The following is a 111,784-nucleotide window of genomic DNA, read 5'->3' on the forward strand; positions in this document are numbered from 1 at the left end:
CATGCAGCTGGCCGAGCGCCTTGCCGGTGAGCATCTGGCACAAAGTGATACTGCGATCATCGCCCAGCTGCGTCAGGTACTGGGCGAGCTGCCTGCCACCATGAGCCAGGCCCGGCTGCGGGTGAACCCGGCCGACCTGGAAGCCGTGCGGCAGTTCCTGCAACAGGAAACCCCGGAAACCCAGTGGCAGTGGATTGAAGACCCGCATATCCAGCGCGGCGGCTGCATCATCGATACCGCGGCCTTGCAGCTGGACCTGCGTCTGGCTTCGCGTCTGGCTGCACTGCGCAGCGCCATGGGTCTGGATGCCGAACACAATGACTACCCTGATTGACCGCCAGCGTTCCTTTCTGAATGACTGCATGCAGGCTGCACAGGAAGCACCGCTATGGCAGCCGTGCGGGCGTTTGCTGCGTGTCACCGGCATGGTGATGGAAGCCACCGGCATCAAGCTGCCGGTTGGTAGCGCCTGTCAGGTTGAACTGGCGGACAACCATGTGGTGGAAGCCGAAGTAGTGGGTTTTTCCGGTGACCGGGTATTCCTGATGCCGCTGGCCAATGTGCACGGCTTGCTGCCCGGTACGCCGGTGCGGCCGATGACGCCCTGTCATCCGCCCAGCTACGGGCAAAGAGTGGTTTCCGCCCGGGTCAACGGCCCGGCCGGGCGTCAGGTGCCGGTCGGTGAAAGCCTGCTGGGCCGCATTCTCGATTCGCTGGGCCGTCCGCTGGATGGCAAGGGCCCCATTCATCCCGAAGCCTATTTCCCGCTGCACAGTCAGCCAATGAATCCGCTGGACCGCTCGCCGGTAAAGCAGGTGCTGGATGTGGGGGTGCGTGCCATCAACGGCCTCTTGACGGTAGGGCGCGGCCAGCGTCTCGGCCTGTTTGCCGGCTCCGGTGTCGGCAAGTCGGTACTGCTGGGCATGATGGCCCGCTTCACCCGCGCCGATGTGGTGGTGGTGGGGCTGATTGGCGAGCGGGGTCGCGAGGTCAAGGACTTCATCGAGAACATTCTGGGCGAGGAGGGCATCGCCCGCGCCGTGGTGGTGGCGGCTCCTGCCGACATGCCGCCGCTGATGCGCCTGCACGGCGCAGCTTATGCCACGGCCTTGGCCGAGTATTTCCGCGCCCAGGGCAAGGACGTGCTGTTGCTGATGGATTCGGTCACCCGTTACGCCATGGCGCAGCGTGAAATCGCACTGGCCATTGGTGAGCCGCCGGTGACCAAGGGCTATCCACCCTCGGTGTTTGCCCGTCTGCCACAGTTGATTGAACGGGCCGGTAATGCGGCAAATGGCGGCGGCTCGATTACCGGCTTTTATACCGTTCTGTCCGAAGGCGACGACCAGCAAGACCCGATTGCCGACTCGGCACGGGCCATTCTGGATGGTCACTTCGTGCTGTCGCGCGAGCTGGCCGAAGCAGGGCACTACCCAGCCATCGACATCGAACAGTCCATCAGCCGGGTGATGGTGGATGTAGTGCCGCCCAAGCAGATGGATCAGGCACGCTACTTCAAGCAGCTGTACTCACGCTACCAGCGCAATCGCGACCTGATCAGCGTGGGGGCTTATGTGCCGGGTTCCGACCCGGTACTGGACGAGGCCATGCGTCGCCAGTTGCAGATGACCAGCTTCCTCACCCAGCCCATGCATGAATCCCAGGACTACACCACCAGCCAGTTGCAACTGGAAAGCGTGCTGGCGTAAGGCGCTTAGGCCATGGCACAGAGCAAATACACCTTCCTGATCAAGCTGGCCGAGGACAAGCAGGCTGCGGCAGCCGAGCGCATGCGCCAGGCGCAGGCCAAGGTGCTGGACGCGATGAACCGGCAGGAACAGCTGGAAAATTTCCGCAATGAATACCGCGAGCGGCTGACCACCGGTGGCATGAAGGGCATGAGCATTGCCCAGTGGCAGGACTTTCAGAAATTCCTGGGCCGGCTGGACGAAGCCGTGCGCATCCAGCAGGGCGATACCGAATTTGCCAAGCAGCGCTTCATCATGGAGCGACAAGCCTGGCGCAACGAGCACAAAAAGCTCAAGGCCTACGAAAAACTGCTGGAACGGGAACTGGAGCGCGAGCAGCTGGTACAGGCCCGCCGCGAACAAAAAACGACGGATGAATTTGCCACCCGTCGTTTCTGGGACCAGACCCACGGCGACGATTGAGTCGCACCTGCAGGGTCTTTGCACTCAGGCCGGCAGCAAATGCGCCCGGCCCTGCACGGCAATCCCCACCATGCTGCCCGGAGAGGGCAGATTCCAGCTGCTGGTGCGCAATTGCAGCACGGTATTGTCGTGCGGTAATTGCAGGTCGATCAGGCTGTCATGGCCACCGAAATCACACTCCAGCACGCGTGCCTGTGCCTGGGATTGCTGACTGCCTGCCATTTGCAGTTCCAGCTGTTCCGGCCGCAGCATGATGCGCCCCTGGCCGCTGAACTGGCTGTCATTCACTGCAATCGCGCCCAGCCCACACTCGGCCTTGCCCTGATGAATATGCGCCGGCAGGATGACCGCCTCGCCCAGAAACAGCGCCGTGGCTTCATCGGCAGGTTGGCTGTACAGCTGTTGCGGGCTGCCGGACTGAATCAGCCTTCCCTGACGCATTACCGCCAGCTGGTCGGCAAAGGACAAGGCCTCGGCCTGATCGTGAGTGACCAGAATGGCGGTGATGCCGGCATCACCCAGCAGTTGCGCCACCATCTTGCGCATGGCGGCACGCAATCCGGTATCCAGCGCCGAGAACGGTTCGTCCAGCAGCATCAGCCGTGGTTGCTGGGCCAGTGCCCGCGCCAGCGCAATACGCTGCTGCTGGCCACCGGATAGCTGATGCGGCCAGCGTTGCAGCATGGCCTGGTCCAGCGCCACCATGTCCAGCAGCTCGGCAATGCGCCGATTGCGTGCTTCGCCTTTGAGTGTCAGGCCGAAACCGATATTGTCCGCCACCGTCAGGTGGGGAAACAGCGCGCCATCCTGGGCCACATAACCGATGCCGCGCAAATGGGCGGGCAGGGCCCGGCCATCGGCTGCCAGTGTTTGCCCGTCCAGGGTGATGCTGCCCTGGTCCGGGTGTTCGAAACCGGCAATCATGCGCAGCAAGGTGGTCTTGCCCGAGCCGGACGGGCCGACAATGGCGACGCGACTGGCTGCCGTGCAGCTCAGCGATACATCCTGTACCGCCTGGGTGGCGCCGTAGTGTTTGCTCAGGTGTTGCAGGTGCAGGGAAGTCATCGTCCGGCACTCCGTTTGGAATGGTCATGCAAAAGCCAGGTGAGTGGCAGCGATAGCAGCACCATCAGCAAGGCATAAGGTGCGGCCATGATGTAGTCGATTTCACTGGTCATCGCCCAGAAGCCCGTGGCCAGCGTGCGCGTGCCATTGGGTGCCAGCAGCAAGGTGGCTGTCAGCTCGTTGCTGATGGCCAGGAACACCATGGCAAGGCCTGCCGCCGCGCCCGGCGCAGCCAGACGCAAGGTGACCCGGCGCAAGGCCTGCCCCGGTGTGCTGCCCAGACTGCCCGCTGCCTGTTCCAGCTCGGCCGGTGCCTGGGCAATGCCGGCCCGCAGGCTGACCAGCGCGCGGGGCAGAAACATCAGCAGATAAGCCAGCAAGATGGTGAAGATGGTCTGGTAGAGCGGCCGGGCGTAATGGATGGTGATGGTGACCAGAGCCAGCGCGGTGACTATGCCGGGCAGGGCGCTGGTGATGTAGTTGCAGCCCTCCTGCAGCCTTTGCAAGCGACTGACAGCACGCACCGACAACCAGGCCAGCGGCACGGCGGCCACCACGGTCAGTACGGCACCAAGCGCACCCAGCTGCACCGTCTGTTGCAGTGCAGGCCACAGGCTGTCGTTTTGCCAGGCTTCAATGCCACCTTTCCACAGCCAGTGACCCAGGGTGATCAGCGGCACCCCCAGGCTCAGTGCGGCGGATAGCAGGCACAGCAGCAAGGCCGGCAGTGTCCATGCACCCAGACGAACCGGGGTGATCTGCCGCGCCGAGCCGGAACCCAGCCGGGCGTAGCGTGCATTGCCGCGTGTTCCCGCCTCCAGCCACAGCAGGCCCAGACAGCACAGCGCCAGTACACCGGCCAGCATATTGGCTGCCGGGCCGTTAAAGCTGGACTGGAACTGATCGAAGATGGCGGTGGTGAAGGTGTCAAAGCGCAACATGGCGTACAGGCCGTATTCGGCCAGCAGGTGCAGGCTGATCAGCAGGCCGCCGCCCCAGATGCCCAGCTTGAGTTGCGGCAGGGTAACGCGCCGGAACACCGCTAGCGGAGTCAGGCCCAGCGAGGCTGCGCTGTCTTCCAGTGCCGGGTCCATGCGGCGCAAGGCGGCGGTAACCGGCAGGTAAATGAATGGCGTGTAGGCAATCACCGACAGCAGCACAGCCGCGCTGACGCCATTGAAAGCAGGCAGCAGGCTGATCCAGGCATAGCTATGCACAAAGGCGGGCACGGCCAGCGGGGCCACCGCCAGAGCGCGCCAGCAGCCACGTGCCGGCAGGGTGCTGCGTTCGGTCAGCCAGGCCAGGCTGACGCCCAGCAGCGTGCACAGCGGCACGGTCAGTACTACCAGCAAACTGGTATTGAACAGCAGTTCGGCCACCCGTGGCCGGAACACCAGTTGTACGACGGTGCTCCAGCCGGTCTGGATGGAAATGGCCACAATGAACACCACCGGCAACAAGGCCAGCAGTGAAACCAGCAAGGAGCTGCCTTGCAGCCAGAGCGGCACTTGCCGCCCCGGCCGACGCAGTCCTGCCGTGCTGGTCGGGCTGTCATGGGCGGCCAATCCGCCCTGTGCAGTACGGGAAGACGATGTCGTCATGTGTTTACAGCAAACCTGCCTGTGTCATCAGTTCTACCGTCTTGCGGCTGTTCAGGCGGGAAGCGTCGATTCTGGGTGCGTCCAGATCCTTCAGCGGAACCAGCTTGGGATTGGACTGCGCGCCCTGGCCGACTGCATATTCAAACGAATTTTCGGTGCGCAGGATGTTCTGGCCACCCTTGCCGGTCACCCACTTCAGGAAGGCCTGGGCCTCTTCCTTGTGCTTGCTGGAAGCCAGCACCGCACCGCCGGAGATGCTGACAAACGCACCCGGGTCTTGCTGCTTGAAGTAGTGCAGGGCGGTGTTCTTGCTGTTTTCGCCGGTCTTGTTCTGATCGCCGAAGTAGTAATAGTGATAAATCACCCCGCCGTCGATCTGGCTGGCATTCACCGCTTTCATCACCACGCTGTTGCCCTTGTAGGGCTGAGCGTTGGTTTTCATGGCTTTCAGCCAGGCCAGCGTGGCCGCTTCACCCTTTTGTTCCAGCAAGGCACTCACAATCGCCTGGAAGTCGGCACCGGCCGGTGCGGCGCCCCAGCGGCCTTTCCATTCCGGTTTGGCCAGGTCCAGCATGGACTTGGGCAGCTCTTTCGGGGTCAGGCGGTTCTTGTTGTAGACAAAAACGGTGGAGCGGGCGGCAATGCCTACCCAGCGGCCATGAGCAGGGCGGAAGGCAGGGTCTACCTGAGCGGTGGTGGTCGGGGACAGCGGGGCCAGCAGCTTGGCATTATCCACCAGCACCATGGCCGGGGAGTTTTCGGTCAGGAATACATCCGCCGGCGAGGCCGCGCCTTCCTGCACGATCTGGTTGCCCATTTCACTGTCACTGCCATTGCGCACGGTAACCTTGATGCCGGTTTCCTTGGTAAAGCCTTCCACCCAGGATTTGGTCAGGCTCTCATGCTGGGCGTTGTATACCACGATACCTTCGGCACTGGGGGCGGCATGTACGGTGGCGGCAAACAGACTGGACAGCAGCAGGGCGGTGGTGATGCGTGCAAATGGACGGGACATCGGGCTGATACTCCTTGCATTGTTCAACAGGCAAAGCAGTGCGGTAAGGTTGGACCGCGACTGGATGAAGACCGGATTGTAATGCAAAGGATAATGATTCGCATTAATTATGTGAGCCGATGTCTGCCTTTACTGGCAGGGTGAATCTCCCTGGCATGTAAATTGCTGCTTAGCCTCCATCTCTTCAGGGGGTTTAGGCCATGACAATTACTGTAGTTCCGGCGAGCAATGCCAAGGCAATCATGCCCAGCAGCAATGCCGACACTGCCACACAAGATGCAGGCGGCCTGTTTGCCAGCTTGCTCGGCGCGCAATTGGTCAGTCTCAATCCTGTACTTCCAGGCCAGGGAGATGGTAGTGGTGGCAACGGGAAATCCAGTCAGGACAAGGATTCCACCGCCAAGGACGACACGGCTGCCACCGATAATTCCGCCAATATGTTGCTGGCAGCCATGCCCATGTTGCAGGCCGGCTTGCCCACCCCGCCAGTACAAGACAAGCCGCAGGTCAGCACCACGGCCACCGACATCAGCAACAGCATGGTGAAGGACATCGCACTGGAGGCGGCCCTGCCAACAGCGGCAGCAGGCAAGCACGCTAATGGCCTGCAAGCGCAAGAATTGCCGGGCAAGGATGCCGCAGCACTGCAATTCTTGCCGCCGTCTGCCGATCAGCTGGCCGCCAGTCAGGCCGCCAATCAGAATAATCAGCAGGTGCAGCAAGTCAGCCAGACCAAAACCCTGACCATTTCCCAGCCGATGACCGATCCGAACTGGTCCAAGGCGCTGGGCGATCAGGTGATGTCCATGGTCAGCATGAAAATGGACAAGGCCACCATCCAGGTCAATCCGCCGCAACTGGGGCCGGTGGAGGTGACGCTCAAGATGAATGGCAACGACCAGGCGCAGGTACTGTTTACCTCGGCAGTGCCGGCAACGCGTGAAATTCTGGAAAACAACATGCCCAAACTGGTTTCCATGATGGCTTCCAGTGGTATAGCTCTTGCCGATGCACAGGTTTCCAGCGGACAATCCGGGAATCGGCAACAGCAATTCAATCAAAACCAGAATGGCCGCCGCCAGAATGCCGCTGGCAACGATGAGGACGATACTCTGGCTGCCATCACGTCCGCACGCGGGATACTCAGTATCTTTGCTTGATATGGCTCACAAGGGGGCTCTGTTCAGTTCGTGCGGAAATCTGGAAAATAAAATAAGGAAATGGCTTAAGCTTTCCTTATAAACCTAACCGACGGACTGAATACCCATGGCAGAAGACAAAAAAGCGGACAAGGCGGACAAGGGCGAGAAAAAGGCAGGTGGTGGCAACAAGCTGATGCTGGTGGTGGTCATCCTGCTGGTATTGGTTCTCGCTGGCATGGGTGGTCTTGCCTATGTGATGTTCACCAACATGAACAAGCCGCATGACGCTGCCCAGACCGAGCAGACCAAGGAAAAACCGAAGAAAAAGCATGAAGGTCCGCCGATCTTTGAAAAAATCGATACCTTCGTGGTGAACCTGTCCGGTGGTGACGGCAGCCTGCTGCAAGTGGACATGCAGGCTGAGCTTGGCGATGAAGAAGCCAAGAAGAAGTTTACCGATTACATGCCGAAGATCCGCAGTGCGCTGATCCTGTTGCTGTCTTCCAAGACTGCAGCAGAATTGTCCAGCCCGGACGGCAAGGTCAAGCTGAAGGCCCAGGTCAAGCAGATCATCAACGAATCGATGGATTCCGGCGAAGAAGAGCTGGTTCAGAGCGTACTGTTCACTTCCTTCATCATTCAGAAGCAGTAAAGCGATGGGCGACGATATCCTGTCCCAGGAAGAGGTGGATGCCCTGCTCAGGGGCGTCACCGGCGAGGACGAAGATGATGATGGCGCGCAGGACTCACAGGGAGTCCGCGGCTATGATATTGGCCGGCAGGAGCGCATTGTGCGCGGCCGTATGCCAACGCTGGAAATCATCAACGAACGTTTCGCCCGTAACCTGCGTATAGGCTTGTTCAACTTTATCCGGCGCAATGCGGAAATATCCGTCGGGCCGGTGCGCGTACAGAAATACAGCGAATTCATTCGCAACCTGGTGGTGCCCACCAACCTGAACCTGGTACATGTCAAACCGCTGCGTGGTACCGGCCTGCTGATCTTCGATCCGGATCTGGTATTCCTGATCGTGGATAACCTGTTCGGTAGCGATGGCCGTTACCATGTACGGGTGGAAGGCCGGGACTTTACCCCGACCGAGCAGCGCATCATCCGGCGCTTGCTGGAAGTGGTGTTCACCGAATGCCAGAAGGCATGGGAACCGGTGCACCCCATCGAGTTCGTCTACCTGCGTTCGGAAATGAATACCCAGTTTGCCAACATCGCCACGCCAACCGAAGTGGTGGTGGCCATGACCTTCCATATCGAACTGGGTGCCGGTGGCGGCGACTTCCACATCTGTCTGCCTTATTCCATGGTGGAACCCATTCGCGATGTGCTGTCCAGCACCATGCAGGCAGACCGGACGGAAGTGGACAATCGCTGGGTCAGCCTGATGACCCATCAGGTACAGGCGGCCGAGGTGGAACTGGTAGCCACCCTGGCGGAAACCAAGGTCACGCTGGGGCAGATTCTCAATTTGAAAAACGGTGATGTCGTGATGCTGGAAGTGCCGGAGGCCGTGGTGGTGGATGTGTCCGGCATACCGGTTCTGGAGTGTCATTATGGTACCGTGCAGGGCCGTTACGCCCTGAAGGTAGACAAGGTATTGGCCGGGGCTGGCGAGTTCGCCGAGCCCGCAGGAGAAAGCAAGCAATGACTGAGCAGCTAGAAGAAGGTCAGAACCCGGGGGCGGGTGAGGAAGAGGTATCAATGGATGACTGGGCTGCCGCCATGGCAGAACAGGAAACCACCGATGCCGCGCAGGCCGACAATGTGCAGCCGGCTACCAACCTGTTTCAGGAGCTGGGCAGCGGTGAAGCCGCGCTGAATGTCCCCAGCAACCTGGACATGATTCTGGATATTCCGGTCCAGCTGACGGTGGAGCTGGGCCGGACCAAAATTGCCATCCGCAACCTGCTGCAACTTGCGCAGGGTTCGGTGGTGGAGCTGGACGGGCTGGCAGGCGAGCCGATGGACGTGCTGGTCAATGGCTGCCTGATCGCCCAGGGCGAAGTGGTGGTGGTGAACGACAAGTTCGGTATCCGCCTGACCGACATCATTACCCCGGCGGAACGCATCCGTCGCCTGCAAAAATAATGCGGACAACCATCAGACCTGCTGCGGTGATGCTGGCCGCCTGCTCGGCCATCGCCCAGGCCGGGACGCTTGCATCTCAACCACTGGTCGTTGCCAGCAGTCCCACGCCGGTCAGCAGCCTGTTGCAGGTCATTCTTGGTCTGGCTGTGGTGCTGGCTGCCATTGTCGGTCTGGCCTGGCTGTTCCGCCGCATGTCCGGTGGCATGCTGGGCGGCAGCAACCGCTTGCGCGTGGTCAGCGGCGTGCTGGTGGGGCAGCGTGAAAAGGTGGTGATTGTCGAGCTGGAAGGCGAATGGCTGGTATTGGGTGTCACCAGTCATAGTGTCAACCTGCTGACCAAGATGGACCGCCCGCCCGATGCCGGGACTGATGTCGTGCAGCCTGGCGAACCCTTCGCCCGCTGGCTGAAGGCGGCCATGGAAAAGGGCCGTCAGAAATCCGAAGCCGTAAACAGATAATGAAATTCACATCTCGCGTGTTGCCCTGGCTGCTGCTGGGGCTGCCCATGCTGGCACAGGCTGCCGGCCTGCCCTTGATGACCAGTACCCCGGGTGCCGGTGGCGGTCAGAATTATTCCCTGTCCTTGCAAATGCTGTTGTTCATGACAGCGCTGGGTTTCATCCCGGCCATGCTGTTGATGACCACCGCATTCACCCGCATCGTCATTGTGCTGTCCCTGCTGCGCCAGGCCATGGGCGTAACCCAGTCGCCACCCAATCAGGTGATTCTGGGCTTGTCGCTGTTCCTCACCCTGTTTGTGATGGGGCCAACGTTTGATCAGGTGTACAACAAGGCCTGGGCGCCATTCTCGGACGACAAGATCAGCTTCAACCAGGCGGTGGAAGAGGCTAGCAAGCCGATGAAGGCTTTCATGCTCAGCCAGACCCGCGAGAAGGATCTGGCCTTTTTCATCGAGATTTCCCGCTCGGAAAAACCAGCCACCAAGGCTGATGTTTCCATGAAAACGCTGATTCCGGCCTATGTCATCAGTGAGCTGAAAACCGCGTTCCAGATCGGCTTCATGGTGTTCATCCCCTTCATGATCATTGACCTGGTGGTGGCCAGCATCCTGATGGCCATGGGGATGATGATGGTGTCACCGGTCACCATATCCTTGCCGTTCAAGCTGATGCTGTTTGTGCTGGTGGACGGCTGGACCCTGCTGATGGGTTCGCTGGTGCAAAGCTTTTATACGGGCTAGGCATGGAATTCCACCCCATTACGCCGGACATGCTGCCGCTGTGTCATGCCTTGTGTGCCGATTGCATAGCCGCCTTGCCGGATGAGGCTTACCCCTTGGCGGCCCGCCTGGCCTGGGCCGGTATCTGGGATGATGAAACCGCTTCAGCCTGGGCTGCGCGCCTGTCCGCTAGCTGGAGCGTTGCTGTCAGTGCGGCTGGTGAGTTGCTGGGTTTCGCCTGGCTGACCCATGCCGGAGAGTTCGACATGTTGTATGTGGCGCCTGCTGCGCAGCGACGCGGGCTCGCCATGCAAATGATCCAGCAGCTGGAAGACGTGGCGGCACAGGCCGGGCTTGTGGCCCTGCATGCCTGGGCCAGTCATGCAGCCCGGCCAGTATTCGAACAGGCGGGATATGCGGTGTTGCGCGCCAATACCGTGATGCGCGATGGCGAAACGCTGGAAAACTGGCTGATGGCCAAAGGCGGCTGGCAGGAGCCTGCCGACGCAAGGAGAGAATCATGAGTCCGGAACTGGTCATCAACCTGGTGCAGAACGCACTGTATATCCTGATCATCGTCTCGGCACCGGTGCTGCTGGTGTCACTGGTGGTGGGCCTGTTGGTCAGCGTGTTGCAGGCTGCCACGCAAATCAATGAAATGACGCTCACCTTCATTCCCAAGCTGCTGGCCATGTTTCTGGTGCTGGTGCTGGCTGGGCCTTGGATGCTCAATACCCTGGTGGAATACACCACCCGGCTGTTCCAGAGCATTCCCAGCGTGATTGGCTGACGTCACACCTCATGTTCAGTATTTCTGATGCACAGATCAGTGCGCTGGTTACGATGTTTGCCTGGCCCTTTGCCCGCATCATCGGCCTGTTCCTGGTGGAGCCCTTGTATGCCTATCGCGGTGTACCGCGCCGTTTCAAGGCCGGTTTCGCGCTGATGCTCACCGTGCTGGTGGTGCCATTGCTGCCACCGGTGCCAGCCGTGCCGGTATTTTCCGCAGCAGGCATTGCCATTTTGTTCCAGCAATTGCTCATTGGCCTGGCCATGGGCTTTGTCATGCGGCTGACCATGACCGCGGTGGAAATGGCCGGTTTCATCATGGGTGCGCAAACCGGCCTGGGCTTTGCCATGTTTTTCGATCCCATGCACGCAGCGCAGGTGCCGGTGGTGTCCCAGCTGCTGTCCATGTTTGTCTTCCTGCTGTTCCTCACCTTTGACGGTCATCAAGTCGTCATTTCCACCCTGGTGGAAAGCTTTCAGGTGCTGCCCATTGGCATGAGCATGCCGTCCCAGGGGTTGAAGGCGCTGGTGTTATGGGGCAGTCACATCATTTCCTGGGGTATCTGGCTGTCCATGCCGGTGATTGCCGCCTTGCTGGTGACCAACCTCGCCATCGGCGTGATGACCCGTGCAGCACCGCAGTTCAATATTTTTACCTTTGGTTTTCCGCTGACCTTGATGATTGGTTTCATCACCATTTATCTGACGTTGCCGCTGATGGTGCCGGCCATCGAACAGATATACGGTCAGGCCTTCACCTTCATGTTGGCCATGCTGAAGGCGAAATAGCTTTCTGCTAGAATAGCGTCCAAATTTTCCAGCATTAAACCGGCCCGGTGACGGGCCACACCAGATTGAGGCAATTATGGCAGGTCATAGCAAATGGGCGAACATCCAGCACCGCAAGGGTCGTCAGGATGCCAAGCGTGGCAAGATCTTCACCCGTCTGATCAAGGAAATCACCGTTGCTGCCAAGATGGGCGGCGGCGATGTCAACATGAACCCGCGTCTGCGTCTGGCAGTGGACAAGGCCAAGGCCGAATCCATGCCCAAGGACAATATCGATAACGCCATCAAGCGCGGTACCGGTCAGCTCGAAGGCGTGGATTATGTCGAGTGCCGTTACGAAGGTTATGGCATTGGTGGCGCTGCCGTGATGGTGGACTGCCTGACCGACAACAAGACCCGTACCGTGGCCGATGTGCGTCATGCCTTCTCCAAGTATGGCGGCAATATGGGCACCGACGGCTGTGTGGCCTTCCAGTTCAACCATTGCGGTTTCCTGGTGTTTGCTCCGGGTGTTGACGAAGACGCACTGATGGAAGCCGCACTGGAATGCGGTGCCGAAGACGTGATCACCAATGATGACGGCTCCATCGAAGTCATCACCGGCCCCTACGAATTCAGCGATGTGAAACAGGCGCTGGAAGACAAGGGCTTCAAGGCGGAAATGGGCGAAGTCACCATGAAGCCGCAGAACGAAACCGAACTGGCCGGCGAAGACGCCATGCGCATGCAAAAGCTGCTGGATGCGCTGGAAGACCTGGACGACGTGCAGGACGTGTACACCTCGGCCACCCTGCTGGATTGATGGTCTGATGCCATACGGCAAGGCTTGCCCACGGGCAAGCCTTTTTCATGCCTGCCATTTACTGATTGTCAGCATCGGCAGCGCTGTCGCAGCAGTGTAAACTGCAGCCATGCCGGGATGTTGGCCGGTTCAAGTCATGCGAAAGAGTCATCATGTACCAGAGTCATGCCGAACGCCGTACGCGTCTGATGCAGCAGATGGGGGAGGGCATTGCCATCCTGCCCACCGCACCCGAAGTGGTGCGCAATGCCGACAGCCACTACCCCTACCGGGCGGACAGTCACTTTCTGTATCTGACCGGCTTTGCCGAGCCGGAAGCCGTACTGGTGCTGGATGCCGGTGCCGGCAAATCCATCCTGTTCTGCCGGGAAAAGAACCTGGAACGCGAGGTGTGGGAAGGTTTTCGCTTTGGCCCGGACGGCGCGCGTGAAGCTTTCGGCTTTGATGAAGCCTATCCCCTCGGTGAGCTGGATATCCGCCTGCCCGACTTGCTGAGCGGCCAGAAATCGCTGTGGTGGAATGTCGGCCGTCAGCCCGCTTTCGATGTGCGGGTGAATGGCTGGCTGGACGCCGTGCGCCAGCGTTACCGCAGTGGTGAGCAGCCGCCCGCGATATACCACGACCTGCTGGTATTGCTGGATGAAATGCGCATGATCAAGGACGCTGGCGAACGCGCTACCTTGCGCCGGGCCGGACAGATTTCCGCCCAGGGCCATATCCAGGCCATGCGTGCCACCCGGCCGGGCATGATGGAATACCAGGTGGAAGCGGAAATCCTGCACACCTTCATTCGCAATGGTGCACGCTACCCCTCCTACGAAAGCATCGTGGCTGGCGGTGCCAATGCCTGCACCCTGCATTACGCGGCCAATAATGCCCGGCTGAATGATGGCGATCTGCTGCTGATTGACGCCGGTTGCGAACTGAACGGCTATGCCGGCGATATCACGCGCACCTTCCCGGTCAACGGCAAATTCAGCCCGGCCCAGCGCGATGTCTACGAAATCGTGCTGGCTGCGGAACTGGCCGGCATTGCCGCGGTCAAGCCTGGGGCAGTCTGGAACGAGCCGGGCGATGCCGCGCTCAGGATACTGGTGCAAGGCATGCTGGACCTGAAGCTGCTTGACGGCAGCGTGGACGGGGTGATCGAATCCGGCGCCTTCCGCCAGTTCTACATGCATGGCATCGGCCACATGATCGGCCTTGATGTCCATGACGTCGGCCAGCGCAAGCAAGGTGGCCAGTGGCGTACCTACCAGCCCGGCATGTGCACCACCATCGAACCCGGCCTGTATATCCGCCCGGCTCCGAATGTACCGGCTGCGCTGCACAATATCGGCATCCGCATCGAAGACGATGTGCTGGTGACTGAAACCGGGCACGAGGTGTATACCGCCGACGTGCCCAAAGAAATCGATGCAATTGAAATCCTGATGCAGGGTGTCTGAACATGAAGAAGACAGACAGACAACACAGCCGCGACTGCGGCCACGATGGAGGCGAACACGCCGACATCATTATTGTGGGCGGGGGGCCGGTAGGCGCGCTGGCCGCACTGCGCTTTGCCGCCGCCGGACGGCGGGTGCTGCTGGTGGAAGCCCGCGCCAAGGATGCGCCGCTGACCGATGCGCGCGCGCTGGCACTGTCCTGGTATAGCCGGGAAGCGCTGGCAGCTTCCGGCGCATGGCCGGAGGACTTGTCCGCCAGCCAGATCGACAGCGTGCATGTGTCGCAGCAGGGGGCGTTTGGCCGTACCCGGCTGGATGCGGCTGATCTCAAGCTGCCGCATCTGGGCGTGGTGGTGGATTATCCGGCGCTCACCCTCGCCATCAATGCCCGGCTGGAGCAAGCCGGGGTGCAAGTGTGGTGGGAAACCCGCGTGGAGGCGGTCAACAGCATGGCCTGCTATGCCACGGTGAAAACCAGCGGTGTGCATGGCGATATCAGCCTCACTGCCCGTCTGGTGGTGCTGGCTGAAGGCGGTGCGCTGGCGGACAGCCTGCCCGGTATCAAGCGTCTGGTGCATGACTACCAGCAATGCGCGGTACTGGCCGAAGTCAGCACCGAACAGCCGCCGGCCGGTGTGGCGTATGAACGCTTCTCGAAGCAAGGGCCGTTTGCCCTGTTGCCACACGGTGACAATTACATGCTGGTGTGGACACGTAGCCACGACGACGCCAAGGCCTTGCAACAAGCGCCGGATGAACAGGTGATGGCCGAGTTGCAGCAAGCCTTTGGCGAGCGCCAGGGCAAGGTGCTGTCCATCGGCCCGCGTGCCAGCTTTCCGCTGGCACTGCGCCAGGTCAACCGTGTCAGCAGTGGTCGGGTGGTGCTGATTGGCAACGCGGCCCAGACCATGCATCCGGTGGCGGCGCAGGGCTTGAACCTCGGCCTGCGTGATGCCATCGGCCTGACCGATGCCCTGAACGAGGTCAGCGATCCGGGCGATGCAGCTGCCTTGGCGGTATATGCCGCCAGCCGTAAACTGGACAGCCATGCCGTGGTGGGTTTCACCCATGGCCTGATCAAGCTGTTTGATGGTGACTCGGCCCTGGTCAGCGCCTTGCGCGGCGTGGGCATGAGCACGCTGGACAGTGTGCCGCCCCTGCGCCGTGCATTTGCCCGCCATCTGGTATTCGGGCTTTAGGAAAGCAATACATGACACAGTACGACGTCATCATCGTTGGTGGTGGCCTGGTAGGTGCCAGCCTGGCACTGGCGCTGGCAGATAGCGGACGCAAGATTGCCTTGCTGGAAGGCTCAGACGCACGCTTTGAAGATCTGGAGCAGGGCTGGGATGCTCGCATTTACGCTGTCAGCCCGCTTAACCGCCGTTTTCTGGAACAACTGCAAGCCTGGCCCGACATGTCCCGCGTCGGCACCATCGCCAGCATGGATGTCTCTGGCGATGCCGGTGGCCGCATCCAGTTTGCCGCCAGCGATGCCGGTGCCAGCGCCCTGGCCTGGATTGTGGAAAACCGCTGGTTGCTGGCCAGCCTGTGGCAGCGGCTGGCTGCCAGCCCGGTCAACTGTCTGACAGGTGTGCGACCTGCCTCACTCTCCACCACCGCCAGCACGGCCAGCCTGACGCTGGACGATGGCCGGGTACTGCAAGCCAGCCTGGTGGTAGGGGCCGACGGGGCCAATTCCTGGGTGCGCAGCCAGACCGATCTGGCCGCCAGCATCAAGCCTTATGGCCAAAGCGGAGTGGTGGCCAATTTCAGCTGCGAAAAGCCGCATGGCAACATTGCCCGCCAGTGGTTCACTGGCGACAGCATTCTGGCCTGGCTGCCCATGGCAGGGAATCGCATTTCCATGGTGTGGTCTACTGCCAAGCCTGATGAACTGATGGCTTTGTCCCCCGAGCAACTGTGTGCCCGCGTGGCGGCAGCCGGCAATCACCAACTGGGGCATCTGGGCCTGCTTGGCCCGGCGGCAGCGTTCCCGCTGCGGCTGATTCAGCCCGCGGCTGTGGTCAGCCAGCGCTTGGCGCTGGTAGGCGACGCCGCCCATACCGTGCACCCGCTGGCCGGGCAGGGTGTCAACCTGGGCTTTCAGGATGCGGCGCAACTGGCCGCCTTGCTGCAATCACCGGGTGATGCTGGCGACTGGATGCTGTTGCGTCGTTACGAGCGCGAGCGGCGCGAAGCGGTAAAAACCATGCAGTTCACCTGTGACGGCCTGTACCGGCTGTTCCATACCCAACATGTGCCCGGCCTGTCCTGGCTGCGCAATACCGGCCTGAGCCTGACTAACCGGCTGACCCCGCTCAAGCGTCAGTTCGCCCGTCATGCCATTGGCTTCTGAACCCGAGGATATTGAATGAACACCACTGTAAAAGCGCTGGCGCTGGCTGGCACCCTGTTGCTCACCATGACGGCCTGCAATGCCAATGCCACCTCCACTGGCACCGAGCAGGTACAGAAAGCCTTCACCACCCGCTTCCCCAATCGTCAGGTGCTCAGTGTCAGCGAAACGCCGGTAAAAGGCATTTTTGAAGTGGTGGTGAAGGGCAAGCAGATTGTCTACACTGATGCTTCGGCCAAATACCTGTTCGTTGGCGACCTGATTGACGCCGATGCCAAGGCCAGCCTGACTGAAAAGAAAATGGCCGAGCTCAATCACGTGGATTTCAACAAACTGCCACTGCAGTACGCCATCAAGGAAGTTCGTGGCAACGGCGCACGCAAGCTGGCGGTGTTTACCGACCCGGACTGCCCGTACTGCAAGCAGCTGGAACGTGAAAGCCTGCCGGGCATCAACAATGTCACCATTTACACCTTCCTGTACCCGCTGGCCCAGCTGCATCCGGATGCACCGCGCAAGGCCCGTCAGATCTGGTGTTCTAAGGACAGGCTGAAAACCTGGACTGCCTTCATGCGCGATGGCCAGGAGCTTACCGGCAGCGACAAGTGCGATACCAGCGCGCTGGACAAGGTGGAAGCGCTGGGTGACGAGCTGGGCATCACCGGCACGCCGGGCTTACTGTTTGCAAATGGCCGTCTGGTGCCGGGAGCCATTGCCAAGGAAGACATCGAAAAGCTGCTGGATGCCAAGTAAACGTCCTGCCAGCATTCCTTTGGCATCATGAAGCTGCCTTTCGGGCTGCGCTGGCTGCCGGGGTCCTGGCACTGGTCTGCGCTTGGTGATGTAGACAGGCTGATGCTGGCGCTCAGCCTGTCCTTGCTGTTGCACGGCCCCTTGCTGTTGCGGTTGCTGCCGGATGGCAGCCCGCAAGGCAAGCCACAGCCCTTGCATGTGCGTTTACAAGGTCAGCCCACACCGCTAGCCAGGCCAGCACAGCCCGCACCACCCCACTTGCCGGTGGTGAAAAAACCGCAAGTCAGCCCGGAAATCATGACCGGACACAGCCAGCACCGCCTGCCTAAACAAGCCAGTGCTCCCCAGGCCTTGCCAGTTGAAACGCTGGCACAGCAAGCACCTGCCAGCGCACCGCAGGCCAGTCAGCCGGCTGTTGCTGCCGATCAGCCACTGCCAGTGCAGACTGCCATGCCGGCCACGACCGATACGGATGCGGATGCCCAGCAATTGGGGGTGGATGTCTACTATGCCGCTCGGCAGGTGGATGTGGTGGCGCTGGAGCAAATGCCCATCGTGCTGCTGGCCCCTTATGGCCTGGGCATGGACGATGTGGATGTCACCTTGCGGGTGTATATCAACGAGCAGGGTACGGTGGATGCCGTGCAACTGGTGTCTGCGCAGCCTGCAGGAGTGGAACAACCATTGATTGAAGTGTTCCGTCAGGCCAGGTTCTATCCGGCAGTGCGCGACGGCCGTGCGGTGAAAAGTTTCAAGCTGGTGCGCATCGGCCCGCAGGGTGACAGCGATGCCTCGGCTGCCCAGTGAGGGCGCATCAGTTCGTGGCAAGCGGTGGCAAGCACGCTTGCCGGTTTCATGCTAAATTCAGCCATCCCGGCCTTGCCGGGCAGGTCCGGCCCCAGTGGCAAGGACCGCTTACAGTACAGCGGAACATACCGCTTTTTTATCCGACCACGAAGGAAGAAACATGTCTGATCTGAATACACTGTTCACCCAGGCCCAGGCTGACGTTACCTCGCTGTCCGAACGTCCGGACAACCAGACCCTGCTGCAACTGTATGCGCTGTACAAGCAAGCGAGCGAAGGGGATGTATCCGGTGAGCGTCCTGGCATGATGGATTTCATCAACCGCGCCAAATACGATGCCTGGGACAAGATCAAGGGCATGGCCAGCGATGAAGCCAAACAAGGCTATATCGATGTGGTGCAAAAGCTGCTGGCTGAGTAATCCGCCGGGAGTAACAGGGATACCCCTGCTACCGGGCTATTACCCGGCAGATGGACGAAAAAAAACCGCTGACCCATTACATGGGCAGCGGTTTTTTACTGCTGTTTCCGTTCAGGAGGCTGCCTTGATGGCCTCAACCGGGTCGACAAAGGAATAACCCAGATCATCCGCCACGGCCTTGTAGGTGATCTTGCCGTGACAGACGTTCAGGCCGTTACGCAGGTGGGCATTATCCAGCAGGGCCTGACGCCAGCCCTTGTCTGCCAGCTCCAGAGTGAAGGGCAGGGTGGCATTGTTCAGGGCTTGGGTGGAGGTGCGTGCCACGCCGCCGGGCATGTTGGCAACGCAGTAATGCACGATGCCGTCTACCACGTAGATGGGGTCCTGATGTGTCGTTGCACGGCTGGTTTCAAAACAGCCGCCCTGGTCGATGGCCACATCCACCAGTACCGCACCGGGTTTCATATTGCCCAGCATCGCACGGGTTACCAGCTTGGGCGCGGCAGCACCCGGAATCAGCACGGCACCCACTACCATGTCCGCCTCGCGGATGGATTCGTCGATATTGGCGGTATTGGATACCAGAGTCTTGATGCGGCCGCCAAACACCATGTCGATTTCTTTCAGGCGCGGCAGGGACTTGTCCAGAATGGTGACATCGGCACCCAGCCCGGCGGCCATGCGGGCCGCATTCAGGCCGACCACGCCACCACCAATCACCACCACCCGTGCCGGGGCGACGCCGGGCACGCCGCCCAGCAATACACCACGGCCGCCCTGGGCTTTCTCCAGCGCATGGGCACCCGCCTGAATGGCCATGCGGCCAGCTACTTCCGACATCGGTGCCAGCAGCGGCAGGCCTCCGCGTTCGTCGGTGACGGTTTCATAGGCAATGGCCACCGCGCCGGATTCGGTCAGCAGCTTGGTCTGCTCCGGGTCCGGTGCCAGGTGCAGGTAGGTGAACAGGATTTGTCCCGGACGCAGCAGACGGCATTCCACCGGCTGAGGCTCTTTCACCTTGACCACCATCTCGGCGCGGGCAAAGACATCTTCGGCAGAGGACGCAATGGAGGCACCGGACTGTATGTATTGTTCGTCCGTAAAACCGATGGCGAGGCCAGCCTGGGTCTGCACCAGTACCTTGTGGCCATGGGCAACCAGTTCGCGCACGCCAGCAGGGGTGAGACCCACGCGGTACTCGTGGTTTTTGATTTCCTTGGGTACACCGATCAACATTACCGTCTCCTTCTGTTATTGGATGGAAGCAACAGCAAACGTCACGGGCAGGGGGTGAGCAGCCGGGCAAGACTGCCTGCACGACAAGCCGGGTTGATGGCGTCCAGACTCCCCGAAGGAGCCTGTTCCAAAGGCTGATTCCCGGCATTGATTGATTTGTAGTATATGGAGCACGGCTTGGTCTTATTCACTGTTGTTGAAAATATGGACAGTGAAATTTCATGTCTGAGTCAAAAAAATCAGTGATGAAATGCTGTTTTTACATGCGGCTGAAGCGGGCTTGATCATGGTCAAACAAAGTGTCCCGGCCCGGTACTTTTGCAGGTGTAAACAGTGCAATGCAGCATGAATGCGTGGTTGCTGGACAGCCCAGCCGGTGCAGCTGCCATGCAGGGTGGAACCGAACGGGCTACAGGAGGCGCAGCACGGATGGCAGCAGGCTGGCGCTAATTGAAACGGTAGCAGTCACCGCCGGCATGCTTGGCCAGATACATGGCCTGATCGGCTTCCTGCATCAGTGAATCGGCCGTGCTGTCGGGCCCGGCCAGGCTAAGACCGATGGAAATACCCACCTTGTAGGCATGGGTGCCGATGTGCAATGGCTCCTGCATGGCCTGAATGCATTTCTCTGCCACGGTGCGTACTGCTTCGGCCGCGTGCTCATCCAGATTGCACATCAACAGGACAAACTCGTCGCCACCAATACGCGCCAGGGTATCGGTCTCGCGTACGATGGCTTGCAGGCGGGCGGTCACCATGCGCAGGGCCTCGTCACCTGCCTCGTGCCCCATGCTGTCGTTGATTTGCTTGAAACCGTCCAGATCCATGAACAACAGGGCCAGATGGGTGCCGTGGCGGCGCGACTGCGCCAAAGCCAGTTTCAGGCGGTCTGCCAGCAGGCGGCGGTTGGGCAGGCCGGTCAGCGGGTCGTGATGGGCAATCCGCTCCAGCTGGCCTTGCTGTTCGTGCAATTTGCCCAGCAGGCGATTGAAGGCAGCAATCAGGTGGCCGACTTCATCATTGCGCCGGATCGACAAGGGAACTAGCGGGGTTTCGCCGCGCGTCATCCGCTCGGCATCTTCCGCTGCCTGAAACAGCGGACGCAGCACGAAATACATGCACAGGGTGGCCAGCATGGCAAACATCACGGTGGCAATGATGGCACCGCGCACGGCAAAGCCTTGCGCATGCCTTACCGTGGCAAAGGCTTCGCTGGCCGGCGTATGCGCCACTACCAGCCAGCCGGTACTGGCGACTGTTACTGTAGTGGACACTTCCTCCTCACCCCGCATGTTGGTGGTGATTTCCGTGCTGTGGTAGCTGCTCAGGGCGGTATCCTGCAGCGGGTTGACCCCGACAGGGGACAAGGGGCTCATGGTCAGTTGCTTCTGGGTATCGGCAACAAACATTTTGTCGCGTGGCGATAGCAGCAGGAATCCGCCCTTGCCATTGCCGATACGGGATTTCTGCATCACATCCAGAAAGCCGGGGGCGGACAGCGGAGTGATACCGACCAGGATGGCCGTCACCTGCATATTGTGGTCAAACAAGGGGGTGGCCATCGGCAGGATGGGAATGCGCAAGGCATAACCGGTCACCGGCTTGCCGATATAGCGTTTGCCTTGCTGGGCCGCGTGGATATAGTCGCGGTCCGTGTAACTGTGGTTCTGGCGTCCCGGTGCGGTAGGGTAATCTGCAATCACCCGGCCTTGGGCGGTGGTGACAAACAGGCCGCCGGGAAACAGGCTCTGGTAGCGGTAGTGCTGACGCAGCCAATCCTGCAGGGCGGCAGGTTGTTGCAGCAGTTGCTGTGGCAGGTCTGCGGCCAGTTGATCCAGCAGCGCCTCGCGCTGGGTGATTTTTTCATCGATATCACGCGCGACATAGCTGGCCAGCGTCTGTTGCTGTTCCTGCACCACGGTACTGAGGTCCTGGCGCAAAAAACTGCCCAGCGCAAAATAGCGCACCACCGTACCCAGGCTCACCAGGCAAACCACCATGATCACCAGACGGGTGATGATGCTGTCAAAAATACGGCGCAGGCTCATCAGTGCACGGAAGGTAAAGGAAATGACGGGCCAGTTTAACCGACGTCATTCCTCCCGTATATCGCCAATCCCCTTTTCTTTTTATGGATTTGTCATGCCTGTCGCAGTAAGGCGTCAGGCTTCCTTGCTGCCTTCCGTATCCGGCTCGGCCGGACTGCCGGCTGGCGGAATGAAAAACTGCAAGGGCTGGCGGATAAAGCGTTTGAACAGCAAGGGCAGCAGGGGCAATACCTGATGTCCGGAGAGCTTGCGCGACCGTAGCGCCACCCACAAGGCCAGAATGAAGCTGACTGCCAGGTTGGTCAGACCAATCAGCGCCACGCCGCCGGCAAAGAGTGCCATTTGCCCCAGCGGCAGCTGGAAATCCAGGGTTACCAAACCAAAAGCCAGGTTGGCGGCCGAGAAGGTAATGTGCCGGATGTCCAGCGGCAAACCCAGCATGATGCCGATGGTGCCGGTCAGGCCCAGAAACAGGCCGAAATAGAAGTTGCCGGCCAGTGCGCCCAGATTGTGTTCCACATAATGCCCCAGCTTCCAGGCGCGGTGCTTGCCCAGCAATCTGTTCAAGAGCGGGTGGTTGGCCAGCCGTTCCGGAATGCGCCGGTAAATGGCCTTGTTGTCGTAATAACCGGCAATCAGCCCGGACAGGAACAGGTAAACCCCGGCAATACCGGCATGCAGCAAGGCCAGGCTGTGCCACGGGTCCAGATCGTGCAGCAGGTGTGCTGCCTTTTCTGTCGACACCACCGGTGTACCGAACAAGGCCTGCCAGCCATAGGCAATCAGTGCGGCAGTGGGGATGGCCAGCAGCACATTACCCAGAATGGCGACAAACTGGGTGCGCATGACCTTGGTGACCAGTTCGGCCAGATCATCCAGTGCAACGCGGCTGCCGCTCTTTTCCTGCTGATGCAGCGCCGCAGCAATACGCGCTGCCGTCATGGCCGGTTGCTTGGTGGCAATGGTGAAGTGCAACAGCTGCACGATGATGAAGCCGATGGCGTAGTTCATGCCATAAGCCAGGCCTTCCCACAGCAAGGGCAGGTGAGCCTGGGCCAGCAGCAGCTTGATCAGCGCCATCACGCCGACAATCAGCCCGGCACCCATGGCCGCGCGCGCCATGCTGCTCCATTCCCGGCGTGTTTCGGCAATATAGTGCTCGCCATGGCGGCCGGCATGTTCGGTTACCTGCAGGGCCAGCAGTTCGGTATTGGATTTGAACACATCGCTGACGCTGTACTTGCGGTTTTCCGCCCGGGCAAAGTCCAGTAGCAGGTGGAACAGCGCAGGATTGCGCGCCGGGTCGTGATCCGGTTCCAGCAGGCACAGCAGGGCACGCAGGCGGTTCAGGCTTTGCAGCAGGCGCAGGGCCTGATAAGTGAGATTGACCGAGATGCCATTGCGCGAGGCATTCTTGCGGATCTTGCCCAGAATCAGCTCGCATTGCTCCAGCAATACCAGAATGTGCTTGTCGTCCTCCGCCAGCGCAGTGCCATCCGCCAGAGCCTGGCGATAGCTGTCGGCATAGCTCAGCACGGCGGCGTTCAGGTGCAGGAAGGGCGATTCGAAGCGTTCGATGTCCGGATACACCCGCACCAGTTCCGGCTCCAGGCCAATGGCCGTGACCCGCGCACTGAGGATTTGCACCGCCTCCACCATTTGCAGGCGGGTCTGGGTCCAGCCGGTGCGGTCTTGTTCTTCATGCCAGGCCATGGCTTGCCACAGCTGCTGCCAGGTGTCGTCCGGAATGCCGGCCAGCCAGACATGGTCCCGCTTCCAGCGGAACAGGCGGCCAAAGCGGTCTTGTAGCGAGTCTTCCCGTACCGGCATGGGCAGCAGCCGTTCACCCACCCGCTTGGACAGGGTGGAGAAAAAGCCGGTATTGGCGAGGATGCCGGACTCGGTATACAGCGGAATCTGACGGGTTTGGGTCAGTAACTCCAGCAAGGCGCTGCGCAAGGCCTGGCGGTAGTCGGCGTTGTGCTCCAGCAGCCAGCTGAGCGCACGCATGTTCATTACCGCCTGTTCATGCTTGTCGGCATGGGACGGGCGCAGCTGGCGCACCAGGTCGGCCAGGGCCGCACCCGGGGTGATGTTTCCCTGCTGCAGGTCGAAAAACAAGGTGTCTAGCGTGGTATGTGGCAAGGTGAACAGCGCTCCGTTGTTGGTGCCAGCCCGCGGGGCCGGGCAGTGTGGCATCAGGCCGTGTTGCAGCAGTTTCCTCTGCACAGCGCCGTGCAAAACAGCGCTGCTCTGAGGACTTGCCTGAGACATGGCTTGGCTGGGCAAGGGCTGGCAAAGGCAATATCAGACTATTCTTATGTTAATTCAGTTCAATCCAGAATTAATTAATCCGGATCGCGAGTGTCATTTTTCCGTTCAGCGTTCTGCAGCAAGAGTTTGCTGAATAATGGCCTGAACCGCCATGTGCTGCAATTTACGGCGGTTGGTAATGGCGTAATAGTGTTCTTCCACTCCACTGACTTGCCCCAGCAGGCCCAGCTTGCCGTTTCCGGTAATGTCATCAGCAGAAAATGCCGGTGCAGGAAACAGGCCCGCGCCTTGTTCACCAAAGGTTTGCAACAACGCGCCATCCTTGAATTCCCCCACGATTTCCGGCCGTATGCCCAGCTCGTCCAGCCAATGCTCCAGTTGTGCCCGCAGCACATTGTCACGGCTGGGGAGCAGCAAGGGCGCGCGGTGCAGGCTGTACGGGAAGTCCGCCTGGTAGCGCGCGGCCAGCTCTGGCGTGGCGTAGATCATCACCGGGCAGCGTGCCAGCAAATGCGATTGCATGGCTTGCTGTCCGGCTGCCGGGGCAGGGCGGTCGGCCAGTACCAGATCCAGGCTATGGCTGGCCAGCTCATGCAGCAATTGATCGAACGCACCTTCGGTACATTGCAGCCGCAAGCGCTGCGGCAAGGCCAGCGCCGGTTGGAGCAGGCGATAGGCAATGCTTTTGGGGAGCACATCGCTGACTCCGCTGCTCAGGCGCAGGGTGTTGTCCAGTTGTTCGTCAGCCAGCAGCTCCTGCAACTCCTCGCCCAGCTGGAAGATGCGGTCAGCATAGGTCAGTGCCATGCGCCCTGCCTCGGTCAGCACCAGGCCACGTCCTTGCTGCTTGAACAGGGCGCGGCCGATTTGCTGCTCCAGCCGGGAAATCTGGCCGCTTACCGTCTGGGCGCTCATGCCCAGTTGCTGGGCGGCGGCAGTCACACTGCCGGCGCGCGCCACGGCCCAGAAGTAATGCAAATGCTTGTAGTTGAGATGGCTGAGCATGATGATTCGAAAAAATCGTAAGAACATTACTATTTTATTTGATTTTTTCGTGGCGAAGAAACATCTATCATGCAGCATCTGAATGTCGTGGCCACGTAAGGGATACGGGCCATCAACCAACCACCACCGAGGGGATAGATCATGAAACGCGTGATTCTGCTGATCGCCACCAATATTGCGGTGATGCTGGTGCTGAGCATCGCCGCCCAGTTACTGGGTATCAACCGCTTCATCACCGCTGGCGGCCTGAACATGGGCAGCCTGCTGGCCTTTGCCGCCCTGATGGGCTTTGGCGGTGCCTTCATTTCGCTGTGGATGTCCAAGACCATGGCCAAGTGGAGCACCGGTGCCCGTGTGATTGAGCAGCCGGCTAACGAAACCGAGCGCTGGCTGCTGTTTACCGTGCGCAAGCTGGCTGACCGTGCCGGCCTGCCGATGCCGGAAGTCGCCGTGTATGAGGGCGAGCCGAATGCCTTTGCCACCGGTGCCAGCAAGTCCAATTCGCTGGTGGCGGTGTCCACCGGCTTGCTGGCCTCCATGACCGAGCAGGAAGTGGAAGCCGTATTGGCCCATGAAATTGCCCATATCCAGAATGGCGACATGGTGACGCTGACCCTGATCCAGGGCGTGGTGAATACCTTTGTCTTCTTCCTGGCCCGTGTGGTGGGCTATGTGGTGGACAACTTCCTGCGCCGCAATGATGAGGAGTCGTCCAGCGGTACCGGTATCGGCTACTTCATTACGGTTATCGTGTGTGAAATCGTGTTCGGCATCCTGGCCTCTTTCATCGTGATGTACTTCTCGCGTCAGCGTGAATACCGTGCCGATGCTGGTGCGGCCAAGCTGCTGGGCAGCCCGCAGCCGATGATTGCCGCGCTGCACCGTCTGGGTGGCGTGCATGCTGGTGAACTGCCGCAGAACATGGCCGCGTCCGGTATTTCCGGTGGCGCGGGCCTGATGGGGCTGATGTCCAGCCACCCGTCGCTGGAGTCGCGCATCGCTGCCTTGCAGGCTGCGCGCTGACTCATCCGGGCGGTTTCAGGAGTGAACGATGAGCAGGCCCGGCCTGCTCATCTGCGTTTTATCCGGTCACCTGCCGTCATGGCAGTGAACCAAAAGGAAAGATGAAAACAATGGAATGGCTGAATCTGCTGTTTGCCGGTACGCCCTTGTGGATGTGGCTGATGTTCATGGGCATCGTTGCGGCCTTGCTGGTATTTGACCTGGGCGTGCTCAACAAGGACGACCACGAAATCGGGGTGCGTGAAAGCCTGAAGCTGTCGGCCTTTTACATTGCCATCGGGCTGGCGTTTGGTGGCTGGGTGTGGTGGTATCGCGGTGGCGATGCCGGCATGCAGTACCTCACCGGTTATCTGGTGGAAAAATCGCTGTCGATGGACAACATCTTCGTGATGTCGCTGATTTTCAGCGGCATGGCGGTGCCGCGCCTGTATCAGCACCGGGTGTTGTTCTGGGGCATTCTGGGCGTCATCGTGTTGCGTGCGCTGATGATAGGCCTGGGGGCGGTACTTGTGGCCGAATTCAAGTGGGTGCTGGTGCTGTTCGGCCTGTTCCTGTTGCTGACCGGGGTCAAGATGCTGTTCAGCCAGGAGGAAAGCCATCCTTCGCTGGATGACAACAAGCTGTATCAGTGGCTGCGCCGTCACCTGCGCCTGACACCCACCTTGCATGGCCATCATTTTCTGGTGCGTGGCGAGCAGCACGGGCTGAGCCGCGGCTGGTGGGCGACCCCCTTGCTGCTGACGCTGCTGCTGGTGGAAAGTGCCGATCTGGTATTTGCGGTGGACAGCATTCCGGCCATCTTTGCCATCACCCAGGACCCCTTCCTGGTGTACACCTCCAACATCTTTGCCATCCTCGGCCTGCGCGCGCTGTACTTTGCCCTGTCGGCCATGGTGCACCGCTTTGAATACCTCAAGTATTCGCTGGCCGTGGTGCTGGTATTCATCGGGGTGAAAGTGGGGCTGGTGTATCTCAACGATATCCAGCTGGTGCAGTTCCATATCCCGACTGGCGTGTCGCTGGTGGTGACACTGGGCCTGCTGGCAGGTGGCGTGCTGTATTCGCTGTACAAGACACGTAATGAGTCGGGCGACAATCTGTCCTGAGGCTGATCTGCCGGTTTAATACCTGTTCTGCTGCTGGTCTGGCCGGGCTGTCCCTTTGGGGCCGCCCGGCTTTTTGCTTGTCGCCGGCCGGCTTTGCCGCTAGCATGAGTTTTCTTCGGGAGATGGCATTCCTCCCGCCTGTTGGCTGCTTCCTGCCCGGAAGTCGCGGCAGCGAACCGCCCGTCCGGGCTGATGATGCCTGCAGGTATCCCGTGCCGGGAGCTGCAGGTGCGTCAGTATGTTCCGGCATTGGGGGTGATTTCGTGTCCTCATTCAGAAGAATTCCATGTCTGCCATTTCCCGTTCCGAAACCCTTGCCATGCTGCCGCGCATGAGCAAGCTGCTGTTACTGGCCTGCCTGGTTGCCCTGTTGGCCGGTTCTGCTTCTGCCTTCTTTCTGCACAGCCTGGTGTGGGCCACGTCCTTGCGCGTAAGCCAGCCCTGGTTGTTGTTTCTGCTGCCGCTGGCCGGTTTTGCCGTGGGCTGGGTCTACCTGCGCTACGGCCGACAGGTGGAAGCCGGCAATAATCTGCTGATCGATGAAATCCACGACCCCACCCGCATCGTGCCCCTGCGCATGGTGCCGCTGGTGCTGTGGGGCACCGTGATGTCCCACCTGTTTGGCGCATCGGTCGGGCGCGAAGGCACCGCCGTGCAAATGGGCGGGGCGCTGGCCGATCAGGTCACCCATTTGCTGCGACTGGGCAATGCCGACCGGCGCATCCTGCTGATGTGCGGGATTGCCGCCGGGTTTGCCTCGGTATTCGGTACTCCGCTGGCCGGGGCGGTGTTTGCGCTGGAGGTGCTGGCCATTGGCCGCATGCGCTATGACGCGCTGTTTCCCAGCCTGCTGGCGGCCATCGTGGCCGATCAGGTGGGTCTGGCCTGGGGCGTGCAGCACACCCATTACGCCATCAGCCAGTTTCCCGTGCTCAGTGCCTGGACCTTGCTGGCCACGCTGGTGGCCGGGGCGCTGTTTGGCCTGGTTGGCAAACTGTTTGCCAACAGCACCCATGCCTTGTCGGCACTGATTAAGCGCCATGTGTCCTATGCGCCCTTGCGGCCCTTGCTGGGGGGCGTGTTGCTGGTGGCCATTGTCTGGCCCAGCGGTGCCGAGCGCTTTATCGGGCTGGGTATTCCCACCATTGTGGATGCCTTCACCCAGCCGCTGCCTGCCTATGACTTTGCCGCCAAGCTGGGGCTGACCGTACTGTCACTTGCCAGCGGCTTCAAGGGCGGGGAAGTTACGCCGCTGTTTTTCATCGGCGCCACGCTGGGCAATGCCCTGTCGCCGCTATTGCACCTGCCGTTCTCCCTGCTGGCCGGGCTGGGCTTTGTCGCGGTATTTGCCGGGGCAGCCAACACGCCATTGGCTTCCACTATCATGGCGATGGAGCTGTTTGGCAGTGAGGTGAGCATCTACGCCGCGCTGGCCTGCGTGGCCAGTTATTATTTTTCAGGCCATAGCGGCATTTACCGCTCACAGCGTATTGCCCATGGCAAGCACCGGCCTTTTCCGCGTGGCTTGCGCCTGAGCGAGCTGGCTGCCTGGCGGCGTCGCCAGGAGTGAATGAAGCTGCTGTAAATGCAGGTTTTTTCTGACGGTCTGACTGTCCTGCAAGGCAGTAAATTTCATGGGTGAAATTAAATGTTCATCCATGGAATTATTTTGACCGCGGGATAGGTGACTGGTTTGATGGAGCCAATACTCTAGTCAAGGAGTTTGGCCCCATGCAGTGCTATCAGAATTTCATCAACAACCGCTTTGTCCAGCCCGAGAGCGATGTCGGTTTCATCGTGGCGGACCCTGCCACCGGACAGCCTTGTGCGCAGGTGTCCGCTGCCACCACTGCCGAAGCGCTGTCGGCAGTCGAGGCGGCAACGGCAGCACAAAAAGGCTGGGCAGCCTTGCCTGCCTGTGAGCGCGCACAGTATTTGCACAAACTGGCAGCGGCACTACAGGCGCGTTCACCGCAGATTGGTGCCGCACTGGCGGATGAGTCTGGCAAGAGCCTGAGTGATGCCATGGCCGAAGCTGGCTATGCGGCTGAAATCACCCGCTTTCACGCCGAATGGGCCAGACGTATCGAAGGGGAGGTCATCCCCAGCGACAACCCGCAGGAAAACCTGCTGCTGATGCGCGAGGCCATTGGCGTGGTGGTCTGCCTCATTCCGTTCAACTTCCCTGTCTACACCTTGCTGCGCAAGATTGCGCCAGCACTGATTACCGGCAATACCGTGGTGGTGCGGCCCAGCAACAACACGCCGTGCTCGGCTTTTGAAATTGCCCAGGCGGTGCTGGATGCCGGCCTGCCTGCCGGGGTGGTGAATATCCTGACCATGAGCCATGTGGTGGCCGAAGCGGTGTGCACGCATCCGCGTGTGGGCATGATCACCCTCACCGGCAGCGTCGGGGCCGGCCGCAAGGTGCTGGAATATTCCCAGGTGAATATTGCCAGATCATCGCTGGAATTGGGTGGCAAGACCCCGGCCATCATCGAGCCGGATGCCAGGCTGGTGCAGGCTGCCAATGACATCGTGGCATCCGCCCTCAGCCACTGCGGCCAGCTGTGTACCTCGGTGGAGCGGGTGTATGTGCAGGAAAGCGTGTACGACGATTTTGTGCGCTTGCTCAAGGAGCGCTTTGCGGCACGCCAGTACGGCAATCGGGCCCGGCATCCCAACTACATGGGGCCGCTGGTGAATGCGACCACCCGGCTCAATATCCACCAGATGGTCGAGCGGGCTGTCGATGATGGCGCGGTGCTGGAAACCGGCGGTTTCATTCCGCAAGGCCCTGGCTTTTTTTACCCGCCTACCTTGCTCACCGGCTGCCGTCAGGACATGGAAATCGTGCAGGAAGAAATTTTCGGCCCCGTGCTGTGTGTCCTCAAATACAGCACGGCAGAAGAGGCCTTGCAGCTGGCCAACGACCACCAGTTTGGCCTGGCCTCGGTGCTGTTCACCGAAAACTACCGCACCGCCATGCGTTTTGCCAACCATATCGAAGCGGGCGAGCTGTATGTCAACCGCACCCCGGCCGACCCCTACCAGGGCTATCACGCCGGCTGGAAACGCTCCGGTCTGGGGGGCGATGACGGCAAGCACGGCATGCTGGAGTTCACCCAGACGCGGCTGGTCGTCCTGAAATACTGAGCTTCCTCCCGGTCATTCATCCGGAATCACAACAAGTCTGCACACGACAGGATGGCCAACGCATAAGGCCAGCCACAAATCCTGCGGTGCAGCAGGAGACACCATCAAGATGAAACATGCTGACACCATGGTTGCAGCGTCGCCGCTGCATGCCCGCAATCGTTTGCGCTTTTTCCAGTTCGGCCTGCTGCTGCTGGCCGCTGGTGCCATCTATCCGCTGCTGTACCTGCGGCAGAATTTTGAAACCACCATCCTGCAAAGCTTCCACATCAGCAGCAGCGATCTGGGCGTGTTTTATTCCATGCTGGGCGTAGTGTACGCCGTCAGCTACTTGCCCAGCGGCTGGCTGGCAGACCGCTTCCCGCCACGTTTGCTGATTTCCTTTTCCTTGTCTGTTGTGGGTGGTCTGGGGCTGTGGTTTGCCACCTTTCCGGCCTATCAGGCTTTGGAAATCATCTTTGTCGGCTGGGGGCTGGCTGCCGGGCTGACCTTCTGGGCGGCACTGCTCAAGGGGGTGAAGATGCTGGCCGCAGCCAATGAGCAAGGGCGTTTCTTTGGCATTCTGGATGGCGGCCGCGGCCTGGTCGAGGCGGTGCTGGCCTCCATTGCGCTGGCCATCTTTGCCTTTCATGTCGAGCAGGGCGACGAGGCAAAGCTGGCATTGCGGCAGGTGATTTATCTGTATTCCTTTACCTGCCTGGCCATTGCCGTGCTGATTCTGCTGTTTCTGGACAAGGGCGTGGCGGAGCGCGACAGCGGGGCGGCACGCCAGAGCAGTGTGCTGGCTGATTTGCGGCTGCTGCTGGGCATCCCGCAAGTCTGGCTGCTGGCTGTCATCATTTTCTGTGGTTATCAGCTGTTCTGGGCCACCTATTCCTTTTCGGCCTACTTGCAGCAGGGCTATGGCATGAGCGCGGTGGCGGCCGGTTTCATTACCGTCACCAAATTGTGGATGCGTCCCATCGGCGGGATTGGCGGCGGTTTTCTGGGCGACCGTTTTTCCAAGGAGGGCGTTCTGGGGCTGTGCATGCTGTTTGCCTCGCTCAGCCTGTGTGGCCTGATCTTTTTCCCTGGCAGTGGCGGAATGTATTTCCTGCTGGCGCTGGTGCTGCTGATCGGCGTGCTCACCTATTCCATCCGCGGCTTGTACTGGTCCTTGCTGGATGCCTGCCGGGTGCCGCTATCCGTAACCGGACTGGCCATTGGCCTGATTTCGGTCATCGGCTATTTGCCGGACATTTTCCTTCCCATGATCAATACCGCGTTTGCCGCGCATTACCCCGGTATCGATGGCACCCGCTTCTATTTCGCCTATATCGCCTGCTGCGGCCTGCTGGGCACGGTTGCGGTGTTTTATTTCAAACAACTGAATAAACAAGGGGAGTCTGTGTGATGAAAATCATCTCCATGGAAACACATGTCGTGGCAGTTCCTCCGCCGCATGTTGGCGGTATGTACTGGATTTTTGTCACGCTGAAAACCGACTGCGGCATTGAAGGCGTGGGGGAGGTCTATGCCGCCACCTTCCATCCCACGGTGATGGTGCCTGCCATCAACGACGTCTTCGAGCGCTATCTGTTCAATCATGACCCGCATCAGGTGGAGCGCTTCTTCCGTGAGTGTTATTCCAGCGGTTTTACCCAGCGCCCGGACCTGACCATGATGGGCATCACCAGCGGCCTGGAAATGGCCTGCTGGGACATCATCGGCAAGGCGGCCAATCAGCCGGTTTACCAGCTGATTGGCGGCAAGGTGAATGAGCGCCTGCGCTCCTACACCTATCTCTATCCCGAAAATGCCCACGGTCAGTACGACTACGACGACCCCGACCTGGCGGCAGAGTGTGCCGCACAGTACATGCAGCAAGGCTTTACCGCACTGAAGTTTGACCCGGCCGGGCCTTATACCGTGTATTCCGGCCACCACCTGTCACTGGAGGTGATGGACCAGTGCGAATTGTTCTGCCGCAGGATTCGCGAGGCTGTCGGCAGCAAGTGCGATCTCCTGTTCGGCACCCATGGCCAGATGACGCCGGCCTCCGCCATCCGTCTGGCGAAACGGCTGGAAAAATACGACCCGCTATGGTTCGAGGAGCCGGTGCCGCCCGGTCAGGCCGACGCCATGGCGCAAGTGGCCCGCAAGACCAGCATCCCGATTGCCACCGGCGAGCGCCTGACCACCAAGTATGAATTCCATGAGCTTTTGCAAAAGGGCGCGGCTTCCATCTTGCAGATGAATCTGGGAAGGGTGGGCGGCATTCTGGAAGCCAAGAAAATTGCCGGCATGGCCGAAGCCTATTACGCCCAGATTGCCCCGCATCTGTACAACGGGCCGGTGGGTGCTGCGGCCAGCATTCAACTGGCCACCGCCACGCCAAACTTCCTGATCCAGGAAAGCATCATGACCTGGGATGGTTTCCATTCCCAGGTGCTCAAGCAGCCTATCCGCTGGGAAGACGGTTTCATCATTCCGCCTACCGAGCCTGGCCTTGGCGTGGAGCTGAACATGGACGTCGTCAAGGCGCACTCGCCCTATGTGGGTGAGCGTTTGCACCTGTTGATGGACCCCAAGCCGTTTGATGTGCGGACGCAGTCATCCGATGCCTGGAAAAACCGCTGGAACACGGATAAAAGCCTATGAGCCAACAATTCGACTTCATCATCGTGGGGGCGGGTTCTGCCGGATGCATCCTGGCCAGCCGCCTGAGCGAGTCCGGCCAGCATCGCGTGTTGTTGCTGGAAGCCGGTGGCAAGGATGATTCCTTCTGGTTCCGCCTGCCGGTGGGCTACGTCAAGAACTACTACAACCCGCAAACCAACTGGATGTATTACACCGAGCCGGAGGCAAACCTTGCCGGGCGCAAGCTGTATGCACCGCGCGGCAAGGTGCTGGGTGGTTCCGGTGTCATCAATGCCATGATTTATGTGCGCGGGCAGCCGGCAGATTTCGATGACTGGGAAGCCGCAGGTAATCCGGGCTGGGGCTATCGCGATGTGCTGCCTTACTTCAAGAAGCTGGAAAACCACCCGGCTGGTGAAACCGCATGGCGCAGCAACAAGGGGCTGATCGGTATTACGCCGATGCGGGAGCAGGCGCACCCCATCTGCCAGAACTATCTGGAAGCCTGCCAGCAGCTGGGTTTGCCGCTGAATGACGATTTCAACGCCGCCCGGTTTGAAGGGGCGGGCATTTACGAGGCAAATATCCGGCATGGCGAGCGTTCATCCAGTGCGGTGGCCTATCTGCACCCGGCCATGGGGCGGGCCAATCTCACGGTCGAAACACACTGTCAGGCCGAAGCCATCCTGTTTGACACTGCCGGGCGTGCCAACGGGGTTGCGGTCAGGCAAAACGGGGTGGCACGCCGCTTTTTTGCCAGCAAGGAAGTGATTGTCGCGGCCGGTGCGGTGGATTCACCCAAGCTGCTGCAATTGTCCGGCATTGGCGATGCCGCCTTGCTGCAAGAACTGGGCATTCCACTGCGCCGGCACCTGCCAGCGGTGGGGCAGAATCTGCAAGACCACCTGTGCGTGTCCTTTTACTACCGCGCCAATTGCAAGACGCTGAATGATGAATTGGGCAGCCTGTGGGGGCAGGGGATGGCGGCGCTGCGCTATGGCCTTACCCGCAAGGGGCCATTGGCGCTGAGTGTGAATCAGGCCGGGGGCTTTTTCCGTGGCAGTGAAGAGGAGGAGCGGCCGAATCTGCAACTGTATTTCAATCCGCTGTCCTACAGCATTCCCAAGGATGCCAGGGCGGCACTCAAGCCGGAACCTTACTCGGGCTTTCTGGCGTGCTTCAATCCCTGCCGACCCAGCAGCCGGGGTTCGGTTGCCATCAGCAGTGCCGACCCGGCGCGGCCTGCCAGCATCCGCCCCAATTACCTGTCTACCGAAAAGGACCGGCGCGAAGCCGTGCAGGGCAGCCGTTTCATCCGTCGCCTGATGCAGGCGGAGGCCTTGCGCCGCATTACGGTGGAGGAGGTTTCTCCGGCAGGCAGGGTGGACGACGACGACAGCATGCTGCGCTTCTTCCGCGAGGAGTCCGGTTCCATCTATCATCTGTGCGGCAGCTGTGCGATGGGGCCGGATCCGGCCAGTGCTGTTGTCTCCCACCGGCTGCAAGTGCATGGCGTTGCCGGGCTGCGGGTGGTGGATGCCTCCATCTTCCCCAATATCACCTCCGGCAATACCAATGCACCGGTGATGATGGTGGCGGAAAAGGCGGCCGAGATGATTTTGCAGGACTGGCACTGAGCCGCTCAGCATCAGCATTGTTATCAACCAGGCCCTGCGCAGGCAGTCACCGCCGACAGCGCAGGGCTTTGTCACAGGAACGCATCTTGCCCGCGCGACCAACCGCCCCCGCTGTCGATGGCTCCATTGCCATTTTGCAATTGCTGGTGAATGCCTCCTATCCGCTGACCCAGGCCGAGATCAGTGCGCAAACCGGCATTCCGGCCGCCAGCTGTTACCGTATTCTGGGCAGCCTGTTACAGGCCCAGCTGGTGGTGATGGACCCGGGGCGCAAGAAGTCCTACGCCATCGGCTCCAGGATTTTCCAGATGGCCTCCTCCATTTATGGCCGGCAAAGCATCATTCCCTATTTCCACCCGATTGCCGAAATCCTCAAGAACGAAGTACACAAAACGGTGCTGCTGAGCATTCCGGTGGGTAATACCGTGGTAGTAGTGGCCAAGCTGGAGTCCGCACTCGGCCATCGCTTTCACGCTTATATCGGCCAGACCTTGCCCTTGCACCGTGCTGCTGCTGGCAAGGCCATTCTCAGCCTGCGCAGCAAGGATTATCTGCAAGCGTATCTGGATGGCGAATACCTGCTTGCACCACCGGAGCTGCGCACCCAGCTGGAGCGCGCCCAGCGCCTGGGTTATGCCGTGACGCATGATGAAATCGAAAGTGGCGTCAGCTGTCTGGCTGCTCCAGTGGTGAACCTGAGCCATGAGCCGATTGCCGCCATCAGCATTTGCGTTGCCAGCAATGAACTGAGCGAGCAGGCCAGCCGCAGTTATTCCAGCCCCCTGATCCAGGCGGCGCGCCAGCTGGCCGCGCGCATAGGCTGAGCCACCGGCTGGCCAGATTTTGCATTTTGCCTTGCCTTGGGGTTCCCAGCGGGTGCAGCCTGGCATCCCGGATGCTATGCTCATCCGACCTGCTGATGATGTGCAGTGTGCTGTCGGAAAAACGGCACGATAGCCAGGCGCCGCGTGACTGCTTGCCGCAGTGCGGCACATTGCAGACCGCCCACTTTAACTGTGGGCGGTTTTCTGTTTGCAGCGGCATGCGTGCGGAATGCTGAACAAAGCAGCGTAGCTGTCGATTGATGGCAAGTCAGGGCTGGGTTTGTCATGGATAATGACATTGTTTTGAAATGGCGTGGCAAGGGGTGGCATGGCAATGGAAGGCGTGATGGTGGTGGAGCGTAGCTGGCGCAGCATGCTGCGGGCGGTGGCCAGCCTGTTGCTGGCCTATGCCTTGCTGGTGGTGGGCAATGCGCTGGGCAATACCGAAACCTCGCTCAGCCTGCTGGCCAATGGCGTGCCGGTGGCCGTGGCGGGCATGGTGCAGTCGGCCTACTATGCCGGTTTTTTCATTGGCGGTTTCTTTTGCAGCGGCATGATCCGCCAGTATGGCCATCACCGTGCCTTTGCCGCGCTTACCGCCATGATCTGCGTGCTGACCCTGTGTCAGGCCCTGTTTACTTCTCCCTGGCTATGGCTGCTGGCGCGACTGGGGAATGGCCTGGCCATGGTGGGCATCTACATGGTGGTGGAAAGCTGGCTCAACGGCTGTGTGAGCAACAGCCAGCGTGGCCAGCTGTTTTCCCTGTACCTGATCATCAGCTATCTGGGCGCCAGTGCCGGGCAGTGGCTGCTCAAGCTGCCGTTCAGCCAGCCTGGCTGGGCCTTCATCATTGTGGCCATGCTGTTTTCGCTGGCCATCATTCCGGTCACGCTTACCGGGCAACGGCCGCAGGCCTTGTCGGCACCGGCTGCTGGCAATGTGCTGGCACGGGCGCTGCGTACCTTGCGTCTGCTGGGGCGGCGTGCACCGCTCAGCCTCGTGGGTGCGCTGTTGGCTGGCTGTTTCAACAGTGCTTTTTACACCATGATGCCCGCCATGCTCAGCCAGCTGGGCAGGTCGGCGGCTGATATCGCCGGTTTCATGGGCATGGCCTTGCTGGCCGCACCGCTGTTGCAATGGCCGATGGGCAAATGGGCGGACAGCAGCGACCGTGCCCAGTTGCTGGCCTACTCGGCACTGGTGGTGGCGGTGTTGTCGCTGGTGTTGATCCTGCTGACAGGGTCGGGCTGGATGCTGCCGCTGGTGATGGTGTACGTGGCGATTGCCTTTACCTTCTACGGCACGCTCAGCGGCATTGCCAACGATGCCATGCCGCCACGCCACCGGGTGGAAATCAGCGCGTCCTTGCTGATGGTGTATGCGCTGGGTGGCACGCTGGGGCCCTTGCTGTGTTCGGCGGTGATGGCATCCGTCGGGCCTTCCGGTTATTTCGTGGTGTCGCTGGGTCTGGCAGCCTTGCTGGGCTTGTATGCGCAGTGGACGGTCAAGCGCTGGCCCTTGCCCAGCCTGCTGCCGCCGCGCTGAGCGACGGTTTGTCACCTGCCTGATTGATCATGCGGTTTTTCCTCTGGCGAAAGCACCATTCCATGACGGTGAAAATCTTCCGCGGCAGTGTCGTGCTGGCGCTTCTTGGCTTGCTGGTGTCGTGGGCGGTGCATGCCGCCAATGCCGATGCCTTGTGGAATATCGTGCATCAGCAATGCGTGCCGCATTGGCAGCAGACGCAGGACCCGGCCCCGTGCGCCGCGCTGGACATGTCACAGGGTGAGCCGCAAGGGCATGCCATCCTCAAGGACATCCACGGTGTTTTGCAATATCTGCTGATTCCCACCGCGCGGGTCAGCGGTATTGAAAGCCCGCTGCTATGGCAGGCGGATGCACCCGACTACTGGGCTGCCGCCTGGCAGGCAAGGCAGTGGATGGAGCGGTTGCATGGCAGTGTGCTGCCGCGCGAGGCGGTGGCCCTGACGGTGAACTCGCAATGGGGTCGCAGCCAGAACCAGCTGCACATTCATGTTTCCTGCGTCCGGCCAGAGCTACCCGCCCGTTTGCAGCAGGCAGGCATCGGGCTGCAGTGGCAGCCGCTGGCGGACGGCATCAACGGCCATGCCTATCTGGCGCGTGCAGTGCCGGGTGAAACACTGGATGGCGTGCAGCCATTCCGTTTGCTGGCCGATGAGGTGGCCGGTGCCAGCGGGCAGATGGGCAGCTACACGCTGGCGGTGATTGCTACCCGCCTCGCCGACGGGCCGGGTTTCTGGTTACTGGCCAGCAAGGCGGATGTGCTGGCCGGCAACTTTGCTTCTTCCGAGGGGGATGTGCAGGACCATGACTGCCAGGTACTGTCGCCTCAGCCAGTCAGGCCATGATGGCGGGGGCCGGACAGTGCCCAGGCGCAGATGCCGGTGAGGCTGCACGCTGCCCCGGCCAGCACCACGCCCATCCAGCCCCAGTGGCCATAGGCCCAGGCTGAAACCAGCGAACCTGCTGCACCGCCAATGAAATAGCTGGTCATGTAGGCTGAAGTCAGCCGGTTACGCGCTTCTGGCCGGATGCGGTAAATCGCCCCCTGATTGCTGACATGGCAGCCCGCCACCCCCAGGTCCAGCAGCAGGATGCCCAGCAGCAGGGCGGTAATCGAATGCGGTGCCAGCGCCAGCGGCAGCCAGGCCAGCAACATCAGGCCCAGGCTGAGCCGGGAAGCCAGCGCGCCACGGCCCTGGTCACTCAGCCGTCCCACGATATTGGCCGACAAGGCCCCGGCGGCCCCGGCCAGGCCGAACAGACCGATGGTGCTGTTGGAAAAGCCGAATGGGGGCGCAGACAGCAAGAAGGCGACCGAAGTCCACATCACGCTGAAGGTGGCAAAGGACATGGCACCCAGCAGGCCGCGCAGGCGCAGACTGGGTTCTTCCGCAAACAGGCGCAGTACCGACTGCAGCAGCTGTCCATAGCGCAAGCCCGGTGTGGCAGGCGTGTGCGGCAGCTGACGGGACAGCACCAGCGTCATCAGCAGCATGCCGCCGGTGCCGCACCAGTACACGGTGTGCCAGCCGCCCAGGTCGGCCAGGCTGCCTGCCACGGTGCGGGCCAGCAAAATGCCGGTCAGCAGGCCACTCATGATGGTACCCACCACCCGGCCACGCTCGGCTTCACTGGCCAGGCTGGCACCCAGTGGCAGCAGGATTTGCGCCACCACGGAACACACGCCAGCAATGGCCGTGCCCAGCAACAGCTGGCTGATGCTGCCTGCCGTGGCGCTGATCAACAGGCCGCAACTGGCCAGCAACATCATCACCAGAATCAGCCGTCGCCGCTCCAGCATGTCGCCCAGCGGCACAATCAGCAGCAAGCCCAGCGCATAGCCCAGCTGCGCCGTGGTGATGATGCTGCCGGCACTGGCAGCGCGGATGCCCAGTTCGCGGCTGATTTCCGGCAGCAAGGGCTGGGCGTAATAATTACCGGCCACGGCAAGACCGGTGGCTACCGTCATCAGCCACATCAGCAGCGGGCTGAGCCCGCCATGTTCATGGCCGGGGTGGGGGAGGGTGTGGGTGGTTTGCATGTGTTGGCTTTCGGTGTGACTGCGCAGGGTGTTGTCAGAGCCGCTAACAAAACCCCTGCTGCTGCGTTGCGCCGCCTTGCCGTACCCTTGTACTGTCGGCGTCGGCAGGCCTTGCCCCAGGGACGCTACGCTGTTTTGTCAGCGGCAATTAATGCATGCCGGGGCAGTATCTACTGGCCTAAAGAATGACTCCAATGTATTGTTTTCATGTTTTTCATCGTGAAACGAGATGGATTGAATGAACTTGCGCCAGATTGATTACGTGCTGGCGGTGGCCGAAGAGGAAAACTTCACCCGTGCCGCCGAGCGCTGTCATACCGTGCAATCGGCGCTGAGCCACCAGATTGCCCGGCTGGAACAGGAGTTCGGTGCCCGGCTGTTCGAACGGACCTCGCGCCAGGTCACGCTCACTCCTGCCGGGCAGACTTTCGTCAGGCATGCGCGTCAGGTGCGGGAAGCGGCGCAAAGGCTGGAAGACGAAATGGCGGCCGCTACCGGAGAAATCCGCGGCAGCCTGCGCATTGGCAGTATCTCCACGCTTGGCCGGCTGGATTTGCCCGCCTTGCTGGCGGAGTACCACCACCGTCATCCGCAGGTGGATGTGCAGCTGGCCATGCGCATGAGCGATGTGATGATGGAAGAACTGCGCGTGCAGCAGATCGACGTCGCCTTTCTTGGCGTATGGCCGGGGGAGCCGGTGCTGGGGCTGGATGCCCGTTTGCTGTGGGAGGAGCCCTTGCTGGCCTTGCTGCGTCCGGACCACCCGCTGGCTACCTTGCCACAGCTGGATTTGCAGCAGCTGGCTGGCTGCACGCTGGTGGACTGGCCGGCAGGTAGCGGGCCGCGCCTGCAAACCGACATGGCTTTTGCTGCGCAGGGTATACGCAGGCGGGTGGCGTTCGAGGTGAACCATGCCGACATGCTGATCAGCCTGGTGCAATCATTGGGTGCCGTGGCCATGGTGCCCGCGCTGGGGGCTGGCGAACATGCCGCTCTGGTGGCACGGCCGGTGCGCGACGGCCCGCGGCGCCGGGTGTATCTGGCCAGTCATGACAGCCCCACCCCTGCGGCGGCAGCCTTCCTGAATCTGCTGGCACGCTATCTGCCGCCAGACCCGGACGGAACAAGCGCATGAAAAATGCAGCCCGCCGACGGAGGCCAGCATGAGCGGCAGTGTTTTCGCCCTGCTGATGCTGGCAGCCTGCCTGCATGCCAGCTGGAATACCCTGATCAAGGCCGCAACCTCGGCCTGGTTCGGCACCGTGCTGGTGGCGGGCTTTGCCAGCCTGCTGGCCTTGTGCGCCCTGCCATTCCTGCCTGCACCCGCCGTGGGCAGCTGGCCGTGCATTGCCGCTTCGGTCTTGTTGCAGTTGCTGTATTTGTGGCTGATCGCCCGCAGTTACGGCCAGGCTGAGCTGGGCCTGGTATACCCGGTGATGCGCGGTACTGCGCCCTTGCTGGTGGCGCTGTGCAATGTCGCGCTACTGGGTGAACAGCTCAGCGCGATGGCCGTGGCCGGTATCGGCGTACTGTGCGCCGGTTTGCTGGGCATGGCCTGTTCGGTGCCGCGTGGGCGGCGTAATGGGGTGGGGCTGGCCTTGCTCAATGCACTGGTGATTGCCGGTTACACCCTGGTGGATGGCGTGGGCGTGCGGCTGTCCGCGACACCGGCCAGTTATACCTTGTGGATTTTCCTGCTGTGCGGCTTGCCCTTGCCGCTGTGGGCTGCGCTGCGGCAACCGGCAGCACTGGCTGCGGCCTTGCGGCGCGACTGGTGGCGTGGCCTGCTGGGCGGGCTGGGCACCATCAGCTCCTATGGCCTTGCCTTGTGGGCCATGACCCAGGCACCGCTTGCCGTGGTGGCAGCGTTGCGGGAAACCTCCATCCTGTTCGGCCTGTTGCTGGCGCGGCTGGTGCTGGGCGAACACACCGGGCGACTGCGCCTGCTGGCCGCGCTGGTGATGTTGTCGGGCGTTGTCCTGCTGCGGCTGGCCTGAACGGCTGGCAGGCTTCTTGCGTTGGCCAGTTGATCTGTCTTGCAGGAATGCACCGTGTCCAAGCCACCGCCTTCGCCGCCCCAGCAAGTCATCCAGTTGCGTCGTGACTACAACAGCTGGGTGGCGCGTGAATCGCTGGAAGACTACGCCCTGCGCTTTACCCCGCGCCGTTTCCGCCAGTGGTCGCTGTGGCGGGTGGCCAATACCGCGCTGGGCGGGGCTGCGTCTTTTCTGGTGCTGGAAGCCGTGGGTGCCACCATGCTGGTGCAAGCCGGGTTTTTCAATGCCTTTCTTGCCATCCTGCTGACCGGGCTGGTGATTCTGCTGGCCGGGCTGCCCATTTCCGTTTATGCCGCCCGCTACGGGGTGGATATGGATCTGCTTACCCGTGGCGCGGGTTTCGGTTATATCGGCTCTACCGTCACTTCGCTGATTTACGCTTCCTTCACATTCATTTTCTTTGCACTGGAAGCGGCCATCATGGCCTATGCGCTGGAACTGGGTTTCGGTATTCCGCCGGTAGCCGGTTACCTGCTGTGTGCCTTGCTGGTGCTGCCGCTGGTTACCCACGGCGTCACGGCCATCAGCCGCCTGCAAAGCTGGACCCAACCCCTGTGGCTGTTGCTGCTGATATTGCCTTATGCCTGTTTGCTGTGGCAGGAACCCGAAGCCCTGCAAGGCCTGTGGCATTACCCTGGTGCGCAGGGCACAGGCATGCAGTTTGATTTGCGCCGTTTTGGTGCGGCCTTTGCCGTGGGCATTGCGCTGATCACCCAGATGGGCGAGCAGGCCGACTACCTGCGCTTCATGCCGCCGCGCACTGCCGGCAATGCCCGCAGCTGGTGGCTGGCCTGCCTGCTGGGCGGGCCGGGCTGGGTATTGCCGGGGGTGGCCAAGATGCTGGGTGGCGCACTGCTGGCCTGGCTGGCCCTGCGCAATGCGGTGCCGCTGGCCAAGGCGGTGGACCCGAACCAGATGTATCTGATTGCCTATTCCCACGTGTTCAGCGACGGCAAGCTGGCGATTGCCGCCACCACGCTGTTTGTCATCGTGTCCCAACTGAAAATCAACGTTACCAACGCCTATGCCGGCAGCCTGGCGTGGTCCAATTTCTTTTCCCGCCTCATCCACAGCCATCCGGGGCGGGTGGTGTGGGTGGTGTTCAATACCGTGATTGCCCTGTTGCTGATGGAGCTGGAGGTATTCCAGGCACTGGGTCAGGTGCTGGCGCTGTACAGCAATATCGCCATTTCCTGGATCATGACCGTGGTGGCGGATTTGCTGATCAACAAGCCGCTGGGCCTGAGTCCGCGCGGCATCGAATTCCGCCGGGCCTATCTGTTCGACATCAATCCGGTGGGGCTGGGCACGATGACGCTGGCGTCGCTGCTGGCGGTGGCTGCCCATCTGGGGGCCTTGGGCGAGGTGGCACAGGCGCTGTCCCCGCTGGTGGCCATGTGTGCGGCACTCTTGCTCTCGCCCTTGTTTGCCTGGCTCAGTGGCGGGCGTTACTACCTGGCGCGCCGCCCCTCGGCCAGTGCGCATGCCCATCACCGCTGCGTGCTGTGCCAGCGCGAGTATGAAGCCGAGGACATCGTGGTTTGCCCGGCGTATCAGGGGCATATCTGTTCGCTGTGCTGCACGCTGGACGTACGCTGCGGCGATTTGTGCAAGCCGCAGGCCACGCTGGCGGCGCAATGGCAGGGCTTGTTGCAGCGGCTGCTGCCACGGAGCTTGCAGCCCTATCTGCAACGCGGGCTGGGGCATTACCTGTTGCTGATGGCTGGTATCAGCACCTTCTGGCTGCTGTTGCTGGGCCTGTTGTACTTCATCGCCGTGCAGGAAGGCGCGGTAGCCGGGCTGGGCGGCTTGTTGTTCCGCCTGTTTGCCGTCTTGCTGCTGGCCAGCAGCGTGCTGGCCTGGTGGATGGTGCTGACCCATAACAGCCGACAGGTGGCGCAGGAGGAATCGCGCCGCCAGACCGGCCTGCTGCAACGCGAGATCGACCTGCACCGCCAGACCGACCAGCTATTGCAGCAAGCGCGTGAGGCGGCAGAGCAAGCCAATCAGGCCAAGAGCCGCTATGTCACCACCATCAGCCACGAGCTGCGCACCCCGCTCAACAGCATTCTGGGCTATGCGCAAATCCTGCATGCCGATGCCAGCCTGCCGCCCGCGGCGCGCCAGTCGGTGGAGGTGGTGCGCAGGAGTGGCGACCACCTGCTGTCGGTGATTGAAGGCACCATGGACATCGCCCGTATTGAAAGCGGCAAGCTGACGCTGGACATGCGCCCGCTGGACTTCACCGCCTTCATGCGCCAGCTGGTGGCCATGTTCAGCCTGCAGGCGCAGCAAAAGGGGCTGGATTTCAGCTTTGTTCCGCAAGGCGAACTGCCAACGGTGGTGCGGGCGGATGAAAAGCGGCTACGGCAAATCCTGATCAATCTGCTGGGCAATGCCGTCAAGTTCACCGAGCGCGGCGAGGTCAGCCTGGGGCTGCGCTACCAGCGCGAAATGGCCACCTTTACCATTCGCGACACCGGCCCGGGCATTGCCGAGGCCGATCAGCCACGGCTGTTCGAGCCTTTCGAGCGCGGCCGCCAGTCGCAGCAGGGCGGCAGCGGGCTGGGTCTGACCATCAGCAAGATGCTGACCGACCTGATGGGCGGGGAAATCCGCCTGGACAGCACGCCGGGGCAGGGCGCGCTGTTTACCGTGCGGCTGTTCCTGCCGGCCCTGCACGGCCAGCAAGCCGAACAGGCCTTGCCACGCCAGCAGCGTACCGGCTATCTGGGGCCGCGCCGCCGTGTATTGCTGGTGGATAACGAGGCGGTGGACCGCGCCATGCTGCGCCACATGCTGCAAGCGCTGGGCTTTGAGCTGGCCGAGGCCAGCAACGGGGAGGACTGTCTGGCACTGCTGCCCGCCTTCCGCCCGCATGCGGTGTTCATGGACCTGGCCATGCCCGGCATGGATGGCTGGCAGACCTTGCGCGCCATTCGTCAGATGCAGGCAGGCATGGCGGATGCCGCCGCCCTGGCCATCATCTCGGCCAATGCCTTTGAAAAGGGGCAGGACAACGATGTCGGCATTCTGCCGGCAGATTTCTTCGTCAAGCCCATCCGCATCGACGACATTCTGGACTGGCTGGGAAGGCGCTTGCAGCTGGAATGGCAGACCGACAGCCAGCCCATGCCCGACACCGTACTGCAAGGCCTGCATGCCAGCGCTGCCAGCCTTACTCTGCCGGATGCTGCCTTGCTGCACCCGCTGCGCGAGGCGCTGGAGCTGGGTTACCCCAAGGGAGTGAAAGCGGCATTGCAGACCTTGTCCGGACAGGCGGCCGAGCATGGCGAATTCCTGCGCCGTGCCCAGAGCCTGGTGGACGCCTTCCGCTTTGATGCACTGCGCAGCTTGTTGCAGTACCAGGAAGAAACAGATTGATGGAGCAAGACTGATGGAACAGGCGGCCAACCGCAGCGCGCTGGTGCTGATCGTGGATGACATGCCGGACAACCTGCAAATGCTGCACGATGCGCTGGATGCAGCAGGCCATACCGTGCTGGTGGCCACCCATGGCGAAGCCGCCTTGCAGCGGGCCAGGCTGAGCCTGCCGGATGTGATCCTGCTGGATGCGGTGATGCCGGGTATGGACGGCTTTGAAGTGGCGCGTCGCCTGAAGCAGGATTTTGTCACCCGTGCCATTCCCATCGTGTTCATGACCGGCCTTACCGACAGCGAACACGTGGTGGCGGCCTTTGCCGCCGGCGGGGCCGACTATGTCACCAAACCGCTGCGCCCGCCGGAAGTGCTGGCACGCATTGCCGCCCACACCGCCAATGCTCGCCAGATGCAGCAGGCCAGCAGCGCGTTGGATGCCTTTGGTCAGGCCACCCTGGCTCTGAACCCGGATAGTGGACGGCTGGTATGGCAAACTGCGCTGGCCCGGCAGCTATTGCAACGCTATTTCGGTGTCGAGGATCAACAGGCACCCGAAGCACTGTGGTGCTGGGCCAGACTTGCCCGGCAGGCCAGGCTGCAAGGAGAAGAATTGCCCGGTCAATGGCCGGGCGAAGCCGGGCAGAAGCTGCTGGCTAGCTTTCATCTGACTCCCGGCGAGCCGGAATGGCTGGTGGTGCTGCGCGAAGAAGGGCTGCAAGCCACGCTGGCAGCGCTGATTGCAGCCTTCCGCCTGACCCAGCGCGAGGCCGAGGTGCTGCACTGGCTGAGCCTGGGCAAGACCAACCGTGACATTGCCGACATCCTTGGCATGAGCCCGCGCACGGTCAACAAGCATCTGGAGCATGTGTTTGCCAAGCTGGGGGTGGAAACCCGCACCTCCGCCGCCGCCATGGCGCTGGGGCGCGGGCATGCTTAAGGTCCGCTAACACCCCCCGCAGCAGGCTTCGCTACGCGGTTTGCTCAGCGTGTGTCAGCCGCACTTGGCCCGCAACTGTCACTTCACAAGCCGTCATGTTCGGCAAACACCTCTTTTGCCGCAAACATGCCGTTGAGTGCGGCCGGAAAACCGGCATACACCGCCATCTGCAGGATGGTTTCGTGGATTTCCTGCTGGCTGAGGCCCACATTCAGCCCGGCGGCAATATGCACTTTCAGCTGCGGTGTGGCATTGCCCAGTGCCGTCAGCGCGGCAATGGTGGCCAGCTCGCGCTGCTGCAGGCTGAGGCCGGGGCGGCAATACACCTCGCCAAAAGCGAATTCGATGATGTAACGCCCCAGGTCCGGGCTGATGTCCTGCAAGCTGGCAATCACGCGTTCGCCTGCCTCTGCGTCGACTTCACGCAGGCGGTTCCAGCCTTGTTGGTAAAGAGGGTTGGTCATGGTCTGCTCCTGTGCTGTCAGGCTGTGCGTCTGCTTGCAAGGCGCTGGCAAGTCCGGTGTAGAAGGCCACCTTGTCGCGCATCACGCTCAGATTGTCTTGCAATGCCGCCAGCCGGTTTTCCAATGCCAGCACATGCTGTTGCAGCATCTGCTGACGCCGGACCACACTGTCCAGTTGCTGCCCGTCCCGGCGCAGCGTGGCATAGGCCAGCATGTCCTGTATCGACATGCCGGTGGCACGCAAACGCAGCAGAAAGGCAATCCAGCGCTGGTCGTGCTCGCTGTAGCAGCGGTGGCCGCTGGCGCTGCGGCGTACCGGGTCTATCAGCCCGATGTCCTCGTAATAGCGCAAGGTATGGGCCGATAGCCCGCTGGCGCGTGCCATTTGCCGGATGGTCAGTGTAGTCATGGGGTTCAGCCTGAAGCTTCGAGTGCACTCTAAGTCAAGCCTGATGATAGCGTGTTTGCCGCCGGGCGGATTCGCGCATGCCATGTGGCTGTGCTAGATTGGCCCGCTTGTGCTGTCCGGCCGTATTTTGCCCAGGAGTGGTACCGTGCTTTCTCCCCGCCAGTTGTTCAAGCGCCTGTCCGGCAGGCTGACCGCCCTGTTTGGCCGCGGCCTGGTGCTGTCCATGTCGTCCATCATGCTGGGCGGCGTATTGCTGATGTTGCTGGGGCTGTGGCTGACCAACTCTGCCGCTCCCACCACCCTGACCATTACCAGCGGTCCGCCGGGCAGCGTGTTCCAGAAGACGGCGCTGCGCTATCAGCAAATCCTGGCGCGCGAGGGAGTGAAGGTGAAGATTCTGCCTTCCGATGGCTCGCTGGATAATCTGCATCGCTTGCTGGATGCACGTCAGACGGTGGATGTGGGTTTTGTACTGGGCGGGGAGGCAGCCAATGTCGACGCCAAGGGCCTGATGTCGCTGGGCAGCATTTCCTATCAGCCGCTGATGGTGTTCTATCGCGGGGCAACACGGCCGCTATTGTCCGGCTTCAAGGGCCAGCGGCTGGAAATCGGCGAGGCGGGCAGCGGCACGCACAATCTGGCGCTGGCCTTGCTCAAGCTCAACGGCATCACCCCCGGTGACGGCACGGTGCTGCTGGATACCGTGGCGGGCAATGCGGTGAAGGCCTTGCTGGACAATCAGGTGGATGCGCTGTTCGTGATGGGGGATTCCACCTCCACCGACCTGTTGCGCCAGCTGCTGCACACGCCGGACATTCATCTTTTCAATTTTGCCCAGGCGGACGCCTATGCACGCCGGGTCAGCTATCTGAACAAGCTCACCCTGCCGCGCGGCGGGCTGGATCTGGGCAAGGACATTCCCGAAGCCGATACCCAGCTGATTGGCCCCACCGTGGAGCTGATCGCCCGTGAGGGCCTGCACCCGGCCTTGTCCGACCTGTTGCTGGAAGCCGCCCGCGAAGTGCATGGCAAACCCGGCCTGTTCAAGAAAGCGGGGGAGTTTCCGGTGCTGGCCGAGCATGAAATCCGCCTCAGTCCGGATGCCCAGCGCTATTACGCCTCCGGCAAAAGCCTGCTGTACCGTACCTTCCCCTTCTGGCTGGCCGGGCTGGTGGCCCGCGCCCTGGCGGTCATCCTGCCTCTGGTGCTGTTGCTGATTCCCGCCCTCAAGGTGGCCCCGGCCATTTACCGCTGGCGCATCCAGTCCGGCATCAACCGCTGGTATCGGGTGTTGTTCGATATCGAGCGCGAGGCGGTGGCACAGCGTACCGTGCCGGGCAAGCAGGAGGAATTGCTGCGCCGGCTGGCCCATGTGGATGCCACCGTCAGCAAGATCGTGGTGCCGGCGGCCTTTGGTGATTTGCTGTACGAGCTGCGCGGCCATATCGACTTTGTCCGCAGCCGCTTGCAGGCCGATGCCGACGCGCAGGGTCATCAGGACCAGCAGGGCTGACTCAGTTGCTGTCTTTCACCGGCAGCAAGCGGAGGATCAGGCGGCTGATGCCCTGACGCAAGGCCGGCAGGTGCAGGGCCAGTCCACCCAGCAGGCCCACCAGGCCACCAGCCAGGGTGTCGTAGAAGCGCGCCTCGATCAGGGCAAAGGCCGACCCGTGGCCCAGATGAGCCGCCTCGGCCAGCAATATCGCCATCGGCGTGATGAACACTGCCGCCATGCCGTAGTGGCGCACCACCAGCGTCTCCACCACCACACTCAGCAGCATGACCAGTAGCGACACCGTCCAGGCGTTCAGCGGCAGGCTGAATACACCCCAGGTAAGCAACAGCCCCAGTGCCGTCCCCAGCAGCCGCTGCAACTGGCGGTTCCATACCGCGCGCAGGCTGGCTCCTTGCAGCACGGCCAGGCAGCTCACCGGCACCCAGTAGGGCCGTTGCAGTTGCAGCCATTCGGCCAGCAGCAGCGACAGGAAAACCGTCAGGCCGATGATCAGCGCATCCATCACCACGAAGTCGAAATCCGGCGCAGGCAAGGGCTGGACCGGTTTGGGCGTGCGCCAGCGCAGCACATGCAGGCTATAGCCGAAGGCCAGCACGCAGGCCAGCAGGCTGCCCATGGCTACCAGACCAACCCGCAGCGGTATCTCCAGCACGGGTACCGGGGTGTAGGCGGCAAGGGCAGCCAGCATCACGAAGAAATAACTGCCCGGTGGTGGCAGGCGGTAAAAGCGGCAGATCATCGTCACCAGAATGGTGATGACAGCCAGCACCGGGGCCGTGGCCAGCGGCAGCAACTGGCTGAGGAGGCCCAGCGTGAAACTGGCGATCAGACCGAAGCTGCAGGCCATGATGGTGACCATGCGATGGTGCATGGGCGTGGCCGGCAGGTAGAGAAAGGCCATGCCGCCCAGGGAGGACAGCAGGCCAAAGGCCAGGTGGCCGGTCCAGGCGGCAATCAACAGCGGCAGGCCGGTGGCCAGCGCGGCGGTCAGCGGCATCTGCCATGGCCGGTCGCTGGCTTGAAAACTGCGTAATTGCTGCCATTCGCGGGCAATCAGGGCGCGTATCTGCGGTACTGGTCTGGCTGGCTGCATGGTGATTTCCGTCAATAGCCAATAAAAAGTGCAGCCTGACGAATAAGTCAGTGCATTGGCAAGCGCTCAGTGTCGCGCCGCTGCCGCCAGCCGCTCAGCACAAACAGCAGGGCAATGGCCCACAGCACGGCCACCATCCAGGCCGAACCGGCATGCTGCATCAAGAGGCCGGTGGCAGCCGGGCCCAGGCTGCTGGACGCATTCCAGCTCAGTGAAATCAGCCCGGAAACACGCAGCAGGGCGGCACCGCTGAACAGTTCGCCGCTGGCCACCATGGATAAGGTATAGATGGCACCGGCACACGCGCCCAGCACAAACAGATAAGCCTCCCACAGCAGCGGCAGCTGCATCATCCATGGCAGCAAGGGCAGCAGCAGGCACACCAGTACCCCGCACAGCAGGTGTACCCGGCGACGGCCAAGGTGGTCGGCCAGCCAGCCGATACCAAACTGCAAGGTGGCATCGCCCGCCAGCAGGATGGAGGCGGATGCCAGCGCGCGGCTCTGGCTCATGCCGCCTTCCATCGCCACCAGCGGCAGGAAGCTGAGCATCACGGTATCGAAAGAGGCAAAAAACGCCGTGCCCAGCAAAATGGCGGGCGCAGCTTGCACAATGCCCAGCCAGCCGGTGTCGCTGGCCTTGTCGTCGGTGGTGGACGCCGGATGTTGCGGATGACTGCCGTCACGTGCTTCCGGCCGGGCCAGCATGATGCCTGGAATACCCAGCAAAAACAGCGCGCCACACAGGAGAAATGCCTGATCAGGCCAGCGGGCCAGCAAGTCGGTCAGCATCGGTCCCAGTACCTGGCAGGCGGTAAAGCAGGTGGAATAGATGGCGACGATGCGGCCACGCGCATGGTCGCCAGCCAGGGTGTTGATCCAGCTTTCGCCCAGCACGAACAAGGGTGCCATGGCGGCACCAAACAAAAAGCGCGCCAGCATCCAGCCGGGAATCGACTGCAGGTATTGCAGCGGCATCACCGACATTGAGGCCAGCAGCAGGCAGCCCAGCATCACATTGCGCCGCCCCAGCCGCAGCGCCAGGGCCGGGGCGGCCATGGTGGCCAGCACCCCGCCCAGTGCGCCGGCGGCCACGGTCCAGCCGATGACTTCCGGGCTGAAGCCGCGGGCAGTGAGGGTGAGGGCGGTCAGCGGCATGGTACTGCCCAGCCCCAGGCCCAGCAGGGCGACACTGAAGATGACGGCGGCAAAATCGCGCCAGGCGCTGCGTGGCAGCATGAACAGCTCCGTGGGGAATGGGAGAGACAGCCTAGCACAAGGGCATGGCGCTGCGCCAAGCAGCACTTGTCGCCCGCCTGCGTAGCCATCTACGTCATGTAACGTATTTTTCCGGCCGCAGCCTGCGGTTACCTTGATGACGCAGCGCAACAATCCATCTCACATCATCAGGGGAATCTCATGGCAAGCACTCGTCGCACTTTTCTGAAGTCCGCTCCGCTGGTTCTGGCCGCCGCCGGCCTGCTGTCCATGCCGGCCTTTGCCGCCGACACCATCAAGGTGGGGGTGTTGCACTCCCTGTCCGGCACCATGGCTATTTCGGAAACCTCGCTCAAGGACATGGCGCTGTTTGCCATCGACCAGATCAATGCCAAGGGCGGCGTGCTGGGCAAGAAGCTGGAACCGGTCGTGGTGGACCCGGCCTCCAACTGGCCGCTGTTTGCCGAAAAGGCGCGTCAGCTGCTGAGCAAGGACAAAGTGGCGGTGACCTTCGGCTGTTGGACTTCGGTATCGCGCAAATCGGTACTGCCGGTGTACGAGGAGCTGAACGGCCTGCTGTTCTACCCGGTGCAGTACGAGGGTGAGGAAATGTCGCCCAATGTGTTCTACACCGGTGCTGCGCCCAACCAGCAGGCCATTCCGGCAGTGCAATACCTGATGAGCAAGGAAGGCGGCGGTGCCAAGCGCTTCTTCCTGCTGGGTACCGACTATGTCTACCCGCGCACCACCAACAAGATTTTGCGGGCCTTCCTGCACAGCAAGGGGGTGAAGGACGAAGACATCCAGGAGATGTACACCCCCTTCGGGCATAGCGATTACCAGACCATCGTCGGCAACATCAAGAAGTTCGCTGCCGGTGGCAAGACGGCGGTCATCTCCACCATCAATGGCGACTCCAACGTGCCCTTCTACAAGGAACTGGGCAATCAGGGCCTGAAAGCCACCGACGTGCCGGTGGTGGCCTTCTCGGTGGGTGAGGAAGAACTCAAGGGCATCGACACCAAGCCGCTGGTGGGCCATCTGGCTGCCTGGAACTACTTCATGAGCGTGAAGAACCCGGTGAACAGCAAGTGGATTGCCGACTACCGCGCCTGGGCCAAGAAGAAGGGCCTGGCGAATGCCGACAAGCTGGTGACCAACGACCCGATGGAAGCCACTTATGTGGGCATCAATATGTGGGCCGAGGCAGTGAAGAAAGCCGGCACCACCGATGTCGCCGCCGTCACCAAGGCCATGGCCGGCATCAAGTTTGCCGCCCCGTCCGGTTTCACGCTGGAAATGGACCCGAAAAACCATCACCTGCACAAGCCGGTGATGATTGGCGAAATCCAGCCTAACGGTCAGTTCTCGGTGGTGTGGAAAACCAAGACCCCGATCCGCGCCCAGCCGTGGAGCCCCTTCATTCCGGGCAATGACAAAAAGCCCGACACTCCGGTGAAGAGCAAGTAACAGCGGCTGACAACATCCCTGCTGCGCCTGTGTATCAGCCGCTCTGGTTGATTGTTTCAAGCACAGCACGGGACGACGCACGCCCTTGCCCGCTCCAGCCCTTTCCGGGTGGTGGCGGGCATATCCTGTAAGGAAAGCACCATGCAATTGTTCAAACCCCTGTTCCTGCTGCTGTCCCTGTGCAGTGGTCTGGTGGCCGCCAGCCCGCTGACCGAGCTGGCCCATGCTGACCCGGCCGACCGTGCCGGGCTGATCACCCAGTGGACGGTGCAGGCGGATGGCCCGCGCCGTCAGGCAGTTGCCGCACTGGAGGAGGGCAGGCTGTTTACCAGCGCCGATGGCAACCATGTGTTGTTGCAAGGCGCAGACGGCAAGCTCAGCGATGTGGACAACGGCCAGCCGGTGGCTGGCGATGCCAGCAGTCTGGATGCCTTGCCGGTCAACAACAGCGTGCGCAGCGCGCTGGAGGCGTTTCATGCGGCCGGTGATCTGGCCGACCCGGACCGCAGCAAGCGCCTGAGCGCCATTCAGGCCTTGCAGGACAGTGCCAACCCCGGCCTGCTGCCCTTGCTGCTGAGCCGGCAGCAGCAGGAGCAGGACAGTCAGGTCAGACAGGCCCTGCACATGGCCAGCGCCCGCCTGCAACTGGCCAGCCCGGATGCCGCACAGCGGCTGAGCGCCATCCACACCCTGGCCGACAGTGCCGACCCGGCCACCCTCAGCCTGCTGGCCCCGCTGACAGTCGCCGCCAGCGAGCCGGAAGCCAGCGTACGCGCCGCCGCCAGTCAGGCCATGGCCGACATCAAGGCCAGCCAGTGGCGTTACAACATGCTGGGCTATGCCTTCAGCGGCATCAGCCTGGGCTCGGTACTGCTGCTGGCCGCCCTGGGGTTGGCCATTACCTATGGCCTGTTGGGCGTCATCAATATGGCGCATGGCGAAATGCTGATGATCGGCGCCTACGCCAGTTATGTGGTGCAGAACCTGTTCCGCACTTGGTGGCCGGGCGCTTTCGATGCCTATCTGCTGGCGGCGCTGCCGGTGGCCTTTGCCGTCACCTTTGTCATCGGCATGGCGCTGGAGCGGCTGATCATCCGCCATCTGTATGGCCGTCCGCTGGAAACCCTGCTGGCCACCTGGGGCATCAGCCTGATGCTGATCCAGGCGGTGCGCATGCTGTTTGGCGCGCAAAACGTGGAAGTGGCCAACCCGTCCTGGCTGTCCGGCGGCTGGGAAATCACCCCGGCGCTCACCCTGCCGTATAACCGGCTGGCCATCATCGCCTTTGTTGCGGGCGTGCTGGTGCTGACCTGGCTGCTGCTCAACAAGACGCGGCTGGGCCTGTTCGTGCGTGCCGTCACGCAAAACCGCCGCATGGCCGACAGCGTGGGCGTGCCCACCGGCAAGGTGGACATGCTGGCTTTCGGTCTGGGTTCGGGCATTGCCGGGCTGGGCGGGGTGGCCTTGAGCCAGATCGGCAACGTCGGCCCGGAGCTGGGGCAGGGCTATATCGTGGACAGCTTCATGGTGGTGGTGCTGGGCGGAGTAGGCCAGCTGGCCGGGACCGTCACCGGGGCCATGGGCCTTGGCATCGTCAACAAGATTCTGGAACCGTCGCTGGGGGCGGTGCTGGGCAAGATCCTCATCCTCGGCTTCATCATCCTGTTCATCCAGAAGCGTCCGCAAGGCCTGTTCGCCCTCAAGGGCCGGGTACTGGACTAGGAGCACCATCATGCAAACCGCACTTTCCCTGCGGCTGGCCACCCGTCTGGGGCCGCAGCCGCTGAAACTGGCAGGTGGCGCAGCACTGGCCGTGCTGCTGGCCATGCCGGCGCTGCATTTATGGACGGACCCGGCCAGCAGCCTGCATGTGTCGGCCTACACTCTCACCCTGGTGGGCAAGATCCTGTGCTATGCCATCGTGGCGCTGGCCATGGACCTGGTGTGGGGCTACACCGGCCTGCTCAGCCTGGGCCACGGCCTGTTCTTTGCCCTGGGTGGCTACGGCATGGGCATGTACCTGATGCGTGCCATCGGCCATGACGGCAATTACCAGAGCGACCTGCCGGACTTCATGGTGTTTCTCGACTGGAAAACCCTGCCGTGGTTCTGGCAGGGCAGCGAGCATCTGGCCTGGGCGCTGTGTCTGGCAGTGGGCGTGCCCGGCCTGCTGGCGTTGGTGTTTGGCTGGCTGGCTTTCCGTTCGCGCATCAAGGGCGTGTACTTTTCCATCATGACCCAGGCGCTCACCTATGCCGCCATGTTGCTGTTTTTCCGCAATGAAACCGGCTTTGGCGGCAATAACGGCTTTACCGACTTCAAGCGCATCCTCGGCTATGGCATTGCCGCGCCCGGCACGCGCGCCACGCTGTTCCTGCTGACCGTGCTGCTGCTGGTGGCTGCGCTGGCCGCCGGTTTCTGGCTGGTCAACAGCAAGTTCGGACGCATTCTCACCGCCATTCGCGATGCCGAGTCGCGGCTGATGTTCTGTGGTTACAACCCGCTGTATTACAAGCTGTTCATCTGGGTGGCGTCCGCCATGCTGTGCGGCCTGGCCGGGGCGCTGTACGTGCCGCAGGTGGGCATCATCAATCCGGGCGAAATGTCACCGGCCAACTCCATCGAAATTGCCATCTGGGTGGCGGTGGGTGGGCGTGGCAGCCTGATCGGCCCGGTACTGGGCGCTGGTTTCATCAATGCGGCCAAAAGCTGGTTCACCGTGGCTTTTCCCGAATACTGGCTGTTTTTCCTGGGTGGGCTGTTCATTGCCACCACGCTGTTCCTGCCGCGCGGCCTGCTGGGCCTCTTGCGCCGTCACAAGGAGAAGGCATGATGCCCGTCACTACTTCGCAAGCGGTGCAGCGTGAAAGCTGGGATGGCGATACCCCGGCCAGTGGCCGCCTGTTGCAGCCGGGGGTGGATGTCACCCATGGCCAGATCCTGTATCTGGACGACATCAGCGTCAGCTTTGACGGTTTCCGTGCGCTCAACCGTCTGTCCCTGTCCATCGGCGTGGGCGAGCTGCGCTGCATCATCGGCCCCAACGGCGCGGGCAAGACCACCATGATGGACGTGATTACCGGCAAGACCCGTGCCGACAGCGGCTCGGCCTTTTTCGGCCAGACCATCAATCTGGCCCAGCATTCCGAGGCGGAAATTGCCCAGCTGGGCATAGGACGCAAGTTCCAGAAACCCACGGTGTTCGAGGCGATGACGGTTCAGGAAAACCTGGAACTGGCGCTGGCCGGGCCGCGTTCGGTGTGGGCCAGTCTGCGCGCCCGTCTCTCCGGGCAGCAGCGTGACCGGATCGACGAATTGCTGACGCTGATCCGCCTGGGTGAGCAGCGGGCGCGGCAGGCAGGGCTGCTGTCGCATGGCCAGAAACAGTGGCTGGAAATCGGCATGCTGCTGGCGCAGGAGCCGCAGCTATTGCTGCTGGACGAGCCGGTGGCGGGCATGACCGATGCCGAAACCGAAAAGACCGCCGAGCTGCTGCTCACCCTCAAGGGCCGCCATTCGCTGATGGTGGTGGAACACGATATGGAATTCATCGCCAGCATTGCCGGCAAGGTGACAGTGCTGGCCGAGGGCGCGGTACTGGCCGAGGGCAGCCTGCAGCAAGTGCAGGCGGATGAACGGGTGATCGAAGTCTATCTGGGGCGCTGACATGCTGGACATACAAGAACTGGACCAATACTACGGCGGCAGCCACATTCTGCGCCGCGTCAGCCTGCAAGCCGAAATCGGCCAGGTGACCTGCCTGCTCGGCCGCAATGGCGTGGGCAAATCCACCTTGCTGCGCTGCCTGATGGGGCAGCTGCCGGCCAAAAACGGCAGCATCCGCTGGCAGGGAGAGGACATCAGCCGCTGCGCACCGCACCAGCGCGTGGCGCGTGGCATTGCCTATGTGCCGCAGGGGCGGGAAATCTTTGGTCGGCTGACGGTGGAAGAAAACCTGCGCATGGGGCTGGCGCGCTTTGGCGGCAAGGCCGGGCGCGAGATTCCGGCCTCGGTGTACGAGATGTTCCCGGTGCTGTACGACATGCGTCAGCGTCGTGGTGGCGACCTGTCCGGCGGCCAGCAGCAGCAACTGGCCATTGGCCGGGCGCTGGTCAGCCAGCCATCGCTGCTGGTGCTGGACGAACCCACCGAGGGCATCCAGCCGTCCATCATCAAGCAGATAGGCGAAGTCATCCGCAACCTGGCGGCGCGACGCGACATGGCCATCCTGCTGGTGGAACAGTACTACGACTTTGCCGAAGCACTGGCCGATCGCTATCTGGTGATGTCACGCGGCGAGGTGATACGTTGCGGAGCTGGATCCGACATGGCGCAGGACGGAGTACGCGAACTGCTGGCCATCTGACGCGGCAGGCTGCCAGCCTGTCTCCCGGCACGCTAATTGCTGAGTCTTGCACCATCCACCTTGCTGATTGACTGCTGATGAATCTGAACGCGCTGAGCATGGCCAATGCCTTGCCTGCCGGTTTGCAAGCCGGCTGGCATGCCGCACTGGAATTGGGCTATGCCCTGGTGCAAGGCTGCACCGTGCCGGTGCATCGACGTCACCAGGGGCCGTTGCGGGTGCAAAAACACTTCATCGACGCGCATGGCCAGTGCCAGCACATTGTGGTGCATCCTCCGGGCGGGATGGCTGGCGGGGACAGGCTGACGCTGGATGTTGATCTGGCCGCTGGCAGCCAGGTACTGCTCACCAGCCCCGGCGCGGCCAAATGGTATGACAGCTTCGGTCGGCAGGCCAGCCAGCAGCTGCAAGTGCGTCAGCAAGCCGGCAGCCTGCTGGAATGGCTGCCACAGGAAACCATTCTGTATGCCGGCAGTACCGTGCAGCTGGACAACTGCTTCCGCCTGCAGGGCGATGCCCGCCTGCTGGCTGGCGAGGTGATGTGCCTGGGCCGCCCGGCCAGCGCCGAACACTTTGACCGTGGCCTGTGGCAGCAAGGCAGCGAAGTATGGCGTGACGACACCCTGCTGTGGTGCGAGCACAACCATGTGCCCGGTGACAGCCCCTTGCTGGCATCCCCGGTGGGAATGGGTGGCCACAGCGTGCTGGCTACCCTGCTGTGGGCCGGGCCGGCACTGCCGCCAGACATCCATCAGGCCTGTCTGGAACTGCCCTGTGCCGGGCGTGCCGCTGCCAGTCAGCTGCCCGGCATCTGGCTGGCCCGCTTTATTGGTGACAGCGCCGAAGCTGCCCATCACTGGCTGCGTGGCTGTCGCAACCTGATCTATCCCTTCAGCCACGGACGCGCAGCCAGCCAGCCGCGCATCTGGGCAAGCTGACAAGAAAGCACCCCATGGAACTGACCCCCCGCGAAAAAGACAAGCTGCTGATTTTCACCGCCGGGCTGGTGGCAGAGCGCCGCCTGGCCCGTGGCCTGCGGCTGAATTATCCCGAGGCCGTGGCCTATATCAGTGCCGCCATTCTGGAAGGCGCACGTGACGGGCAGAGCGTGGCCGCACTGATGCATTACGGCACCACGCTGCTCAAGCGCGAACAAGTGATGGACGGTGTGCCGGAGATGATTCCGGATATCCAGGTGGAGGCCACTTTTCCGGATGGCACCAAGCTGGTCACCGTGCACCAGCCCATTGTCTGACGCAGCCCGCCAACAGGAGATTGCGATGATTCCAGGAGAAATCCGCTTTGCCAGCGGCGACATCGAAATGAATGTCGGCCGCGCCACCTTGCAGCTGGAGGTGGCCAATAGTGGTGACAGGCCGATCCAGGTCGGCTCGCATTACCACTTTGCCGAAGCCAACGACGCACTGCGCTTCGACCGCGCTGCCGCACGTGGTTTCCGGCTGAATATCGCCCCCGGTACGGCGGTGCGTTTCGAACCGGGCCAGACCCGCACGGTAGAACTGGTGGCGCTGGATGGCGCACGCCGCGTATTCGGCTTTCAGGGCCGGGTGATGGGGGAATTATGAAAATCAGCAGACAGGCTTATGCCGAGATGTTTGGCCCCACCACGGGCGATGCGGTGCGCTTGGCCGATACCGGCCTGTGGGCACAAGTAGAGCGCGACTTCACCGTATATGGCGAAGAAGTGAAGTTCGGTGGCGGCAAGGTGATTCGCGACGGCATGGGCCAGGGTCAGTGCGTGGCCGCCGAGGTGGCGGATACCGTGATTACCAATGCGCTCATCATCGACCACTGGGGCGTGGTCAAGGCGGACATCGGCCTGAAGGGGGGCCGTATTGCCGCCATCGGCAAGGCGGGCAACCCGGACATCCAGCCCGGTGTGGACATCCTGATTGGTGCGGCAACGGAAATCATTGCCGGTGAAGGCATGATCATCACCGCTGGCGGCATCGACACCCATATCCATTTCATCTGCCCGCAGCAGATCGAAGAGGCACTGGCTGCCGGCATCACCACCATGATTGGCGGTGGCACCGGCCCGGCCACCGGCACCAATGCCACCACCTGCACACCCGGGCCCTGGCATATGGCCAGCATGCTCAAGGCCGCGGAAGGCTTTGCCATGAACCTGGGCTTTACCGGCAAGGGCAATGCCAGCCTGCCGGAAGCGCTGCGCGAACAGGTGCGCGCCGGGGCCATCGGCCTGAAGCTGCACGAGGACTGGGGCAGCACGCCGGCGGCCATCGACAACTGTCTGGGCGTGGCGGACGAGATGGACGTGCAGGTGGCCATTCACACCGACACGCTGAACGAAGCCGGTTTTGTCGAAACCACGCTGGCAGCATTCAAGGGCCGCACCATTCACACCTATCACACCGAAGGGGCAGGTGGCGGCCACGCACCCGACATCATCAAGGCCTGTGGCTTTGCCAATGTGCTGCCCAGCTCCACCAACCCCACGCGGCCCTTCACCGTCAACACCATCGACGAGCACCTGGACATGCTGATGGTGTGCCATCACCTGCATGCCTCGATTGCCGAAGACGTGGCCTTTGCCGAAAGCCGCATCCGGCGCGAAACCATTGCCGCCGAGGACATCCTGCATGATCTGGGCGCGTTTGCCATGATGTCCTCCGACAGCCAGGCCATGGGCCGCGTGGGGGAAACCATCCTGCGTTGCTGGCAGACGGCGGACAAGATGAAACAGCAGCGCGGCCCGCTGGCGGGGGACAGCGAAGGCTGCGACAACGCCCGCATCAAGCGCTATATCGCCAAGTACACCATCAACCCGGCCATCACCCACGGCATCAGCCATGAAGTGGGCAGTATCGAGGTGGGCAAGCTGGCCGACCTGGTGCTGTGGAAGCCGATGTTCTTTGGCGTCAAGCCCAGCCTCATCCTCAAGGGCGGCATCATCGCCATGGCCGCCATGGGCGACGCCAATGCCAGCATTCCCACGCCGCAGCCGGTGCACAGCAGGCCGATGTTCGGCAGTTTCGGCAAGGCCATTGCCGATGGCAGCGTCACCTTTGTCTCACAGGCTGCGCTGGATGCCGGTATCGGCGAGGCGCTGGGCCTGAACAAGCGACTGGTGGCGGTACATGGCTGCCGCAGCGTGCAAAAGACCGACCTGATCCACAACGACTACCTGCCGCAGATTGAAGTGGACCCGCAAAACTATCAGGTAAAAGCCGACGGACAGCTGTTGTGGTGCGAACCGGCCGCCGTGCTGCCCATGGCCCAGCGCTATTTCCTGTTCTGAACAGGCACAGCTGGCACAGGACACTCATGGCCTGGAAACCACCGGGTTGCGGCCCGGAAAACAGACAAACAAGGAAAGAACATGCTGGTGATTACCGAGCGACTGCCGCAAGCCTGCCGCAGTGATGCCGACTTGCTGCTCAGCTTTGAATTGCGCAGCAAGACCCGGCTGCGTACCCGTACCGTGGATGGCGAGGAAGCCGGCCTGTTTTTATCCGCCGGCGCACCGCTGGCGCATGGTCAGTGCCTGCGGGCGGAAGATGGCCGCGTGGTGCGCATACTGGCGGCGGACGAGCCCCTGCTGCATGTGCGTTGCGCCAGCCCGGAAGCGTTGTGCCGTGCGGCCTACCATCTGGGCAATCGTCACGTTCACTTGCAGGTGGGCGAGGGCTGGTTGCGGCTGCTGGACGACTATGTGCTGGAGCAGATGCTGCAGCAAATGGGGGCTGAAGTGAGCCGGCTGTTTGCGCCGTTCAATCCGGAAAGCGGAGCCTACGGCGGTGGCCATCATCATTCGCACGGCAAGGATGCCGCCTTCCAGTACGCGCCGAAGCTGCATCTGTTCGGTCAGCCGGCATGAGCGCACTGCTGCCTTTGCTGCAATTGCTGCGCCTGGCCAGCCCCGGTCTGCCGATTGGCGGTTTCAGCTATTCGCAGGGGCTGGAAAGCGCGCTGGAACTGGGCCTGGTACACGATGCCGCCAGCGCGCAGCAGTGGTTGCATGATGTCTTGCAAGGCCCGGTCTGCCATTTTGATGCCGCCATGCTCTCCCGCATGCTGCACGCGTTGGCCGACGGCGACGAGGCTGCATTGTACCGGCTCAACCAGCGTTATCTGGCCAGCCGCGATTGCCGCGAGCAAAGACAGGAAACCATACAAATGGGCTACTCGCTGCGCCAGTTGCTGGCGGGTTTGCCGGAAGGCCAGGCCATGAGCTGGCCGGATGGCTTGGCCAATGGCGACGTCTGCCTGCCGGTGGCATGGGCGCTGGCGGCCCGTGCGCTGGGCATAGACGAGCGCGAAGCAGTGACGGCGCTGCTGTGGAGCTGGCTGGAAAACCAGGTGATGGTGCTGCTCAAGGCCATGCCCATGGGCCAGAGTGCAGGCCAGCTGCTGCTGTCGGTCCTGCTGCCCGCGCTGGCGGAGGCGGTGGAGCGCGCCATCAGCCTGCCTGCCGGACAGCACAGTAATTTCGCCCCCGGCCTGATGTGGGCGGCGATGAAACACGAAACCCAGTACAGCCGCCTGTTCCGCTCCTGAGCGAAACAGGCCAGAGGAGATACACCATGCAGAAAACCGCCTTGCGCGTTGGAATCGGCGGGCCGGTCGGCTCGGGCAAGACCCACCTCACCTGGGCGCTGTGCAGCGCCCTGCGCGACATCTACAACGTTGCCGTGGTCACCAACGATATTTACACCCAGGAAGATGCCCAGTTTCTGGTGAGGAACGAGGCGCTGTCGCCGGACCGCATCATTGGCGTGGAAACCGGCGGCTGCCCGCACACTGCCATTCGCGAGGATGCGTCCATCAATCTGGAAGCGGTGGCACAGCTCAATGCCCGTCATCCGGGGCTGGACGTCATCTTCATCGAAAGCGGCGGTGACAATCTGGCCGCCACCTTCAGCCCGGAGTTGTCCGACCTCACCATTTATGTGATCGATGTGTCGGCCGGTGACAAGATTCCGCGCAAGGGCGGGCCGGGTATTTGCAAATCCGACTTGCTGGTGATCAACAAGATAGACCTGGCACCGCTGGTGGGCGCTTCACTGGAGGTGATGGAGCGCGATGCACGCAAGATGCGCGGCGAGCGGCCCTTTGTGTTCTCCAATCTCAAAAGCGGGCAGGGCCTGGCGGACATCATCGCCATCATCGAGGAGAAGGGCATGCTCAAGCTGTAAGCCAGTTGTTCTGGGCAAACAGATGGTGGGTTGATGTGACAAGGCCGGGCTTTGCCCGGCCTTGTCTTGTCATTGCAGCCGTGCTCTTACTGCGGAGCGTGTGGCCCTTCATCTGGTGGCGGCGGCGGGAGCAGCGGACGCAGCGGCTTGGCCAGTACCATGCCGTCGTAGGGCTGGCATATGGCGGGAATGCTGTCGCCGTGCAGGTAAATGGTGGTCTTGCTGCCTGTCTTCTTGCCCACGCAGGCTTTGACGGCAGCCAGCGGCGGCTCGTGCGGCGGTGGTGGCATGTGTCCATGCTCATCGGCCGGATGCGGGCCGTGTGGATCGCATTGGTTGTGCTCAGCTTCCGAGGCATCCTGATGCCCGGCCTGGCATCGGTGTGCAGCTGAGTCAGACGGCATGTTGCTGTCTGCCGCATGGCTGGTGCTGCACAACAGCAGGCCCAGCGTGGCGCTGACAACAATAAAGTGAGAGGGGCGCATGAGAGTCCTGCCTTCATGGTGACAATGCGCCCACCTTAGTCAGGCGCTGGCAGCGCTACAAGCTTGTGGCTGCCAGCTTTACACCGCTTTGAGCGAAGTGAAGCCAATTAGCCCCGTTTAACATGTTTTACATGCGCTGCCGGGGCAAGTATCCGGGCTTGGAGCGGCTGACAAAATAGCGTTGCGTCCCCGGGGCAAGGCGCGCTGACGCCGACAGTACAAGGGTAGGGCAAGGAGGCGCAGCGTAGCAGCAGGGTTTTTGTTAGCCGCACTCAGAAGTGGTAATGGGCAAAGGTAAACAGCACGTTGCCATTGCCCTTGCCGCCGGGAATATAGGTGCTGTTGATGGTCAGATTGCCATAGCTGATACCCACCAGCGGCAGCACACCCGGGAAGGGAAAGGAGTGCAGGGTGTCGGTGCGCGAAGTGATGAAGGCGGTATAGCCGATTTCGGCACGCCACTCACCTGCGCGGAAAAAGGGGTGGGTATAGGCATAACCGGCAATCGGCTCTACCTTCTTGTGCGAGTCGAGAAAAGCCATGGCGTACAGCGCATGCCAGTTGTCATTGTCGTCACGCAGGCTGCGGCCCAGGCCAAAACCCCAGGGGTTTTCGTTGAACTCGGCGATTTTCTCTTTGGTATAGGCCCAGCGCATGTGATAGGTGTTCAAGGGCAGATAGGCATCCAGCGTGCCATCGTTCCAGACATGCTGGACTTCATTGCTGGCACTCTCCAGCCAGGATTCGGCGCGGGCCGGGCTGGAGAACAGACAGGACAAGGCGCTGCCAAGGACAAGGGCGGTGCTGAGGCGGGTGTAAGCGGACATGAATCTCAACTGGCGGTGTGCTGCCAGCCAGAACGGCAGCACGATTGCAAAAAATAGGGCAGGGCTGGGGATGTTACCTGTACTGGCCAGCAGGTCAAGTCAGCTCGGCTAGACCGGCTTAGTTGCGCAGAAGTTCCCGTTGTTGCAGCTCGGCCGCCTGCATGTCGCGGCACAAATGCAGCAAGGTGGCAGCGGCATCCGGGGCGTGCGCCTGCAGGCGTCGGGCCGCCGCGTCCAGCAACTGGCGTGCCTTGTGCCATTCGCCGTACTCCAGATACAGGCTCGCGCGTTGGTACAGGTTCATGCTGTCTTCCCGGAACAGCGCCGGGTGCTGCACTGGCTGTTGCTGGATGGTGTCCAGCCGTTCGCGGTTCAGCGACTGGACGCGTGGCAGAAAATCATGGCACAGGGTGTTGATGCTGGCATGCGTCAGCGCGGGCAGTGGCGGGCGTCGTGAGATCAGTCGGGAAAGCGCCTTGAGCATGGCACGGCAGTCCTGGCCTGCCTGGAGCAGGGTATGGTGGGAAACCCCGCACCATACCCTGTCCGTACGTCAACTTGCGGCAAGAAACATCAATAGTTGTAATGCCGGGCGTTGCCTGCCGTTTCAGTCCTGCAGGGCCGGGTTCAGTGCGCTGCGCACCGTGCTTTCATCCAGCGCGGACGAGCACAGCTTGATGAAGCGGTAGGCATAGCTGCGCAGGTAATGGCCGCGACGAATGGCAATGCGGGTGGTTTGCTGGCCGAACAGCGGCTGGCCCTGCACCACTTTCACCGCCTGGTCACGCTGCGGGTCTACGGCCATGGAGGCGACAATGCCGACTGCCAGTTCCAGTTCCACATAGGTCTTGATCACATCGGCATCCAGTGCCGACATCACGATGTCCGGCACCAGCCCGGCGCGGGCAAAGGCACGGTCAATCTGTGCACGGCCGGTAAAGCCCTGGTGGTAGGTGACGATAGGATATTCGGCCAGCGTTTCCAGCGACAGGGTTTGCTGGTGCAGCGGGTGATCCGGCGGGGCAATCACCCTGTGATACCAGCCATAGTAGGGGAAGGAAACCAGCTCGGGCACTTCGGCCACCGCTTCGGTGGCAATACCGATATCGGCATCACCGGACTGCAGCAGACGCACCAGCTCTTCCGGGCTGGCCTGATGCAGCACCAGATGTACTTTGGGAAAAGCTTTCTTGAAGGCAGTCACCACCTTGGGCAGCGCATAGCGCGCCTGGGTGTGGGTGGTGGCAATGGTCAGCTGGCCTTCGTCGCGCAGGCTGAACTGTTCGGCCAGGCGCTTGATGTTGCCGGCGTCCAGCAGCATGCGCTCCACGATGATCAGCAATTCCTTGCCCGGATCGGTCAGCCCCAGAAAACGCTTGCCCTTGCGGACGAACAGTTCGACACCCAGTTCGTCTTCCAGGTCCTTGATGTGTTTGCTGACGCCGGATTGCGAGGTGTACAGCGCGTTGGCGACTTCGGTGAGGTTGAAGTTCTGGCGCACGGTTTCGCGGATGATGCGCAGTTGCTGGAAGTTCATGACCATGCCTTGAATTTATATAACTCAAAGCAGGATATTTCTGTTTTTAATATAACAAAAATAACATTTACTTGTTTGCATATGCCATCTTGGTATCAGCTTGATCCGTCAAACCAGCCACAGCTCTCCCACTTGCGCTGCCAGTGCCTCGCAGGCTGGCGACGGGGCGTCCTGCCGGTTGCTGACCAGCAGGTCGATGGCTTCCGCCCGGCACAGGCTGAAGCGGCTGCTGAGGCCCAGCTTGCTGGCATCGGCCAGGATAAAGGTTTGATCGGCCTGCTCGCTCATGGCACGGGCCACTTCGGCCTCGTGGTGATCGTAATTGCTGGCCCCCATCCCGGCGCTGACGCCAACCGGAGACAGCAGGGCAATGTCGGCCCGGTAATGGCGAATGGCATTGACAGTGCTGCCGCCCACCGTGGCTGCGGCACGTTCGCCCAGCTCACCCCCCAGCATGATGACCTGATGGCGTTTGCCGCCCTCCGGCTGGCGCAAAGCCAGCGCCACATCAAAGGCATTGGTGATGATGGTCAGGCCGGAGAGCCCGGCCAGCTGGCGGGCCAGCAGGGCGGTGGTGGTGCCGGCATCAATGAACACGGTTTGCCCGGCACTGAGCCTGCTGCACACCGCGCGGGCAATGTCTTCCTTGAGACGGACATTGAGCTGCGCCCGTTCGGCAATCGGGGCTTCCGTTGCGCTGGGACGCACAATGCCGCCATGGGTGCGGCGCAACTGTCCCAGCGCTTCCAGCGCGGCGACATCCCGCCTGACTGTTTCCCGCGATACCTGTAGCTCCCTGACCAGCCGGTCAGTGCTGATGCGCTGCTCCAGTGCCAGCAAGGCACGGATGCGCTGGTAGCGCTCTTCTTGCCACATGGGCTTCTCCACCTGATAAGTGCCTGCTCATTCTCCCTGGCTTAGCTGCCCTGTCAAGCCGGTCGCCTGCTGGGATTTGCAGGTCGGATTTGCGCGCTTTGTGTACTTTTGTGGCAAAGTTGTAATGTTGGGTGTTTATTATGCTGGCCATGCTGACGGGCTGGCATGGCCTCCCGTCTTCCTTTGTCATCCGGATCGGGAGATACCATGCAACGCCGCCAGTTCATTCATGCCCTTGCCGCCGTATCCGCCAGCAGCCCCTTGTTGCTGGCCTCTTCTTCAGCCCGTGCCCAGAGCAGCACGGCCAGCGTTCCGCTGGATAGCGCACGCTGGTCACCTCGCAATGCGGCGCGCCTGCAATTGCTGCTGGACCAGCATGGCCGCCACAGCCCCGCTTACCGTGCCGACCGCAAGCCTTACGCCGTGTTCGACTGGGATAACACCTGCATCATGAATGACTGTGAAGAAGCCTTGCTGATGTACCAGATCAACCACTTGCAGTACAAGCTGACGCCGGAGGAGTTCCACCAGGTCGTGTGGCGTGACGTGCCGGATGAAACCTTCATGGCCGACTACAAGACGGTGGATGGCAAGCCGGTACGCATGGCCGACATCGCGGCCGACGTGGTGGCGGACTATCGCTGGCTATATGCCAACTATCAGGGCCTGGCCGGCAGCCGCAGCCTGGAGGACGTGCAGGCCAGCGACCAGTTCAAGGATTTCCGCGCCAAGCTTTACTTCATGTATGACGCCATCTGCGACAGCTTCCCGCTGGAAATCGGCTACAAGTGGATCATCTATTTCTACAAGAACATGAGCACGGCCGAACTGCAGGCCATGGCCATGGCCTCCAACAAGGCGGCGCTGGGGGATGGCCTGCGCAAGGTGCGTTACCAAAGCCCGGAAACCCTGCCGGGCAAGGCCGGGGTAGTGGCCGATACCCATTTTCATGGCATCCGCGTGCATGAGGAAATCCGCGGCCTGATGCATACCCTGCGCGCCAACGGCATTGATGTGTATGTCAGCACCGCCTCCATCGACGACGTGGTACGGGTGTTTGCCGGGCATGCCGATTTTGGCTATGGCGTGCCAGCGGAAAATGTCATCGGCCTGCGACTGGACATGGCCGATGGCAAATACACCGACCGCTATCTGCCGGGCTGGCATTTCAACTGGGGTCCTGGCAAGACCGTGGGCATCCGCCAGCAGTTGCAGGCGAAAAAGGGTTATGGCCCGGTGCTGGTGGCAGGCGACAGCGATGGCGATGCCTGGATGCTGCGTGACTTTGCCGATACCTCGGTGGGGCTGATCGTCAACCGCATGAAAAAGGGTGAAATCGGCGCAGACAGCCAGCTGGCCGCCCAGCAACTGGGTCAGCCGCAGGCGCGCTTCATCCTGCAAGGGCGTGACGAGGCCACCGGTTTGATGTTGCCGGATGAAAAGTCGCTCAAATACGGAAAGACCGAGCGCAAGCTGCTGGCCTGAGCGGGCAGCAATCGTGGCTCAGCGCAAGCGCCAGATGGCGCGATAGGCTTGCTGGTAGGGCAGGGCGGCATCTATGTCCTGCTCGCCCAGCTGTTGCAACACCTCACGGGTAAGCAGGATGGGTTTGCTGGCATAGCCGCTGGGGCTGGCATGGGCAAAGGCGCGGTTGAGTTCGTCCGCCATCTGCCAGCCTTGCGCCGCAAGTGGTTCGGCCACGGTTGCACTTTGTTGTGACAAACCGGCGCGGATACGGGTGATGGCCTTGCTGGAACCGTCTCCGGCGGAGACATTGCGGATGTCCGCACGCTGCACATGCAGCAGCGGATAGTTCATTTCATCGAAATAGACATCGTTGATGGCCAGCGTGTGCGTCCATTGCTTGCCATAGCGTTGGTTCAACTGCCTGACCACCGCATCCATCCGTTCTGCCGCATGGTTGATGGGGATGTTTTCCACGCTCAGCAATTTGCAGGTCTTGCACTGTGCCAGTGTCTGCTGCATGAAGCGGGTTTTGGCATTGGCAATGTCAAAGCGCTCGTCGTTGAAGATCACCACGCCAGCCTTGCCCTGGCTTTGCTGGATGACATAGCTGGCGGCCAGCCGCGCCACTTCCTGCGGGTCGGTGGTGACATTGAAGAACAGCCCGTCCTGTGCTCCGGGCGTGGCGGTGGCATGCCAGCCAACCAGCGGAATGCCGGCCTGCCTGGCCGCACCGATTTCCACCCTCATGTCGCTGGCGGCAATGCCACCCAGAATCACCCCTTGCACCCGGCGTTGGCTAATGGCACTGGCCAGCGCCTGGCGCAGCAGCGCACTGCTGCCCTTGCCATCGATCATCTGTAACTGCCATCCCAATAGCGCAGCGGCAGAGGCAAAGGCACGATAGCTGCCGGCAATGCCGCCATTACGCAGATCCTGCGCCAGATACAGCACCTGATAATGGCCCGGCTGTCGGGGAGGTCCACTGCGTGGGCCGTCCCAGCGCTGCTCAGCCAATGCCGCCGCCAGGCCCTGGCTGGCCAGCATCAGCACTATCAGCAGTGTGCGTTTGATTGCCATGGCAACCTTTCTGCTTGATGGCCCATGGGGGTTGGAGTAAAGAGTCAACTGGCAGGCTGTACAGAGCGCTACGCTACTGCCATTTTATAGGGCCAAGGCCGTATATGTGTATTGAATATGCATCTTGCTTGTCCTGCCGCAGATAATGGCCAGCAAAAACCGCCCGGCAGGCGGGCGGTTGCAGTGCAATGGCGCAGGATCAGAGCCGTTCGAAAATGACGGCAATGCCTTGTCCACCGCCAATACACATGGTGACCAGTGCATAACGGCCATTGATGCGTTGCAGTTCGTACAAGGCCTTGGTGGCAATCACGGCGCCGCTGGCACCAATCGGGTGACCCAGGGCAATGGCACCGCCATTGGGGTTGGCACGGGCCGGGTCCAGCTCCAGCGCTTTGCACACGGCCAGCGATTGCGCGGCAAAGGCCTCGTTCGATTCGATCACATCCATCTGGTCCAGCGTCAGCCCTGCGCGTTGCAAGGCAGCGCGGGTGGCAGGAATCGGGCCTTCGCCCATGATGTGGTTGGGCACGCCACACACTGCGTAGGAAACCAGTCGTGCCATCGGCTGTTGTCCGGCCGCCGCAGCGGCTTCGGCACTGGCCAGCACCAGGAAGGCCGCACCATCATTGATGCCCGAGGCATTGCCCGCCGTGACCGAGCCGTCCTTCTTGAATGCCGGTTTCATCTTGGCCAGCGCCTCCAGCGTGGTGGCACGCGGATGTTCGTCGGTATCAAACACCACTTCGCCCTTGCGGGTCTGGCTGACGATGGGGACGATCTGGCTGGCAAAGCGGCCATCGGCAATGGCGGCGGCCGCGCGCTGTTGCGAAACCAGGGCGAACTGGTCTTGTTCTTCGCGGCTGAGCTGCCATTTGTCCACCAGGTTCTCGGCGGTAATGCCCATGTGGCCCACACCGAAGGGGTCGGTCAGCGCGGCGGTCATCATGTCCAGCGCCTTGACGTCGCCCATGCGCGCACCGCTGCGCAATTGCGGCAACAGGTAGCCGGCGCGTGACATCACTTCCACCCCGCCGCCGATGGCATAGTCACAGTCACCCAGCATGATGGCCTGGGCGCTGGACACCACGGCTTGCAAGCCGGAACCACACAGGCGGTTGACTGCCATGGCGACAGATTCCATCGGCAAACCGGCCGCAATCGAAGCCAGCCGTGCCACATAGGCATAGCGGCTTTCTGTCGGAATGCAATTGCCCACTGTTACGTGGTGAATCTTGCTGGCGTCTGCGCCGGAGCGCAGCACGGCTTCCTTCATCACCATACCGCCCAGTTCGGCCGGTTCCAGGTGGCTCAGGCCGCCGCCAAACGTACCGATCGCCGAACGCACGGCACTCAATACCACGATATCGCGTTGTTTCATTTGCAGTTTCTCCCGTGTCGTGTTGTTTGAAGCCATCACCTTACCAGTCACAAATATATGCAAGCAAGCAATTGCTTGGTTTGTGGTCCATGCAATGTCGTCAGCAAAGGGGCTGGGCGCAGCTACAGTCTGGCACTGCTGCTTTGCAGTATGATTGACGACCGCAAAGCAGTTTATTCCAGGGGGAAAACATGAGCGTATTTATCTTTGCCAGTTTGCGTTGCCTGCCCGAGTACAGCCTGGCGCTGCGTGATGCCATGCGTGACATGCAGCGGGACAGTCTGGCGGAAGCAGGCTGTGAGGTGTACCAGGTATTGCAGGAAGAGGGTGCTGCCGACGTGCTGCATGTGTTTGAACGCTACCGCGACATGGTTGCGGTGGAGGCCCATCGCGCTTCTGCGCATTACCAGGCTTACCGGGCCTGGGTGGCCGACAAGCTGGCGGCACCGGTGGAAGTGAAACTGTTGCACGCGCTGGATTGAAAACTGCCGCCTAGGCGCAGCTGCGCACTGGCGGCAGGGGATATCAGGCAGATTTCCAGGCGTCGGCATTGCTCAGGATGGTTTGTGCCTTGTCCTGATCGGCGGCAGAACCGTGCACCAGCAGCACGTATTTGTCAGCCTTCAGTGCCGACTCGTACTCCACGGCGTCTTCTTTCTTCACGCCCAGTTTGGTGAGCGCTGCCGCCAGGGCGGAAACCCCGCCAACCACCACGGCACCTTCCACGGCGCTGACCAGTGTGGTGACGATCGGGCCTGCCATGGCAAGCAGCCCGACGCCTGGCAGCAGAAAGACGGCGGGAGCAAACAGCAGCCCCCACAGGCCGCCCCAGAATGCGCCAACGCCACCCCAGGTCTTGATCTTTTCGCTGGTGGTGTAAAACCCGACCGGATGTTCTTCGCTGTGATAACCCTTGCCGATGATGGACAGTTGCTTGATGTCGAAACCGGCGCGGTCCAGGATGCGGATGGCTTGTTCGGCTTCTGCGTGGGTTGGATAAATGAAAACACTGGCGTGATGCTGTTCCATGTGAACTCCTCAGCGGGGTGAAGGGGTGTGGCCGGCATAGCGCGCCATCAGCAGCCGGGGGATCTGCCTGTAACGGTTGCTTGCTTGGCGACCTGGCGATATTTACAGCCGGAGCTGTCAGATGGAACTGGCCATTTACACAGGCACTGCAGCATTGACAGCAAAACGACCCGCCAGGCGGGTCGCTTGCAAACCGTGCAGCCTGTATCAGCCTTGACTCAGGCTGCGTCGCCCGTGCTTGGTGGTTCTGCAATGGGCTCAATGCGACCCAGCAGGAAGAGGAAGGACAGCACCCCGATCAACAGCATGAAACCGGCAATCAGGAAGGCGTTGGTGAAGGAGTGGGTATTGCCCACGATGATGCCGGTAACAATCGGTGCCACCGCGCCCATCATGTTGTTGGCAAAATTCATGATGCCGCCCACCGTACCGGTACCGCCACGCGGGGCAATCAGCGAAGGCAGCGACCAGCCTACCGGCGCAGCGGCAGCCAGCCCGCTCAGGGCGATGCTGATCCACACAATGGCAATCAGCGGGTCGCTGGTCGTGGTGGTGCCGAATACGGCAAGCCCCAGCAGCATGCCACCCAGCAATACGCCCTTGCGCACCTGGGTTTCGTCATGGCCACGGGCAATCAGGTGGTCAATCAGCCAGCCGCCCACCAGGAGGTCGGCCAGGGTGGCGAATATCCACGGGATGGCCGCATAGCTGGCCGATTTCAGAATGCTCATGTGCATGGTTTGCACCAGATAGCCGGGCAGCCAGGTGAGAAACAGGTAAAACACATAGCCATAGGCGGCAAAGCCGATGGACAAACCCCATACCTTGCGTTGGCGTAACAGGTAGCCCAGCATGGCCAGCGATCCGGCCTGGCTTACCCCTTCGGCGGCGGCACCGCCTTCGGTGATGTGGCGGTATTCCTCGGCCGACAATTTGCTGTCCTGGCTGGGGTCACGATAAATCAGGGTAAAGGCGACAAAATACGCCAGGCTGAGCAGGGCGGTAAGGCCAAAGCCCCAGCGCCAGCCAAGGTTCACCACGGTCAGGGCAACCAGCGGCACGCCAATCACATTGGAAAACTTGGCAGCCGCATCGAACAAGGCCGTTGCCATCGCGCGTTCGCGGCGCGGAAACCAGTAGCCGGTAGCCTTGGCACTGACCGGAAAGCCCGGTGCTTCGGCCACGCCCAGCAAGGCGCGGGCGACAAACACGCCGCCGAATCCACCGGCACAGGCGGTCAGGGTGGAGGCCACTCCCCACAACAAGGCCCCCCAGCGGCCGACGCGGGTCACGCCGAAGCGGTCGAGGATCAGCCCGGTCGGAATCTGCAATAAGGCATAGGTCCAGAAAAAGGCACTGAACAAAATCCCCAGATCGCTGCTGGAAAGATGAAATTCCTGCTGTAGCTGCGGAGCAGCTACAGACAGGCTGATGCGGTCGAAGTAATTCACCAGTACGCCAATGCCCAGTAGTCCGCCAATGCGCCAGCGGCGTGGTGTGCTGCGATGTGGAGTTGATTGTTGTGTCACCTGAAGTCTCCTCTGTTGTCTCGGTTTTTATGCTTGGGACTGACGTTGTGCTATCTGCTGCAAGCTGTGTTGCAGCAAGGTGCTCAGGGGCTGGCTGACATCCAGCGTGATGACGTTTTCGCGCTGTGCTTCCGGTGGCTCCAGGTCGGCAAACTGGCTGTCCAGCAGTGAAGTCGGCATGAAATGGGCATCACGGGCCGCCATGCGCTCGGCAATGACCGCCTTGTCACCTTTGAGGTGCACCAGCAGCAAGTCCGGGTCGCCGCTGCGCAGGGTGTCGCGGTAGCGCTGCTTGAGGGCTGAACAGGCCAGCACCACGGCTTGTTGTTCTGCCCTGGCCTTGGCCAGTTGCGCGGCCAGTTGTGCCAGCCAGCCGGCGCGGTCGGCGTCGGTCAGGGCAATGCCTGCCTGCATGCGGGCAATGTTTTCCGGTGGATGAAAGCGGTCGCCTTCGATGTAGGCGGATGACAGGGCGGCAGCCAGTGCCTGGCCAAGGCTGCTCTTGCCGCAGCCGGCCACGCCCATCACCACAATGTTCGGAGTTTTCATGTTAGCGCTAACAAATTGAGATAAAAAAATTTGCCTGAGCAATCTGGCGCGATGTTAGCGCTAACAATATCGGCGCGGCAATCAAATCATGTGCTGCATGGCAGCAATGCCAGTATGGGCGGACAGGGGGCTTGTAGCTTGTGCGGGACGGCGCTCAGGAACTGCCGCGTATCTTGAGCTGGAAGCCAAGATCCAGCTTTTGCGACGTCATGGCTTCGCCATTCAGCTGTTGCAGCAACAGGCGTGCGGCAGCCACGCCAATGTCAAAGCGTGGCGTGGCAATGCTGCTGAGGGCTGGTGTGGTCCAGGCGGCGGCTTGCAGGTCGTTGAAGCCGCCGATGGCCAGTTGCGCGGGCACAGCGATGCCGCGTTGCTGACAGCGGGCAATCGCACCGATGGCCAGGTCGTCATTGCAGCAGAAAATACCGTCACAGTCAGGATGGGCAGCCAGCAGCGCATCCAGCATGTCGGCACCCATCTGCATGCTGGAGGGTGACGGGTTCAGCCATTCCAGCGCCGGGTCGTGACAGCTGGCCTCCTGCAATGCCAAACGATAGCCATGCAGCCGCTTGATCACCCGTTCGTCCAGCTGTGCACCCAGAAAGGCGATACGGCACTTGCCGCGCTCCAGCAGATGGCGGGTCATGCTGGCACCAGCGGCTTCCTGGGAAAAGCCGACACAGGGCCTGTCGTCTTCACTCAAATCCATCATGTACACCGCGGGCAGTGCCTGCTGCGCGACGATCTGGCGGAATGCGGGCAACTGGTTCAGCCCGGTGACAAGCAGGCCGTCCGGGCTGTGCTGCAAATAAGCACGCAGCAGGGCCAGTTCCTCGCTGTCGCTGTAATGGGTATTGCCGATCAGCATCTGGTAACCGGCCGGCTGCAACACCGACTCGATGCCGGCCAGTGCATCAATGAAAACGGTATTGCTCAGTGAGGGAATCAGCACCAGTACGGTATGGGAGCGGGCCGAGGCCAGCTGGCGGGCAGAGCGGTTGGGCACATAGCCCAGCTGTTCCACCACCTGCAGGATTTTCTCACGCAGGGCGGTAGACACGCGCTCTGGCGAGTGCAAGGCGCGGGAGACGGTAATGGCGCTGACACCGGCGGCCTGGCCGACATCATGCATGGTGACGCCAGTGCCGGAACGCAAGCGGGGTTTTCTGGACATGCGGGACCTGATCTGCTGTGAATGGCCAGGCCAACTGGCCTGATGGCGGGATTGTAACGCAGGCGGCGTGCCGGTTGCTGGCAGATCTCTACCGCAGATGGTTTGAAAATGGTCTGGCTGCGGTTATAGTGCCCCTCCCTAAAGTACAGGATGTGGCCAGTACGAAATGGCATGATGCTGGCCTTGCCAACAATGAGAAAACTGGTATTAGCCGTCTTGCTACTGGCGCTGGGCGCTTGTGACAAGGACGGGGCGGTCAAACTGCCGCGCGAAGTGAAAACACTGGCCCAGTTGGGCGAAACAGTTGTGCGCCAGCTGGATGTTAGCGGCACAGGCCAATCCGCACGGGCGGATCGGGCTCAGGACAAGGTGGAGCTATCGCCGCTGGTGCGTGGAGAAAAGGCAGTGGGGCATCGCGACTTCATCGCCGCCAAACGTGTATTGCCCAGGGTATTTGCTGGCATGCAGCAGGATTTCTACTGCGGTTGCTCATATGAGGGCAAAGAGGTGGACTGGCTGTCCTGTGGCTATGTGCCACGCAAGAATCCGGAGCGGGCCAAGCGTATCGAATGGGAACATGTGGTGCCCGCCTGGGTGCTGGGACATCAGCGCCAGTGCTGGCAGGCAGGTGGACGCAAGAATTGCGCGACCAATGATGCGGTATTCCGGCAGGCGGAGGGGGATCTGAACAATCTGGTTCCGGCCGTGGGCGAGGTGAATGCCGATCGCAGCAATCTGTCCTATGGCGCCTGGGCCAAGCAGCCGGCACGCATCTACGGCCAGTGCGGCACGGTGGTGGATTTTGCCGGCAAGCGGGTGCAACCGCGCGAGGAAGTACGCGGGCGTGCTGCCCGCATCACCTTGTACATGCATCAGCGCTACGGTTTGAACATGAGCCGGCAGGACCGGCAACTGATGTGTGCCTGGGCAAGGCAGTACCCGGTGGACAGCTGGGAGACACGCCGTAATGCGCGCATTGTCAGCCTGCAAGGGGAGGGCAATTACCTGGTCAGCCAGCCGCAGCGGCTGGCGGAACTATGCCAGTAAGCGCCGCTGACAAAGCCCCTGCTGCTGCGTTGCGCTTCCTTGCCGTTCCCTTGTAGTGTCGGTGTCGGCGCGCCTTGCCCAAGGGACGCTACGCTAATGTCAGCCGCTCTGAGTCATAACGGCTGACAGCCAGACTTACTCGGCGGCGGCTTTGCGACGGCGGCTGGTGGCAGGCTTGCTGCTGGCTGCCGGTTCGGTCTGTGGTGCAGCGCTGTCGGCCTTGCCGGCTTGTTCCGGGCTGCTGGTTTCTGCGGCTTCCACACTGGTTTCAACCGCAGCTGCCGGTGCGGCACTGCTGTTGTCGGCACGCAGGTCCGGGGCGATCTCGGTCAGCAGCTGCTCCAGCAGCTTGCTGCGGGCGGCGATGTGGTGATCAAATCGCCAGTCTTTCAGCAGGTCGAGGGCAACTTCGAAATAGCGCATATCGATCTGGTACAGGCTGCCGAGGTCAAAAGCACGTCCCATTTCCAGCGCCGCTGCCAGATCCTTGAGTACCTGGACTTGTTCCGGGTCCTGGTTTTCTTCAATGAATCGACGGATTTTCTTGGCGGCATTCATGGTAATGATCCTTGCTGGTACGGTGTATTACTGGACGAAGCAGTCATAACAACTGTACATATATGTTGTAAAAGCAAGGCACAGTCTGCCACAGCCAATGCGAATAAATTATTACCTTTTCATGACAAATAGTCATTCTGTCATGATTTGACCCGTTTTTTCATGCTGTATGAATGCGTCGGCTTGTGATCAAACAGGATCGCAAGCCAGCAGCCGTAGCAAGCCACTGCGCTGGCTGCCGCTGGCATTACAGGCTGTGATTGGCATCAAAGCGCACGTTCAGCACGCCTTCCTGCACATCAAGGCAGTATTGCGGCCAGCGCATGTCTGGCCACAACAGTTCGGCCATCAGGGTGTGCGGATGGTAGGCCGCCGTATAGAGCGTGCCATAGCCGCGCCCATAGGCAGTCTGGAACAAGGGTGGCCGCAACAGGGTACGTACCACATCATCCGCATGTTCTGCCTTGCGCACTCCCTGGCTCAACATCCATTCGCGTTCTTCCGACAGTGTCGCCCTGGCATGGGCCTGCCATTCCACCCCATGCTGATGGTTGGCCACCGCCGGGCGATGCACCACTTCGGCCGGCCGGTCCGGTGCGACAAATACCGTGGCCCAGTGGCTGTGCTGGTCCAGCAGGCTGATGTTGTAGGTCATGTGTACCGGCAGCCGCTGCAGGATGGCGATGGCTTCGGCGGTATTGCTGGCTGCCTCCAGCAGGTAACGCAGCACCAGCGGAATGCCGAAACCTTCGCCCACTGCCGTGCGCCCGCCAAACGACAGGGAAACGGCGAGGCCGTCTTCGTTGATGCCATCCAGCGCACCCCACAGGCAATCGCTCATCACCAGCACCTGGCGGCCCAGCCAGCGTGTAGACAGCCAGCTGCCTTCCAGCAGGGCTGGAGCATAGTCGTAATTGCGCGCCAGTAAGGGGCCTTCCTGCCCGGTCGGGTCCAGCCAGACGGCCTGCGAACAGCCGGTGATATAGGAGGGTGGGCACCATTGCGACAGGAAGCGGGCTTCCAGATCGCCACCGCCAGCCAGTTCGCACAATTGCTGATACAGCCCGGACAGCTCCGGCATGTGCTGGCGCAGTGCGCGCCGTCCTGCCAGGTAAGAGGGCCGTGCCCGGTAGCCATCGCGCAGGAACCACTGCTGATAGGCCGGCCAGCGTAATTGAAACAGTGCTTGCCAGCGTGCTCCCGGCGTATCTTCTCTTATCGCTTCAAATGTACAGCGCATGTGTCTCACTGGGGCTGAGGCCACCGCCGTGCTGCAGGCGACTGCCAGGTTGGTAGCGGGGACTACAGGATCTTGAAGGCTCCGGGTGCAGGCAGGCTTTCATCATGCACTGCCATGATGGGCTTGGCTGCATAGTATTTCTTGATGCCGGCTATCCAGTGGCGCGCGCGGTCATTGAGCGCAAAGTCGTCGCTCATCGAACGGCCACGAGTAATCAGGATGCCCAGGTCCGCCCCTTCATAACGATAGTCGCCCGGCCCGCTGATGCGCAGGAAAAAGGCTTCGTTTTCCGATTCGATATCCTGGCGCTTGTAATCGAAGCGGTGGTAGGACACCGAGCCGTCTTCTGCCATGCGGTAGATGCCGGTGGCCGGGGCATGGGTGATGATGTCCACATTGTTGGCGGTATGCTTGATTACCAGCTGGCTCCAGCTGTCGATGAAGGCCGGGTTGGCCCAGCGGGCGTTCAGTTCTTCCACATCCAGTTCAAAGTCGATGCCGGAAAATTCCAGCAGATGGAACAGGAACAGCGGCACATCGGCATAGGCAAAGGCTGCGTGGTTGGTCATCGGGCTGGCACCGCAAATGCGCGGATTCAGCTCGCCCAGATAGACTTCGTCAGTGTCCTTGTCGATCAGGAAATCCAGATCGAAATAGCCACGGTAGCCTTCAGCCATCAACTGGTTGCCAAAACGGTAAGCCATTTCGCGTGCCTTGGCGCGTACTTCTTCACTGAAGGCGCCGGGGAAGATTTCATTGCCGCACCAGCCGCCGCGATAGGGGGTCAGCTCCGGTTCGCCCACCACCTCGGTAAGCAGTGGCCCCACCAGGGTGCCGCTGCGGGTGGCACAGGCTTCCAGCGTGGCACCACGGCAGTTGATGCGCTTCATGATCTTGACCTCAGGGTCCTGGATGATGTCCTGGGCGTGACGGTCGAAATCGGCTTCGCTGGAAATGAAGAAGGTGGTGTGGCCGGAGTCGCCAAAGGCGGTTTGCACCACCAGCTGTTCGCCCAGGCCATGCGCGTCGGCAATCTCGCGCAGGTGGGCATAGCTATCCACCTTGCACAGGGCGTTGGGGACGGAGGGCACGCCGGCCTTGTTGCCGATGCGGACGGTTTCCATCTTGTTGTCGCAGCGCTCGCGCAAGCTGGCGCTGGGAAACCATACTTCGATGCCCAGTTCATGGCACAGCCGTTCGGTTTCTGCATCGAACATCAGGAATACCGCCACCGGCCGACCTCCGGCGCGCTCGACATAATCCACCACGTCCTTGTGCTGCAGCAGGTAGTTATTGATGTCTTCGATGGACTGGAATTCTTCGTGCGGCAACTGAGGCGGCACAAAGACATTGGGGTGGCGGCCATCGAAACAGTCGATGTAGTTGATGTACTTGAAGCGGTTTACCCACTGGTCTATGCCCAGCAGATTGAAATTGGTGGCGCTGATGAAGTAGATCGGCCGTTCATTGCGGTGAAACAGCAGGCGCAGATCGGAAATATTGCTGACTTTTTGCATGGTTGGTTCTCCCTGAACGGCTCGCGGTGATGTTTTTGCTGCCAGGTGCTGCCGGCTGGCGGTTGACATGGATTGCAGCCACTGCCGGCAATGGCGCAGCCAGCGCATGGCCATGGCACTGGCTATCATTGCGGGTCTTGCTCATTGCCTGACGTGGCCGGCAGGGCCGTGCTGTCCGGCACGGGGCCGCCTGGGCCGGACAGCCCGCTCTGGTCGTGGTCTTCCGGCTTGACCAGCGGCCCCAGCGTATGCAGGAAGCCATCCACCCCGCTGTCGCGCTGATAAACGGGGAATTCACAACGGCGATCGCGAAAGCTCTTCAGGGGCTGGCCCAGACCACGCAGGCCGCGTTCGCGTTCGCGCCTTACCTTGTCGAAATCCACTTCCACCGGAATGATTTCCGCGCCTGAACCGGCCTGGTGCAATACATGACCGGACGGGTCCACCACGATGGAGCGGCCGGTGCCGCCATCGCCCACGCCGTTGATGTCGAAGAAATACAGCTGGTTGGTGGCGGCAGAGGCGCGGGCAATGGCCAGCTCCACCTCGCGGTCTATGGTGTCGGTCATGGTGGGGTGCAGGATGACTTCCGCCCCCATGGCTGCCAGGGTGCGGGTGGTTTCCGGAAACCACATGTCGTAGCAAATGGAGATGCCGAAGCGGCCTGCGCCCGGCACGTCAAACACCACAAACCGGTCACCGGCGGTAATGCCTTTTTCGTAAGGCAGGAAGGGAAACAGCTTGCTGAAGTGGGCGATGACTTCGCCCTGCGGGTTGATGACCGGGCTGGTATTGAAAATGCAGCCATCACGCTGTTCGAACAGCGAGCCCGGAATCAGCCATACGCCATGGCGCGCGGCAATCCGGCACAGTCGTTCTTCGGCCTCTCCCGGCATGGTTTCGGCGCGCAGTGGATTGGGGCCGTAGGCGGCCAGCTCGGAAAACAGCACCATGTCCACCCAGGGAAAACGGTGTTTGACATGGGCGACGTAGTGCCCCATGCGGGTGATGTTTTCTTCGAAGGCGGAAACCGGCATCTGGATGCCGGCAATGGCAAAGCGTTTCAAGGTCTCTCCCGATTGATGACTGATGCGCGATGCCGGAGGGCAGGCGTTTCAGTGGTGGCTGGGAGAGCAGTCTACAAATGCGGGAAGTGGGCCAGAAATAGCCGATTTCTGATTATGCTGGCAGGAAATGGCTGGTCGATTGCTAGGGATTTTTACTTGATATGTCAGGTGAAAATGGCGGCCATCCGGAAAATGCCATGCAGGCCGGGACAGCCGCCAAGCGGGCCGTGGGGCGGCTGGCCGGGCAAGCCGCAGTAGCTAGCGTTCGAGCAGGCGGTAGCCCACGCCGGTTTCAGTGAGGATGTGCTGCGGCATGGCCGGGTTGTCTTCCAGCTTTTGCCGCAAATGTCCCATGTAGACGCGCAGGTACTGGTTGTGCTCGGAAAAGGACGGCCCCCACACTGCCAGCAGCAGTTCTCGGTGGGTGATGACCTTGCCGCTGTTGCGGATCAGGGTAGCCAGCAGGCGGTATTCGATGGGGGTGAGGTGGATGGGCTTGCCATGCTTGCTGACGGTGCGGTTGACCAGATCCACTTCGATGGGGCCAAAGGCAAAGGTTTGCACCGGGGCGGCACTACCCTGGTTGCGCCGCCGGAGCAAGACACGGATACGCGCCATACACTCGGCCACGCCAAACGGTTTGGTCAGGTAGTCGTCGGCACCGGCATCCAGCGCCAGTACCTTTTCCGTTTCCTGAGTACGGGCGGAGAGCACCAGAATGGGCAGGTCGGTCCACTCGCGCAGCTGGCGGATCACTTCAATGCCGTTCATGTCCGGCAAGCCCAGGTCCAGTATCACCAGGTCGGGTTTGCGGGTGGCCACTTCAATCAGGCCTTGCTTGCCTGTTTCGGCTTCGTGCACCACCCAGTTGTCGCCATCCAGTGCCGAGGCCAGAAAACGGCGGATGGGTTTTTCGTCCTCGATGACCACCAGGTGGACAGGTGTTTCACTCATGGCTGGATTTCCTCGTCGCCGGGCAGGGCCGGCATCTGGCTGACCGGCAGGGTAAAGCAGAAGGCGGCACCGTGTGGCTGGCGGTTGCTGGCGGTAATCTGGCCGCCGTGTGCTTCGACAATGCTGCGGCAGATGGCCAGGCCAAGGCCCACACCCGGTGTGGTGGATTCGCTGTTGCCGCGGCTGAATTTGTCGAACAGTTTTTGTTCCAGTCCACTGGGCAGGCCGGGGCCGTCATCCTGCACGCAAACGCGTATTGTAGCGCCCTCCGGCTGGGCCAGCAGGGTGATATGGCTGCCGGGCGGCGTATATTTGGCCGCGTTTTCCAGCAGGTTCACCAGTACGCGCTCAATCAGCACGGCATCGTATTCCAGCACCGGCAAATCACTGGCCAGTGCCACCTCCAGCTGATGCCCTTGCAGGTTGCGCTGGCAAGCCCGCAGCGCGCTGCCCACCACGTCATCCAGCAGTTGCCAGGCCTTGTTGAGTTTGACGCCGGATTGCAGCCTGGCCATGTCCAGCAGATTGGTCACCAGATGGTTCATGCGCAGCGATTCTTCCTGGATGGACTGGGCAATGCTGGCTTGTTTGCGCGCATCCACCTGACCTTCCGCCAGCAGGCTGGAGAGGCCGACCAGCGTGGTGAGCGGGGTGCGCAGGTCGTGCGAGATGACGGACAGCACGCTGTTGCGCAGTCGTTCGGATTCCATGGCGACAATGGCGTCCTGCGCCACTTCGACGTAATGCACCCGTTCCAGCGCCAGTGCAATCTGTGCCGCGCAGGTTTCCAGCAGGCGTTGCTGTTCCGGCAGGAAAACCTGATCCTGTTGTTCGGGCAACACGGCCAGCACGCCGCGATTGCGCATCGGTGCCTTGAGCGGCAGGTAGAGCATGGCATTGGAGGGCAGGGTCTGGGTGCCAAGGCCGGCGGCCTGCTGCTTGTCGTAGACCCATTGCGCCACGCCCAGATCGGCCTGTGCTGTACTGTCGTTTTCGGCGCGCAGCTGTTCCTGGCTGTTGGGGGTGAGCAGCACGATGCTGGCATTGAACAAGGGTTGCAGGCGGCTGACGGCGATGTCGATGATCTGGTTGGCGGTCAGGGCTGCCGCCAGCTCGCGGCCCAGCTCGTACAGCGCCCGGGTGCGGCGTTCCCGGTAGGTGGCGATATTGGCTTCAAAGCGCAAGCGCGCGGCCAGCTGGCTGATGATCAGCGCCACGGCAAACATCACGGCGAAGGTGAGCAGATACTGGGTGTCGGATACCGACAGGGACAGCCGTGGCGGCACAAAGAAAAAGTCGAAGGTGGCCACCGATACCAGCGAGGCCAGCACGCCGGGGCCGCGGCCAAAACGTACGGCAATCAGCACCACGGCCAAGAGGTAGAGCATCACCACATTGGACAGGTCAAAAAACGGCGTCAGCAGGCTCACAAGACCGGTGGTCAGCAGGCAGGCCAGCAAGGCAGCCACATAGCCGTGGCCTTGTTTCTGCCGGCTGGCTTCACCAAACAGCAGCCGGTTGAAACCTTCCTGCGATGCTGTGCTGTCCGGGTCGTGCTCGTGGGATACCACGTAGACATCGACATCATCTGCCTGCCGCGTCAGCTGTTCCAGCAAGGGTTGGCGCAGCAGGCGGCGCAACGGCCCGGCCGAGGACTTGCCCACCACCAGCTTGGAAACATTGCGGCTGCGCGCATAGGCCAGCAGGGTGGCGGCCAGGTCGCTACCGCCCAGTACCGTGGTTTCCGCGCCCAGTTCCTGTGCCAGCTTAAGTCCCTTCATGATGCGGGCGCGCTGGGCTTCCGGCAGGCGTTGCAGTGCCGGGGTTTCCACAAATACGGCAATCCAGTCGGCATCCAGGCTGGCGGCCAGCCGCTTGCCGCTGCGCACCAGCTTTTCCGTACCGGGACCATGTCCCACGCAGATCAGCAAGCGTTCACGGGCATGCCACACCGGCTTGATTGACTGGTCGGCCCGGTAGGCGCGCATTTGCGCATCCACCCGGTCGGCGGTGCGGCGCAAGGCCAGCTCGCGCAGCGCCAGCAGATTGCCCTTGCGGAAGAAGTTCTTCACTGCCCGTTCAGCTTGGTGAGCCAGATACACCTTGCCGGCAGCCAGTCGCGCCAGCAGTTCGTCCGGCGGCAGGTCGACCAGCGCCACTTCCGCAGCCTGATCGAATACATGATCGGGCAGGGTTTCGCGCACCACGATGCCGGTGATCTGGCCCACCACATCGTTCAGGCTTTCCAGATGCTGCACATTCAGCGTGGTATAGACATCAATGCCGGCGGCCAGCAGCTCTTCCACGTCCTGCCAGCGTTTGCTGTGGCGTGAGCCGGGAACGTTGGAGTGAGCGAACTCGTCCATCAGGATCAGCTGCGGCTGGCGGGCCAGAGCGCTGTCCAGATCAAACTCGGCCAGACTGCGGCCCTTGTATTCAATCTGTGTGAGGGGCAGTACTTCAAGTCCATGCAGCTGCGCTTCGGTTTCCTTGCGGCCATGCGTTTCCACCACGCCCACCAGTACCTTGCAGCCTTCTTGCTGGCGTACACGGGCAGCACTGAGCATGGCGAAGGTCTTGCCCACACCGGCGCAGGCGCCAAAAAAGATTTTCAAACGGCCACGCTGGGCGGCCAGTTCATCCTGCTTGATGGCGTCGAGCAGGGCATCGGGATCGGGTCGGATATCAGTCATCGGCTTTCTTTTTCTGGCCGGTCGCAGCCAAACCGCGCAGCGGCCCCGCCTTCCTGGATGGCAGGGTCGCTGCGCGATGTTTACTTGGCGCCCAGGCCGTCCAGTGCCAGGTTCAGCGTCAGCACATTGACACGCGGTTCGCCCAGGAGGCCGAAGGTTTCGCCAATGATGTGGTCATCCACCAGCTTATGCAATCGGGCCAGCGGCATCTGGCGTGCTGCAGCGACACGCTCCATCTGGTAGTAGGCGGCAGCGACGGAGATGTCCGGGTCCAGCCCACTGGCGGATGCCGTTACCAGGTCAACCGGTACGGTGGCTGTCTGGGTGGGATGTGCCTTGCGCAGTCGTTCCAGATTGCCTTTGACTGCATCCAGCTGGGCCGGGTTGGTGGGGCCCAGGTTGGAGCCACCGGAACTGCCGGCATTATAGGCTTGCGGGCTGGTGGCGGAGGGGCGGCCCCAGAAATACTGCTTGCCAGAGAAGTTCTGGCCGATCAGCTGCGAGCCGATGATCTGGCCGTTTTTCTCGATCAGGCTGCCATTGGCCTGATACGGAAACAGCAACTGGGCGAGGCCCGTGGTCAGCAGCGGATAGGCCAGCCCGGTGATGGCAGACAGGATGACAAACAGCACCAGTGCCGGGCGCAGGGTTTTGAGCATGATGATTTCCTTCTTGTGAGGGCGCGGTTCAGACCAGGCCCAGGCTGCCCAGCAGCATGTCGATCAGCTTGATACCGGCAAAAGGCAGCAGCAGGCCGCCCAGGCCGTAGATCAGCAAATTGCCGCGCAGCAGTTCGGCCGCGCTTCTGGCGTGGTATTTCACCCCTTTGAGTGCCAGCGGAATCAGGAACACGATGATCAGCGCATTGAACACGACGGCGGACATGATGGCCGAGGCCGGACTGTTCAGACCCATCACGTTTAGCGCGCCCAGTTGCGGATAGGTGCTGGCAAAGGCAGCCGGGATGATGGCGAAATACTTGGCCACATCATTGGCAATGGAGAAGGTGGTGAGCGAGCCGCGGGTCATCAGCATCTGTTTGCCGATTTCAACAATCTCGATCAGCTTGGTCGGGTTGGAATCCAGATCCACCATATTGCCGGCCTCTTTTGCCGCCTGGGTGCCGGTGTTCATCGCCACCGCCACGTCAGCCTGGGCCAGCGCTGGTGCGTCATTGGTGCCGTCACCGGTCATGGCCACCAGCTTGCCTTCGGCCTGGTGATTGCGGATCAGCTTGAGCTTGGCTTCCGGCGTGGCTTCGGCCAGAAAGTCGTCCACGCCGGCCTCGGCGGCAATGGCGGCGGCGGTCAGCGGGTTGTCGCCGGTGATCATGATGGTCTTGATGCCCATCTGGCGCAGCTCGGCAAAGCGCTCCTTGATGCCACCCTTGACGATGTCTTTCAGCTCGATCACCCCCAGCGCACGATTGCCTTCGGCCACCAGCAGCGGAGTAGAACCGCGGCGGGCTACTTCATCCGCACTCTTGGCCAGCGCGTCGGGGAAGGCCCCGCCTTGCTCGGCGATATGACGGCGGATGGCGTCGATGGCACCTTTGCGGATCTGCCGACCATCGTAGTCGATGCCGCTCATGCGGGTTTGGGCGGTAAACGGAATGAAGCTGGCTTCATGGCTGGCCAGCTCGCGCTCGCGCAGGGCAAATTTCTGCTTGGCCAGCACCACGATACTGCGGCCTTCCGGGGTTTCATCCGCCAGCGAAGCCAGCTGGGCGGCATCGGCCAGTTGCTGTTCCGTGATGCCCGGTGCCGGGATGAAGGCCGATGCCTGACGGTTGCCCAGGGTGATGGTGCCGGTCTTGTCCAGGAGCAGCACATCCACATCGCCCGCCGCTTCCACGGCGCGGCCGGAGGTGGCAATCACATTGGCACCCATCATGCGGCTCATGCCGGCCACACCGATGGCGGACAGCAGGCCGCCAATGGTGGTGGGAATCAGGCACACCAACAGCGCCACCAGCGTGGTGATGCTGATGGGCGAGCCTGCCTTGGCTGCCTCCACGCTGAACAGCGAGTAGGGCAGCAGGGTGACGGTGACAATCAGGAATACGATGGTCAGCGCCACCAGCAAGATGGTCAGCGCGATTTCATTCGGGGTTTTCTGGCGCTTGGCACCTTCCACCATGGCAATCATGCGGTCCAGGAAGGTTTCACCCGGATTGGCGGTAATCTTCACCACAATCCAGTCCGACAGCACACGGGTGCCGCCGGTGACCGAGGAAAAATCACCACCGGATTCGCGGATCACCGGGGCAGATTCGCCGGTAATGGCTGATTCGTCCACCGACGCCACGCCATCAATCACTTCGCCATCCACCGGAATCACATCGCCAGCTTCCACCAGCACGATGTCGCCTTTTTTCAGGCTGTGGCCATCCACGATGGTGACACCGGCGTCGCGGCGCGGGCCGGACAGCTTCTTGGCCACCACGTTTTTCTTGGCCGAGCGCAGGCTGGCGGCCTGTGCCTTGCTGCGGCCCTCGGCCAGTGCTTCGGCAAAGTTGGCAAACAGCACGGTAAACCACAGCCACAGGGTAATGGCCAGAATGAAGCCGGGGGCGGCCTCGCCCTTGCCAAACAGGGCCTGCAGCCACAGCGCTGTGGTCAGGATGCTACCGACATAGACGACAAACATCACCGGATTGCGCCACTGGGTACGCGGCGACAGCTTTTTGAAAGAGTCGATGATGGCCGGCTTGATCAGCGCCGGGTCAAACATGCCCTTGCCAGTCTTGATCTGCTGGCTGGCAGACTGTTCTGCCGTGGCAGAAACAGAAGAATGATTGCGATCGTTCATATTGATTTCCTTGATCCTGTTGCGTGTCCGCTTGCAGGATTAATGTCCGCTCACCATTTGCAGATGCTCCACCACCGGGCCCAGTGCCAGCGCCGGAACATAGTTGAGCGCGCCTACCAGCAGCACGGTGCCGATCAGCAACACCACGAACAGCGGGCCGTGGGTGGGCAAGGTGCCGCTGGTGACAGCCAGACGCTTCTTGGCAGACAGCGAACCGGCAATGGCCAGGATGGGCACAATCATCAAAAAGCGGCCAAAGAACATGGCGATGGCGGTCATGATGTTGTAGAACGGCGTGTTGGCTGACAGCCCGGCAAAGGCGCTGCCGTTATTGTTGGCGGCCGAGGTGAAGGCATAGAGGATTTCGCTGAAACCATGCGCGCCGGGGTTGGCGATACCGGCCTTGCCTGCATCCAGGCTGACGGCAATGGCGGTCAGTACCAGTACCAGGATGGGCGTCACCAGAATGGTGATGGCCGTCATCTTCATTTCGTAGGTTTCTATCTTCTTGCCCAGGTATTCCGGTGTGCGCCCCACCATCAGGCCGGCAATGAATACCGCGAGAATGGCAAAGACCAGCATGCCGTACAGGCCGGAACCCACACCGCCGAATACCACCTCACCCAGCTGCATCAGGAAGGTAGGCACCAGGCCGCCGACAGGGGTGAGCGAATCATGCATGGCCACCACGCCCCCGCAGGACGCCGCAGTGGTAATGACGGTAAACAGCGAGGTATCGATAATGCCGAAGCGACTTTCCTTGCCCTCCATATTGCCGCCGGCTTGCAGGCTGCTGGCCTGCTGGTCTACCCCCATGGCGCTCAGTTGCGGAATGCCAGCCTGCTCGGCGCCGGTTTCCACCACCACGGCAGTGGCAAACATCAGTAGCATGGCGGCCAGAATGGCCCAGCCCTGACGCCTGTCACCCACCATGCGACCGAATACCAGGCACAAGGCGGCCGGAATCAGGAAGATGGCCAGCTCTTGCAGCAGGTTGGACAGGGGAGTCGGGTTTTCAAACGGGTGGGCCGAGTTGGCATTGAAGAAACCACCGCCATTGGTGCCCAGCATCTTGATGGCTTCCTGCGAGGCGACGGGCCCCATCGGCAGGGTTTGCTGCCGGGTCTGGCTGTCTACCATGACAGGCTTGCCATCCTTGCCGATGAGCGGGCTGCCCTTGGCATCCTGCTTGGGCTGCTGGAACTGCGTCACCTCAACGGTGTGTGCTGTCTGGTAAGGCAGCAGGTTCTGGATCACACCTTGCTGGGTGAATACCAGAGCCAGCACCAGAGACAGCGGCAGCAGGATATACAGGGTAAAGCGGCTGACATCGACCCAGAAGTTACCGATTCTGGCCGAGTTGTGGCGGGCAAAACCACGGATCAGCGCAATCACCACCGCGGCCCCGGTGGCGGCCGACAGGAAGTTCTGTACTGTCAGCCCCAGCATCTGGGTGAGGTAGCTCATGGTGGTTTCGCCACCATAGCCTTGCCAGTTGGTATTGGTGATGAAGGAAATGGCGGTATTGAATGAAGAGTCCGGCGCAACGCCGGCCAAAGCCTGCGGGTTCAAGGGCAGGATGCCCTGCAAACGCTGCAGGCCATAAACCGCCAGTGCGCCCAGCAGATTGAACAGCAGCAAGGCCACTGCATAGCCGCGCCAGCCCATGTCTTCATCAGGCCGGATACCGGCCAGGCGGTAGACACCGCGTTCCAGTGGCGCAACAAATCGCAGCACACCGGGGTTTTCCCCCTGCATGACGCGGGTGATATAGCTGCTCAGGGGCCAGGCCAGTGCGAGCAGGACAAGCAGGAATAGCCCCAGTTGGAGAAAGGCAGGTGTGCTCATGTCAGAAGTTCTCCGGCTTGACCAGGGCGTAGACCAGATAGCCCAGCAGTCCCAGTGCGATCACGGTACTGATCAGATAAAACAGGTTCATGGTTTATTTGCCCTCCAGCTGCTGGCAGGCTGCGACAAAAGCCAATGTCAGCGCGGTAAAGCCCAGGGTCAGGCCCAGGTAGACCAAATCCATTTTGCGTTTCCTTTGGTGGACGTTAGGTGCCAGTGAAAGGTACGCAAAACGGTGTCAAAAACCTGCTAAAAAGCGCGGAGGGGAGATAAAGAAAAGATAAAAATCAGCAGGCATGCCGGGATGCATGCCTGTGTGGGGTGTCTGCGGGGTGTGGCGGAATGCAAAAGGGGAAAGGCGCCAGCGTGTGGCGCCATGGTGTCTTGCAGTGTTGAAGTGTGTCTAGAACAGATCGTCTTCGCAGCGTTCGGCCATGAAGCGGGCATCATCACGGTCATGGGCGCGCTGGCGAACCTTTTGTTGCCGGCAGCGTTCGGTGTCACTCAATTGCGGTTTGGCTACCGCGTACAGAAAACTTTCATGCTGATCACGCGCCTGCTTGCGGCGGACGCTGAGAGGAATACGGGAAATCATCCTTGCACCTCCTGATGTGGGTACTACAACATGCGGTTGGTTGTGCCAACCATTAAAACTTGACTGTATTTCAAACATTTGTAAAGCCTGATCAGTCAAGCAATTCCCAAAATGTTGTGTGTTTGCCGCGCTACATCTCCCCACGTATGGTTATTTGTAGCAGATTTGACGCCGACATTCCCGTATAACCCTGTTGCGATGCGGTATAGACTTTTATTGAATATCGAATAAATCAAACAATCTAGTTGGTTATATGTTGTGTGCAGTAGCATAGCGCCAGAACTTAGTCTGGAGTGGTCATGGAGTTAGGATATGCAATTGCGGGCCTGGTGGTGGGCTTCATCGTCGGATTGACCGGCGTGGGTGGAGGCTCCCTGATGACCCCCATCCTGCTGTGGTTCGGCATCTCGCCGTCCACCGCCGTCGGCACCGATTTGCTGTATGCCGCCGTGACCAAGGCCGGTGGGGTGTTTGTCCATCACAAGCAAAAACACGTGGACTGGAAGCTGACCGGCTGGCTGTCCATGGGCAGCGTGCCCGCTTCGCTGTTGACGCTGGGCCTCTTGTCCTGGCTCCATCTCTCCAGCCATGTGCTGGATTCCGTCTTCAAGCTGGTGCTGGGTATTGCGCTGTTGCTGACCGCCGCGTCCATCCTGCTCAAACCCAAGCTGATGAAGCTGATCAACCCGACTGGCAATCCGCAGGCAGAGCTGGTGCTCAAGCCCTTGCCCACCGTGCTGATCGGCGTGGGTCTTGGCGTGCTGGTCACCCTCAGTTCGATTGGTGCTGGTGCCCTGGGTACCCTGGCCTTGTTTGCACTGTATCCGGCCCTGCCCACCCGACGCCTGGTGGGAACCGAAATTGCCCATGCCGTTCCGCTGACGCTGGTGGCGGGTTTGGGTCATGCCAGCATGGGGAACCTCAATTACATGCTGTTGCTTAACCTGCTGATGGGCTCGCTGCCCGGCATCTGGCTGGGCAGCAAGCTGACTCGCAGCCTGACCGACAGCTGGTTGCGTCCTGCGCTGGCGGTCATGCTGGCCGTGGTGGGGGCCAAGCTGGTGATGTAATGCCGGCAATGGCTGATTGCTGAATGAGATGAACAGGGCCGCCATTTGCGGCCCTTTTGCTTTGTGGCTGGCTGGTGTGCTGCTGGATGGCAGCCGCAGGAAAAAAACGAGCCCCGGCCTTGGGGGACGGGGCTCCAGCTTGCACCTTCGCTCAGGAACTGCCAGTCAGGCGGGCCGGGGGGAACCGATTACCCGACTGACAGCCATGTCCCTGCACCACACAAGCTGTAGAGCAGGAACAGCCTGATTATGCGCAAGCCGTACTGGCTCTCAGTAGCATCATTGCATGGTTTTTTTGTGACGGATTTTGACAGCCGGCGTTATGATGCAGCACAGCATGACGTAAAGGTAAGGAGAACATATTGGAAAAAACCTACCCGGTCATTGACCGCCAGACCATCACCATGCGCTGGGGTGACATGGATGCGGTTGGCCATCTCAACAATACTTATTACTTCCGCTATCTGGAGCAAATCCGCCTGAACTGGCTGGAGTCCATGGGGCACAGCATCAATCCCCAGGGCAGGGGGCCGGTTCTGGCCAGCACCTCCTGCACCTTCCGCAAGCAACTGACCTACCCGGCCACGGTGGAAATCACCATCGAGCTGGAAAAGCTGGGTCGCAGTAGCTTGCAGTTGCGCCATCATTTCTACCGGCAGGGTGACCCGCACACCGTGTATGCCTATGGCGACGTCACCCTGGTGTGGGTGGACTACCAGGCCGGGGTGCCGGTAGCCATTCCGGATGACATCCGCCAGGTGATTGAACAGGCGGTAGCCAGCCAGGCTGAAGGCTCAGCCCTGCTTGCGAATCAGTCGGCGCAGTAAAAAGCGGCTGGGGTGCACGGCCTGTATCAGGTCCACCGGTAGCGGGGCGGCTTCGCCTTCCAGATAGGCAGCAATGATTTCGCCGGACAGCGGGGCGGTGATCATGCCGCGCGAGCCATGGGCGGCATTCACATACAGGCCGGGAATATACGGTGCTGCTTGTGTCAGTGGCAGCGTGGCATCGTTGGCCAGTGCGCTGTAGCAGTTGGCAAAGTCCTGCCGGTTCACCACCGGGCCGATGATGGGGAGGTAGTCCGGGCTGGTGCAGCGGTAGGCGGCGCGGCCACCCAGTTGCTCCGCGCTCAGGGTATCGGCCTGCAAGGCCTGGTGCAGGGCAGGTGCCAGTCCTGCCAGCATGTCCAGGTTTTCCTCATGTTCGTCTGTCGTGACATCAAGGTGGTCTGCGTCAAACTTGAAGCTGGCACCCACGCAATGCTGCTGATGGCGTGCCGGTGAAACATAGCCTTCACCGCACAGCACGGTTTGCAAGGCGGCACTCTCGGCGGTCACCGGCAGGGTGCTTACCTGGCCACGGATCGCCTTGAGCGGCAAATGGCTGGTGCTGTCGAAGGCGGCGGTATCGGCGGCGGTACATAGCACCACCGCACTGCCCATGGCCAGCGGGCCTTGTTCGCTGCTGGCCAGCCAACTCTGCTCGACCGGGTTGTAATCCAGCTCGATGACGGTATGGCTGGTCCGCAGCTGGATATTGGGGTGGGCGCACAAGGCTTGCACCAGGCTGGGTGGGTTCAGCCAGCCACCTTGCGGGAAAAACAGCCCGCCAACTGGCAGCGCAATGCCGGCAATCCGGCTGGCTTCTTCACTATCCACCAAGTGCAGCAAGGAGCTTGGCAGCCCGGCTTGCGCCAGCCGGGACTGGCGTTCGGCCTCCTTGCTGTCGTGCGCCAGTTGCAGCACGCCGCAGGCTTGCCAGCTGTCTTCGCCCTGCGGCAAATGCTGGTGCAGGCAGCGCAAGGAATAGGCATAGCCCGCCAGTACCAGACGGGTAAGCGGGGTGAAGTGCGGCGACAGCTTGGTGTAGAGCACGCCTTGCGGGTTGCCGGACGCTGCCTGGGCCAGTGCGGGCAGGCGTTCAATCAGGGTGACTTGCCAGCCGCGTATGGCCAGGCTGTGGGCGGTGGCTGCCCCGGCAATACCGCCTCCCACCACGATGGCGCTGCGTTCTTGTTGTACGACTGCTGCAGGGCGGGCATACCAGGGGGCTGACCATGCCCTGGCTGGTGGCGTCAGCAGTTCGCCACAGCTCATTTCACGTTTCTGGCCATGGCCGGCTACCTTGCGCACCGCAAACCCGGCTTCTTTCAGGCCGCGGCGTACGAAACCGGCACTGGTAAAGGTGGCAAAACTGGTGCCCGGCGCAGACAGGCGTGCCATCTGGGCAAACAGGGCAGGTTGCCACATGTCCGGGTTTTTGGATGGGGCAAAACCGTCCAGAAACCAGGCGTCGATGCGGGCATCCAGCTGCGGCAGGGTTTCCAGCACATCGCCAATCAGCAGGGTCAGCATGATGCGCCCCTGTTCCAGCACAAAGCGGTGCCAGCCACCGGTCAGCACATCGTATTGCTGTAACAGCTGTTCCGCCTGTGCTGCCAGTTCCGGCCACAAGGCCAGCGCCTGTTGCAGGTCTGCCCGGCTTAGCGGATAGCGCTCCGTGCTGATGAAGTGCAGGCGGGCGGTGTCCGGCGCGTGCTGCAGAAAGTGCTGCCAGGCACACAGGAAATTCAGGCCGGTACCAAAGCCGGTTTCTCCGATGCAGAACTGTCCCTGGGCCGGCAAGTCGCCAAAGCGTTCTTCCAGCTGGTTGTGCCGGATGAAGACGTGACGGGTTTCGTCCAGGCCACTGCTGCGGGAAAAATAGACATCACCAAAGGCGACCGAAACGGGCTGACCATCCAGCCAGTCGAGTTGTGCGTGTGAACTCATGCCAAACAAGGAAGAAGGAGCGCGGTAAGGGGCCTATTCTACCCCTTTCACCGGCTGCGCACCCGTGTGATGAACCGTCAGCCGCAATGCGACCGGGCAAATGCGGTTAATCCGGGGCAGTGCACACACTGCTTAACCGGGCAGGCGGGCGGCCAGCGCATCCAGTGCATCGGCCTGCAGGCTGTCCGGCTTGAGTAGCACTGCCTGTTGCAGCCGGTGGTAATGCCTGTGCATGGAGCGGGTGTAGAGCGGGTCGTAATGCTGTTCCAGCAATTGTTCCACCAGTGCTGCATAGTCGCCGTGGCTGATCATGGCCTGCCATTGTTGCAGTTGCTCACGCGAATGCACGGCCTTGAGAAAACCCAGCTGCGTTTCCAGTCTTTCCGGCTCGCTGACATAAAACGGGTAGTCCTCCAGCAAGAAGCGCACCCGTTCGGGCCGTGCCACCTGCAACTGCAGGCAGTCGCTGTCGTGCATGCGGGCAAACAGACTGTCCGGCAGGGTGATCTGGCCGATCTTGCGGCTTTCGGCCTCTATGTATACCGGCCGCGCCAGGTCCAGCCGCAGCATGGCCTGGTGCAGCTGGGTGTCGAACCATTTTTGCGTCGGCTGTGCCTGATCGGGCAGCTTGCCCAATACCGAACCCCGGTGGCGGGCCAGACCTTCCAGATCCAGCACCTGTTTGCCGGCACGGTGCAGTGCATCCAGCAGCCGGCTTTTGCCGGAACCGGTCGGGCCGCAAATCACTTGCAAGTCCAACTGTGCAGGCAGGCTGGCGAGGTCGGCCAGCACTTGCTGGCGGTATTGCTTGTAACCGCCATCCAGTTGGTGGGCCGCCCAGCCGATCTGGCTGAAGATGATGACCATCGACGCCGAACGCTGACCGCCGCGCCAGCAATAAATCAGCGGTTTCCAGTGCTTGGGCCGGTCGTGAAACTGCTGTTGCAGATGGCGGGCAATGTTTTGCGCCACCAGTGCCGCCCCCAGCTTGCGCGCTTCAAACGGGCTCACCTGCTTGTACAGCGTGCCTACCTGAATCCGCTCTGCGTCATCCAGCACCGGGCAGTTGATGGCACCCGGCAGATGATCCTCGGCGAACTCGCCGGGCGAGCGCACGTCGATGATCTCGTCAAACTGCGCCAGCTGTGCTAGCGTCGCGACCTTGAAGTGCATTGGGAAAGTGGTCCTGAAGATGGCTGAAATCAAACTTACGCAATTGTCTCATGGTGGTGGCTGCGGCTGCAAAATCGCACCGGCGGTACTGGAGTCCATCCTGTCCACCGCCAGGGAAAAAATGGTGTTCCCGCAACTGCTGGTCGGCACCGAGACCAGTGATGATGCGGCGGTGTATCGCTTGAATGACGAGCAGGCCATTGTGGCCACCACAGACTTCTTCATGCCCATCGTGGATGATGCCTTCGACTTTGGCCGCATTGCTGCCACCAATGCGCTGTCGGACATCTACGCCATGGGGGGCACACCCATCATGGCACTGGCCATTGTCGGCATGCCGGTGAATGTGCTGCCGGTGGAAACCATCCGCGCCATTCTGGATGGTGGCCAGGCCGTGTGCGCCGACGCAGGTATTCCGATTGCCGGTGGCCACTCCATCGACTCGCCGGAACCCATTTACGGCCTGGTGGCGCTGGGACTGGTGCATCCGGACAAGCTCAAGCGCAATAGCGATGCCCGCGCAGGAGATGTGCTGATTCTGGGTAAGGGCCTGGGTGTTGGCATTCTGGCGCAAGCCATGAAAAAGGGCGTGCTGGACGAGGCAGGCTATCAGGCGCTGATTGCCTCCACCACGCAGTTGAACAAGGTGGGGAGCACGCTGGCGCAACTGCCCGGCGTGCATGCGCTGACCGATGTCACCGGTTTTGGCCTGCTGGGGCACTTGCTGGAAATCTGCAAGGGCTCCGGCCTGCAAGCGCAGCTGGAGATGGCACGGATTCCGGTGATTCGTGAAGCGCAGGCCTTTGCCGAGCAGGGTTATGGACCGGGCGCCATCGAACGCAATCAGGCCAGTTTTGATCAGGCTGTCGATTATGCCGACAGCGTGGCGCAGTGGCAGCGTCGCCTGCTGGCCGATCCGCAAACCAGTGGCGGTTTGCTGGTGTCGGTGGCAGCAGAGCAGGCCGATGCCGTGCTGGCCGCTTTCCATGACCAGGGTTTCGGCTATGCACGGGTGATTGGCAGGCTGGAGGCCGGCGCTGCCCGCATCCGTGTTGACTGAATGGACTGATACCGTTCAAACCACAGCAAACCCGACGCACTGTCGGGTTTTTTATTGTCCGCTTGCCGCTGGTGATGCTGTCACACCCTCACTGCGGAAAAGCAGGCTATGCTGCTGAATGAGGCTTTAATCTGGCTGAATGTACAGGGTTTGCTGGCGTTGTTCTTGCTTGATCAGCAATGGCAAGAGCGTGGGTTTGCATTGACAACTGCATGTTTCTCGCGCATTTTTCTTGTTCGCTGATATAAAGCCAGTATTTCAAAAAGATACTGAATTATAAATAAACAATCCTGTAAAACAGGTGCGGCAGTGTAGAGGGTGAAGCTGATGAAGCGAGGCATGAGCATTGGGTCGCGGCTGGTAACGACCCAGGTAGTCCTGATGGTGGTGGTGGCAATGGCCCTGATGTTGCCACTCTATGTGTTCACCGGACGGGTGATGCAAGAGCGGACGGAAAAGGTACAGGCGCAGCTGCTGACGCAGTCGCTCAACATGATTGATGCCTTTAATGAATCGCTCAAGATCACCACCCGGCAGTTCGAGAAAGTCCTGCTGGGCGAAATCGGTGGTGCATTCTCTCTTAACCCGGCCAGCCGCATCGATGTGGCCGGCACCTCGACGCCAGCACTGGTGTTGGGCAGTACGCCAGTCAATGGCAACAACGATATTGTCGACCGCTTTTCCTCCAAGACCGGTAATGTCGCCACCCTGTTTGTAAAGGACGGCAACGAGTTTGTGCGCATTGCTACCTCGGTGCTGAAAGAAGATGGCGGACGCGCACTGGGCAGCAAGCTCGATCACGCCAGCCCGGCTTATGCCCAGCTGATGAATGGCGAGAACTATTCCGGCCGGGTGGACCTGTATGGTCGTGACTACATCACCAGTTACAGCCCCATCAAGGATGCTGCGCAGAATGTCATCGGCGCCACCTTTGTCGGCGTGGGCGCCACCGAAGGCATTGCCGGTTTGCTGGTGCGTCTGTCCAAGGTGAAGCTGGCCGAAAGCGGTCATGTCGACATCATCGACGTCAACAAGGCTTCCAGAACCTACGGGCAGTATGTCCAGCATCCTAAATTGTCCGGCCGGGCCGTCAGCAAGGACCTTGATGCCAACGGCCAGGCCTATGCCAACGAGCTGATGGCAGCCGGGCAGGGCAATCTCAACGTCAAGCTGCCCAGTGATGCCGGCGTGGCCGAACACATGCTGTCCTATGCCACTTACAAACCATGGGGCTGGATGATTGTCAGCAATGAAACCCGTAGCGAGCTGGAAAAGGAAAACCGCCAGCTGCTGCTGTGGCTGGCTGGTGGTGCAGCCTTGCTGCTGACCATTCTGGCGCTGGCGCTGCTGCTGTTTACCCGTCGTCTGGTGGCAAGACCGGTGCAGCAATTGGTGGCTGACGTAGGCAATATCCGCGATAGCCGTGACCTGACCCGGCGGCTGGCCATCAACCGCAAGGATGAAGTAGGGCAGGTAGCTGATGCCATGAACAGCCTGCTGGACAGCTTCCAGCAGGCACTCAACCGCACCAGCTCCCATGCGGTGGACTTGGACCACGCCGCGCAGGACTTGTCCGACAAGGCTGGTGCCGCTGCCGCCAGCTCGGGCGAGCAGCGCCAAAGTGCGCAGGCCATGTCCGAGCAAACCGGCATGCTGATTGCCGGTGTGGCGCAAATCGAAAAAGTGGCCGGTGAAGCCAGCGATGCCGCCCGCGCATCCAGTGCGGCTGCCATGGAAGGTAGCCAGAGCCTGGTGGCCGCAGTGGATGGCGTCAGCCAGATTTCCGCCACCCTGGCCGGTGCGGCCGACAGCCTGAAAATGCTGGAGAGCAGCGCGCAGCAGATTACCGCCATCGTCAACGTGATTCACGATATTGCCGATCAGACCAATTTGCTGGCACTGAATGCCGCCATCGAAGCGGCGCGTGCCGGGGAGATGGGGCGCGGCTTTGCCGTGGTGGCCGACGAAGTGCGCAAGTTGGCCGAGCGCACCAGTGTGTCTACCCAGGAAATCAGCGGGATGATCAGCAAGATCCAGGATGCGACCGAAGGCGCGGTCAAATCCATGCGCCAATCGGTGGTGCAGGCGTCCGAAGGCGCTGCCATTACCTCGGCCGCCCGTCAGGCAATCGGCTCCATCGTGGAAGACTCGCGTCGCGCGATGGAAGTGGTGGAAAACATCAACCGCGAACTGTCGCAACAGCGTGACATCGTGGAGCAGATGGCCGAGCGGGTGAATTCGGTGGCCCGGCAGGCCGAAGCCAGCAACGATGCGGCCGAACGCTCGGCAGAAACGGCACGCCATATGGCGGGTCTGGCCGATGCCCTGAAGGAAGAAGTCCGCGCCTTCCGTACCTGATTTCTGCGCGCACTGCTATAGAAAAAGCCGGATAGACCATCCGGCTTTTTCTATTGTTGCCTCGATGGCTTTTAGCCATGAGAAAAAAACATACCATGCCTTGTGGCGCTGAAATCTGCCCGCATATGCAGTGACAGATGGCTGCACCTTCTGGTCGGGCAGGGTGTGTGGCATGCGTGAATATTGCAAACAGAGCGTTATCTTGTTTGAAGGGAGCTTTTTGATGAGATTCGAAAAACTGACGACAAAATTCCAGCAGGCCCTGGGCGACGCACAAAGCATGGCGCTGGCTGAAGACAATGCCTATATCGAGGCGCAACACCTGCTGCTGACCATGATGGATGACAACGACAGCGGTATCGGCGGCCTGCTGGCCCGTGCCGGTGTCAATGTGCCGGGCTTGAAACTGGCACTCAAAAGCGCCATCCAGCGCCTGCCGAAAGTGCAGGGCACCAATGGTGAAATCACTGTCTCGCGCGAGCTGGGCAACCTGCTCAATGTCACCGACAAGATTGCCACCAAGCAGGGCGATGAATACATCTCCAGTGAGTCCTTCCTGTCCGCCCTGTCGCAGGACAAGGGTGAAACCGGCCGCCTGCTGAAAGAACATGGTGGTAATCACAACGCCATTCAGGCTGCCATCCAGGCGGTGCGTGGCGGCCAGACCGTGGGCAGTCAGGACGCGGAAAGCCAGCGCGAGGCACTGAAAAAGTACACCACCGACCTGACCGAGCGCGCCCGTAACGGCAAGCTGGACCCGGTGATTGGCCGCGATGACGAAATCCGCCGCGCCATTCAGGTGCTGCTGCGCCGTACCAAGAACAACCCGGTGCTGATTGGCGAACCCGGCGTGGGCAAGACCGCTATTGTCGAGGGACTGGCCCAGCGTATCGTCAATGGCGAAGTACCGGACAGCCTGAAGAACAAACGGCTGCTGGTGCTGGACCTGGCAGCGCTGATTGCCGGTGCCAAGTTTCGTGGCGAATTCGAAGAACGCCTGAAAGCAGTGCTGAATGATTTGTCCAAGGACGATGGCCAGACGCTGATCTTCATCGACGAAATCCACACCCTGGTAGGGGCGGGCAAGGCCGATGGCGCGATGGATGCCGGCAATATGCTCAAACCGGCGCTGGCGCGCGGCGAGCTGCACTGCATTGGTGCCACCACGCTGGACGAATACCGCAAGTACATCGAAAAGGATGCCGCACTGGAGCGCCGCTTCCAGAAGGTGCTGGTGAATGAGCCGACGGTGGAGGACACCATTGCCATTCTGCGTGGCCTGCAGGAGAAGTATGAAATCCACCACGGTGTGGACATTACCGACCCGGCCATCGTGGCGGCAGCCGAGCTGTCCAACCGCTATATCACTGATCGCTTCCTGCCGGACAAGGCGATCGACCTGATCGATGAAGCCGCCAGCCGTATCAAGATGGAGCTGGACTCCAAGCCGGAAGCCATGGACAAGCTGGACCGTCGTCTGATCCAGCTGAAAATCGAGCGTGAAGCGGTCAACAAGGAAACCGACGAGGCCAGCCAGAAGCGCCTGCAGTTGATTGAAGACGAAATCCAGCGTTTGCAGCGTGAATACGCCGACATGGAAGAAATCTGGAAGGCTGAAAAAGCCGCGGCGCAAGGCAGTCAGTCCATCAAGGAGGAAATCGACCGCCTCAAGGTGGACATGGAAGACCTCAAGCGCAAGGGCGACTGGCAAAAACTGGCCGAGCTGCAATATGGCAAGCTGCCACAGCTGGAAGCCCAGCTGCGTGAGGCCGAAGCCGCCGATGCCGGCGTGGACAACAAGCCCAACCGCTTGCTGCGTACCCAGGTAGGTGCCGAGGAAATTGCCGAAGTCATCAGTCGGGCTACGGGTATTCCGGTGTCGAAAATGCTGACCGGGGAGCGGGAAAAACTGCTGCGCATGGAAGAAGTGCTGCACCAGCGCGTGGTAGGGCAGGACGAAGCAGTGCGCGCAGTGGCCGATGCCATCCGTCGTTCGCGTTCCGGTCTGGCCGACCCCAACAAGCCCTATGGTTCCTTCCTGTTCCTCGGGCCGACCGGCGTGGGCAAAACCGAGCTGTGCAAGACGCTGGCCGGCTTCATGTTCGACAGCGAAGAGCACCTGATCCGCATCGACATGTCCGAATACATGGAAAAGCACTCGGTGGCGCGGCTGATTGGCGCACCTCCCGGCTATGTGGGTTACGAAGAGGGTGGTTATCTGACCGAGCAAGTACGTCGCAAACCGTATAGCGTGATTCTGCTGGACGAGGTGGAAAAAGCGCATCCGGATGTGTTCAACATCCTGCTGCAAGTGCTGGATGACGGCCGCCTGACTGATGGCCAGGGCCGCACCGTGGACTTCAAGAACACGGTGGTGGTGATGACCTCGAATATGGGTAGCCAGCAAATCCAGGCCATGGCAACGGATGACTATCAGGTGATCAAGCTGGCGGTGATGGCCGAGGTGAAAACCCACTTCCGCCCTGAGTTCATCAACCGTATCGACGAGGTAGTGGTGTTCCACGGTCTGGACGAGAAGAACATCAAGGCCATTGCCCGTATCCAGCTGAAGGGTCTGGAAAGCCGTCTGGCCAAGCTGGAGCTGAATTTGCAAATCAGCGAAGACGCCTTGTCGCTGCTGTCGGAAGAAGGCTTCGATCCGGTCTATGGCGCACGTCCGCTCAAGCGTGCCATCCAGAACGAGCTGGAAAACCCGCTGGCCAAGGCCATTCTGGCTGGCAAGTATCCGCCCAAGGCCACCATCATGGTGGAAGCACGCGACGGTCAGCTGGTGTTTGCCTGACTGGAAAACACCTACTGCCAAAAGCCGACCCAGCAGGTCGGCTTTTTTTATTGCATTTGGCGACTTCCGGCAGATCCATCGGAAAAGTCACTGCGCCACCTGTGATAAGCCCCAGTTACCGTACCAACAGACAGTCACATAATGCGGCAAGGGTAGCTCAATAGCGCACAGGAGCAGGCAATGAAAGCATTGAAAATTACTGTTTTGGCCAATGGGCCCTATCGCGTGGTGGGTGCCAGGCAAATCACCCAACTGTTCATTCAGCCAAACGCACAAGGCTTGTCCTGGAGCTATCGCGAAGGCAAGGCCTTTCCATTGCAGGAAGAAGGCAGCTTGTTGTGCCGGTGTGGTCATTCCGCCAACAAGCCCTACTGTGATGGCAGCCACCAGACCACCGGTTTCGATGGTCGGGTAGAAGCGACCCGCGCAGACTATTTCCAGCAAGCACAGTTGCAAGAGGGGCCGGTCGCTGCTTTGTCCGATGCCGAAAAGCTCTGTGCCTTTGCTCGCTTTTGCGATGCGGGTGGCCAGATCTGGAATCTGGTGGAGCAGGAGGATACCGCGTCGGTAGCCTTGGCTGTACGCGAGGCAGAACATTGCCCTGCTGGTCGCTTGAAAGTGTGGGATATCCAGTCGCAAGAACAAATCAGCAAAGAGCCTGATACCCAGGCGCTCTATTTGCTGGAAGACCCGAAGCTGCACTGTTCGGCTGCCTTGTGGGTGAAAGCAGCGGATGTGCTGGATGTCGAGGGCGACAAGCCCTATCCGGTACGGGAGCGTATGACCTTATGTCGCTGCGGGGCTTCTGCTAACAAGCCGTTTTGTGACGGCTCGCATGCGTCCATCAAGTGGCAAGACGGTCTTTGAATGTTGCCTGGCTTTGCCGGCAGGCTTGGAAAAAGGCAAACCAGGCCTGCGAGATCGGATTCAAGTTGATTGCAGCACCGATAACACTCGCTACTAGGTAGTTTCAGGCATGGAGCAGCGGACACAAGCCACGGGATAATCAGCTTTTCGTCCCAGGAAAACCATTTATGCCGGACTCCCTGCCACAGGCTGCGCATTACCCGTTTCGCGACATGCATCAGGCACATTGCCGAAGGGCCGACCTTGGCGCAGCACAGCTGCTGACGGCTTTTTCCACTGCTGCACCCGGCTGGGCAGCCACCCTGATGGCATGGCGTAACCGGCTGGCGGCACGCTTTGGCCTCAAGACCGGCCCCATGCAGCAGTCCGGAACCTTGTCCTTGCAACCGGGCGGCCATATCGGCATGTTCCGCATCATGCACCTTGGCCCGCAACTGGCGGTGCTGGGTGAGGATGACCGTCATCTGGATTTCCGCATTCTGCTGTCAGTCAGCCCCGAGGCTGGTGGCAGCCGCCTGCAGGTTGAAACCTGGGTACGGCCACATCACTGGGGTGGCTGGCTGTATCTGGCGCTGGTGCTGCCTGTGCACTGGCTGCTGAGCAAGCTGATGTTGCGCCGTATGGCGCAGCGGCTGGGTGAGTCTGGCTCCAGCAGGCAGCTACGGTGATAATGGTGTTTTTCGTTTGCAGGAAACAAGCCGCATGCTCGCGATCACCCATTTTTCCCAGACAGTGACACCTGTAGCCGACCAGCCCCGTCCGGATCGACTGCTGGCCGGGAATCCGCAGCGTCATACCTGGACTCACTACGAAACCGCCGACGAGGCGCTCAGTTGTGGTATCTGGGCCTGTGAGACCGGTGCCTGGCGCATTCAGTTTGCCGATAACAAGCATGAATTCTTCTGCGTGATCGAAGGACTGGTGCGCCTGCATGATGAAGCCGGGACAGTGGTGGAAGTGAAGCCTGGCGAAGCGGCGGTGATCCCGGCAGGTTTCACCGGTGTGTTCGAGGTGGTGCAGCCGGTGCGCAAATACTTTGTGGTGGGGCAGACTCCGGTTGCACCGTCTCATGGCTGATGCGTCTGGCTGAAAGCAGTCACGCAAAAGGGCGACTTAAGTCGCCCTTTCTTGTCTGCTCATGCAGCACGCCGTTTCAGTTGCGCAACGGGTCTTCCGCATCATCCATCGGCTGTACCGGTGGTGGTGTAAAGCCGTTAATGTCGCGGGAGGACTTTTCCAGTACCAGCACAATGGCAGTATTGAGCGCACCAAAAGCCCAGCTGATCAGGAAAAATACCGAGTAGGCCGACAGCTTGTCGGCAAACAGGGCATTACCGTGCAGGGTTAACTCGGCGGGGTCGAAAATCGAGAAAAACACACTGGTAGCCAGTGCGGCGATCAGAAAAGACGGCCAGAACAGCAGGATGCCTTTTTTCATGGTCAGAGCTCCTCATCATGCGTTTGTATTTGCATTGAGACTAGACCTTGGCGTGCAAGGTTCAAGAAGGTTCAAGTCAGGGGCATGGATGCCGTGTCCGAGCGGTGGATTGTATGCAATGTCCTGTCAGACACAAATGCGCTGGCAGCTTGTTGTTTTGTCGGCTTTGCAGCGCAGCAAGGCCGCAGATGGTGGTAAACTTTGTGCCGGACAAAGATTTTCATCAATCAGCCGTGGCCTGCTGCATGCTCAGCGCCCGGTTGCGGCTGTTCTGCAAAGCAAATGGAGCCCCTGCATGACCTCTTCGATCTTCGCCGCGGTGGAACTGGCCCCGCGCGACCCGATTCTTGGCCTGAACGAAGCTTTCAACGCCGATACCCGTCCCTTCAAGGTGAATCTGGGTGTGGGTGTTTACAGCGACGACAATGGCAAGATCCCGCTGCTGGCTGCCGTCAAGGCCGCGGAAAAGGCCCGCGTTGATGCGCTGCTGCCGCGTGGCTATCAGCCGATCGAAGGCCCGGCCGCTTACGACAGCGCCGTGCAAAACCTGCTGTTCGGTGCTGACAGCGCGCTGATCAGCAATGGTCAGGTAGTGACTGCCCAGGCGCTGGGCGGTACCGGTGCCCTGAAGATTGGTGCCGACTTCCTGAAACGCCTGAATCCGGAATCCAAGGTTTACATCAGCAACCCGTCGTGGGAAAACCACCGCGCGCTGTTTGAATCCGCCGGTTTCACCGTGGAAAACTACCCCTACTACGACGCAGCAACCCGTGGCGTTGACTTTGCTGGCATGAAGTCCTTCCTGCAAGGTCTGGCTGCCGGTTCCGTCATCGTGCTGCATGCCTGCTGCCACAACCCGACCGGTGCCGACCTGTCCGACGCCCAGTGGGCTGAAGTGGTGGAAGTGTGCCGTGCCCAGGGTCTGGTTCCTTTCCTGGATATGGCTTACCAGGGTTTTGCTGACGGTATCGATGCTGACGCCGTTGCCGTGCGCCTGTTCTCGGCTTCCGGCCTGCAATTCTTCGTGTCCAGCTCCTTCTCCAAGAGCTTCTCGCTGTACGGCGAGCGTGTTGGTGCTCTGTCCATCGTGACTGCCAGCAAGGAAGAAACCGGCCGTGTGCTGTCGCAACTGAAGCGCGTGATCCGTACCAACTACTCCAACCCGCCGATCCACGGTGCTGCCATCGTTGCTGCCGTGCTGTCCAGCCCGGAACTGCGTCAGCAGTGGGAAGACGAACTGGCAGGCATGCGTGACCGCATCCGCGCCATGCGTACCGGTCTGGTTGACGCCATCAAGGCACAGGGTGTTGAGCAGGACTTCTCCTTCGTGGCGCAGCAACGTGGCATGTTCTCCTACACCGGCCTGACTGCAGCGCAAGTGGAAGTGCTGAAGAGCGAATTCGGCATCTATGCCGTATCCACCGGCCGTATCTGCCTGGCCGCGCTGAACAGCAAGAACCTGCCGTATGTGGCTGAAGCCATCGCCAAGGTAGTCAAGGGCTGATTGATTTCACCCTGACGCGAAAAACCCCGCTACGGCGGGGTTTTTTATTGCGCCAGATGAATCAGCATCCGTTTCGTTTTTCAGTCTGCTGGAGCCGGTGAGCGGCCAAGGCGTATGCGCAGCAGGCCGGGGCTGGTCTCGATGGCCTTGATGGTCAGGCGCGCAGCCAGCGGTTTGCCCAGCAGCGGGTAGTCCAGCCATTGTTGCAGCGCCGGCAAGCGGGTGAGGTCGATAATGGCAACATCCTGCTCCAGGTTCAGCCAGTCCAGCGGCTTGGTCAGCTGTTGCAAGGCCTTGTGGCCGAATGCGCCTTCCATCACGCCCAGCAGCAGTCCGCCCAACAGGCGGCGGGTGGTGGAGGAAGATATGGCTTCGCCCTGCACGTGATAGCGTAGTCGTATTTGCCGGCTATTCCAGTCGATGGGGAGGAAGTCGAAGTGCAGGGTTAGCCTGGCGGCAAGCGGTTGCTGTGATGTCAGATGCAGGGTGCTGTCCCGGCTGAGCAGTGACAGGCTGTCAATCTGTAGCGCATCACCATTCAATGCCTGCTGCAACTTGCGCAGCAGCCAGTCTTCTTGCAGGGAGACGCCATCCCGGTGCAGGGTGGGTCTTTGCTGCCAGCTCCGGATCAAGCGGCTTTGCCAGTGATGATCCATGTTCAGGCAAACAGGGTGCGCGCCCCTTCGAAGCGGGCGGAGAAATAGCTGTTGTCCAGCCGGTCTACCCGGATGGCGCTATTGGTGCGCGGGGCATGCACGAATTTGTTGTCGCCAATGTAAATGCCCATGTGGGAGAAGGAGCGGTTCATGGTGTTGAAGAACACCAGGTCACCTACCTGCATCTGGCTGTTGCTGACGGGGCGCGCCAGGCTGGCGATCTGGGCGGCATTGTGCGGCAGCTTCACTCCCACCGCATTCAGGTAGATGTAGCTGACCATGCCGCTGCAATCCAGCCCGGCTTCCGGGTTGGCACCACCGAACTTGTAGTCCAGATCCAGCAGTCCCAGGGTGTACATGAGGATCTCCCGGCCCGCGCCATCTGCCTTCAGGGCAGACAGCGTTTTGTCCTGTGATGGATAGGGGCGCACGTGGCTGGTCTTCTTCGGCGGTGTGCCGCAGCCGCTCAGCCACAAAGCCAGCGTGCCCAGCATTGCACCGCCCAAAAGGCGGCGGCGTTGCGGGGAGGGCAGGGTGGGCCGGGTTTTGCTCATGATTGTTTTGCCTCCAGTTCTTCCCAGCGGGCCAGTTTTTCCAGCAGCAATTCGTCGATGGCTTCAATGCGCTGCTGCCAGGCAATGGCTTCCTTGGGGGTGTCGCGATAGCAGTTCGGGTCCAGCAGTTGCTGGTTCAGCGTGGCTTGTTCCTGTTCCAGAGCGGCAATCTCATCGGGCAGTGCGGCCAGCTCGCGGGTTTCATTATAAGAAAGCTTGCGATTGCTCCGCTGCTTCTCCGGCTTGGCCGGGGCGGCTGGCTTGCTGGCTGTCGTGGTGGCCTTGCTGGCTACTGTTCCTTGCATGGCTGCCATGCGCGCCTTGGTGTCGATCCAGTCCTGATAGCCACCCGGGTATTCTTCCAGCTGACCATTGCCTTCAAAGGCAATCACCTGGGTAACCACATTGTCGAGGAAAGCCCGGTCGTGGCTGACCAGAAACACCGTGCCGCTGTATTGAGCAATCACGTCTTCCAGAAGTTCCAGCGTGTCGATGTCCAGGTCGTTGGTGGGTTCATCCAGCACCAGTACATTGGCCGGACGGGTGAACAGGCGGGCCAGCAACAGGCGGTTACGTTCGCCACCAGACAGCGAGCGCACCGGGCTGCGCGCACGTTGCGGCGAGAACAGAAAGTCTTCCAGATAACTCATCACATGCTTTTTCACCCCGCCGATTTCGACGAAGTCATTGCCCTGGCTGATGATGTCGGCCACGCTGGTGTCTTCGTCCAGCTGTTCGCGGAACTGGTCGAAGTAGGCAATCTCCAGCTTGCTGCCTTGCTTGATGCTGCCGCTGTCCGCTTCCAGCTGACCCAGGATCAGCTTGAGCAAGGTGGTCTTGCCGGCACCATTGGGGCCGATCAGGCCGATCTTGTCACCGCGCAGGATGCGGGTGGTGAAGTCCTTGATCAGGGTGCGGCCTTCAAAACCCTTGCTGACATGTTCCAGCTCGGCCACCAGTTTGCCCGAGCGCTCGCCGGCATCCAGCTGGAAATTGACCTGTCCCACGCGTTCGCGCCGGGCGCTGCGTTCGCGGCGGATGGCTTCCAGACGGCGGACACGGCCTTCGTTACGAGTACGGCGTGCCTCGATGCCCTTGCGGATCCACACTTCTTCCTGCGCATGGAATTTGTCAAAAATGCGGTTCTGCTCTTCCTCGATGGCGATTTCTTCGGTCTTGCGCACCTGGTAGGCGGTGAAGCTGCCCGGATAGCTGCGCACGATGCCACGGTCCAGTTCCACAATGCGGGTGGCGACATTGTCCAGAAAGCGCCGGTCGTGGGTGATCAGCAGCACGCTGCCGCTGAAGTTCTTCAGCAAGCCTTCCAGCCATTCGATGGCAGCAACGTCCAGATGGTTGGTCGGTTCGTCCAGCAGCAGCACGTCCGGCTTGGCCGCCAGTGCACGGGCCAGTGCCACGCGCTTTTTCCAGCCACCGGACAGTTCACGGATCAGGGTGTCGGCTTGCAGGTCCAGGTGGGAGAGGGTGGTGGAGATCAGTGCATCAAACTGCCAGCCATCACGTGCTTCCAGTGCATGTTGCAGCGTTTCCATGCGTGCCAGCGCGGTTTCATGATCGGCATCCGGCTGGGTCAGTTGCTGGGTAACCTGATGGTATTCGCTGAGCAAGGCTTTCAATTCGCCCAGTCCGCTGGCAACCGCGTCAAAAACGGTGTCGTCCGGGTTGAGTTCCGGCTCCTGTGCCACGTAGGCCACGCGCACATCGCCCTTGATGTTGATGCGCCCGTCGTCCAGCGTGATGGCGCCCGCAATGCCCTTGAGCAAGGACGACTTGCCGGCACCATTGCGGCCAATCAGGCCAACCACTTCGCCCGGCTCCAGCGCGAAATCGACATTATCCAGCAAAGCGTGATGGCCAAAAGCCAGGCAGGCCTTTTCAACAGAAATCAATGACATTGCAGCATCTTGTAATCAGGGTTCAATGGCCGCAATTGTAGCATGCGGCGTGCTGGCCCTTGCGGACTTGGGTTACAATGCGCGCCAACTCGGAATGGAAAGGAATGCCATGTATTTTGTTGACCGCTCGGTTGCCGTAATCAAACCCAAACAGCCATTTCTGGACTGGCTGAATGCCGTGCCCGGCAACGATATGGTGGATTTGACCCTGGACAGCCTGCGCAGTGACTGCACGGTGATCCTGTTGCCGGAGTTCAATGAGCCGGAAGAGGCAGTTGCCCATATCGATGAGCAGTACGAACAATTGTTCAAGATTGAAGTGGCGTCCTGGTATGACGACGAAGACCTGTGGCCCAAGGACATGTCGCTCAAGGCCTTCTGGGAATGGTTTGATGTGGAAATCCACTCTACCGTACTGGATACGGTAGAAGGCGATATCAGCAACAGCCCGGCAGGCGAGCTGTAAGCCATTTCATGCACAAGGCCCGCTTGCTGCCGCCCTTTGCGCTGCAATTACGCCCGTCCCGCATCTTCTTGCTTTTGGTGTTGTGCGTGCTGGCCTTGTCTGCTGTCTTGTTGATGCTTTATCAGCCGCGGATGTGGGCACTGCTGCCCTGTCAGTTTCTGCTGGGATGCCTTGCCTTGCGTGCCAACGGCTGGGGAAATCCTAACAGGGTGCGGCGTATCGAAGTGGATGCCCATGGCCGCATGCAGTGCTTGCAAGGCGACCGCACAGTTGAAGTGCAGTTGCGCGACGACTGTTTTGTGTCTCCCTTGTTTGTCATTGTCAATGTGACGGCCGCAGGCCGTCGTCACAGTTGTCTGCTGTTGCCGGATAGCGCCGATCAGGAAGCACTGCGGCAATTGCGGGTCTATCTGCTGTGGTTCCATCCGGAAGCAGAGCGGCTTACACCTGCTGTTTTGGAAAATCCATGATGCAAAGAACTACGCTGAACGAATGGTTGCAATGGCTGGAAGGCCTGCATGTCACCACCATAGACATGGGTCTGGAACGGGTACGCAAAGTGTGGCATGCCATGCAGGTGCAGCCTGCTTTCCCGGTCATCATGGTGGCCGGGACCAATGGCAAGGGTTCGGTGTGTGCCATGCTCTCCACCATGTATCAGCGTGCCGGTTTCAAGGTGGGCTGTTATACCTCGCCGCACATCCAGCACTACAACGAGCGGGTGGCGATCGACCTCAAACCAGTGAGTGATGAGCGCATCATCAAGAGTTTTGCCGCCATCGATGCGGCGCGGGGTGATACCTCGCTGACCTATTTCGAGTTCGGCACCCTGGGGGCCATGCACAGCTTCATCGAAGAAAAAGTCGATGTGGCCATCATGGAAGTTGGCCTGGGTGGACGTCTGGATGCGGTGAACATCTTTGAACCGGATGTGTCGGTGGTGGTGAGTGTGGATATCGACCACGCTGCCATTCTGGGTGACAACCGCGAGGATATCGGCTTCGAGAAAGCCGGTATCTACCGACCGGGCAAGCCAGCCATCTGCGCAGACCCGCAGCCGCCGCAGCGCCTGCTGGATCATGCCGCGGCCATCGGTGCCGACCTCAAACTGCTGGGTCGCGATTACAGCTATAGCCGCATGGACAATCAATGGTCCTTCCAGATGGGCAGCGCACGTCGCCATGCCTTGCCCATGCCTGCGCTGCGTGGTGGCTACCAGCTGGGCAATGCCGCAGCTGCATTGGCGGTGCTCGACTGCCTGCATGAGCGTCTGCCGGTCGGTATTGGTGCGCTCAAGCAAGGTCTGGTCGAAGTGGAATGGCCCGGTCGTTTCCAGGTATTGCCGGGCCGGCCGGTGGTGGTGCTGGATGTCGGACACAATCCGCATGCGGTCAAGGCCATGGTGGCCAGCCTGCGCCAGTTGCCGTTTGCCGAAAACCGTTACGCAGTATTTTCCATGCTGGCGGACAAGGACCTGGCTGCCGTGGCCGAACTGGCCAAGGATGAATTCGATGGCTGGTTCGTGGCCGGCCTTGATATGCCACGCGGGCAGAGCGGCACCGGGATTGCCGCGCAGCTGAATGCGCTGGGCATCGGCAAGGTGCGCGCCTTCGAAGATGTTGCGTCTGCCTGGCAAGCTGCCTTATCGGCAGCGGGCGAGAATGATAGAATTACCGTTTTTGGCTCTTTCCACACTGTTGCCGAGGTGCTGGAAGCCCGTCGGCAACGCACTTGAGGATGGCATGGCACTGTCTGCCCACGATGAACTGATTTTGTTGCGCAAGCGTGCCCGGCGTCGCCTGGTTGGCGCGGTTGTGCTGGTGACGGTATCCACGGGCGTCCTGTGGAATGTGGTTGGTCATCTGCCGGATCAGCAAATGCGCCCGGAGTCGGTGGAGATCGCCAGTGAAGCTTCCGGCGCTCCGGCAGAAACTGCGCTGCCCCCGGCCGTGCATGTGGCCAGTGCTTCTGCACCTGCTGTTGGCAAGCCGGTGGCATCGGCTCCGGCCCTGGCCAGTGCGTCTGCTCCGGTTGCCAAAACTGCCGGCACCCAACTGCCGGCAGATCTGAATTCCGTGGTGCCGGACAAACCTGCAGCCACCACTGCCAGTGTGGCGGCACCTGCAGCAGTTGCAGCGGTGGCGACGGTAGGTGCCATCGCCGCCGGGCAGTCCAAGGCCAAGGCGCCGGAAGGTGCCAGCCAGCCGCTGGTGCACGAGCCGCCGAAAAAGAAAGTGGCCAGCAAACCGGTGGAAGCGCGTCAGCCGGTAGTGGCTGACAGCAAGCCTGCCAAGGCTGAGAAACCCGCTCCGGCCAAGCATAAACAGCCTGACCCGGCAGCCATTTTGTCTGGTCATTTTGATGACGAACCGGCAAGCAAGCCGGCTGCTGTAAAGAAAAGTGAGTCCAAGCCGGAAAAAGTGGATAATGTCGGCAATGGCAAATCCGTGATCCAGCTGGCGGCACTGTCTGACCCGGCCAAGGCCGATGCACTCAAGAACAAGTTGTCTGCTCTTGGGGTGTCTGCCCACTTCAGCAAGGTGCAAACCAGCAAGGGTGAAGTCACCCGTGTGCGGGTCGGGCCGTTTGCCAGCCGGGCAGAAGCAGAAGCTGCACTGCGCAAGCTTTCCCAGGCTGGGGTTTCCGGCATTGTCGTGAGCAAGTAAGCAACGATGACCGTCTTTGACTACATTGTGATCGCCATCCTGCTTGGCTCCGTGCTGGTGGCCATGGTGCGCGGCCTGGTGGCCGAGGTGCTGTCGCTGGGCTCCTGGCTGCTGGCTTTCTGGTGTGCCAAGGAGTTGTCGCCACTGGTGGCAAGCTTCATGCCCAACGAATTGCCAAGCCAGGGTTTGCGTCTGCTGGCTTCTTTTGTGCTGTTGTTTTTCCTGTCGTGGCTGGCCACGGCATTATTGCGTATCACCCTGACCAGTCTGCTGGATTCGGCCGGGCTGGGTGGTCTGAACCGATTGATGGGTGCCGTGTTCGGCCTGGCTCGCGGGCTGGTGCTGGTCACGGTGCTGGTGCTGGTGGGCGGCTTGAGTGACATGCCGCGCCAGCCTATGTGGAGGAATGCGGTATTGGCCGCTCCATTCGAATCACTGGCCTTGTCATTAAGGCCCTGGCTGCCAGCCATGCTGGCAGACAATCTGCATTACACCGGTTAGTGTGATGGAACAGGCGGATTATCTTGATATCTTCACCTCAAGATTTCCGCCTTTTTCTTTGGCTGTAGGTTTTGTCTGAAAATCCTGGTAGTTGGGAAGAGAGAGTAGAGCAATGTGTGGAATTCTAGGCGTGGTAGGGCAGTCCCCCGTCAATCAGTTGTTGTATGACGGACTGCAAGTGCTGCAGCACCGTGGGCAGGATGCGGCGGGTATTGTCACCTCCAGTGGCAAGACCTTTCACATGCACAAGGGCAGCGGCATGGTGCGCGATGTATTCCGCACCCGCAATATGCGCTCCCTGATGGGCAATGCCGGTATCGCGCACGTGCGCTACCCGACGGCCGGTTCTGCTTCCAGTCTGGCCGAGGCTCAGCCGTTCTATGTCAACTCGCCCTTCGGCATCGTGTTGGCGCACAACGGCAACCTGACCAATACCGACGAGCTTAAGGCGGACATGTTCCGTCACGACCTGCGTCACATCAACACCAATTCCGACTCGGAAGTCCTGCTCAACGTATTCGCCCATGAACTGGCCGAGCGTGTGGTGGGCTTTGAATTGAGCGTGGAGGCCATCTTTGGTGCCATCGAAGCCGTGCATCGCCGTGTGCGTGGTGCTTATGCCGTGGTGGCGCTGATCGCCGGTTACGGCCTGGTGGCTTTCCGTGACCCCAATGGCATTCGCCCGCTGGTGATCGGCAGCACGCAGGGCAGTGGCAAGACCGAGTACATGTTTGCTTCCGAATCGGTTGCGCTGGACTGCTCCGGCTTCAGCACGCTGCGTGATGTCGAGCCGGGTGAGGGTGTGTTTGTCAGCTTCGATGGTGATTTCCACGCCCGTCAGTGTGCCAAGGAAGTCCGCCACGCGCCCTGTCTGTTCGAATATGTCTACTTTGCCCGCCCGGATTCGGTGATTGACGGTGCTTCGGTTTATCAGGCACGTATCGTGATGGGTGAGAAGCTGGGCGAGAAGATCCGCCGTGTGCTGCCGGAGCTGGACATCGACGTAGTCATGCCGATTCCGGATACCAGCCGCCCAAGTGCCTTGGCGCTGGCCAACAGCCTGGGCTTGCCATACCGCGAAGGCTTCATCAAGAACCGCTATATCGGCCGCACCTTCATCATGCCGGGTCAGGCTGTGCGCAAGAAATCGGTTCGCCAGAAGCTCAACCCGGTTGCCTGCGAATTCAAGGATCGCAATGTACTGCTGGTGGATGACTCCATCGTGCGTGGTACCACGTCCAAGGAAATCGTGCAGATGGCGCGTGATGCTGGTGCCAAGAAAGTGTACTTTGCTTCCGCAGCACCTGCGGTACGCTTCCCCAATGTTTACGGTATCGACATGCCGACCCGTGCCGAGCTGCTGGCTACCGGTCGCACCGAACTGGAAATTGCGGCAGAAATCGGCGCAGATGCGGTAATTTACCAGGACCTGTCGGCCTTGCAGGAAGCAGTGCATTCGGTGAATCCGAAACTGCATGAATTCGAAACTTCCTGCTTTGACGGCAAGTACATCACCGGTGACATCACGGCGGCTTATCTGGATGCCATCGAGTGCGCCCGCGGTGCCGACAAGAAAGAGGAAAATCCGGTCAGTACCCAGATGATTGATTTGAACCTGAATGTGGCAGAGCAAAACCTGATGTAAGTCAGGCGCAGAAAAACCGGCTCCGGCCGGTTTTTTTCATGGTGGCCCAGGTATGGTGCCAGCGGCTGACATCGTTATGCCGCAATTTCATTTAGATAACTGGTACTGATCAGGCAAGATAGCCTGCACAAGACGGTGGCAAGCCATGGTGGCTTGTTCCCGGCAACAAGATTCGAGAATCATCATGTCAGTCGAAAATAATCCGCAACAATATCATCCTGAAACACTGGCAATACGTGGCGGCCGTGAAAGCAGTGAATATCGCGAACACAGCCAGGCCCTGCATCTGACTTCCAGCTTCTGTTACGAGTCGGCAGAGCAGGCCGCTGCCATGTTCATGGGTGAAATCGAAGGTTATACCTATTCCCGCTTCACCAACCCCACCGTCACGGCCTTCCAGCAGCGACTGGCGTTGATGGAAGGTGGTGAGCGCGCCATCGCCACGGCTACCGGCATGGCGGCCATACAGGCCATCATGATGAGCCTGCTCAAGGCGGGTGATCACATTGTCTCCTCGCAAAGCCTGTTCGGTTCCACCATCAATCTGTTTACCGGGCTGCTGGCAAAATTCGGCGTGGAAACCACCTTTGTCGATGCACGAGATCTGACAGCATGGGAGGCTGCGGCCAAGCCCAACAGCAAGCTGTTTTTCCTGGAAACCCCCTCCAATCCGCTGACCGAGATTGCGGATATCGCGGCCATTGCCGACCTTGCTCATCGTCACAATGCCTTGCTGGTGGTGGATAACAGTTTTTGTTCGCCGGCCTTGCAGCAGCCACTGAAGCTGGGGGCTGATCTGGTCATGCATTCCGCCACCAAATACCTGGATGGTCATGGCCGTGTGATGGGTGGCGCGGTCGTGGGCAGTGATGTGCTGGTTGAGCAGGTTTACCTGCATGTGCGCGCTGCCGGCCCGACCCTGGCCCCGTTCAATGCCTGGGTGTTGTTGTCCGGTCTGGAAACCCTGTCGTTGCGCATGGAAAAACACAGCGCCAATGCCTTGGAACTGGCGCGCTGGCTGGAGGCA

105 protein-coding genes and 1 riboswitch (2 of these 106 running past the window's edge) are annotated in these 111,784 nt (G+C 60.9%); of the genes, 65 read left to right on the plus strand and 40 right to left on the minus strand.

Annotated elements, in window-relative coordinates; translation table 11 throughout:
- The 3 genes in view from ACE3SE_RS03850 to fliJ are tightly spaced (at most 12 nt apart) and all read left to right on the plus strand, a layout consistent with a single transcriptional unit that may run on beyond the window.
- Positions 1-334: the final stretch of a FliH/SctL family protein gene (locus ACE3SE_RS03850; RefSeq protein ID WP_239689611.1), read on the plus strand. The gene continues 476 nt to the left of window position 1, outside the view; only the last 334 of its 810 coding nucleotides appear in the window; its start codon lies off the left edge, out of view; the stop codon is at positions 332-334.
- On the plus strand, positions 318-1,709 hold the full coding sequence (gene fliI / locus ACE3SE_RS03855; protein ID WP_131354555.1) for a flagellar protein export ATPase FliI: 1,392 nt from the start codon (positions 318-320) through the stop codon (positions 1,707-1,709). The genes ACE3SE_RS03850 and fliI overlap by 17 nt, the downstream gene beginning before the upstream one ends.
- Before the next feature lie 12 nt (positions 1,710-1,721).
- Positions 1,722-2,171 (plus strand): flagellar export protein FliJ, encoded by a 450-nt coding sequence (gene fliJ, locus ACE3SE_RS03860; RefSeq protein WP_045848351.1) that lies wholly within the window; start codon positions 1,722-1,724, stop codon positions 2,169-2,171.
- 24 nt (positions 2,172-2,195) lie between these two features.
- Here the strand turns inward: fliJ and ACE3SE_RS03865 are convergent, their stop codons facing one another.
- The 3 genes from ACE3SE_RS03865 to ACE3SE_RS03875 are packed head-to-tail and all read right to left on the minus strand — an operon-like array spanning position 2,196 to position 5,852.
- On the minus strand, positions 2,196-3,236 hold the full coding sequence (locus ACE3SE_RS03865) for an ABC transporter ATP-binding protein (RefSeq protein WP_374553968.1): 1,041 nt from the start codon (positions 3,234-3,236) through the stop codon (positions 2,196-2,198).
- Positions 3,233-4,837: an ABC transporter permease gene (locus ACE3SE_RS03870; RefSeq protein WP_374553969.1), complete on the minus strand. Its 1,605-nt coding sequence runs from the start codon at positions 4,835-4,837 to the stop codon at positions 3,233-3,235. Before ACE3SE_RS03870 ends, ACE3SE_RS03865 begins: the two co-directional genes overlap by 4 nt.
- Positions 4,838-4,841: 4 nt before the next feature.
- Positions 4,842-5,852 carry an iron ABC transporter substrate-binding protein gene (locus tag ACE3SE_RS03875; RefSeq protein WP_374553970.1) on the minus strand — a complete coding sequence of 337 codons (1,011 nt, stop codon included), beginning with the start codon at positions 5,850-5,852 and terminating at the stop codon, positions 4,842-4,844.
- 200 nt (positions 5,853-6,052) lie between these two features.
- On the opposite strand from ACE3SE_RS03875, the gene ACE3SE_RS03880 reads away from it, so the two are divergent.
- The 16 genes from ACE3SE_RS03880 to ACE3SE_RS03955 all read left to right on the plus strand — a co-directional run bounded on the left by ACE3SE_RS03880 (position 6,053) and on the right by ACE3SE_RS03955 (position 18,443).
- Entirely contained in the window at positions 6,053-7,012 is a 960-nt protein-coding gene (locus ACE3SE_RS03880; protein WP_374553971.1) for a flagellar hook-length control protein FliK, read from the plus strand.
- Between the two features lie 106 nt (positions 7,013-7,118).
- Positions 7,119-7,646 (plus strand): flagellar basal body-associated FliL family protein, encoded by a 528-nt coding sequence (locus ACE3SE_RS03885; protein ID WP_131354546.1) that lies wholly within the window; start codon positions 7,119-7,121, stop codon positions 7,644-7,646.
- A 4-nt stretch (positions 7,647-7,650) separates the two neighbouring features.
- Positions 7,651-8,655: a flagellar motor switch protein FliM gene (fliM, locus tag ACE3SE_RS03890; RefSeq protein ID WP_045848346.1), complete on the plus strand. Its 1,005-nt coding sequence runs from the start codon at positions 7,651-7,653 to the stop codon at positions 8,653-8,655.
- The gene (fliN, locus tag ACE3SE_RS03895) at positions 8,652-9,095 is read left to right on the plus strand and encodes a flagellar motor switch protein FliN (RefSeq protein WP_374553972.1); all 444 of its coding nucleotides are present in this window, start codon (positions 8,652-8,654) and stop codon (positions 9,093-9,095) included. The genes fliM and fliN overlap by 4 nt, the downstream gene beginning before the upstream one ends.
- Positions 9,095-9,553, plus strand: coding sequence for a flagellar biosynthetic protein FliO (gene fliO / locus ACE3SE_RS03900; RefSeq protein WP_374553973.1), 459 nt, complete (start codon positions 9,095-9,097; stop codon positions 9,551-9,553). The genes fliN and fliO overlap by 1 nt, the downstream gene beginning before the upstream one ends.
- The gene (fliP, locus tag ACE3SE_RS03905) at positions 9,553-10,296 is read left to right on the plus strand and encodes a flagellar type III secretion system pore protein FliP (RefSeq protein ID WP_045848344.1); all 744 of its coding nucleotides are present in this window, start codon (positions 9,553-9,555) and stop codon (positions 10,294-10,296) included. The genes fliO and fliP overlap by 1 nt, the downstream gene beginning before the upstream one ends.
- A 2-nt stretch (positions 10,297-10,298) precedes the next feature.
- Positions 10,299-10,799 carry a GNAT family N-acetyltransferase gene (locus ACE3SE_RS03910; RefSeq protein WP_374553974.1) on the plus strand — a complete coding sequence of 167 codons (501 nt, stop codon included), beginning with the start codon at positions 10,299-10,301 and terminating at the stop codon, positions 10,797-10,799.
- Positions 10,796-11,065 (plus strand): flagellar biosynthesis protein FliQ, encoded by a 270-nt coding sequence (gene fliQ / locus ACE3SE_RS03915; protein WP_045848343.1) that lies wholly within the window; start codon positions 10,796-10,798, stop codon positions 11,063-11,065. The genes ACE3SE_RS03910 and fliQ overlap by 4 nt, the downstream gene beginning before the upstream one ends.
- Before the next feature lie 11 nt (positions 11,066-11,076).
- The gene (fliR, locus tag ACE3SE_RS03920; protein ID WP_131354540.1) at positions 11,077-11,853 is read left to right on the plus strand and encodes a flagellar biosynthetic protein FliR; all 777 of its coding nucleotides are present in this window, start codon (positions 11,077-11,079) and stop codon (positions 11,851-11,853) included.
- Positions 11,854-11,929: 76 nt separating this feature from the next.
- The gene (locus tag ACE3SE_RS03925) at positions 11,930-12,655 is read left to right on the plus strand and encodes a YebC/PmpR family DNA-binding transcriptional regulator (protein WP_045848341.1); all 726 of its coding nucleotides are present in this window, start codon (positions 11,930-11,932) and stop codon (positions 12,653-12,655) included.
- 152 nt (positions 12,656-12,807) lie between these two features.
- Entirely contained in the window at positions 12,808-14,103 is a 1,296-nt protein-coding gene (pepP, locus tag ACE3SE_RS03930) for a Xaa-Pro aminopeptidase (RefSeq protein WP_374553975.1), read from the plus strand.
- Between the two features lie 2 nt (positions 14,104-14,105).
- Complete coding sequence (locus ACE3SE_RS03935) at positions 14,106-15,302, plus strand: FAD-dependent monooxygenase (protein WP_374553976.1); 1,197 nt, start codon at positions 14,106-14,108, stop codon at positions 15,300-15,302.
- Positions 15,303-15,313: 11 nt separating this feature from the next.
- On the plus strand, positions 15,314-16,462 hold the full coding sequence (locus ACE3SE_RS03940; protein ID WP_374553977.1) for a UbiH/UbiF family hydroxylase: 1,149 nt from the start codon (positions 15,314-15,316) through the stop codon (positions 16,460-16,462).
- Positions 16,463-16,477: 15 nt separating this feature from the next.
- A complete protein-coding gene (locus ACE3SE_RS03945) occupies positions 16,478-17,215 on the plus strand; it encodes a DsbC family protein (RefSeq protein WP_131354528.1) in 738 nt (245 codons plus the stop codon).
- A gap of 27 nt (positions 17,216-17,242) precedes the next feature.
- Complete coding sequence (locus ACE3SE_RS03950) at positions 17,243-18,022, plus strand: energy transducer TonB (protein ID WP_374553978.1); 780 nt, start codon at positions 17,243-17,245, stop codon at positions 18,020-18,022.
- Between the two features lie 160 nt (positions 18,023-18,182).
- Positions 18,183-18,443 (plus strand): acyl-CoA-binding protein, encoded by a 261-nt coding sequence (locus ACE3SE_RS03955; protein WP_374553979.1) that lies wholly within the window; start codon positions 18,183-18,185, stop codon positions 18,441-18,443.
- Between the two features lie 111 nt (positions 18,444-18,554).
- On the opposite strand, the gene ald is transcribed toward ACE3SE_RS03955, so the two are convergent.
- The 4 genes from ald to nhaR all read right to left on the minus strand — a co-directional run bounded on the left by ald (position 18,555) and on the right by nhaR (position 25,006).
- Positions 18,555-19,679 (minus strand): alanine dehydrogenase, encoded by a 1,125-nt coding sequence (ald, locus tag ACE3SE_RS03960; RefSeq protein ID WP_131354522.1) that lies wholly within the window; start codon positions 19,677-19,679, stop codon positions 18,555-18,557.
- A 446-nt stretch (positions 19,680-20,125) separates the two neighbouring features.
- Positions 20,126-21,727, minus strand: coding sequence for a diguanylate cyclase domain-containing protein (locus ACE3SE_RS03965; protein ID WP_374553980.1), 1,602 nt, complete (start codon positions 21,725-21,727; stop codon positions 20,126-20,128).
- A 114-nt stretch (positions 21,728-21,841) separates the two neighbouring features.
- Positions 21,842-23,956 carry a site-specific recombinase gene (locus tag ACE3SE_RS03970; protein ID WP_374553981.1) on the minus strand — a complete coding sequence of 705 codons (2,115 nt, stop codon included), beginning with the start codon at positions 23,954-23,956 and terminating at the stop codon, positions 21,842-21,844.
- Between the two features lie 150 nt (positions 23,957-24,106).
- Positions 24,107-25,006: a transcriptional activator NhaR gene (gene nhaR / locus ACE3SE_RS03975; protein WP_374553982.1), complete on the minus strand. Its 900-nt coding sequence runs from the start codon at positions 25,004-25,006 to the stop codon at positions 24,107-24,109.
- Positions 25,007-25,147: 141 nt separating this feature from the next.
- Here nhaR and htpX point away from each other — a divergent pair, with 141 nt between their 5' ends.
- From htpX to ACE3SE_RS04025, 10 genes are all read left to right on the plus strand, one after another.
- Positions 25,148-26,029, plus strand: coding sequence for a protease HtpX (gene htpX, locus ACE3SE_RS03980; RefSeq protein WP_062790904.1), 882 nt, complete (start codon positions 25,148-25,150; stop codon positions 26,027-26,029).
- 101 nt (positions 26,030-26,130) lie between these two features.
- Positions 26,131-27,135 (plus strand): TerC family protein, encoded by a 1,005-nt coding sequence (locus ACE3SE_RS03985; RefSeq protein WP_374553983.1) that lies wholly within the window; start codon positions 26,131-26,133, stop codon positions 27,133-27,135.
- Between the two features lie 109 nt (positions 27,136-27,244).
- Positions 27,245-27,344, plus strand: a riboswitch (Fluoride riboswitch).
- 77 nt (positions 27,345-27,421) lie between these two features.
- On the plus strand, positions 27,422-28,705 hold the full coding sequence (locus tag ACE3SE_RS03990; RefSeq protein WP_374553984.1) for a voltage-gated chloride channel family protein: 1,284 nt from the start codon (positions 27,422-27,424) through the stop codon (positions 28,703-28,705).
- A gap of 161 nt (positions 28,706-28,866) precedes the next feature.
- Positions 28,867-30,291 carry an aldehyde dehydrogenase gene (aldA, locus tag ACE3SE_RS03995; RefSeq protein WP_374553985.1) on the plus strand — a complete coding sequence of 475 codons (1,425 nt, stop codon included), beginning with the start codon at positions 28,867-28,869 and terminating at the stop codon, positions 30,289-30,291.
- A 109-nt stretch (positions 30,292-30,400) separates the two neighbouring features.
- Positions 30,401-31,684 (plus strand): MFS transporter, encoded by a 1,284-nt coding sequence (locus ACE3SE_RS04000; RefSeq protein ID WP_374553986.1) that lies wholly within the window; start codon positions 30,401-30,403, stop codon positions 31,682-31,684.
- Positions 31,684-32,931, plus strand: a complete 1,248-nt coding sequence (locus tag ACE3SE_RS04005) for a mandelate racemase/muconate lactonizing enzyme family protein (RefSeq protein ID WP_374553987.1) — start codon at positions 31,684-31,686, stop codon at positions 32,929-32,931. The genes ACE3SE_RS04000 and ACE3SE_RS04005 overlap by 1 nt, the downstream gene beginning before the upstream one ends.
- Positions 32,928-34,547, plus strand: coding sequence for a GMC family oxidoreductase (locus ACE3SE_RS04010; protein WP_374553988.1), 1,620 nt, complete (start codon positions 32,928-32,930; stop codon positions 34,545-34,547). Before ACE3SE_RS04005 ends, ACE3SE_RS04010 begins: the two co-directional genes overlap by 4 nt.
- A gap of 86 nt (positions 34,548-34,633) precedes the next feature.
- Entirely contained in the window at positions 34,634-35,371 is a 738-nt protein-coding gene (locus ACE3SE_RS04015) for an IclR family transcriptional regulator (protein WP_197077255.1), read from the plus strand.
- A 328-nt stretch (positions 35,372-35,699) separates the two neighbouring features.
- Positions 35,700-36,917, plus strand: a complete 1,218-nt coding sequence (locus tag ACE3SE_RS04020) for an MFS transporter (protein ID WP_374553989.1) — start codon at positions 35,700-35,702, stop codon at positions 36,915-36,917.
- Positions 36,918-36,979: 62 nt separating this feature from the next.
- On the plus strand, positions 36,980-37,762 hold the full coding sequence (locus ACE3SE_RS04025) for a CDP-diacylglycerol diphosphatase (protein ID WP_374553990.1): 783 nt from the start codon (positions 36,980-36,982) through the stop codon (positions 37,760-37,762).
- Here the strand turns inward: ACE3SE_RS04025 and ACE3SE_RS04030 are convergent.
- Complete coding sequence (locus tag ACE3SE_RS04030; RefSeq protein WP_374553991.1) at positions 37,744-38,958, minus strand: MFS transporter; 1,215 nt, start codon at positions 38,956-38,958, stop codon at positions 37,744-37,746. The two genes, ACE3SE_RS04025 and ACE3SE_RS04030, sit on opposite strands and share 19 nt — an antisense overlap.
- Before the next feature lie 238 nt (positions 38,959-39,196).
- Here ACE3SE_RS04030 and ACE3SE_RS04035 point away from each other — a divergent pair, with 238 nt between their 5' ends.
- From ACE3SE_RS04035 to ACE3SE_RS04050, 4 genes are read left to right on the plus strand one after another with little or no spacing between them, the layout of a single operon-like run.
- Positions 39,197-40,093, plus strand: coding sequence for a LysR family transcriptional regulator (locus tag ACE3SE_RS04035; protein ID WP_374553992.1), 897 nt, complete (start codon positions 39,197-39,199; stop codon positions 40,091-40,093).
- A 28-nt stretch (positions 40,094-40,121) separates the two neighbouring features.
- Positions 40,122-40,955: an EamA family transporter gene (locus tag ACE3SE_RS04040; RefSeq protein WP_374553993.1), complete on the plus strand. Its 834-nt coding sequence runs from the start codon at positions 40,122-40,124 to the stop codon at positions 40,953-40,955.
- A gap of 54 nt (positions 40,956-41,009) precedes the next feature.
- Positions 41,010-44,399 carry a hybrid sensor histidine kinase/response regulator gene (locus ACE3SE_RS04045; protein ID WP_374553994.1) on the plus strand — a complete coding sequence of 1,130 codons (3,390 nt, stop codon included), beginning with the start codon at positions 41,010-41,012 and terminating at the stop codon, positions 44,397-44,399.
- Between the two features lie 13 nt (positions 44,400-44,412).
- A complete protein-coding gene (locus ACE3SE_RS04050) occupies positions 44,413-45,333 on the plus strand; it encodes a response regulator (RefSeq protein ID WP_374553995.1) in 921 nt (306 codons plus the stop codon).
- Positions 45,334-45,416: 83 nt separating this feature from the next.
- Here the strand turns inward: ACE3SE_RS04050 and ACE3SE_RS04055 are convergent, their stop codons facing one another.
- Both ACE3SE_RS04055 and ACE3SE_RS04060 read right to left on the minus strand, forming a co-directional pair.
- Positions 45,417-45,797 carry a carboxymuconolactone decarboxylase family protein gene (locus tag ACE3SE_RS04055; protein WP_374553996.1) on the minus strand — a complete coding sequence of 127 codons (381 nt, stop codon included), beginning with the start codon at positions 45,795-45,797 and terminating at the stop codon, positions 45,417-45,419.
- The gene (locus tag ACE3SE_RS04060; protein WP_131354473.1) at positions 45,754-46,206 is read right to left on the minus strand and encodes a MerR family transcriptional regulator; all 453 of its coding nucleotides are present in this window, start codon (positions 46,204-46,206) and stop codon (positions 45,754-45,756) included. The genes ACE3SE_RS04055 and ACE3SE_RS04060 overlap by 44 nt, the downstream gene beginning before the upstream one ends.
- A gap of 145 nt (positions 46,207-46,351) precedes the next feature.
- On the opposite strand from ACE3SE_RS04060, the gene ACE3SE_RS04065 reads away from it, so the two are divergent.
- Positions 46,352-47,719 carry a TAXI family TRAP transporter solute-binding subunit gene (locus ACE3SE_RS04065; RefSeq protein ID WP_374553997.1) on the plus strand — a complete coding sequence of 456 codons (1,368 nt, stop codon included), beginning with the start codon at positions 46,352-46,354 and terminating at the stop codon, positions 47,717-47,719.
- Between the two features lies 1 nt (position 47,720).
- Here ACE3SE_RS04065 and ACE3SE_RS04070 read toward each other — a convergent pair whose 3' ends face one another.
- A complete protein-coding gene (locus tag ACE3SE_RS04070; protein WP_374553998.1) occupies positions 47,721-48,815 on the minus strand; it encodes an FUSC family protein in 1,095 nt (364 codons plus the stop codon).
- A gap of 47 nt (positions 48,816-48,862) precedes the next feature.
- Complete coding sequence (locus ACE3SE_RS04075; protein WP_374553999.1) at positions 48,863-50,053, minus strand: MFS transporter; 1,191 nt, start codon at positions 50,051-50,053, stop codon at positions 48,863-48,865.
- A gap of 180 nt (positions 50,054-50,233) precedes the next feature.
- Between ACE3SE_RS04075 and urtA the strand changes: the two genes are divergently transcribed.
- The 12 genes from urtA (at position 50,234) to ureG (ending at position 61,048) form a co-directional block, all read left to right on the plus strand.
- Entirely contained in the window at positions 50,234-51,502 is a 1,269-nt protein-coding gene (gene urtA, locus ACE3SE_RS04080; protein ID WP_445290643.1) for an urea ABC transporter substrate-binding protein, read from the plus strand.
- Between the two features lie 141 nt (positions 51,503-51,643).
- Positions 51,644-53,224 carry an urea ABC transporter permease subunit UrtB gene (urtB, locus tag ACE3SE_RS04085; RefSeq protein ID WP_374554000.1) on the plus strand — a complete coding sequence of 527 codons (1,581 nt, stop codon included), beginning with the start codon at positions 51,644-51,646 and terminating at the stop codon, positions 53,222-53,224.
- A gap of 10 nt (positions 53,225-53,234) precedes the next feature.
- Positions 53,235-54,335: an urea ABC transporter permease subunit UrtC gene (gene urtC / locus ACE3SE_RS04090; protein WP_045848007.1), complete on the plus strand. Its 1,101-nt coding sequence runs from the start codon at positions 53,235-53,237 to the stop codon at positions 54,333-54,335.
- Positions 54,332-55,168 (plus strand): urea ABC transporter ATP-binding protein UrtD, encoded by an 837-nt coding sequence (gene urtD / locus ACE3SE_RS04095; RefSeq protein WP_374554001.1) that lies wholly within the window; start codon positions 54,332-54,334, stop codon positions 55,166-55,168. Before urtC ends, urtD begins: the two co-directional genes overlap by 4 nt.
- 1 nt (position 55,169) lies before the next feature.
- Positions 55,170-55,868 carry an urea ABC transporter ATP-binding subunit UrtE gene (gene urtE / locus ACE3SE_RS04100; RefSeq protein WP_374554002.1) on the plus strand — a complete coding sequence of 233 codons (699 nt, stop codon included), beginning with the start codon at positions 55,170-55,172 and terminating at the stop codon, positions 55,866-55,868.
- 77 nt (positions 55,869-55,945) lie between these two features.
- On the plus strand, positions 55,946-56,806 hold the full coding sequence (locus ACE3SE_RS04105; protein ID WP_374554003.1) for an urease accessory protein UreD: 861 nt from the start codon (positions 55,946-55,948) through the stop codon (positions 56,804-56,806).
- Positions 56,807-56,820: 14 nt separating this feature from the next.
- The gene (locus ACE3SE_RS04110; protein ID WP_045848009.1) at positions 56,821-57,123 is read left to right on the plus strand and encodes an urease subunit gamma; all 303 of its coding nucleotides are present in this window, start codon (positions 56,821-56,823) and stop codon (positions 57,121-57,123) included.
- A 25-nt stretch (positions 57,124-57,148) separates the two neighbouring features.
- Positions 57,149-57,454, plus strand: coding sequence for an urease subunit beta (locus ACE3SE_RS04115; RefSeq protein WP_374554004.1), 306 nt, complete (start codon positions 57,149-57,151; stop codon positions 57,452-57,454).
- Positions 57,451-59,151 carry an urease subunit alpha gene (gene ureC, locus ACE3SE_RS04120; protein WP_374554005.1) on the plus strand — a complete coding sequence of 567 codons (1,701 nt, stop codon included), beginning with the start codon at positions 57,451-57,453 and terminating at the stop codon, positions 59,149-59,151. Before ACE3SE_RS04115 ends, ureC begins: the two co-directional genes overlap by 4 nt.
- Before the next feature lie 81 nt (positions 59,152-59,232).
- Entirely contained in the window at positions 59,233-59,730 is a 498-nt protein-coding gene (ureE, locus tag ACE3SE_RS04125) for an urease accessory protein UreE (RefSeq protein WP_131354452.1), read from the plus strand.
- A complete protein-coding gene (locus tag ACE3SE_RS04130; protein WP_374554006.1) occupies positions 59,727-60,410 on the plus strand; it encodes an urease accessory protein UreF in 684 nt (227 codons plus the stop codon). The genes ureE and ACE3SE_RS04130 overlap by 4 nt, the downstream gene beginning before the upstream one ends.
- Before the next feature lie 26 nt (positions 60,411-60,436).
- On the plus strand, positions 60,437-61,048 hold the full coding sequence (gene ureG, locus ACE3SE_RS04135; protein ID WP_045848014.1) for an urease accessory protein UreG: 612 nt from the start codon (positions 60,437-60,439) through the stop codon (positions 61,046-61,048).
- Positions 61,049-61,134: 86 nt separating this feature from the next.
- Here ureG and ACE3SE_RS04140 read toward each other — a convergent pair whose 3' ends face one another.
- The 5 genes from ACE3SE_RS04140 to ACE3SE_RS04160 form a co-directional block, all read right to left on the minus strand.
- On the minus strand, positions 61,135-61,533 hold the full coding sequence (locus ACE3SE_RS04140) for a hypothetical protein (protein WP_374554007.1): 399 nt from the start codon (positions 61,531-61,533) through the stop codon (positions 61,135-61,137).
- Positions 61,534-61,805: 272 nt separating this feature from the next.
- A complete protein-coding gene (pagP, locus tag ACE3SE_RS04145; protein WP_045848016.1) occupies positions 61,806-62,360 on the minus strand; it encodes a lipid IV(A) palmitoyltransferase PagP in 555 nt (184 codons plus the stop codon).
- A 118-nt stretch (positions 62,361-62,478) separates the two neighbouring features.
- Positions 62,479-62,844 (minus strand): hypothetical protein, encoded by a 366-nt coding sequence (locus tag ACE3SE_RS04150; protein WP_374554008.1) that lies wholly within the window; start codon positions 62,842-62,844, stop codon positions 62,479-62,481.
- A gap of 123 nt (positions 62,845-62,967) precedes the next feature.
- Positions 62,968-63,897 (minus strand): CysB family HTH-type transcriptional regulator, encoded by a 930-nt coding sequence (locus tag ACE3SE_RS04155; protein WP_374554009.1) that lies wholly within the window; start codon positions 63,895-63,897, stop codon positions 62,968-62,970.
- A 108-nt stretch (positions 63,898-64,005) separates the two neighbouring features.
- Positions 64,006-64,773 (minus strand): DeoR/GlpR family DNA-binding transcription regulator, encoded by a 768-nt coding sequence (locus ACE3SE_RS04160; RefSeq protein ID WP_374554010.1) that lies wholly within the window; start codon positions 64,771-64,773, stop codon positions 64,006-64,008.
- 207 nt (positions 64,774-64,980) lie between these two features.
- On the opposite strand from ACE3SE_RS04160, the gene ACE3SE_RS04165 reads away from it, so the two are divergent.
- The gene (locus tag ACE3SE_RS04165) at positions 64,981-66,258 is read left to right on the plus strand and encodes a haloacid dehalogenase-like hydrolase (protein ID WP_374554011.1); all 1,278 of its coding nucleotides are present in this window, start codon (positions 64,981-64,983) and stop codon (positions 66,256-66,258) included.
- Between the two features lie 18 nt (positions 66,259-66,276).
- On the opposite strand, the gene ACE3SE_RS04170 is transcribed toward ACE3SE_RS04165, so the two are convergent.
- The gene (locus tag ACE3SE_RS04170) at positions 66,277-67,317 is read right to left on the minus strand and encodes a substrate-binding domain-containing protein (RefSeq protein ID WP_374554012.1); all 1,041 of its coding nucleotides are present in this window, start codon (positions 67,315-67,317) and stop codon (positions 66,277-66,279) included.
- A gap of 199 nt (positions 67,318-67,516) precedes the next feature.
- Complete coding sequence (locus ACE3SE_RS04175) at positions 67,517-68,698, minus strand: acetyl-CoA C-acyltransferase family protein (RefSeq protein WP_374554013.1); 1,182 nt, start codon at positions 68,696-68,698, stop codon at positions 67,517-67,519.
- Between the two features lie 191 nt (positions 68,699-68,889).
- On the opposite strand from ACE3SE_RS04175, the gene ACE3SE_RS04180 reads away from it, so the two are divergent.
- Positions 68,890-69,180 (plus strand): putative quinol monooxygenase, encoded by a 291-nt coding sequence (locus ACE3SE_RS04180; protein ID WP_374554014.1) that lies wholly within the window; start codon positions 68,890-68,892, stop codon positions 69,178-69,180.
- Between the two features lie 43 nt (positions 69,181-69,223).
- Here ACE3SE_RS04180 and ACE3SE_RS04185 read toward each other — a convergent pair whose 3' ends face one another.
- From ACE3SE_RS04185 to ACE3SE_RS04200, 4 genes are all read right to left on the minus strand, one after another.
- Positions 69,224-69,727, minus strand: a complete 504-nt coding sequence (locus tag ACE3SE_RS04185) for a hypothetical protein (RefSeq protein ID WP_199104195.1) — start codon at positions 69,725-69,727, stop codon at positions 69,224-69,226.
- A 218-nt stretch (positions 69,728-69,945) separates the two neighbouring features.
- Positions 69,946-71,256 (minus strand): MFS transporter, encoded by a 1,311-nt coding sequence (locus tag ACE3SE_RS04190; RefSeq protein WP_374554015.1) that lies wholly within the window; start codon positions 71,254-71,256, stop codon positions 69,946-69,948.
- Positions 71,257-71,283: 27 nt separating this feature from the next.
- The gene (locus ACE3SE_RS04195; protein ID WP_374554016.1) at positions 71,284-71,805 is read right to left on the minus strand and encodes a gluconokinase; all 522 of its coding nucleotides are present in this window, start codon (positions 71,803-71,805) and stop codon (positions 71,284-71,286) included.
- 154 nt (positions 71,806-71,959) lie between these two features.
- Positions 71,960-72,979 carry a LacI family DNA-binding transcriptional regulator gene (locus ACE3SE_RS04200; protein WP_374554017.1) on the minus strand — a complete coding sequence of 340 codons (1,020 nt, stop codon included), beginning with the start codon at positions 72,977-72,979 and terminating at the stop codon, positions 71,960-71,962.
- A 192-nt stretch (positions 72,980-73,171) separates the two neighbouring features.
- Between ACE3SE_RS04200 and ACE3SE_RS04205 the strand changes: the two genes are divergently transcribed.
- Positions 73,172-74,026, plus strand: a complete 855-nt coding sequence (locus tag ACE3SE_RS04205) for an endonuclease (RefSeq protein WP_374554018.1) — start codon at positions 73,172-73,174, stop codon at positions 74,024-74,026.
- Positions 74,027-74,161: 135 nt separating this feature from the next.
- On the opposite strand, the gene ACE3SE_RS04210 is transcribed toward ACE3SE_RS04205, so the two are convergent.
- The 11 genes from ACE3SE_RS04210 to ACE3SE_RS04260 all read right to left on the minus strand — a co-directional run bounded on the left by ACE3SE_RS04210 (position 74,162) and on the right by ACE3SE_RS04260 (position 87,309).
- Positions 74,162-74,584 (minus strand): hypothetical protein, encoded by a 423-nt coding sequence (locus tag ACE3SE_RS04210; RefSeq protein WP_374554019.1) that lies wholly within the window; start codon positions 74,582-74,584, stop codon positions 74,162-74,164.
- Positions 74,585-74,831: 247 nt separating this feature from the next.
- The gene (locus ACE3SE_RS04215) at positions 74,832-75,824 is read right to left on the minus strand and encodes a C45 family autoproteolytic acyltransferase/hydolase (RefSeq protein ID WP_374554020.1); all 993 of its coding nucleotides are present in this window, start codon (positions 75,822-75,824) and stop codon (positions 74,832-74,834) included.
- A 62-nt stretch (positions 75,825-75,886) separates the two neighbouring features.
- Positions 75,887-77,341 (minus strand): biotin carboxylase, encoded by a 1,455-nt coding sequence (locus ACE3SE_RS04220; protein WP_199104342.1) that lies wholly within the window; start codon positions 77,339-77,341, stop codon positions 75,887-75,889.
- A gap of 125 nt (positions 77,342-77,466) precedes the next feature.
- Positions 77,467-78,408 (minus strand): carbon-nitrogen hydrolase family protein, encoded by a 942-nt coding sequence (locus tag ACE3SE_RS04225; RefSeq protein WP_374554021.1) that lies wholly within the window; start codon positions 78,406-78,408, stop codon positions 77,467-77,469.
- Positions 78,409-78,666: 258 nt separating this feature from the next.
- A complete protein-coding gene (locus ACE3SE_RS04230) occupies positions 78,667-79,362 on the minus strand; it encodes a response regulator (protein WP_374554022.1) in 696 nt (231 codons plus the stop codon).
- The gene (locus ACE3SE_RS04235) at positions 79,359-82,055 is read right to left on the minus strand and encodes a DUF4118 domain-containing protein (RefSeq protein ID WP_374554023.1); all 2,697 of its coding nucleotides are present in this window, start codon (positions 82,053-82,055) and stop codon (positions 79,359-79,361) included. The genes ACE3SE_RS04230 and ACE3SE_RS04235 overlap by 4 nt, the downstream gene beginning before the upstream one ends.
- Positions 82,056-82,135: 80 nt before the next feature.
- A complete protein-coding gene (kdpC, locus tag ACE3SE_RS04240) occupies positions 82,136-82,714 on the minus strand; it encodes a potassium-transporting ATPase subunit KdpC (protein WP_131354405.1) in 579 nt (192 codons plus the stop codon).
- A gap of 28 nt (positions 82,715-82,742) precedes the next feature.
- Entirely contained in the window at positions 82,743-84,866 is a 2,124-nt protein-coding gene (kdpB, locus tag ACE3SE_RS04245; RefSeq protein WP_445290644.1) for a potassium-transporting ATPase subunit KdpB, read from the minus strand.
- 39 nt (positions 84,867-84,905) lie between these two features.
- Positions 84,906-86,714 (minus strand): potassium-transporting ATPase subunit KdpA, encoded by a 1,809-nt coding sequence (gene kdpA, locus ACE3SE_RS04250; protein ID WP_374554024.1) that lies wholly within the window; start codon positions 86,712-86,714, stop codon positions 84,906-84,908.
- Position 86,715: 1 nt separating this feature from the next.
- Positions 86,716-86,805: a K(+)-transporting ATPase subunit F gene (gene kdpF / locus ACE3SE_RS04255; protein ID WP_045848033.1), complete on the minus strand. Its 90-nt coding sequence runs from the start codon at positions 86,803-86,805 to the stop codon at positions 86,716-86,718.
- 312 nt (positions 86,806-87,117) lie between these two features.
- Positions 87,118-87,309, minus strand: a complete 192-nt coding sequence (locus ACE3SE_RS04260) for a hypothetical protein (RefSeq protein WP_045848034.1) — start codon at positions 87,307-87,309, stop codon at positions 87,118-87,120.
- 299 nt (positions 87,310-87,608) lie between these two features.
- On the opposite strand from ACE3SE_RS04260, the gene ACE3SE_RS04265 reads away from it, so the two are divergent.
- Together ACE3SE_RS04265 and ACE3SE_RS04270 are read left to right on the plus strand one after the other, a co-directional pair.
- Positions 87,609-88,379, plus strand: coding sequence for a sulfite exporter TauE/SafE family protein (locus ACE3SE_RS04265; RefSeq protein ID WP_062789018.1), 771 nt, complete (start codon positions 87,609-87,611; stop codon positions 88,377-88,379).
- Positions 88,380-88,741: 362 nt separating this feature from the next.
- Positions 88,742-89,206 carry an acyl-CoA thioesterase gene (locus ACE3SE_RS04270; protein ID WP_374554025.1) on the plus strand — a complete coding sequence of 155 codons (465 nt, stop codon included), beginning with the start codon at positions 88,742-88,744 and terminating at the stop codon, positions 89,204-89,206.
- Here ACE3SE_RS04270 and mnmC read toward each other — a convergent pair.
- On the minus strand, positions 89,174-91,150 hold the full coding sequence (mnmC, locus tag ACE3SE_RS04275; RefSeq protein WP_374554026.1) for a bifunctional tRNA (5-methylaminomethyl-2-thiouridine)(34)-methyltransferase MnmD/FAD-dependent 5-carboxymethylaminomethyl-2-thiouridine(34) oxidoreductase MnmC: 1,977 nt from the start codon (positions 91,148-91,150) through the stop codon (positions 89,174-89,176). The two genes, ACE3SE_RS04270 and mnmC, sit on opposite strands and share 33 nt — an antisense overlap.
- A 132-nt stretch (positions 91,151-91,282) precedes the next feature.
- Positions 91,283-92,323 (minus strand): tRNA 2-selenouridine(34) synthase MnmH, encoded by a 1,041-nt coding sequence (gene mnmH / locus ACE3SE_RS04280; protein ID WP_374554027.1) that lies wholly within the window; start codon positions 92,321-92,323, stop codon positions 91,283-91,285.
- Positions 92,324-92,342: 19 nt separating this feature from the next.
- Between mnmH and selD the strand changes: the two genes are divergently transcribed.
- The 6 genes from selD (at position 92,343) to ACE3SE_RS04310 (ending at position 100,488) form a co-directional block, all read left to right on the plus strand.
- Positions 92,343-93,383, plus strand: coding sequence for a selenide, water dikinase SelD (gene selD, locus ACE3SE_RS04285; protein WP_131354389.1), 1,041 nt, complete (start codon positions 92,343-92,345; stop codon positions 93,381-93,383).
- A gap of 339 nt (positions 93,384-93,722) precedes the next feature.
- Positions 93,723-95,741, plus strand: coding sequence for a methyl-accepting chemotaxis protein (locus ACE3SE_RS04290; protein ID WP_374554028.1), 2,019 nt, complete (start codon positions 93,723-93,725; stop codon positions 95,739-95,741).
- Positions 95,742-95,964: 223 nt separating this feature from the next.
- Positions 95,965-98,544, plus strand: coding sequence for an ATP-dependent chaperone ClpB (gene clpB, locus ACE3SE_RS04295; RefSeq protein WP_374554029.1), 2,580 nt, complete (start codon positions 95,965-95,967; stop codon positions 98,542-98,544).
- A 180-nt stretch (positions 98,545-98,724) separates the two neighbouring features.
- Positions 98,725-99,411 carry a CDGSH iron-sulfur domain-containing protein gene (locus ACE3SE_RS04300; protein WP_374554030.1) on the plus strand — a complete coding sequence of 229 codons (687 nt, stop codon included), beginning with the start codon at positions 98,725-98,727 and terminating at the stop codon, positions 99,409-99,411.
- A 167-nt stretch (positions 99,412-99,578) separates the two neighbouring features.
- Positions 99,579-100,079 (plus strand): DUF2867 domain-containing protein, encoded by a 501-nt coding sequence (locus tag ACE3SE_RS04305; RefSeq protein ID WP_374554031.1) that lies wholly within the window; start codon positions 99,579-99,581, stop codon positions 100,077-100,079.
- A gap of 34 nt (positions 100,080-100,113) precedes the next feature.
- Positions 100,114-100,488: a cupin domain-containing protein gene (locus ACE3SE_RS04310; protein WP_374554032.1), complete on the plus strand. Its 375-nt coding sequence runs from the start codon at positions 100,114-100,116 to the stop codon at positions 100,486-100,488.
- Between the two features lie 76 nt (positions 100,489-100,564).
- Here the strand turns inward: ACE3SE_RS04310 and ACE3SE_RS04315 are convergent, their stop codons facing one another.
- Complete coding sequence (locus ACE3SE_RS04315; RefSeq protein ID WP_374554033.1) at positions 100,565-100,849, minus strand: hypothetical protein; 285 nt, start codon at positions 100,847-100,849, stop codon at positions 100,565-100,567.
- 295 nt (positions 100,850-101,144) lie between these two features.
- Between ACE3SE_RS04315 and ACE3SE_RS04320 the strand changes: the two genes are divergently transcribed.
- Positions 101,145-102,353 carry an amino acid aminotransferase gene (locus ACE3SE_RS04320; RefSeq protein WP_045848045.1) on the plus strand — a complete coding sequence of 403 codons (1,209 nt, stop codon included), beginning with the start codon at positions 101,145-101,147 and terminating at the stop codon, positions 102,351-102,353.
- An 80-nt stretch (positions 102,354-102,433) separates the two neighbouring features.
- Here the strand turns inward: ACE3SE_RS04320 and ACE3SE_RS04325 are convergent, their stop codons facing one another.
- From ACE3SE_RS04325 to ACE3SE_RS04335, 3 genes are read right to left on the minus strand one after another with little or no spacing between them, the layout of a single operon-like run.
- Complete coding sequence (locus ACE3SE_RS04325) at positions 102,434-102,985, minus strand: hypothetical protein (protein ID WP_374554034.1); 552 nt, start codon at positions 102,983-102,985, stop codon at positions 102,434-102,436.
- A gap of 26 nt (positions 102,986-103,011) precedes the next feature.
- Positions 103,012-103,563, minus strand: a complete 552-nt coding sequence (locus tag ACE3SE_RS04330; RefSeq protein ID WP_242673531.1) for a C40 family peptidase — start codon at positions 103,561-103,563, stop codon at positions 103,012-103,014.
- The gene (locus tag ACE3SE_RS04335) at positions 103,560-105,479 is read right to left on the minus strand and encodes an ATP-binding cassette domain-containing protein (protein ID WP_374554035.1); all 1,920 of its coding nucleotides are present in this window, start codon (positions 105,477-105,479) and stop codon (positions 103,560-103,562) included. The genes ACE3SE_RS04330 and ACE3SE_RS04335 overlap by 4 nt, the downstream gene beginning before the upstream one ends.
- A 109-nt stretch (positions 105,480-105,588) precedes the next feature.
- Here ACE3SE_RS04335 and ACE3SE_RS04340 point away from each other — a divergent pair, with 109 nt between their 5' ends.
- The 7 genes from ACE3SE_RS04340 to ACE3SE_RS04370 all read left to right on the plus strand — a co-directional run.
- On the plus strand, positions 105,589-105,945 hold the full coding sequence (locus tag ACE3SE_RS04340) for a hypothetical protein (protein ID WP_045848075.1): 357 nt from the start codon (positions 105,589-105,591) through the stop codon (positions 105,943-105,945).
- A 23-nt stretch (positions 105,946-105,968) separates the two neighbouring features.
- The gene (locus tag ACE3SE_RS04345) at positions 105,969-106,415 is read left to right on the plus strand and encodes a protein YgfX (protein WP_374554036.1); all 447 of its coding nucleotides are present in this window, start codon (positions 105,969-105,971) and stop codon (positions 106,413-106,415) included.
- Complete coding sequence (folC, locus tag ACE3SE_RS04350) at positions 106,415-107,680, plus strand: bifunctional tetrahydrofolate synthase/dihydrofolate synthase (protein WP_045848076.1); 1,266 nt, start codon at positions 106,415-106,417, stop codon at positions 107,678-107,680. Before ACE3SE_RS04345 ends, folC begins: the two co-directional genes overlap by 1 nt.
- A 7-nt stretch (positions 107,681-107,687) precedes the next feature.
- A complete protein-coding gene (locus ACE3SE_RS04355; protein WP_062789008.1) occupies positions 107,688-108,611 on the plus strand; it encodes an SPOR domain-containing protein in 924 nt (307 codons plus the stop codon).
- A 6-nt stretch (positions 108,612-108,617) separates the two neighbouring features.
- A complete protein-coding gene (locus ACE3SE_RS04360) occupies positions 108,618-109,112 on the plus strand; it encodes a CvpA family protein (protein ID WP_045848050.1) in 495 nt (164 codons plus the stop codon).
- A 112-nt stretch (positions 109,113-109,224) separates the two neighbouring features.
- Positions 109,225-110,757, plus strand: a complete 1,533-nt coding sequence (purF, locus tag ACE3SE_RS04365) for an amidophosphoribosyltransferase (RefSeq protein WP_045848051.1) — start codon at positions 109,225-109,227, stop codon at positions 110,755-110,757.
- Positions 110,758-110,941: 184 nt separating this feature from the next.
- A protein-coding gene (locus ACE3SE_RS04370; RefSeq protein WP_374554037.1) for an O-succinylhomoserine sulfhydrylase crosses the window boundary here: on the plus strand, positions 110,942-111,784 show its 5' portion. It continues 342 nt past the right edge of the window; the window shows 843 of its 1,185 coding nt (coding positions 1-843); the start codon lies at positions 110,942-110,944; its stop codon lies beyond the right edge, outside the window.

It is taken from the genome of Aquitalea pelogenes (assembly GCF_041914625.1).
In the GTDB taxonomy this organism is placed as follows: domain Bacteria; phylum Pseudomonadota; class Gammaproteobacteria; order Burkholderiales; family Chromobacteriaceae; genus Aquitalea; species Aquitalea pelogenes.

What these genes read in the sequence shown, in the direction of transcription:
- fliI (WP_131354555.1), top strand. Translation starts at nt 318, where the DNA reads ATGACTACCCTGATTGACCGCCAGCGTTCCTTTCTGAATGACTGCATG.
- fliJ (WP_045848351.1), top strand. Translation starts at nt 1,722, where the DNA reads ATGGCACAGAGCAAATACACCTTCCTGATCAAGCTGGCCGAGGACAAG.
- ACE3SE_RS03865 (WP_374553968.1), bottom strand. Translation starts at nt 3,236, where the DNA reads ATGACTTCCCTGCACCTGCAACACCTGAGCAAACACTACGGCGCCACC.
- ACE3SE_RS03870 (WP_374553969.1), bottom strand. Translation starts at nt 4,837, where the DNA reads ATGACGACATCGTCTTCCCGTACTGCACAGGGCGGATTGGCCGCCCAT.
- ACE3SE_RS03875 (WP_374553970.1), bottom strand. Translation starts at nt 5,852, where the DNA reads ATGTCCCGTCCATTTGCACGCATCACCACCGCCCTGCTGCTGTCCAGT.
- ACE3SE_RS03880 (WP_374553971.1), top strand. Translation starts at nt 6,053, where the DNA reads ATGACAATTACTGTAGTTCCGGCGAGCAATGCCAAGGCAATCATGCCC.
- ACE3SE_RS03885 (WP_131354546.1), top strand. Translation starts at nt 7,119, where the DNA reads ATGGCAGAAGACAAAAAAGCGGACAAGGCGGACAAGGGCGAGAAAAAG.
- fliM (WP_045848346.1), top strand. Translation starts at nt 7,651, where the DNA reads ATGGGCGACGATATCCTGTCCCAGGAAGAGGTGGATGCCCTGCTCAGG.
- fliN (WP_374553972.1), top strand. Translation starts at nt 8,652, where the DNA reads ATGACTGAGCAGCTAGAAGAAGGTCAGAACCCGGGGGCGGGTGAGGAA.
- fliO (WP_374553973.1), top strand. Translation starts at nt 9,095, where the DNA reads ATGCGGACAACCATCAGACCTGCTGCGGTGATGCTGGCCGCCTGCTCG.
- fliP (WP_045848344.1), top strand. Translation starts at nt 9,553, where the DNA reads ATGAAATTCACATCTCGCGTGTTGCCCTGGCTGCTGCTGGGGCTGCCC.
- ACE3SE_RS03910 (WP_374553974.1), top strand. Translation starts at nt 10,299, where the DNA reads ATGGAATTCCACCCCATTACGCCGGACATGCTGCCGCTGTGTCATGCC.
- fliQ (WP_045848343.1), top strand. Translation starts at nt 10,796, where the DNA reads ATGAGTCCGGAACTGGTCATCAACCTGGTGCAGAACGCACTGTATATC.
- fliR (WP_131354540.1), top strand. Translation starts at nt 11,077, where the DNA reads ATGTTCAGTATTTCTGATGCACAGATCAGTGCGCTGGTTACGATGTTT.
- ACE3SE_RS03925 (WP_045848341.1), top strand. Translation starts at nt 11,930, where the DNA reads ATGGCAGGTCATAGCAAATGGGCGAACATCCAGCACCGCAAGGGTCGT.
- pepP (WP_374553975.1), top strand. Translation starts at nt 12,808, where the DNA reads ATGTACCAGAGTCATGCCGAACGCCGTACGCGTCTGATGCAGCAGATG.
- ACE3SE_RS03935 (WP_374553976.1), top strand. Translation starts at nt 14,106, where the DNA reads ATGAAGAAGACAGACAGACAACACAGCCGCGACTGCGGCCACGATGGA.
- ACE3SE_RS03940 (WP_374553977.1), top strand. Translation starts at nt 15,314, where the DNA reads ATGACACAGTACGACGTCATCATCGTTGGTGGTGGCCTGGTAGGTGCC.
- ACE3SE_RS03945 (WP_131354528.1), top strand. Translation starts at nt 16,478, where the DNA reads ATGAACACCACTGTAAAAGCGCTGGCGCTGGCTGGCACCCTGTTGCTC.
- ACE3SE_RS03950 (WP_374553978.1), top strand. Translation starts at nt 17,243, where the DNA reads ATGAAGCTGCCTTTCGGGCTGCGCTGGCTGCCGGGGTCCTGGCACTGG.
- ACE3SE_RS03955 (WP_374553979.1), top strand. Translation starts at nt 18,183, where the DNA reads ATGTCTGATCTGAATACACTGTTCACCCAGGCCCAGGCTGACGTTACC.
- ald (WP_131354522.1), bottom strand. Translation starts at nt 19,679, where the DNA reads ATGTTGATCGGTGTACCCAAGGAAATCAAAAACCACGAGTACCGCGTG.
- ACE3SE_RS03965 (WP_374553980.1), bottom strand. Translation starts at nt 21,727, where the DNA reads ATGAGCCTGCGCCGTATTTTTGACAGCATCATCACCCGTCTGGTGATC.
- nhaR (WP_374553982.1), bottom strand. Translation starts at nt 25,006, where the DNA reads ATGCTCAGCCATCTCAACTACAAGCATTTGCATTACTTCTGGGCCGTG.
- htpX (WP_062790904.1), top strand. Translation starts at nt 25,148, where the DNA reads ATGAAACGCGTGATTCTGCTGATCGCCACCAATATTGCGGTGATGCTG.
- ACE3SE_RS03985 (WP_374553983.1), top strand. Translation starts at nt 26,131, where the DNA reads ATGAAAACAATGGAATGGCTGAATCTGCTGTTTGCCGGTACGCCCTTG.
- ACE3SE_RS03990 (WP_374553984.1), top strand. Translation starts at nt 27,422, where the DNA reads ATGTCTGCCATTTCCCGTTCCGAAACCCTTGCCATGCTGCCGCGCATG.
- aldA (WP_374553985.1), top strand. Translation starts at nt 28,867, where the DNA reads ATGCAGTGCTATCAGAATTTCATCAACAACCGCTTTGTCCAGCCCGAG.
- ACE3SE_RS04000 (WP_374553986.1), top strand. Translation starts at nt 30,401, where the DNA reads ATGAAACATGCTGACACCATGGTTGCAGCGTCGCCGCTGCATGCCCGC.
- ACE3SE_RS04005 (WP_374553987.1), top strand. Translation starts at nt 31,684, where the DNA reads ATGAAAATCATCTCCATGGAAACACATGTCGTGGCAGTTCCTCCGCCG.
- ACE3SE_RS04010 (WP_374553988.1), top strand. Translation starts at nt 32,928, where the DNA reads ATGAGCCAACAATTCGACTTCATCATCGTGGGGGCGGGTTCTGCCGGA.
- ACE3SE_RS04020 (WP_374553989.1), top strand. Translation starts at nt 35,700, where the DNA reads ATGGCAATGGAAGGCGTGATGGTGGTGGAGCGTAGCTGGCGCAGCATG.
- ACE3SE_RS04025 (WP_374553990.1), top strand. Translation starts at nt 36,980, where the DNA reads ATGACGGTGAAAATCTTCCGCGGCAGTGTCGTGCTGGCGCTTCTTGGC.
- ACE3SE_RS04030 (WP_374553991.1), bottom strand. Translation starts at nt 38,958, where the DNA reads ATGCAAACCACCCACACCCTCCCCCACCCCGGCCATGAACATGGCGGG.
- ACE3SE_RS04035 (WP_374553992.1), top strand. Translation starts at nt 39,197, where the DNA reads ATGAACTTGCGCCAGATTGATTACGTGCTGGCGGTGGCCGAAGAGGAA.
- ACE3SE_RS04040 (WP_374553993.1), top strand. Translation starts at nt 40,122, where the DNA reads ATGAGCGGCAGTGTTTTCGCCCTGCTGATGCTGGCAGCCTGCCTGCAT.
- ACE3SE_RS04050 (WP_374553995.1), top strand. Translation starts at nt 44,413, where the DNA reads ATGGAACAGGCGGCCAACCGCAGCGCGCTGGTGCTGATCGTGGATGAC.
- ACE3SE_RS04055 (WP_374553996.1), bottom strand. Translation starts at nt 45,797, where the DNA reads ATGACCAACCCTCTTTACCAACAAGGCTGGAACCGCCTGCGTGAAGTC.
- ACE3SE_RS04060 (WP_131354473.1), bottom strand. Translation starts at nt 46,206, where the DNA reads ATGACTACACTGACCATCCGGCAAATGGCACGCGCCAGCGGGCTATCG.
- ACE3SE_RS04070 (WP_374553998.1), bottom strand. Translation starts at nt 48,815, where the DNA reads ATGCAGCCAGCCAGACCAGTACCGCAGATACGCGCCCTGATTGCCCGC.
- ACE3SE_RS04075 (WP_374553999.1), bottom strand. Translation starts at nt 50,053, where the DNA reads ATGCTGCCACGCAGCGCCTGGCGCGATTTTGCCGCCGTCATCTTCAGT.
- urtA (WP_445290643.1), top strand. Translation starts at nt 50,234, where the DNA reads ATGGCAAGCACTCGTCGCACTTTTCTGAAGTCCGCTCCGCTGGTTCTG.
- urtB (WP_374554000.1), top strand. Translation starts at nt 51,644, where the DNA reads ATGCAATTGTTCAAACCCCTGTTCCTGCTGCTGTCCCTGTGCAGTGGT.
- urtC (WP_045848007.1), top strand. Translation starts at nt 53,235, where the DNA reads ATGCAAACCGCACTTTCCCTGCGGCTGGCCACCCGTCTGGGGCCGCAG.
- urtD (WP_374554001.1), top strand. Translation starts at nt 54,332, where the DNA reads ATGATGCCCGTCACTACTTCGCAAGCGGTGCAGCGTGAAAGCTGGGAT.
- urtE (WP_374554002.1), top strand. Translation starts at nt 55,170, where the DNA reads ATGCTGGACATACAAGAACTGGACCAATACTACGGCGGCAGCCACATT.
- ACE3SE_RS04105 (WP_374554003.1), top strand. Translation starts at nt 55,946, where the DNA reads ATGAATCTGAACGCGCTGAGCATGGCCAATGCCTTGCCTGCCGGTTTG.
- ACE3SE_RS04110 (WP_045848009.1), top strand. Translation starts at nt 56,821, where the DNA reads ATGGAACTGACCCCCCGCGAAAAAGACAAGCTGCTGATTTTCACCGCC.
- ACE3SE_RS04115 (WP_374554004.1), top strand. Translation starts at nt 57,149, where the DNA reads ATGATTCCAGGAGAAATCCGCTTTGCCAGCGGCGACATCGAAATGAAT.
- ureC (WP_374554005.1), top strand. Translation starts at nt 57,451, where the DNA reads ATGAAAATCAGCAGACAGGCTTATGCCGAGATGTTTGGCCCCACCACG.
- ureE (WP_131354452.1), top strand. Translation starts at nt 59,233, where the DNA reads ATGCTGGTGATTACCGAGCGACTGCCGCAAGCCTGCCGCAGTGATGCC.
- ACE3SE_RS04130 (WP_374554006.1), top strand. Translation starts at nt 59,727, where the DNA reads ATGAGCGCACTGCTGCCTTTGCTGCAATTGCTGCGCCTGGCCAGCCCC.
- ureG (WP_045848014.1), top strand. Translation starts at nt 60,437, where the DNA reads ATGCAGAAAACCGCCTTGCGCGTTGGAATCGGCGGGCCGGTCGGCTCG.
- ACE3SE_RS04140 (WP_374554007.1), bottom strand. Translation starts at nt 61,533, where the DNA reads ATGCGCCCCTCTCACTTTATTGTTGTCAGCGCCACGCTGGGCCTGCTG.
- pagP (WP_045848016.1), bottom strand. Translation starts at nt 62,360, where the DNA reads ATGTCCGCTTACACCCGCCTCAGCACCGCCCTTGTCCTTGGCAGCGCC.
- ACE3SE_RS04150 (WP_374554008.1), bottom strand. Translation starts at nt 62,844, where the DNA reads ATGCTCAAGGCGCTTTCCCGACTGATCTCACGACGCCCGCCACTGCCC.
- ACE3SE_RS04155 (WP_374554009.1), bottom strand. Translation starts at nt 63,897, where the DNA reads ATGAACTTCCAGCAACTGCGCATCATCCGCGAAACCGTGCGCCAGAAC.
- ACE3SE_RS04160 (WP_374554010.1), bottom strand. Translation starts at nt 64,773, where the DNA reads ATGTGGCAAGAAGAGCGCTACCAGCGCATCCGTGCCTTGCTGGCACTG.
- ACE3SE_RS04165 (WP_374554011.1), top strand. Translation starts at nt 64,981, where the DNA reads ATGCAACGCCGCCAGTTCATTCATGCCCTTGCCGCCGTATCCGCCAGC.
- ACE3SE_RS04170 (WP_374554012.1), bottom strand. Translation starts at nt 67,317, where the DNA reads ATGGCAATCAAACGCACACTGCTGATAGTGCTGATGCTGGCCAGCCAG.
- ACE3SE_RS04175 (WP_374554013.1), bottom strand. Translation starts at nt 68,698, where the DNA reads ATGAAACAACGCGATATCGTGGTATTGAGTGCCGTGCGTTCGGCGATC.
- ACE3SE_RS04180 (WP_374554014.1), top strand. Translation starts at nt 68,890, where the DNA reads ATGAGCGTATTTATCTTTGCCAGTTTGCGTTGCCTGCCCGAGTACAGC.
- ACE3SE_RS04185 (WP_199104195.1), bottom strand. Translation starts at nt 69,727, where the DNA reads ATGGAACAGCATCACGCCAGTGTTTTCATTTATCCAACCCACGCAGAA.
- ACE3SE_RS04195 (WP_374554016.1), bottom strand. Translation starts at nt 71,805, where the DNA reads ATGAAAACTCCGAACATTGTGGTGATGGGCGTGGCCGGCTGCGGCAAG.
- ACE3SE_RS04200 (WP_374554017.1), bottom strand. Translation starts at nt 72,979, where the DNA reads ATGTCCAGAAAACCCCGCTTGCGTTCCGGCACTGGCGTCACCATGCAT.
- ACE3SE_RS04205 (WP_374554018.1), top strand. Translation starts at nt 73,172, where the DNA reads ATGAGAAAACTGGTATTAGCCGTCTTGCTACTGGCGCTGGGCGCTTGT.
- ACE3SE_RS04210 (WP_374554019.1), bottom strand. Translation starts at nt 74,584, where the DNA reads ATGAATGCCGCCAAGAAAATCCGTCGATTCATTGAAGAAAACCAGGAC.
- ACE3SE_RS04215 (WP_374554020.1), bottom strand. Translation starts at nt 75,824, where the DNA reads ATGCGCTGTACATTTGAAGCGATAAGAGAAGATACGCCGGGAGCACGC.
- ACE3SE_RS04220 (WP_199104342.1), bottom strand. Translation starts at nt 77,341, where the DNA reads ATGCAAAAAGTCAGCAATATTTCCGATCTGCGCCTGCTGTTTCACCGC.
- ACE3SE_RS04230 (WP_374554022.1), bottom strand. Translation starts at nt 79,362, where the DNA reads ATGAGTGAAACACCTGTCCACCTGGTGGTCATCGAGGACGAAAAACCC.
- ACE3SE_RS04235 (WP_374554023.1), bottom strand. Translation starts at nt 82,055, where the DNA reads ATGACTGATATCCGACCCGATCCCGATGCCCTGCTCGACGCCATCAAG.
- kdpC (WP_131354405.1), bottom strand. Translation starts at nt 82,714, where the DNA reads ATGCTCAAAACCCTGCGCCCGGCACTGGTGCTGTTTGTCATCCTGTCT.
- kdpB (WP_445290644.1), bottom strand. Translation starts at nt 84,866, where the DNA reads ATGAACGATCGCAATCATTCTTCTGTTTCTGCCACGGCAGAACAGTCT.
- kdpA (WP_374554024.1), bottom strand. Translation starts at nt 86,714, where the DNA reads ATGAGCACACCTGCCTTTCTCCAACTGGGGCTATTCCTGCTTGTCCTG.
- kdpF (WP_045848033.1), bottom strand. Translation starts at nt 86,805, where the DNA reads ATGAACCTGTTTTATCTGATCAGTACCGTGATCGCACTGGGACTGCTG.
- ACE3SE_RS04260 (WP_045848034.1), bottom strand. Translation starts at nt 87,309, where the DNA reads ATGATTTCCCGTATTCCTCTCAGCGTCCGCCGCAAGCAGGCGCGTGAT.
- ACE3SE_RS04265 (WP_062789018.1), top strand. Translation starts at nt 87,609, where the DNA reads ATGGAGTTAGGATATGCAATTGCGGGCCTGGTGGTGGGCTTCATCGTC.
- mnmC (WP_374554026.1), bottom strand. Translation starts at nt 91,150, where the DNA reads ATGAGTTCACACGCACAACTCGACTGGCTGGATGGTCAGCCCGTTTCG.
- mnmH (WP_374554027.1), bottom strand. Translation starts at nt 92,323, where the DNA reads ATGCACTTCAAGGTCGCGACGCTAGCACAGCTGGCGCAGTTTGACGAG.
- selD (WP_131354389.1), top strand. Translation starts at nt 92,343, where the DNA reads ATGGCTGAAATCAAACTTACGCAATTGTCTCATGGTGGTGGCTGCGGC.
- ACE3SE_RS04290 (WP_374554028.1), top strand. Translation starts at nt 93,723, where the DNA reads ATGAGCATTGGGTCGCGGCTGGTAACGACCCAGGTAGTCCTGATGGTG.
- clpB (WP_374554029.1), top strand. Translation starts at nt 95,965, where the DNA reads ATGAGATTCGAAAAACTGACGACAAAATTCCAGCAGGCCCTGGGCGAC.
- ACE3SE_RS04300 (WP_374554030.1), top strand. Translation starts at nt 98,725, where the DNA reads ATGAAAGCATTGAAAATTACTGTTTTGGCCAATGGGCCCTATCGCGTG.
- ACE3SE_RS04305 (WP_374554031.1), top strand. Translation starts at nt 99,579, where the DNA reads ATGCCGGACTCCCTGCCACAGGCTGCGCATTACCCGTTTCGCGACATG.
- ACE3SE_RS04310 (WP_374554032.1), top strand. Translation starts at nt 100,114, where the DNA reads ATGCTCGCGATCACCCATTTTTCCCAGACAGTGACACCTGTAGCCGAC.
- ACE3SE_RS04315 (WP_374554033.1), bottom strand. Translation starts at nt 100,849, where the DNA reads ATGAAAAAAGGCATCCTGCTGTTCTGGCCGTCTTTTCTGATCGCCGCA.
- ACE3SE_RS04320 (WP_045848045.1), top strand. Translation starts at nt 101,145, where the DNA reads ATGACCTCTTCGATCTTCGCCGCGGTGGAACTGGCCCCGCGCGACCCG.
- ACE3SE_RS04330 (WP_242673531.1), bottom strand. Translation starts at nt 103,563, where the DNA reads ATGAGCAAAACCCGGCCCACCCTGCCCTCCCCGCAACGCCGCCGCCTT.
- ACE3SE_RS04335 (WP_374554035.1), bottom strand. Translation starts at nt 105,479, where the DNA reads ATGTCATTGATTTCTGTTGAAAAGGCCTGCCTGGCTTTTGGCCATCAC.
- ACE3SE_RS04340 (WP_045848075.1), top strand. Translation starts at nt 105,589, where the DNA reads ATGTATTTTGTTGACCGCTCGGTTGCCGTAATCAAACCCAAACAGCCA.
- folC (WP_045848076.1), top strand. Translation starts at nt 106,415, where the DNA reads ATGCAAAGAACTACGCTGAACGAATGGTTGCAATGGCTGGAAGGCCTG.
- ACE3SE_RS04355 (WP_062789008.1), top strand. Translation starts at nt 107,688, where the DNA reads ATGGCACTGTCTGCCCACGATGAACTGATTTTGTTGCGCAAGCGTGCC.
- ACE3SE_RS04360 (WP_045848050.1), top strand. Translation starts at nt 108,618, where the DNA reads ATGACCGTCTTTGACTACATTGTGATCGCCATCCTGCTTGGCTCCGTG.
- purF (WP_045848051.1), top strand. Translation starts at nt 109,225, where the DNA reads ATGTGTGGAATTCTAGGCGTGGTAGGGCAGTCCCCCGTCAATCAGTTG.